The organism is Paenibacillus sp. sgz302115 (assembly GCF_056120445.1).
Map to the genome: position 1 here is coordinate 1 of NZ_JBVYOK010000002.1, position 115,343 is coordinate 115,343.

98 protein-coding genes, 4 tRNA genes and 1 pseudogene (1 of these 103 running past the window's edge) are annotated in these 115,343 nt (G+C 50.1%); 72 read left to right on the top strand and 31 right to left on the bottom strand.

Going from position 1 to position 115,343, the window contains the following annotated elements; all coding sequences use genetic code 11:
• Positions 1-413: 413 nt before the first annotated feature.
• From ltrA to AC0LWN_RS05545, 8 genes are all read left to right on the top strand, one after another.
• Complete coding sequence (gene ltrA / locus AC0LWN_RS05510) at positions 414-1,805, top strand: group II intron reverse transcriptase/maturase (protein WP_474664128.1); 1,392 nt, start codon at positions 414-416, stop codon at positions 1,803-1,805.
• 231 nt (positions 1,806-2,036) lie between these two features.
• Positions 2,037-2,792 (top strand): phosphate ABC transporter ATP-binding protein PstB, encoded by a 756-nt coding sequence (pstB, locus tag AC0LWN_RS05515; protein WP_458963009.1) that lies wholly within the window; start codon positions 2,037-2,039, stop codon positions 2,790-2,792.
• A gap of 68 nt (positions 2,793-2,860) precedes the next feature.
• Complete coding sequence (gene phoU, locus AC0LWN_RS05520; protein ID WP_458963010.1) at positions 2,861-3,520, top strand: phosphate signaling complex protein PhoU; 660 nt, start codon at positions 2,861-2,863, stop codon at positions 3,518-3,520.
• Positions 3,521-3,697: 177 nt separating this feature from the next.
• A complete protein-coding gene (gene polA, locus AC0LWN_RS05525) occupies positions 3,698-6,367 on the top strand; it encodes a DNA polymerase I (protein WP_474663602.1) in 2,670 nt (889 codons plus the stop codon).
• A 51-nt stretch (positions 6,368-6,418) separates the two neighbouring features.
• Positions 6,419-7,261, top strand: a complete 843-nt coding sequence (gene mutM, locus AC0LWN_RS05530; RefSeq protein WP_474663603.1) for a DNA-formamidopyrimidine glycosylase — start codon at positions 6,419-6,421, stop codon at positions 7,259-7,261.
• A gap of 166 nt (positions 7,262-7,427) precedes the next feature.
• Complete coding sequence (locus AC0LWN_RS05535) at positions 7,428-8,180, top strand: manganese efflux pump (RefSeq protein ID WP_474663604.1); 753 nt, start codon at positions 7,428-7,430, stop codon at positions 8,178-8,180.
• A gap of 9 nt (positions 8,181-8,189) precedes the next feature.
• Complete coding sequence (gene coaE, locus AC0LWN_RS05540; protein WP_474663605.1) at positions 8,190-8,786, top strand: dephospho-CoA kinase; 597 nt, start codon at positions 8,190-8,192, stop codon at positions 8,784-8,786.
• The gene (locus AC0LWN_RS05545; RefSeq protein ID WP_458963015.1) at positions 8,783-9,346 is read left to right on the top strand and encodes a lytic transglycosylase domain-containing protein; all 564 of its coding nucleotides are present in this window, start codon (positions 8,783-8,785) and stop codon (positions 9,344-9,346) included. Before coaE ends, AC0LWN_RS05545 begins: the two co-directional genes overlap by 4 nt.
• 87 nt (positions 9,347-9,433) lie before the next feature.
• Here the strand turns inward: AC0LWN_RS05545 and AC0LWN_RS05550 are convergent, their stop codons facing one another.
• Positions 9,434-9,649 carry an alpha/beta-type small acid-soluble spore protein gene (locus AC0LWN_RS05550; protein WP_474663606.1) on the bottom strand — a complete coding sequence of 72 codons (216 nt, stop codon included), beginning with the start codon at positions 9,647-9,649 and terminating at the stop codon, positions 9,434-9,436.
• Between the two features lie 129 nt (positions 9,650-9,778).
• On the opposite strand from AC0LWN_RS05550, the gene nrdR reads away from it, so the two are divergent.
• The 3 genes from nrdR to AC0LWN_RS05565 all read left to right on the top strand — a co-directional run bounded on the left by nrdR (position 9,779) and on the right by AC0LWN_RS05565 (position 10,695).
• Entirely contained in the window at positions 9,779-10,255 is a 477-nt protein-coding gene (gene nrdR, locus AC0LWN_RS05555) for a transcriptional regulator NrdR (protein ID WP_019912000.1), read from the top strand.
• 280 nt (positions 10,256-10,535) lie between these two features.
• Positions 10,536-10,611: transfer RNA gene (locus tag AC0LWN_RS05560), tRNA-Ala, on the top strand.
• Between the two features lie 11 nt (positions 10,612-10,622).
• Positions 10,623-10,695: transfer RNA gene (locus AC0LWN_RS05565), tRNA-Lys, on the top strand.
• Between the two features lie 474 nt (positions 10,696-11,169).
• Here AC0LWN_RS05565 and AC0LWN_RS05570 read toward each other — a convergent pair.
• Positions 11,170-11,820, bottom strand: coding sequence for a transcriptional regulator (locus AC0LWN_RS05570; RefSeq protein WP_474663607.1), 651 nt, complete (start codon positions 11,818-11,820; stop codon positions 11,170-11,172).
• A gap of 262 nt (positions 11,821-12,082) precedes the next feature.
• Complete coding sequence (locus tag AC0LWN_RS05575; protein WP_474663608.1) at positions 12,083-13,516, bottom strand: MDR family MFS transporter; 1,434 nt, start codon at positions 13,514-13,516, stop codon at positions 12,083-12,085.
• A gap of 109 nt (positions 13,517-13,625) precedes the next feature.
• On the opposite strand from AC0LWN_RS05575, the gene AC0LWN_RS05580 reads away from it, so the two are divergent.
• From AC0LWN_RS05580 to AC0LWN_RS05595, 4 genes are all read left to right on the top strand, one after another.
• Positions 13,626-14,234 (top strand): TetR/AcrR family transcriptional regulator, encoded by a 609-nt coding sequence (locus AC0LWN_RS05580; RefSeq protein ID WP_474663609.1) that lies wholly within the window; start codon positions 13,626-13,628, stop codon positions 14,232-14,234.
• A gap of 476 nt (positions 14,235-14,710) precedes the next feature.
• Complete coding sequence (locus AC0LWN_RS05585) at positions 14,711-16,912, top strand: right-handed parallel beta-helix repeat-containing protein (protein WP_474664130.1); 2,202 nt, start codon at positions 14,711-14,713, stop codon at positions 16,910-16,912.
• A gap of 325 nt (positions 16,913-17,237) precedes the next feature.
• Positions 17,238-17,313 (top strand) — tRNA-Ala (locus AC0LWN_RS05590).
• A 10-nt stretch (positions 17,314-17,323) separates the two neighbouring features.
• Positions 17,324-17,396, top strand: a tRNA-Lys gene (locus AC0LWN_RS05595).
• 387 nt (positions 17,397-17,783) lie between these two features.
• On the opposite strand, the pseudogene AC0LWN_RS05600 reads toward AC0LWN_RS05595, so the two are convergent.
• The 9 genes and pseudogenes from AC0LWN_RS05600 to AC0LWN_RS05640 form a co-directional block, all read right to left on the bottom strand.
• A pseudogene (locus AC0LWN_RS05600) lies at positions 17,784-18,541 on the bottom strand (SDR family NAD(P)-dependent oxidoreductase).
• 206 nt (positions 18,542-18,747) lie between these two features.
• Positions 18,748-19,749 (bottom strand): ABC transporter ATP-binding protein, encoded by a 1,002-nt coding sequence (locus AC0LWN_RS05605; protein WP_474663610.1) that lies wholly within the window; start codon positions 19,747-19,749, stop codon positions 18,748-18,750.
• Complete coding sequence (locus AC0LWN_RS05610; RefSeq protein WP_458963025.1) at positions 19,749-20,531, bottom strand: ABC transporter permease; 783 nt, start codon at positions 20,529-20,531, stop codon at positions 19,749-19,751. The genes AC0LWN_RS05605 and AC0LWN_RS05610 overlap by 1 nt, the downstream gene beginning before the upstream one ends.
• 28 nt (positions 20,532-20,559) lie before the next feature.
• On the bottom strand, positions 20,560-21,378 hold the full coding sequence (locus tag AC0LWN_RS05615) for an ABC transporter permease (protein WP_474663611.1): 819 nt from the start codon (positions 21,376-21,378) through the stop codon (positions 20,560-20,562).
• Positions 21,378-22,571: a serine hydrolase domain-containing protein gene (locus AC0LWN_RS05620; protein WP_474663612.1), complete on the bottom strand. Its 1,194-nt coding sequence runs from the start codon at positions 22,569-22,571 to the stop codon at positions 21,378-21,380. Before AC0LWN_RS05620 ends, AC0LWN_RS05615 begins: the two co-directional genes overlap by 1 nt.
• A gap of 204 nt (positions 22,572-22,775) precedes the next feature.
• Entirely contained in the window at positions 22,776-24,077 is a 1,302-nt protein-coding gene (locus AC0LWN_RS05625; protein ID WP_474663613.1) for a TerD family protein, read from the bottom strand.
• A gap of 52 nt (positions 24,078-24,129) precedes the next feature.
• Complete coding sequence (locus tag AC0LWN_RS05630) at positions 24,130-24,696, bottom strand: hypothetical protein (RefSeq protein WP_474663614.1); 567 nt, start codon at positions 24,694-24,696, stop codon at positions 24,130-24,132.
• A gap of 157 nt (positions 24,697-24,853) precedes the next feature.
• Positions 24,854-25,219 (bottom strand): VOC family protein, encoded by a 366-nt coding sequence (locus tag AC0LWN_RS05635; RefSeq protein ID WP_474663615.1) that lies wholly within the window; start codon positions 25,217-25,219, stop codon positions 24,854-24,856.
• Positions 25,216-26,106 (bottom strand): LysR family transcriptional regulator, encoded by an 891-nt coding sequence (locus tag AC0LWN_RS05640; RefSeq protein WP_474663616.1) that lies wholly within the window; start codon positions 26,104-26,106, stop codon positions 25,216-25,218. Before AC0LWN_RS05640 ends, AC0LWN_RS05635 begins: the two co-directional genes overlap by 4 nt.
• A 112-nt stretch (positions 26,107-26,218) precedes the next feature.
• On the opposite strand from AC0LWN_RS05640, the gene AC0LWN_RS05645 reads away from it, so the two are divergent.
• Together AC0LWN_RS05645 and AC0LWN_RS05650 are read left to right on the top strand one after the other, a co-directional pair.
• Positions 26,219-26,644: a tautomerase family protein gene (locus AC0LWN_RS05645; RefSeq protein ID WP_474663617.1), complete on the top strand. Its 426-nt coding sequence runs from the start codon at positions 26,219-26,221 to the stop codon at positions 26,642-26,644.
• Positions 26,631-26,960, top strand: a complete 330-nt coding sequence (locus AC0LWN_RS05650) for a carboxymuconolactone decarboxylase family protein (protein WP_474663618.1) — start codon at positions 26,631-26,633, stop codon at positions 26,958-26,960. The genes AC0LWN_RS05645 and AC0LWN_RS05650 overlap by 14 nt, the downstream gene beginning before the upstream one ends.
• A gap of 56 nt (positions 26,961-27,016) precedes the next feature.
• On the opposite strand, the gene AC0LWN_RS05655 is transcribed toward AC0LWN_RS05650, so the two are convergent.
• Positions 27,017-27,904: a fructose bisphosphate aldolase gene (locus tag AC0LWN_RS05655; protein WP_474663619.1), complete on the bottom strand. Its 888-nt coding sequence runs from the start codon at positions 27,902-27,904 to the stop codon at positions 27,017-27,019.
• Positions 27,905-28,152: 248 nt separating this feature from the next.
• Between AC0LWN_RS05655 and AC0LWN_RS05660 the strand changes: the two genes are divergently transcribed.
• Together AC0LWN_RS05660 and AC0LWN_RS05665 are read left to right on the top strand one after the other, a co-directional pair.
• Positions 28,153-30,228, top strand: a complete 2,076-nt coding sequence (locus AC0LWN_RS05660) for a serine hydrolase domain-containing protein (RefSeq protein WP_474663620.1) — start codon at positions 28,153-28,155, stop codon at positions 30,226-30,228.
• A 198-nt stretch (positions 30,229-30,426) separates the two neighbouring features.
• A complete protein-coding gene (locus AC0LWN_RS05665; RefSeq protein ID WP_474663621.1) occupies positions 30,427-31,095 on the top strand; it encodes a helix-turn-helix domain-containing protein in 669 nt (222 codons plus the stop codon).
• 208 nt (positions 31,096-31,303) lie between these two features.
• Here the strand turns inward: AC0LWN_RS05665 and AC0LWN_RS05670 are convergent, their stop codons facing one another.
• Complete coding sequence (locus AC0LWN_RS05670) at positions 31,304-32,194, bottom strand: GyrI-like domain-containing protein (RefSeq protein WP_474663622.1); 891 nt, start codon at positions 32,192-32,194, stop codon at positions 31,304-31,306.
• Between the two features lie 147 nt (positions 32,195-32,341).
• Between AC0LWN_RS05670 and AC0LWN_RS05675 the strand changes: the two genes are divergently transcribed.
• From AC0LWN_RS05675 to pyk (AC0LWN_RS05700), 6 genes are all read left to right on the top strand, one after another.
• Positions 32,342-33,256: a nucleotidyltransferase gene (locus AC0LWN_RS05675; protein ID WP_474663623.1), complete on the top strand. Its 915-nt coding sequence runs from the start codon at positions 32,342-32,344 to the stop codon at positions 33,254-33,256.
• Between the two features lie 27 nt (positions 33,257-33,283).
• Positions 33,284-36,151 (top strand): excinuclease ABC subunit UvrA, encoded by a 2,868-nt coding sequence (gene uvrA / locus AC0LWN_RS05680; protein ID WP_474663624.1) that lies wholly within the window; start codon positions 33,284-33,286, stop codon positions 36,149-36,151.
• Between the two features lie 156 nt (positions 36,152-36,307).
• Positions 36,308-36,961 (top strand): TetR/AcrR family transcriptional regulator, encoded by a 654-nt coding sequence (locus AC0LWN_RS05685; RefSeq protein WP_474663625.1) that lies wholly within the window; start codon positions 36,308-36,310, stop codon positions 36,959-36,961.
• 28 nt (positions 36,962-36,989) lie between these two features.
• Positions 36,990-37,361, top strand: coding sequence for a DUF4180 domain-containing protein (locus tag AC0LWN_RS05690; protein ID WP_474663626.1), 372 nt, complete (start codon positions 36,990-36,992; stop codon positions 37,359-37,361).
• A 148-nt stretch (positions 37,362-37,509) separates the two neighbouring features.
• Positions 37,510-38,295, top strand: coding sequence for a helix-turn-helix domain-containing protein (locus AC0LWN_RS05695; RefSeq protein WP_474663627.1), 786 nt, complete (start codon positions 37,510-37,512; stop codon positions 38,293-38,295).
• A 175-nt stretch (positions 38,296-38,470) separates the two neighbouring features.
• Positions 38,471-39,589 carry a pyruvate kinase gene (gene pyk / locus AC0LWN_RS05700; RefSeq protein ID WP_474663628.1) on the top strand — a complete coding sequence of 373 codons (1,119 nt, stop codon included), beginning with the start codon at positions 38,471-38,473 and terminating at the stop codon, positions 39,587-39,589.
• A gap of 10 nt (positions 39,590-39,599) precedes the next feature.
• Here the strand turns inward: pyk (AC0LWN_RS05700) and AC0LWN_RS05705 are convergent, their stop codons facing one another.
• Together AC0LWN_RS05705 and AC0LWN_RS05710 are read right to left on the bottom strand one after the other, a co-directional pair.
• Complete coding sequence (locus tag AC0LWN_RS05705; protein WP_474663629.1) at positions 39,600-40,367, bottom strand: ABC transporter ATP-binding protein; 768 nt, start codon at positions 40,365-40,367, stop codon at positions 39,600-39,602.
• Positions 40,367-41,473 (bottom strand): FecCD family ABC transporter permease, encoded by a 1,107-nt coding sequence (locus AC0LWN_RS05710; protein ID WP_474663630.1) that lies wholly within the window; start codon positions 41,471-41,473, stop codon positions 40,367-40,369. The genes AC0LWN_RS05705 and AC0LWN_RS05710 overlap by 1 nt, the downstream gene beginning before the upstream one ends.
• Before the next feature lie 198 nt (positions 41,474-41,671).
• On the opposite strand from AC0LWN_RS05710, the gene AC0LWN_RS05715 reads away from it, so the two are divergent.
• The 7 genes from AC0LWN_RS05715 (at position 41,672) to AC0LWN_RS05745 (ending at position 54,413) form a co-directional block, all read left to right on the top strand.
• On the top strand, positions 41,672-42,742 hold the full coding sequence (locus AC0LWN_RS05715) for an ABC transporter substrate-binding protein (RefSeq protein ID WP_474663631.1): 1,071 nt from the start codon (positions 41,672-41,674) through the stop codon (positions 42,740-42,742).
• A gap of 74 nt (positions 42,743-42,816) precedes the next feature.
• Entirely contained in the window at positions 42,817-42,981 is a 165-nt protein-coding gene (locus tag AC0LWN_RS05720; protein WP_474663632.1) for a hypothetical protein, read from the top strand.
• A gap of 306 nt (positions 42,982-43,287) precedes the next feature.
• Positions 43,288-44,343 carry an LLM class flavin-dependent oxidoreductase gene (locus tag AC0LWN_RS05725; protein WP_474663633.1) on the top strand — a complete coding sequence of 352 codons (1,056 nt, stop codon included), beginning with the start codon at positions 43,288-43,290 and terminating at the stop codon, positions 44,341-44,343.
• 48 nt (positions 44,344-44,391) lie between these two features.
• Entirely contained in the window at positions 44,392-45,684 is a 1,293-nt protein-coding gene (locus tag AC0LWN_RS05730; RefSeq protein ID WP_474663634.1) for an SMI1/KNR4 family protein, read from the top strand.
• 113 nt (positions 45,685-45,797) lie between these two features.
• On the top strand, positions 45,798-46,469 hold the full coding sequence (locus AC0LWN_RS05735; RefSeq protein WP_474663635.1) for a hypothetical protein: 672 nt from the start codon (positions 45,798-45,800) through the stop codon (positions 46,467-46,469).
• A gap of 210 nt (positions 46,470-46,679) precedes the next feature.
• Complete coding sequence (locus tag AC0LWN_RS05740; RefSeq protein ID WP_474663636.1) at positions 46,680-53,501, top strand: choice-of-anchor I family protein; 6,822 nt, start codon at positions 46,680-46,682, stop codon at positions 53,499-53,501.
• 198 nt (positions 53,502-53,699) lie between these two features.
• The gene (locus AC0LWN_RS05745) at positions 53,700-54,413 is read left to right on the top strand and encodes a glycosyltransferase (protein WP_474663637.1); all 714 of its coding nucleotides are present in this window, start codon (positions 53,700-53,702) and stop codon (positions 54,411-54,413) included.
• Between the two features lie 64 nt (positions 54,414-54,477).
• On the opposite strand, the gene AC0LWN_RS05750 is transcribed toward AC0LWN_RS05745, so the two are convergent.
• A complete protein-coding gene (locus AC0LWN_RS05750) occupies positions 54,478-55,017 on the bottom strand; it encodes a hypothetical protein (protein WP_474663638.1) in 540 nt (179 codons plus the stop codon).
• A gap of 174 nt (positions 55,018-55,191) precedes the next feature.
• On the opposite strand from AC0LWN_RS05750, the gene AC0LWN_RS05755 reads away from it, so the two are divergent.
• Complete coding sequence (locus AC0LWN_RS05755; protein WP_474663639.1) at positions 55,192-55,584, top strand: iron chaperone; 393 nt, start codon at positions 55,192-55,194, stop codon at positions 55,582-55,584.
• A 73-nt stretch (positions 55,585-55,657) separates the two neighbouring features.
• On the opposite strand, the gene AC0LWN_RS05760 is transcribed toward AC0LWN_RS05755, so the two are convergent.
• A complete protein-coding gene (locus tag AC0LWN_RS05760; RefSeq protein WP_474663640.1) occupies positions 55,658-57,349 on the bottom strand; it encodes a M3 family oligoendopeptidase in 1,692 nt (563 codons plus the stop codon).
• Between the two features lie 98 nt (positions 57,350-57,447).
• Here AC0LWN_RS05760 and AC0LWN_RS05765 point away from each other — a divergent pair, with 98 nt between their 5' ends.
• Positions 57,448-57,936 (top strand): DUF1801 domain-containing protein, encoded by a 489-nt coding sequence (locus AC0LWN_RS05765; RefSeq protein ID WP_474663641.1) that lies wholly within the window; start codon positions 57,448-57,450, stop codon positions 57,934-57,936.
• Here the strand turns inward: AC0LWN_RS05765 and AC0LWN_RS05770 are convergent.
• Positions 57,902-58,681 carry an alpha/beta fold hydrolase gene (locus AC0LWN_RS05770; RefSeq protein WP_474663642.1) on the bottom strand — a complete coding sequence of 260 codons (780 nt, stop codon included), beginning with the start codon at positions 58,679-58,681 and terminating at the stop codon, positions 57,902-57,904. The two genes, AC0LWN_RS05765 and AC0LWN_RS05770, sit on opposite strands and share 35 nt — an antisense overlap.
• 134 nt (positions 58,682-58,815) lie before the next feature.
• On the opposite strand from AC0LWN_RS05770, the gene AC0LWN_RS05775 reads away from it, so the two are divergent.
• The 3 genes from AC0LWN_RS05775 to AC0LWN_RS05785 all read left to right on the top strand — a co-directional run bounded on the left by AC0LWN_RS05775 (position 58,816) and on the right by AC0LWN_RS05785 (position 60,916).
• A complete protein-coding gene (locus tag AC0LWN_RS05775) occupies positions 58,816-59,253 on the top strand; it encodes a GNAT family N-acetyltransferase (protein WP_474663643.1) in 438 nt (145 codons plus the stop codon).
• 389 nt (positions 59,254-59,642) lie between these two features.
• Positions 59,643-59,909 (top strand): CD3324 family protein, encoded by a 267-nt coding sequence (locus tag AC0LWN_RS05780; RefSeq protein WP_458963063.1) that lies wholly within the window; start codon positions 59,643-59,645, stop codon positions 59,907-59,909.
• Positions 59,910-60,028: 119 nt separating this feature from the next.
• Entirely contained in the window at positions 60,029-60,916 is an 888-nt protein-coding gene (locus AC0LWN_RS05785; protein WP_474663644.1) for a GNAT family N-acetyltransferase, read from the top strand.
• A gap of 22 nt (positions 60,917-60,938) precedes the next feature.
• Here AC0LWN_RS05785 and AC0LWN_RS05790 read toward each other — a convergent pair whose 3' ends face one another.
• The gene (locus tag AC0LWN_RS05790; RefSeq protein WP_474663645.1) at positions 60,939-61,754 is read right to left on the bottom strand and encodes a sugar phosphate isomerase/epimerase family protein; all 816 of its coding nucleotides are present in this window, start codon (positions 61,752-61,754) and stop codon (positions 60,939-60,941) included.
• A 177-nt stretch (positions 61,755-61,931) separates the two neighbouring features.
• Here AC0LWN_RS05790 and AC0LWN_RS05795 point away from each other — a divergent pair, with 177 nt between their 5' ends.
• From AC0LWN_RS05795 to AC0LWN_RS05815, 5 genes are all read left to right on the top strand, one after another.
• On the top strand, positions 61,932-62,924 hold the full coding sequence (locus tag AC0LWN_RS05795) for a Gfo/Idh/MocA family protein (RefSeq protein ID WP_474663646.1): 993 nt from the start codon (positions 61,932-61,934) through the stop codon (positions 62,922-62,924).
• A 50-nt stretch (positions 62,925-62,974) separates the two neighbouring features.
• Positions 62,975-63,787 carry a GNAT family N-acetyltransferase gene (locus tag AC0LWN_RS05800; RefSeq protein WP_474663647.1) on the top strand — a complete coding sequence of 271 codons (813 nt, stop codon included), beginning with the start codon at positions 62,975-62,977 and terminating at the stop codon, positions 63,785-63,787.
• Positions 63,788-64,067: 280 nt separating this feature from the next.
• Positions 64,068-65,354, top strand: a complete 1,287-nt coding sequence (locus AC0LWN_RS05805) for an amidase (RefSeq protein ID WP_474663648.1) — start codon at positions 64,068-64,070, stop codon at positions 65,352-65,354.
• Between the two features lie 529 nt (positions 65,355-65,883).
• Positions 65,884-66,477, top strand: coding sequence for a TetR/AcrR family transcriptional regulator (locus AC0LWN_RS05810; RefSeq protein ID WP_474663649.1), 594 nt, complete (start codon positions 65,884-65,886; stop codon positions 66,475-66,477).
• Complete coding sequence (locus AC0LWN_RS05815) at positions 66,474-67,244, top strand: CPBP family intramembrane glutamic endopeptidase (RefSeq protein ID WP_474663650.1); 771 nt, start codon at positions 66,474-66,476, stop codon at positions 67,242-67,244. Before AC0LWN_RS05810 ends, AC0LWN_RS05815 begins: the two co-directional genes overlap by 4 nt.
• Before the next feature lie 284 nt (positions 67,245-67,528).
• On the opposite strand, the gene AC0LWN_RS05820 is transcribed toward AC0LWN_RS05815, so the two are convergent.
• A complete protein-coding gene (locus AC0LWN_RS05820; protein ID WP_474663651.1) occupies positions 67,529-68,782 on the bottom strand; it encodes a S8 family peptidase in 1,254 nt (417 codons plus the stop codon).
• Between the two features lie 168 nt (positions 68,783-68,950).
• Between AC0LWN_RS05820 and AC0LWN_RS05825 the strand changes: the two genes are divergently transcribed.
• The 7 genes from AC0LWN_RS05825 (at position 68,951) to AC0LWN_RS05855 (ending at position 76,252) form a co-directional block, all read left to right on the top strand.
• Complete coding sequence (locus AC0LWN_RS05825; protein WP_474663652.1) at positions 68,951-69,334, top strand: hypothetical protein; 384 nt, start codon at positions 68,951-68,953, stop codon at positions 69,332-69,334.
• 175 nt (positions 69,335-69,509) lie between these two features.
• Positions 69,510-70,241: an alpha/beta fold hydrolase gene (locus tag AC0LWN_RS05830; RefSeq protein ID WP_474663653.1), complete on the top strand. Its 732-nt coding sequence runs from the start codon at positions 69,510-69,512 to the stop codon at positions 70,239-70,241.
• Between the two features lie 84 nt (positions 70,242-70,325).
• A complete protein-coding gene (locus AC0LWN_RS05835; protein ID WP_474663654.1) occupies positions 70,326-70,460 on the top strand; it encodes a hypothetical protein in 135 nt (44 codons plus the stop codon).
• On the top strand, positions 70,457-71,431 hold the full coding sequence (locus tag AC0LWN_RS05840) for a phosphotransferase enzyme family protein (RefSeq protein WP_474663655.1): 975 nt from the start codon (positions 70,457-70,459) through the stop codon (positions 71,429-71,431). The genes AC0LWN_RS05835 and AC0LWN_RS05840 overlap by 4 nt, the downstream gene beginning before the upstream one ends.
• Positions 71,432-71,475: 44 nt before the next feature.
• Positions 71,476-72,327, top strand: a complete 852-nt coding sequence (locus tag AC0LWN_RS05845) for a phosphotransferase (RefSeq protein WP_474663656.1) — start codon at positions 71,476-71,478, stop codon at positions 72,325-72,327.
• 150 nt (positions 72,328-72,477) lie between these two features.
• Positions 72,478-73,902, top strand: a complete 1,425-nt coding sequence (locus AC0LWN_RS05850) for an FAD/NAD(P)-binding protein (RefSeq protein ID WP_474664132.1) — start codon at positions 72,478-72,480, stop codon at positions 73,900-73,902.
• 508 nt (positions 73,903-74,410) lie between these two features.
• Positions 74,411-76,252, top strand: coding sequence for a UbiD family decarboxylase (locus AC0LWN_RS05855; RefSeq protein WP_474663657.1), 1,842 nt, complete (start codon positions 74,411-74,413; stop codon positions 76,250-76,252).
• Positions 76,253-76,948: 696 nt separating this feature from the next.
• Here AC0LWN_RS05855 and AC0LWN_RS05860 read toward each other — a convergent pair.
• Positions 76,949-78,112 (bottom strand): copper amine oxidase N-terminal domain-containing protein, encoded by a 1,164-nt coding sequence (locus tag AC0LWN_RS05860; RefSeq protein ID WP_474663658.1) that lies wholly within the window; start codon positions 78,110-78,112, stop codon positions 76,949-76,951.
• 205 nt (positions 78,113-78,317) lie between these two features.
• Between AC0LWN_RS05860 and AC0LWN_RS05865 the strand changes: the two genes are divergently transcribed.
• The 3 genes from AC0LWN_RS05865 (at position 78,318) to AC0LWN_RS05875 (ending at position 80,461) form a co-directional block, all read left to right on the top strand.
• Positions 78,318-78,890: a GNAT family N-acetyltransferase gene (locus AC0LWN_RS05865; protein ID WP_474663659.1), complete on the top strand. Its 573-nt coding sequence runs from the start codon at positions 78,318-78,320 to the stop codon at positions 78,888-78,890.
• A gap of 6 nt (positions 78,891-78,896) precedes the next feature.
• Positions 78,897-79,814, top strand: coding sequence for a helix-turn-helix transcriptional regulator (locus tag AC0LWN_RS05870; protein WP_474663660.1), 918 nt, complete (start codon positions 78,897-78,899; stop codon positions 79,812-79,814).
• Positions 79,815-79,885: 71 nt separating this feature from the next.
• Positions 79,886-80,461, top strand: a complete 576-nt coding sequence (locus tag AC0LWN_RS05875; protein WP_474663661.1) for a GNAT family N-acetyltransferase — start codon at positions 79,886-79,888, stop codon at positions 80,459-80,461.
• Between the two features lie 140 nt (positions 80,462-80,601).
• Here AC0LWN_RS05875 and AC0LWN_RS05880 read toward each other — a convergent pair whose 3' ends face one another.
• Entirely contained in the window at positions 80,602-81,387 is a 786-nt protein-coding gene (locus tag AC0LWN_RS05880; RefSeq protein ID WP_474663662.1) for a helix-turn-helix transcriptional regulator, read from the bottom strand.
• A gap of 107 nt (positions 81,388-81,494) precedes the next feature.
• Here AC0LWN_RS05880 and pyk (AC0LWN_RS05885) point away from each other — a divergent pair, with 107 nt between their 5' ends.
• Positions 81,495-82,913, top strand: coding sequence for a pyruvate kinase (pyk, locus tag AC0LWN_RS05885; protein WP_474663663.1), 1,419 nt, complete (start codon positions 81,495-81,497; stop codon positions 82,911-82,913).
• Positions 82,914-83,009: 96 nt separating this feature from the next.
• On the opposite strand, the gene AC0LWN_RS05890 is transcribed toward pyk (AC0LWN_RS05885), so the two are convergent.
• Both AC0LWN_RS05890 and AC0LWN_RS05895 read right to left on the bottom strand, forming a co-directional pair.
• Positions 83,010-84,170 carry a glycosyltransferase family 4 protein gene (locus tag AC0LWN_RS05890; protein WP_474663664.1) on the bottom strand — a complete coding sequence of 387 codons (1,161 nt, stop codon included), beginning with the start codon at positions 84,168-84,170 and terminating at the stop codon, positions 83,010-83,012.
• A 215-nt stretch (positions 84,171-84,385) separates the two neighbouring features.
• On the bottom strand, positions 84,386-85,834 hold the full coding sequence (locus AC0LWN_RS05895) for an IS1182 family transposase (RefSeq protein WP_474663665.1): 1,449 nt from the start codon (positions 85,832-85,834) through the stop codon (positions 84,386-84,388).
• Positions 85,835-86,093: 259 nt separating this feature from the next.
• Between AC0LWN_RS05895 and AC0LWN_RS05900 the strand changes: the two genes are divergently transcribed.
• The 3 genes from AC0LWN_RS05900 (at position 86,094) to AC0LWN_RS05910 (ending at position 89,680) form a co-directional block, all read left to right on the top strand.
• Positions 86,094-86,780: a response regulator transcription factor gene (locus AC0LWN_RS05900; RefSeq protein ID WP_474663666.1), complete on the top strand. Its 687-nt coding sequence runs from the start codon at positions 86,094-86,096 to the stop codon at positions 86,778-86,780.
• Positions 86,781-86,795: 15 nt separating this feature from the next.
• A complete protein-coding gene (locus AC0LWN_RS05905) occupies positions 86,796-88,226 on the top strand; it encodes a sensor histidine kinase (RefSeq protein ID WP_474663667.1) in 1,431 nt (476 codons plus the stop codon).
• 137 nt (positions 88,227-88,363) lie between these two features.
• Positions 88,364-89,680 carry an MFS transporter gene (locus tag AC0LWN_RS05910; protein WP_474663668.1) on the top strand — a complete coding sequence of 439 codons (1,317 nt, stop codon included), beginning with the start codon at positions 88,364-88,366 and terminating at the stop codon, positions 89,678-89,680.
• A gap of 166 nt (positions 89,681-89,846) precedes the next feature.
• On the opposite strand, the gene AC0LWN_RS05915 is transcribed toward AC0LWN_RS05910, so the two are convergent.
• Positions 89,847-90,827: a zinc dependent phospholipase C family protein gene (locus AC0LWN_RS05915; protein WP_474663669.1), complete on the bottom strand. Its 981-nt coding sequence runs from the start codon at positions 90,825-90,827 to the stop codon at positions 89,847-89,849.
• Between the two features lie 192 nt (positions 90,828-91,019).
• Between AC0LWN_RS05915 and AC0LWN_RS05920 the strand changes: the two genes are divergently transcribed.
• The 3 genes from AC0LWN_RS05920 (at position 91,020) to AC0LWN_RS05930 (ending at position 95,465) form a co-directional block, all read left to right on the top strand.
• Positions 91,020-91,436, top strand: a complete 417-nt coding sequence (locus AC0LWN_RS05920; protein WP_474663670.1) for a VOC family protein — start codon at positions 91,020-91,022, stop codon at positions 91,434-91,436.
• A 245-nt stretch (positions 91,437-91,681) separates the two neighbouring features.
• Positions 91,682-93,508: a methyl-accepting chemotaxis protein gene (locus AC0LWN_RS05925; protein WP_474663671.1), complete on the top strand. Its 1,827-nt coding sequence runs from the start codon at positions 91,682-91,684 to the stop codon at positions 93,506-93,508.
• Positions 93,509-93,680: 172 nt separating this feature from the next.
• Positions 93,681-95,465 (top strand): aminopeptidase P family protein, encoded by a 1,785-nt coding sequence (locus AC0LWN_RS05930; RefSeq protein WP_474663672.1) that lies wholly within the window; start codon positions 93,681-93,683, stop codon positions 95,463-95,465.
• 174 nt (positions 95,466-95,639) lie between these two features.
• On the opposite strand, the gene AC0LWN_RS05935 is transcribed toward AC0LWN_RS05930, so the two are convergent.
• Positions 95,640-96,533 carry an NAD-dependent epimerase/dehydratase family protein gene (locus AC0LWN_RS05935; RefSeq protein WP_474663673.1) on the bottom strand — a complete coding sequence of 298 codons (894 nt, stop codon included), beginning with the start codon at positions 96,531-96,533 and terminating at the stop codon, positions 95,640-95,642.
• Between the two features lie 36 nt (positions 96,534-96,569).
• A complete protein-coding gene (locus tag AC0LWN_RS05940; RefSeq protein WP_474663674.1) occupies positions 96,570-97,322 on the bottom strand; it encodes an RNA polymerase sigma factor in 753 nt (250 codons plus the stop codon).
• 186 nt (positions 97,323-97,508) lie between these two features.
• On the opposite strand from AC0LWN_RS05940, the gene clpP reads away from it, so the two are divergent.
• From clpP to AC0LWN_RS05965, 5 genes are all read left to right on the top strand, one after another.
• Positions 97,509-98,090 carry an ATP-dependent Clp endopeptidase proteolytic subunit ClpP gene (clpP, locus tag AC0LWN_RS05945; RefSeq protein WP_474663675.1) on the top strand — a complete coding sequence of 194 codons (582 nt, stop codon included), beginning with the start codon at positions 97,509-97,511 and terminating at the stop codon, positions 98,088-98,090.
• Between the two features lie 18 nt (positions 98,091-98,108).
• Positions 98,109-98,315 (top strand): hypothetical protein, encoded by a 207-nt coding sequence (locus AC0LWN_RS05950; RefSeq protein WP_458963092.1) that lies wholly within the window; start codon positions 98,109-98,111, stop codon positions 98,313-98,315.
• 836 nt (positions 98,316-99,151) lie between these two features.
• A complete protein-coding gene (locus AC0LWN_RS05955; protein WP_474663676.1) occupies positions 99,152-100,351 on the top strand; it encodes a saccharopine dehydrogenase family protein in 1,200 nt (399 codons plus the stop codon).
• Positions 100,352-100,371: 20 nt separating this feature from the next.
• The gene (nspC, locus tag AC0LWN_RS05960; protein ID WP_474664134.1) at positions 100,372-101,508 is read left to right on the top strand and encodes a carboxynorspermidine decarboxylase; all 1,137 of its coding nucleotides are present in this window, start codon (positions 100,372-100,374) and stop codon (positions 101,506-101,508) included.
• A gap of 444 nt (positions 101,509-101,952) precedes the next feature.
• On the top strand, positions 101,953-102,933 hold the full coding sequence (locus AC0LWN_RS05965) for a phosphotransferase enzyme family protein (protein ID WP_474663677.1): 981 nt from the start codon (positions 101,953-101,955) through the stop codon (positions 102,931-102,933).
• A gap of 356 nt (positions 102,934-103,289) precedes the next feature.
• Here AC0LWN_RS05965 and AC0LWN_RS05970 read toward each other — a convergent pair whose 3' ends face one another.
• Entirely contained in the window at positions 103,290-104,882 is a 1,593-nt protein-coding gene (locus AC0LWN_RS05970; RefSeq protein ID WP_474663678.1) for a stalk domain-containing protein, read from the bottom strand.
• Between the two features lie 149 nt (positions 104,883-105,031).
• Between AC0LWN_RS05970 and AC0LWN_RS05975 the strand changes: the two genes are divergently transcribed.
• The 5 genes from AC0LWN_RS05975 to AC0LWN_RS05995 all read left to right on the top strand — a co-directional run bounded on the left by AC0LWN_RS05975 (position 105,032) and on the right by AC0LWN_RS05995 (position 109,973).
• Positions 105,032-105,655 carry a deoxynucleoside kinase gene (locus AC0LWN_RS05975; RefSeq protein WP_474663679.1) on the top strand — a complete coding sequence of 208 codons (624 nt, stop codon included), beginning with the start codon at positions 105,032-105,034 and terminating at the stop codon, positions 105,653-105,655.
• The gene (locus tag AC0LWN_RS05980) at positions 105,652-106,299 is read left to right on the top strand and encodes a deoxynucleoside kinase (RefSeq protein WP_474663680.1); all 648 of its coding nucleotides are present in this window, start codon (positions 105,652-105,654) and stop codon (positions 106,297-106,299) included. The genes AC0LWN_RS05975 and AC0LWN_RS05980 overlap by 4 nt, the downstream gene beginning before the upstream one ends.
• 129 nt (positions 106,300-106,428) lie before the next feature.
• Positions 106,429-107,610: a MalY/PatB family protein gene (locus AC0LWN_RS05985; protein WP_474663681.1), complete on the top strand. Its 1,182-nt coding sequence runs from the start codon at positions 106,429-106,431 to the stop codon at positions 107,608-107,610.
• Positions 107,611-107,637: 27 nt separating this feature from the next.
• The gene (locus AC0LWN_RS05990) at positions 107,638-108,588 is read left to right on the top strand and encodes a nucleoside hydrolase (RefSeq protein WP_474663682.1); all 951 of its coding nucleotides are present in this window, start codon (positions 107,638-107,640) and stop codon (positions 108,586-108,588) included.
• 140 nt (positions 108,589-108,728) lie between these two features.
• Positions 108,729-109,973 carry a stalk domain-containing protein gene (locus tag AC0LWN_RS05995; RefSeq protein WP_474663683.1) on the top strand — a complete coding sequence of 415 codons (1,245 nt, stop codon included), beginning with the start codon at positions 108,729-108,731 and terminating at the stop codon, positions 109,971-109,973.
• A 52-nt stretch (positions 109,974-110,025) separates the two neighbouring features.
• Here the strand turns inward: AC0LWN_RS05995 and AC0LWN_RS06000 are convergent, their stop codons facing one another.
• Entirely contained in the window at positions 110,026-110,565 is a 540-nt protein-coding gene (locus AC0LWN_RS06000) for a GNAT family N-acetyltransferase (RefSeq protein ID WP_474663684.1), read from the bottom strand.
• A gap of 1 nt (position 110,566) precedes the next feature.
• Positions 110,567-111,376, bottom strand: a complete 810-nt coding sequence (locus tag AC0LWN_RS06005) for a polysaccharide deacetylase family protein (protein ID WP_474663685.1) — start codon at positions 111,374-111,376, stop codon at positions 110,567-110,569.
• A 197-nt stretch (positions 111,377-111,573) separates the two neighbouring features.
• Here AC0LWN_RS06005 and AC0LWN_RS06010 point away from each other — a divergent pair, with 197 nt between their 5' ends.
• From AC0LWN_RS06010 to AC0LWN_RS06020, 3 genes are all read left to right on the top strand, one after another.
• The gene (locus tag AC0LWN_RS06010) at positions 111,574-112,527 is read left to right on the top strand and encodes a radical SAM protein (protein WP_474663686.1); all 954 of its coding nucleotides are present in this window, start codon (positions 111,574-111,576) and stop codon (positions 112,525-112,527) included.
• 403 nt (positions 112,528-112,930) lie between these two features.
• Positions 112,931-113,941 (top strand): L-rhamnose/proton symporter RhaT, encoded by a 1,011-nt coding sequence (locus AC0LWN_RS06015; RefSeq protein WP_474663687.1) that lies wholly within the window; start codon positions 112,931-112,933, stop codon positions 113,939-113,941.
• Between the two features lie 194 nt (positions 113,942-114,135).
• Positions 114,136-115,343: the 5' portion of a methyl-accepting chemotaxis protein gene (locus AC0LWN_RS06020; protein WP_474663688.1), read on the top strand. Its footprint extends 826 nt past the window's final position; 1,208 of the gene's 2,034 nt are visible here — the first part of the coding sequence; its start codon is at positions 114,136-114,138; its stop codon lies off the right edge, out of view.

Consider the following 115,343-nt stretch of genomic DNA (forward strand, 5'->3'; position numbering starts at 1 on the left):
GTACGCCCAGCATGGGCGTCATCTCTAGGGTGAAAGTCCCGAGCGGGGGCTGGCAAGCGCCTACCGTTAGCCAAGGGCAAGGGTGTCCATCGCGAGGTGGAATCTGAAGGAAGCCGGGGGCAAAAGCACGGCCTGAGGTACACGAATCCAATTTGAGGCGGTTGCAGCCGGATGAGTCACCTCAACATGACAAAATCCAAAGCTGCCAAGGACTGCAGCCGTAAACTTGGGCAGGCGCGGGCGGAAAGATGACGTTCTTATCTGGGGAGGCCTGCTGGATACGCAAGGAAAAAAAAACTTGTAACCGTAGCCGAGAGGCTGCGCTGAACCGGCAGGAGTCAGCAGAGGCCATAGTACGTAAGTTGTTGCAACAGCTTACGGAAGGGCTGAACCGAAAGGAGAGAGGAAAAACGATGCGTTCGTATGAAGAGCAAAGACAGCAGAATATCTCGCAAGAGAGCTCGTGGCAAAGAGAAGCGGTGAAGCCGTCAGGGTATGCCGGAGCGCCGAGTTCTTCGTCGGCACAAGTCGCCCCTTCCTCTCGCGAAGCAGAGAACAACTTGCTGGAGCGGATGCTCGAAGGAGACAACCTTCGGCTCGCATACAAACGGGTGGTGCAAAACGGAGGAGCGCCTGGTGTGGACAATGTAACGGTAGCGAATCTACAAGCTTACTTGAAAACACACTGGGGGACGACGAAAGCTGAACTTCTAACGGGTACCTACAGACCTGCGCCAGTCAAACGGGTGGAGATCCCCAAACCCGGAGGCGGTGTACGGCTGCTAGGTATTCCGACCGTCATGGACCGTTTTCTCCAGCAAGCCCTTCTACAAGTGATGAACCCGATCTTTGACGTGCAATTCTCCTGGTACAGCTACGGATTTCGGCCGGGGAAGAGCGCACATGACGCAGTGAAACAAGCTCAAAGATATATTCAGAGTGGCCTGAGATGGGTCGTAGACCTCGATCTTGAGAAATTCTTTGACCGGGTAAACCACGACATGCTGATGGCAAGAGTGGCGCGGAAAGTAACGGACAAGAGAGTGCTAACCCTGATTCGTGCCTATCTGAACGCCGGGGTCATGGTGGACGGAAAACTGGAGCACAGCCGGGAAGGAACGCCACAAGGCGGTCCCCTCAGTCCGCTGCTTGCAAACATTCTACTGGATGATTTGGATAAAGAATTGACTGGACGCGGGCTGCGTTTCGTACGCTATGCGGACGACTGCAATATCTTTGTGGCGAGTAAACGAGCAGGCGAACGAGTCATGGAATCGGTGAGCCGATTTGTAGAAGGAAAGCTCAAACTAAAAGTGAACCGGGAGAAAAGTGCGGTGGCCAGGCCATGGCACCGGAAGTTTCTAGGGTTTAGTTTCCTGAGACAGAAACAGGCAACGATTCGATTAGCACCGAAGACAATCTCGCGATTCAAGGAAAGGATCCGTGAACTGACGAATCGAACGTGGTCCATTTCTATGGAAGAACGGATTAGTCGATTAAACCGCTTCCTGATGGGGTGGCTGGGCTATTACTATCTGGCGTCGGCTAAGAAACACCTCCAAACGCTGGACCAGTGGATTCGGAGAAGGCTGCGAATGTGCTTGTGGAAACAATGGAAGCGAGTGCGCACACGAATTCGTGAACTCCGGGCCCTTGGGGTTCCTGAGTGGGTTTGTTTTAAGATGGCCAACTCGAGACGAGGTGCATGGGAAATGTCCCGGAACACAAATAATGCCCTTCCCACTTCCTACTGGGAAGCGAGAGGGCTGAAAAGTTTGCTTTCACGTTATCTGGAGCTTTGTTAACTTTTGGAACCGCCGTATGCGGACCCGCATGTACGGTGGTGTGAGAGGACGGGGGCCTACCGCCCCCTCCTACTCGATCAGCCAAGTAATAGATTATAAGATGTTTTTTTTCGGGAAAAGGCGCAAACCTGACATGTGATTTTACACTGCGTTAACAATCCTCTTCAACTCTATTTACACTGAAAGCTTATCATGGGGTACGAAGATGATGAGAAGGAGACACAAAAACTAATGAAATCCATCATTGACATAGAGAAGCTAGATCTCTACTATGAGTCTTTTCATGCGCTAAAGAGCGTTGATTTACAGATACCGGAGAAGCAGGTGACCGCATTTATCGGCCCTTCCGGCTGCGGGAAGTCTACTCTGCTGCGCACACTTAACCGAATGAATGATATGATTCCCGGAACACGTATTGAAGGAACAGTGAACATTGGCGGCAAAAACATTTACAGCGACGAGGTGGAAGTGGAAAGCCTGCGCAAGCAGGTCGGCATGGTGTTTCAGCAGCCCAATCCTTTTCCGAAGTCGATCTATGACAATGTGGCATACGGTCCCCGTCTGCATGGAGTACGCGGCAAAGCCGAGCTTGATGAGCTGGTAGAACAAAGCCTGCGCCAATCGGCCCTCTGGGATGAAGTGAAGGATTTCCTCAAGAAGTCCGCTCTCAGCTTGTCCGGTGGACAGCAGCAGCGTTTGTGTATTGCCAGAGCACTTGCTGTGCAGCCCGACATTCTGCTGATGGATGAGGCGACCTCGGCGCTCGACCCGGTCTCCACGCTTAAGATTGAGGAGCTGGTGCAGGAGCTGCGGGACAAGTATACGATTGTCATGGTCACACATAATATGCATCAGGCTGCACGGGTATCGGGCCGAACAGTATTTTTCCTGAACGGTGTAATTGTGGAGGCTGCGGATACGGAGATGCTGTTCTCGAATCCCAAGGACTCCCGCACTGAAGACTATATATCCGGACGCTTCGGCTAAGCTGCGGAAGGGACCCGTTCCTGGAAATGACAGGCTGACCATATGTTTTTGAGGAGGCTCGCTTTTATATGATTCGCAGAAAAGAATTCGACAAAGATTTGGAAGAGCTGCGCAGCTTGCTGCAGCAGATGGCAGAGCATGTAACCGATGCGCTGGAGGGTGCGGTGCTGGCTCTGCAGACTATGGATACTGCCCGCGCACAGGAAATTGTAAAAGCAGATTTACGGCTGAACGCCATGGAAGACAGAATCATGGAAATCGGTTCACGGCTCATCATTACCCAGCAGCCGGTAGCGAAGGACCTGCGCCGTATTATTGTTGCCTTCAAAATATCAAGCGACCTTGAGCGTATGGGCGATCTGGCGCTGGATGTGGCAAAGGTAACTATGCGTATTCAGGGCCAGCAGTTAATCAAGCCGCTGGTGGATATTCCGCGTATGGCTGAAATTGTAACAGGAATGACAACGGAAGCGATCCAGTCCTATCTGGATGAGAATACGGATCTGGCTTACAAAATGGCTCAGGACGACGATCATGTCGATCAGCTCTACAGTGCGATGATTAATGAGCTGTACGCCTACATGGTTGAGAAGCCGGATTCTTTGAATCAGGCGATGCTGCTGACGCTGGTTGGCCGTTATATTGAGCGGATTGCCGATCATGCCACCAACATTGGCGAGAGTGTAGTTTATCTTGTGACCGGCAAACGTCCGGACTTGAATCAATAACAGCCGGCAGGCTGAGCGGATTCTCCGCATATGCAAACAGCAAGCTTTCTTAACTGAAGGCTTGCTTTTTTATGCAGTTCATTGCATTATCCTTATAAATTCCGGCGAAGCCGTTTTTGCTTGCGCAGGGCATATGTTAAAATGTAAGTAGTATGCGAGATAAGGCGAGGTGCTGAAGTGGACAAGTTGATTCTTATAGATGGCAATAACATTATTTACCGCGCATTTTTTGCAATGCCGCCGCTGACGAACACTGCAGGACAGCAGACAAATGCGGTATACGGATTTACGACGATGCTGCTGCGCTTGATTGAGGAGCATAAGCCAAGCCATATGATCGTCGCTTTTGATGCGGGCAAGATTACCTTCCGGCATGAGGGCTATGAAGACTATAAGGGAGGCCGGCAAAAGACACCACCCGAGCTCTCCGAGCAGTTCCCGATGCTGAAGGAGCTGCTGCAGAATCTCGGCGTGCCGCAATTCGAGATCAACGGCTATGAAGCCGATGATATTATCGGCAGCATCTCCCGCGAGGCCGACGAAGCAGGTCGCCAGGTTATGATTGTGTCCGGGGACAAGGACATGCTGCAGCTGGCCTCTGAGCATACAACCGTGGCTTTGGTGCGCAAAGGTGTTACCGAAGTCGAAATGTTCGGTCCTCAGCAGATCCGTGACAAATATGATCTGACACCTGCGCAGATTATTGACCTGAAAGGCCTGATGGGCGATGCCAGCGATAATATCCCCGGCGTTCCGGGCGTTGGCGAGAAGACGGCGCTGAAGCTGCTGCACCAGTTCGGGTCGGTGGAAGGCGTGCTTGCCGGAACGGACGAGCTGAAGGGCAAGATGAAGGAGAAGCTGGAGGAGCATGCTGACAGCGCCGTTATGAGCAAGAAACTGGCGACAATCTACAGAGAGGTTCCGTTGGAGCACTCCTGGGAGGATATGGTGTTCACCGGAATTAAGAGTGACACCGCCGGACCTGCACTCGCCAAGCTGGAGTTCAAGTCCCTGCTGGAGCGTCTGTCGTTGAGCGCCTATGCGCCTGCGGCGGACGGGGAAGGTGGAGAAGGCGCCCAGGAGGCTGCGGCGCTGGATATTACCATCGTCGGTGAAGCGGAGCTTGAGGACCTCATTGCCGCGCTGCCTGGCATTTCTGCATTGCATGTGGAGTCGAGCGGCGAGAATCCGCATCGTGCGGAAGTGATCGGCATCGGCCTTTCTTCGCCGGAGCGGCACTATTTTGTACCGTTTGAGCTGCTTAAGAGTCCTGCTGCGGCGAAGCTGCGGGATTGGCTCGGGGACGACAAGGCGCCGAAGAGCGGCTATGATCTGCACCGCGCAGATCTGGCCTTGCACTGGCAAGGAATCGCTTTTGCGGGAGCCGCCAATGATGTGCAGCTCGCCGCCTATCTGCTCGACCCGACGGAAGCCAATCAGAATTTGAATGATCTTACCGCCAAATACGGACTGCCCCGTTTGTCTCCGGATGAAGAGGTGTTCGGCAAAGGCGCGAAATATAAAATACCGGAGCTTGACATTCTGGGTGAGCATGTCGCCCGCAAAAGCGCCACCGTACTCGGCATCGTACAGAAACAGCAGCAGGAATTGAACGATACGGCGATGACCGGCCTGTTCGTCGATCTGGAAATGCCGCTGTCGCGCATCCTGGCCGATATGGAGAAGCAGGGGATTGCCGTTAATAGAGAGGATCTCATTGATCTCGGCAAGGAATTTGAAGTGCAGATTTCCACGCTGGTGTCGGATATTTATTCAGTTTGCGGCACCGAGTTCAACCTCAATTCGCCGAAGCAGCTTGGAGACATCCTGTTTGTGAAGCTGGGTCTGCCTGTAGTCAAGAAAACTAAGACAGGATACTCCACGGACGCCGAGGTGCTGGAGAAGCTGGCTCCTTACCATGATGCCGTAAGGCTGATTCTGCAATACCGCACGATTGCGAAGCTTCAATCGACCTACGTGGAAGGGCTGCTGAAGGAAATTTCTGCGGAGACCGGCAAGGTGCATACCTTTTACCGCCAGACGATTGCAGCAACCGGACGGCTGAGCAGCCAGTTTCCGAATCTGCAGAACATTCCGATCCGGCTGGAGGAAGGCCGCAAGATCCGTAAGGTATTTGTGCCCTCTGAGCCGGGATGGTCGATTCTGGCGGCGGATTACTCGCAGATTGAGCTGCGGGTGCTGGCGCATATCTCCGATGACGAGCGTCTGAAGGAAGCTTTTGTACATGATATGGATATTCATACGAAGACGGCGATGGATGTGTTTGGTGTTGCCGCCGACCAGGTGGACAGCAACATGCGCCGCTCCGCCAAAGCGGTTAACTTCGGCATAGTGTATGGCATCAGCGACTACGGCCTTTCGCAGAATCTGAATATTTCCCGTAAGGAAGCGGCCCATTTTATCGAACAGTATTTCGATGTATTCAAGGGTGTGCGCCGCTACATGGATGATATCGTGGTGGAAGCACGCAAGCAGGGTTATGTAACCACGCTGCTGGAACGCCGCCGCTACCTGCCGGAGATTAATGCGAAGAACTTTAATCTGCGATCTTTTGCCGAGCGTACAGCGATGAATACCCCGATTCAGGGAACGGCGGCGGATATCATCAAGCTGGCTATGGTTCAGATGGACAAGGCGCTTTACGAACGCGGACTTAAGAGCCGCATGCTGCTGCAGGTGCACGATGAGCTGGTGTTCGAGGTGCCGGAGGACGAGCTGGAGCTGATGAAGAAGCTGCTGCCTGAGGTTATGGAGGGGGCGCTGAAGCTGTCTGTGCCGCTGAAGGCAGAGGTAAGTTTTGGAAGTAACTGGTATGAAGCGAAATAGGCTCCCCGCAGGGAGTGCATATCCGGTATAATGGAGTAGAGGTGAGTCAAGATGCCGGAATTGCCGGAAGTAGAAACAGTCAAAAGAACACTTAATGCCTTAGTTACAGGCAAGCAGATACAGAACGTCACCGTCCGGCTGCCGCGGATTATTCAGCGCCCGGACGATATTCAGGCTTTTGCCCATATGCTGGCAGGCCATACCGTGGTTAACGTTGAGCGAAGAGGGAAGTTTTTGCGTTTCGTGCTGGATGGTCTGGTGATGGTATCCCATTTGCGGATGGAGGGCCGCTACGGTCTTTATCAGGGAAATGAGCCGCTGGACAAGCATACGCATGTTATTTTTCATTTTACCGACGGCACAGAGCTGCGTTACACGGATGTGCGCCAGTTTGGCACCATGCATTTGTTCCAGCCGGGTGAGGACCTGCTGCTTCCTCCGCTGAAGAAGCTTGGTGAGGAGCCGCTTGCGCCTTCGTTTACACCGGAACGGTTCAAGGAGATTGTCGCAGGCAAAAGCACCAAAATCAAACCGCTGCTGCTGAACCAGGAATATGTGGTCGGCATCGGCAATATTTATGTAGATGAGGCGCTGCACCGTGCCGGCATTCATCCGGAGACAGGAGCCAAAACGCTCACTGACAGTCAATTGGATAAGCTGCACCACTCTATTGTGGCGACTTTGACGGAGGCGGTCAATGCCGGCGGTTCCTCGGTGAAATCGTACGTCAACGGCCAAGGGGAGAGCGGAAGCTACCAGCATCAACTGCTGATATACGGACGTAAGGACCAGCCCTGCACAACCTGCGGCACACTGATTGAGAAGAGTGTCGTAGGCGGCAGAGGCACGCATTATTGTCCAAGCTGCCAGCCATCCGCTGCAAAAGTAAAGTAAGCGCTATATAGATCAAGCTTATGCTGGAGTTGTCCATGCTGCTGTAAAAGGCAGGCACTCACTGCCCGTCCCGCCCATATACTGTGTGAAGAATGCGATAAGCTCGAACGGAGCCTGCTGCGGAGAAGTCCGCCGGGCTGCCGGTTCTTCACGGGAGGGATTACGGGTGGTGAGCCCATTTTTTTCACTGCTGCTGTTGGCATTTGCCTTGAGTTTGGACGGTTTTGGTGTTGGCATTACATATGGGCTGCGTAAAATGAAAATACCGCTGCTCTCTGTCCTGATTATCTCGCTTTGCTCGGGGATAGTTATTTGTGTCTCTATGCAGGTCGGTGTACTGCTGGCCAAGGTTGTGTCTCCTAATGCCGCATCCAGTATTGGAGCGGTTATTCTAGTCTTGATGGGCTGCTGGTCTTTGTTCCAGATGCTGATGCAGAGGGAGAAGGAGCAAGGTGATGCTGCTGCCGGGCAGGAGTCTGGGCAGGGAGATGAGACGGCGAGGCTTACGACAGCGGCTTCCGGCTTGGAAACTTCGGTTCATACTGCTTCGGACGAAGCAGAGCGTGAGCCGCGTAAAGCGGCGGTTTTCTCGCTGGAGCTGAGGCATCTGGGCGTGGTGATTCAAATTCTCCGTACTCCGTCTTCCGCCGATATGGACGCTTCCGGCAGCATTTCCTCCACGGAAGCTATGGTGCTCGGAATCGCATTGTCGCTGGATGCGTTCGGTGCAGGTCTGGGAGCGGCTCTGCTGGGCTTCAGTCCAATCTCCACCTCTCTGACGATTGCCCTTTTCAGCGGGACCTTTCTGGTGCTTGGGATGAAGACAGGGCTGAAGCTGTCAGGAAGCTTCTGGATGAAGCATGCTGCGGCACTGCCTGCGTTATTATTAATTGCAATGGGAATAATGAAGCTATTATGAGGTGAGTACATGATAATGGGCTTAACCGGAGGCATTGCCTCCGGAAAAAGCACCGTATCCGCAATGTTTGTGGATAAGGGAGCGCGGCTGGTGGATGCCGATGTAATCGCCAGAGAGATTATGCTTCCAGGGTCACCGGTGCTGGCCGCTGTAGTGCAGCAGTTTGGGGAAGAAATCCTGCTGCCTGATGGTACGCTCAACCGGGCCAGGCTTGGAGAGAGGGTCTTCCATGACCCTGAAGCCCGGCAGAAGCTGAACGATCTGACGCATCCGGCGATCCGCCGCGAAATCAAGAACCGTATGTATAGCTTAGAGCAGGAAGACGCACAGAAGTTAATTATCGTTGATATCCCGCTGCTGTATGAATCGCACCTGGATAACCTGTTTCAGGAGATTGCGGTAGTCTACATTCCCCGCGAGATGCAGCTCGCCCGCCTGATGGAACGCAACCAGCTAACGCTAGCGCAAGCTGAAGGCAGGCTGAAGGCTCAGATGGATATTGAGCTGAAGCGCAGCATGGCTACCTATGTCATCGACAACAGCCTTGATCCGGCCCATACAGGGCAGCAGGTTGCCGCATTGTGGGACAGGCTGGGGTTATCATGAAGTGGCTGCGTAAAAAAAGAGTGCTGCTCCTGCTGTTTATAGGTTTTACGGCCATCCTGTTCCTGAGTACAAACTGGATGTCCTGGTTTTATCCCATCTATTATAAAAATGAAATCCGCAAGCACAGCGTCACCTATGAGATTGACCCATTCCTGGTAGCGGCGATTATCCGGGTGGAGACGAATTACAAAACCGGCCGCGAGTCCAAAAAAGGCGCAATAGGCCTTATGCAGTTGATGCCGGATACCGCCAAATGGGCGCTTGAAAAGGCCAAGCTTCCCGATGTGTCCATGGAGCGGCTGAAGGAAGAGCCCTCGGCTAACATTGAGCTGGGGACGTGGTATTTGTCTTTGCTGTCCCGTCAGTTTGACGGCAACCGTACTGCGGTCATCGCTGCTTACAACGCAGGCCCTGGCAAGGTGCAGCGCTGGCTGGATGAGGGAGCATGGGACGGTACGGAGGCCTCGGTGAAGGACATCCCGTTTGGCGAGACCCGCCATTATGTGCAGCGAGTAATTTATTATTACGAGCAGTACACGGAGATTTATAACGAGTTCTAGGCTGCCGGGTGCTCTTGAATTACTAAAAAGAAGTATTAAGCGGCATGTAGCCGATTAATACTTCTTAGGCAAGCTTATAGGGACAGGTTATTTGTATTGACCTGCCAGAGATTGTTCAGCCAGGGTTACAAGACGTTTGGTGATGTAACCTCCGATTGAACCGTTTTCGTAAGAAGTTTTATTGCCTTGGTATCCATCTGGGGAGAGCGTGATACCGAGCTCTTGGGCAACTTCGTATTTAAGTTGATCCAAGGCACCGCGTGCATTTGGAGCTACCAGGTTATTGGAGCTGCTTTGGGCCATTGCTGTTCACCTCCTATCGGTTGGTAACTGTATTATGTGCCGGACAGGGCAACTTCATAACATCAAATAAACGGTGTTTTATGGAAATCAGAAAATGGTCTCAATATAACAAAAGGAAGTGATAAGCTTATGAAATGTCCTTACTGTGATCACACCAATACCAAAGTGCTTGACTCGCGTCCGGCCAACGAGAATAAGTCAATCCGCCGCAGGCGTGAATGCGAGCAGTGCAGCCGGCGCTTTACCACCTTTGAGATGATTGAAGAAACGCCGCTGATTGTGATCAAAAAAGACGGCAGCCGCGAGGAATTCAGCCGCGACAAAATCCTCCGCGGTCTGATCCGCGCCTGCGAGAAGCGCCCCGTTTCCGTCGAACGCCTGGAGTCCATTGTTTCTGAGGCAGAGAAATCACTGCGCGGCATCGCTCTAGCCGAAGTGGAGAGCCGCCAGATCGGCGAGCTTGTTATGGAGCAGCTCTATCCTGTAGATGAAGTTGCTTACGTCCGCTTTGCCTCCGTCTATCGTCAGTTTAAGGACATCAACATGTTCATGAAGGAACTGAAGAGTCTGCTGTCCAAAAACGACGGGGAGCTGGAGGGATTGTAAGCCTTTCCGTACTGCGGTGATGCTTAGAGCGCTGCTTACGGAAATGCAACCGGGACTCAGCCGTCAATTAGGCCAATTTGAGCGGACGCGCACAACGAAACCTATATGGCGATGCTGAGACCCTTTCCGGGGAGTAAACTTTTTTTACAAAAGTGTTGACATGTGGCGCGAAATTTTATACTATATAAAAGTCGCCTACGAAATAAATAAATGACGAAAGCGATACGGTTTACAGCATAAATCAGTTTTACTTACATAGTGTAGTTGTTAAGCGCACTATGGGGCCATAGCTCAGCTGGGAGAGCGCATCGCTGGCAGCGATGAGGTCAGGGGTTCGATCCCCCTTGGCTCCACCAAAACATCATATGGACTCTTAGCTCAGTTGGTAGAGCAGTTGACTCTTAATCAATTGGTCCAGGGTTCGAGTCCCTGAGAGTCCATCACAACAAAAAGCGGCAGCGATGCCGCTTTTTTGCTGTTTGCGGAGCCTTTGAGGACGGGAGAAGTACCTACAAGTCCGAATGACTCAACCCTAACCAAATAAAACAAAGAAATACCGACGGCAAACGAACAGATGTTAATCACCAACTACTGAGGCCGAAACGCCAGGCCAACCGCCCACTACTTTGCTCTCCACTCAATCTCATGCGGACCGTACAGCCCTTATTTTCTCCATTTGGAGCTTTTCGCTGGGCTAACGGACCATATCGCGCTTATTGTCTCGCCATCAGCATTATTTTAGTTGAATGAAAGTATATAACTGCATCTGAGTCCGTTAACCCGGTTAAGCACTGTTTTTTCTGACAATAAGGGCTCCTCGGTCCATTACAACTTACCCAACTCCTCCAAAAATACCACGGCACGAGAAATCCTAATGTTCAAACCCTACTATATTCTAGGCTCTTGAACATGTATTACAGTCTCAACTGGTATGTACGATAACGTTGCGGCCCTCCGCCTGCCACATCCAGTAACTGCTGTTCGACTAACTGATGTAGAATTCGTCTGGCATGCCGATCGGTTACTTTGAGGTGTTGCGCTAGTTCCAAGGGGGTGAACGTTCTGAGCAGACGCCTTGCGAAACGCAGGGTCTCCGCTTCCAGCCAGGTTAAAGTTGAAGAAACATCTGTTGCGATGAATTTACCTATAAAAGATAACACGAGCTGCTGACATTGCTTTGGTTCTTCTACAATAGAAGGATAAGCAATGGGGAGAAAGGTCCAACCATCCAGGGCCAGCAAGCAATGCCGGCGGCATAAATCCTTAAATCTCCTGACGTCCAGATCCCGGGCATGTGGTCCATAGCCTTGAATCTCGATTCCTCCTTTCACTCCTCCTGGCATATAAGCCAAATCTAGGTAGCGGTAGCCATTATTGAAATCCCGAACCTCCCATTCCGGAAACAGATGATCCAAATTCCCGATTGCCGGGAACCAGACTGTGCGGAGAAATTCCGTTGTCCCATGGCCTAATCCTTTGCCAAGCAGCTCTTTTCGTCTATGGTTACTCTCGTTCTCCAGATTGCTCTGTAGCCATTCCTCATATTGCTGCTCAAATCGTGGCATACTCATATTCCTCCTTGAACGCTCGAGCGAACGTTAATTTTTTCCGCAAAAAAGCCGCTTCCTTACAACTCCACCTGTAAATAAACTTCAGGCGGGCATTGTAGGAAAGCGGCGTGTGCTTCACGACTTATGTTTCTTATTATATCGCGAACTAAAAAGTGAATTCAATTTCTACCGTAGCCAGCAAAAAACTCAGTCCCTCGAATAAGTGAAGGACTGAGTTTTTCGTTGTTTTAACAATATATACCCAAGCTGGCTTGTATCAACCGGCCCGGCTTGCAGTGGTCCGTTTTACGGTCGGCAGCAGGGCTGCTGGTACCAATCCGACCAACGTGAAGCCGAGCGACCAGAGGAAGGTGTGGTCGTACGCCTGGGCGGTGGTTGCGGCGGTCAGCGGGGCAACCAATTGATTCTCCAGGATGACGGCCAAGACAGACGCGCCGAATGCGCCGCCCACCTGCTGAATGATTCGAGTAGCGCTGCTGGAATGGCTGATCTGCTCGGGGCTCAAGCCTTGATAGGAGGCGGCGAGCACTGGAAGAAACACCGCCCCTAGGCCGGCCCCCCGGATAACGAGGGCGAAGCCGAGCATGTACAGACTGGTCTCCGCCCCTGCCAGCGTAAACGGCAGCGTGCCGAGCGCAGTGAGCAGCATGCCGCCTATGACGACCGGACGCGGGCCAATTTGGTCGGTCAGCTTGCCGGCCCATGCCCGGGTGAGCAGCATTCCGACACCTTGCGGTACAAGCAGCAGCCCGGAAGCAAGAATGCCTTCGCCGCGAACCTGCTGATAATACATGGGCAAGAGCAGCATGCCGCCATAAGTGGACAGCCCGGATAGGAAGAGCAGCAAGGAAGAGGCGGTGAACGAGCCTACCCGGAACAGCCTGAGATCAATGATCGGCACATCGGCAATTCTGAGGGCATAGACGACGAAGGCGGCGAGCAGGACTACTCCTCCAAGCAATGGGATTAGTACGGCAGAGTGTCCGAATCCGTGATGCGTCCCTACTTGAGTCAACCCGTAGATGAGAAGCACCAGAGAGGGAGAAAGCAGCATAAGGCCGATACCATCCAGACGTGCGGACTGCCCGGACGTCGTATCCTTGGGCAGCCAGCGCCACGCCAGCACCAGCGCGATGAGGCAGATCGGAATGTTCACATAGAAGATCCAGCGCCAATCCAGCTTGTCGACGATGAGCCCACCTAGTACCGGACCGAGAATCGGCCCGATTAGGGCCGGCAGACCGGCGACCGCCATCACCTTGCCGAGTTTTTGGGAGCCGACGGCACGAACGAGCATCGTCTGCATGACCGGCATCATCAGACCGCCTCCGATTCCTTGGATAGCGCGGAATACGACTAGACTGCTCAGATTCCACGCCAGGCTGCACAGCACGGAGCCGGCCAAGAAAATTGACAGTGCGGCCATCCATATCCGTTTTCCACCGAACCGATCCATGCCCCAGCCTGTCACGGGGATGACTATTCCCAGCGCCAGCAGATAGCTGGTCATGACCCATTGGATGCCGGATACGGAAGCATGAAGGGCTTCCCCCAGCGTATGAATGGCCACATTGGTAATGGTGGTGTCGAACAGTGGAGCGAGTGTTCCGATCAGTAGAGCTGCCATCATCCGCACGAGGGCGGGGCTCATGAACGATGCTGGCTCTTGAAAATCTTGTTGCGATTTCATACAAACCACTCCTTGAACATTTAATAAGATACTATTAGTTTCTTATTTGCGTACTATGATATAATAAACGAATAAGAAACGCAACGTTTTTTATTGAAGGAGGACGACGATGAGCGAGAAAACCCGAGAAGAAGCAAAAAGCGACATTCGTCGCAGAGGACATCATTTGGAAGCAGCCATTCATCAAGCCGTGTGGGAGGAGCTCGCGGCGGTCGGGTTTCCGAGGCTTACGATGGAGAGTGTCGCCGCGCGGGCAAATACGAGCAAGCCGGTTCTGTACCGGCGGTATGCCAACAAGACCGAGTTAGTGCTCGGCGCCATACAGTCGAGAATTCCCACTCCAGAGGACGAAATTCCCAATACAGGAGAGCTGCGCCAGGACCTGCTGGATGCTCTAGCAAATATGAACCGAAATGTGGAGAGGATTGGAAGCGACACCATTCGCTGCCTGCTGGTTGAGTTAGACGATCGTCCGCTGTCTGCGACTCTCTTTCCCAAAGGCCGCTCCAGCCATACGATGAAGACTATTCTCGGTCGAGCGGAGGCTCGGGGAGAGCTTAGTATGGATCGGATTTCCACCCGGATAATGGCCATGCCCGTCGATCTGATGCGCCATGAGATATTTTTATCCAACGAGACGGTATCTACGGAAACGATTCGGGAAATTATCGACGAGCTTTTCTTGCCGCTGCTTCGCACCGTCGGTTTGAAGGGATAGCGCGGCAGAATCGGGGAGTATAAGGTTATCGCAGGCCTGTCCGTTCAAAGGACGGGCTGTTTGGCGTGGACAATAAATATTGAAATGATTCCATTTTTATCTAAATGTAACGGCGAAGATAGTCTTCATTATTCCTTGAAAAATCCTTCATTTCCTCCCATACATCTGCATTTGCCAATGTAACTAACAGAACAATGACCAGGATATCCTCAATTATTTCAATATAGTACTCATGCGTTTATCCTGGCTTTTCCAAAAAAATCAATAAGTGTATTGTGTATCGCCGTAAGAATCATAAATCTTAAGCTGTTATAAGTCGATAAAATAACTAGGGCTTATATATACATAGGTTTTAATCTCAGAACAACTTAGTAGTGAACTTAAGTCCATGCGTAGAAGCCGTATCTAAAAATACAATTCAATACAGGAGGTAGGTTGTGGATAGGAGAAAAGGCAGTAGGTTTTTAGTTGTAATTATGCTGATTAATTTATTTGCTTTTAATCTGGGTGGGGAAACTGTAAAGGCAGCTTCCGTATATTATGTTTCTACGACGGGGAATGACATCACTGGAACCGGTACACTATCAAATCCATGGAAAACCATACAAAAGGCAGCAGATACCATGACAGCTGGAGATACCTGTATCATACGAGGTGGTACATACCGGGAAACAGTAACACTTAATACTTCCGGAACTTCTGCAAATCCCATAAATTTTAAGGCTTATACAGGAGAGACCGTAACAGTATCCGGTGCCGATCCGGTTACTGGCTGGGTAAATTACTCCGGATCCATCTACTATGCGGCCATGACTGGTTCCCTTGGAACAAAAGATCAGATATTTGTTAATAAGCAAATGCAATTTGAAGCCAGATGGCCCAATTCAGCAACACTTGATCCCTTAAATTCAACATTTTCAACAGTTGATTCCGGTTCCACCACAACCATCAATGATGGGGATTTAACTCAGGCAGCAGGATATTGGGTTGGCAAAACCGTGTGGTTTGTTCCGGGAACAGGCTACAAATCTTATAAAAGTACCATTACCAGCTCAAGTGCCGGCTCCATTACCTTTGATAAAATGGCTACTGCAGCGGCAGCCGATAACAGCTATTATATTGCCGGTAATCTTAAAGATCTTGACAGTGCGGGAGAATGGTATTATGACAGCAGTACCGGCAGGCTTTATTTATGGGCCCCTGGTGGAGTTAATCCGAATACTCTGACAGTAGAAGCAAAGAAGCGGACTTATGCATTTGATTTAAGTTCCCGCTCTTACATAAATATTACCGGAATTAATATCTTTGCCTCCAGTATAAAAATGTCTGATTCTAATTACTGTAAAGTTTCTAATATGACTGCGGAATATGTCAGCCATGATTCGGATGTTACCAGTCAATACAGTACAGGGATATTTATGTCCGGCACCAATAATGAGCTTAGAAACAGTACTTTGACCTACAGTTCCGGTAATCTGGTGAGTATACAGGGAACAGGGAATAAGGTGATTAATAATCTTATCCATGAAGCGGATTATTCGGCAGCGGATATTCCGGCAATCTATCTACTGGGGGAAAACCATCTAATCAGTCATAATACGGTATATAACGCTGGGCGTCATCTGATATTTATGCCTACCCAAAACAGCCGGATACAGTATAATAATTTGTACAATGCAGGAAAGCTGACAAAAGACTGCGGAATACTCTATGATTTTGCCTGGGATGGGCAAGGGACGGTAATTCATCATAATTACATCCATGATAATCTGGCAAAAAATTATTCCGGCACTGGTATCTATCTGGATAACGGTAGTAAGGGTTATATTGTGCATCACAATGTTGTATGGGGAAACTATACAGGGATACGATTGAATACACCCAGTAATTTTAACCTGATCTATAACAATACCACCTACAGTAACGGAAATGTGGGATATTGGGGAAGTAATTATCAGTCAGATATGTACGGTGACAGAATTTTTAACAATATCTTTACTACAGCCTTTACACTGCCTGGTACTCATATAGAGGGAAATAATATTACCTCAGGAACCAATCCGTTATTTGTGAATCCCGCAGCATATAATTTCAGGCTGAAGTCTACTTCTCCGGCTATTAATGCAGGGGTCGTAATACCTGGAATCACGAATGGTTATGTTGGTGCGGCACCGGATATTGGAGCATATGAGTACGGCGGAACTGACTGGACTGCTGGGCATAATTTTTCTTCACCTCCGGACCCGGTTTTTGAGAGTGTCAGCGTACTTTATGTTAATAACGTAAGGCAATCTGATTTCGAGAAAGGGATAATCTCACCCTGGGTAACAGCATATTCAGGTACTGCTGCAAGTGTATCGGTACCAAGAAGCGGCTCTAAGAGTGTTAGACTGGGAACCGGGGAAGATGGTATCGAGCAGGTACTTACGGGGTTAAGTCCTAATTCCAGCTATATATGTACCGCCTGGGTTAAGGCAGACATAGGAGAGCAGATTCAGATTGGTGTTAATGGCTTTGGAGGAAAGGATGTATCTGCAACATCTGCCAGCACATCCTGGACAATGGTAAGCATTCCTTTTACAACCGGAGCAGGTGCTACCAGTGCAACAGTGTATGCTTACAAGAAGTCCGGTACAGCATATGTTTATGTGGATGATTTTGGGGTAGTTGAACAATAAAATATTTTACTGGTTTTCATGTTTGATAGGATTGGCAGAAAGGGAGTCTCAAAAAATCGCTGTTGCATGTCTTGATTTCTGTCCTGCTGTTTTCCGGTCTTGTTGCCGGGATTGTTGTGTTCGAAATCGGTGTGCCCGTGAGGTCCGGTCCAGATAAGCCAATATAAGGCCGGACCCAAGGTCGCCTGAGGAAGCAAAGAGGACACAATATGAAAAATACGCAGACGATTGAATAAAAAAATTATTGGATGGTTGACAGATCTTACGAGTTCATGATATGATCTATCTTGTGCTTGAGAAATTGATAGAACGTGATAAGCGCCACGGGGCCATAGCTCAGCTGGGAGAGCGCATCGCTGGCAGCGATGAGGTCAGGGGTTCGATCCCCCTTGGCTCCACCAGACGTCATATGGACTCTTAGCTCAGTTGGTAGAGCAGTTGACTCTTAATCAATTGGTCCAGGGTTCGAGTCCCTGAGAGTCCATCACAGAAGAAACGGCAGAGATGCCGTTTTTTTGTTGTTTCGTGGAGCGGAGAGAGGGATTGCAGAACCGGTTTGTGCCTATAACAAAGTGGTGGAATGCTAACGCTCAAACCCAGACCCGCAGCAACCAACGTGCAACCCGCAAATCCCTGCTTCAGACTAACCATTGCTCCCTGAATTCCTGCTGGTTACTGTTACGGACCCCACAGACCTTATTTCTCTCTGATTGGCATATTTAGGAAGGCTAACGGACTGTATCGCGCTTATCCCCTGCTGTCAGGTAATCTTTCACACGAAAATCAGCAAATAACTGCATCTGAGTCCGTAGGATAGACGGAACAGCGTTTTAGAAGGAAATAAGGGCTTCACGGTCCGTAACAATCGTATTTATCGATATCCTTCAACATTCGCCGGTTTACCGGCATCTATGACCTCGACCGTGTAACGCCAGCAATCCGGTTGCGAGCTGTCGAGATCCGTAAACCTGTAAATTTGCGCAAGCTCACCGCTTGACAGGGATTGTCCATTCCATCGTGATAGTTCGGGATCTTGAGCAAGGGCAGCAACGGCCCGGCCTACATAACGCGGGGATTCCGAGATGATGAAATGAGGTTCCTTAGCCGCAGCATCTTGCCAATTTTCTTCATGTACTCCATAATGTTCGAGCATCATTTCCGAACGAATCCAGCCTGGCGTGAGCGCCACCGCTGTACATCCATAAGCTTGAATCTCCTGAGCAAGAGCCCATGTGTATCTATAGCGAGCCGTAACATATGCAGACCATTTTCAAGTGAATGTTTCCACAGAGGGACATTCCATTCAATCATCTTTTCAGCTCCCCATATATCATTCACAAGAATGTCAAGCCGGCCTTGCTCTTGCTCAATACGATTCACCAATTTCTCTACCTGGACAGGGTCCAAATGATCGACTTGAACCGGGATTCCGTGACCGCCAGCCCTGGTGACAAGCTCAGCGGTTTCTTCTATTGTTTCAGGACGATCGTATTCGGAACGTTGGGCTAGAGTCGATCTTCCTGTCACATAAACCGTCGCGCCAGATGCTCCTAACTCGACGGCGATACCTCGGCCGGCTCCCCTTGTAGCCCCAGCAACTAAAGCAATTTTTCCTTGTAAATCCGACATTTCGTTTATACCTCCTTTGTTGAATACAACTCCATTATAGATTGTAATGACGACATCTCTTGTCATATATGAAGGATATGTGTTTAGAAATTGGGGGAAAACGGATCGAAGCCAGTCACAAAGAGGTACATCACAGAAGAAGAGAGACGGCAGGGATGCCCTCTCTCTTCTCAGTAAAGTAATACGATCCGGCCGGAATCAAACCGCTATCCGGACGCACCTTCCGTATTTTCGTAAATATTCATAACCACCTGCTGGATCGGCAGCTCCTTGACCGAAATGTCGGTGAACCGGTGTTTCCTGGAGATGTCTTCGATAAAATCGCTGATGGAAATATGTGCTGTATCCACTTCAAGTGTAATTTGCAAGTCAGACTGCCGCTCGATTACCTTGGTGTAGGCATTGTCGAAGCTGGTTTTGTGCACAGACTCCGCAAAAGTAAAACTGACCCGTTTCTCCTCTCCCAGAAAAACCTTCAGCCGCTGAAGCGAATCGTCAAAAACCTTGTCCCCGTGGTTAATGACAATGACCCGGTGCGCAAGCTCCTCCACATCCTCAAGATCATGGGTGGTCAGAATACAGGTCATATTCTGCTTCTTGTTCATCTGGTGAATGAATTCGCGGATTTTGACCTTGGCGATCACATCAAGCCCGATAGTCGGCTCATCCAGAAACAATACGTCCGGCCGGTGCAGCATAGCCATCACGAATTCGCATTTCATGCGTTCGCCAAGGGACAGCACTCGTGTGGGTTTTTCGATCACATGCGCAATGTCCAGCAGCTCCGTCAGCTCTTCCAGCCGTCTTTTAAAGTCCTGATTGGCGATTCCGTAGATTGCCTTGTTCATGTTGAAGCTGTCGATAGGCGGAATATCCCAGATCAATTGGGATTTCTGGCCGAATACGGCTCCGATCTTGCCGACATAGCGCTTCCTGTCCCGGGCAGGCGAATAACCGAGAACTTGAATTTCTCCGCTTGTGGGATACAGCGCGCCGCAGAGCATTTTGATCGCCGTTGATTTCCCTGCCCCATTGGGACCCAGAATACCGCAGATTTCCCCTTGCCCAATGGCAAAGCTGATATCGTTGACGGCGTGGACCATGACTTCTTCGCGCTGGAAGAAGCTCTTAATGGTCTGCCCCATACCTGCGCCCCGCTTATAGGTTTTATACGTTTTGGTCAAATGCTTCACATCAATAACCGGCATTATCCGCCAACCCCCTCGTACAATCTGATCATATGCCGGTATACCCATACTCCCGCTGCCAGAAATAAAAAGCAGGGCAGTACAGCAGCGAAATCGCTGGCGTGCACCCGGCCGAGAAGAGCGGAAGCAGGGAAGAAGCCTACCATTCCCACAGGAATTATCATCGTGGCCAAAGCCTGTACAGCCTTAGGAAATATGGGCAGCGGATATTTTCCGATGTGAAGCACACTGTCAGCAAGCTCGGAAATTCTTGAGTTGCCTACCCATTTGAAGGACATAGCGGCCATCATTAGAGATAATCCTGCCAGGACCGCCGTCCCTGCGATAAACATCCCGGCAAATTGGAGCCAGGAAAAGACCGGAATGGCGCCTACATGCATAGCGGAGAATATGAATAGCGAAACACCGCCCAGAAACAGGCCAATACTATCGGTAGAAAATGTGGTGGCAATAATAAAAAACAGCGGATTCAGCGGTTTCATAAGAATAACCTCGAAGCTTCCCTCACGTACATGCGACATGGTGGTCCAGAGAACGCCGCCGAAAATAAGGCTCGAAAGGCCGCTGGACATGGTGAATACAGATTGGATCAACAACACCTCAAACAGGCTCCAACCGGGAAAGCTGGTGCCCGCCCGGTAAATAAGCAGGGTCACCAGCGGAAACAGAATGTTGCCGATCAGCGTGATCAGACTGCTGGTGATGAAATTCATACGATAGGCTGCAGCCGACTGGAAAGCGGAATACATGCACTGCCTGTAAATATCCAGATACCGTTTCATGTAAAGAACTGTCCTTTCATGGGGTCATTCACGCGCCGACAGCGGTAAACTGCTTCATGGCCAGACGGCGGATAAGCTCGTTGAATCCGAATGTAACCAATAAGGCCACCGCCTGTAGGCCCACAGCTTGCTGAGTGGAAAGCTCAATGCCTCCAAGTGAGTAATGGCCGGTAAAAACCATTGCAGGCATGTAGGCCATGTACTGAAACGGCAGGAAGAACTGGATTACCTGAAGCCAGTGCGGAAAAAAGTCAAGCGGAATAAGCGCACCCGAAAAAATACCCGACACCAGCATAAAAGCGCTTCGTATTCCATCTGACTGGACAAGCCAAAATGAAGTCAGGCCAATCATGTAGTTCACATAAAACACCATCAGAAAGGTAAGCACTACCGACAGAAACGTCCATGGAAGGCTTGCCGGCCGCATATCGACTCTAAAAATAAAAATGAAGATCAAAAGGCAGGGCAAAAATTCGAACAGGAAGCCCAGAGACCGGTGTCCGATTTTCTGAAACAATGCAAAAGAACGGTGATGGATCGGGCGCAAATGAAAGGTAAGAAATTTACCGGTGCGTACAAGCATGGACAAGTTCCAATCGGCAAAATCCATGACCAGGTAACCGATTAGCGCGGTAGCGCCGAAGTACCGGATTATCTGAGGAAGCTCAATACCGCCGAGCGAAGAGTGCTCTCCATATACCGCCGTCCAGATAAAATATTGAACCATAAAATATACAGGACCGACGATGATGGACACCATGGAATGGGTGCGGTAGGCGCTCCACTCTTTGTAGGTCACGTCCGCCACCGTCCGGCAGACAAGCCATTTGTGTCTAACCCCGTTCATCAGGTGAGTCCTGACCAAATGATGTTGGTCACATTAAACAACCCTTCAGCGTACCAATTATCACCTACAAAAGGTACAAACCATACGGCAGCGAGCTGTTCCGTAGGGTCAATGACCATGGAGCAGGCTCCCGCGCCTTCATGACCATAGGTAGTTGGGGAGTAAAGGAATCCGGAGCCTCTTCTCATATCGAGTCCTATTCCGTAGCTCCGGTCGCTGTTATCGGCTCCCCAGCAGTGATCGGGAATCCCGTACAGGGTGCGGGTCGTGATTTTCTCGGTCGTTTTGCGGCCAAGAACACGGGTATCGCCCAGCGTTCCCATGCCCAGGAGCATGTTGGCGAATCGGATGAGGTCGGACGGTGTAGAGGCGAGACCCCCTCCGGTTCTGGAAACCGTATTCCATAGCTTCTCCATCTGCGAGACTTCCGGCTGACTGCCATTGATGATATCGTTCAGGCGCTTTTCGTGTCTTTCGTTTCTTATAATGGTGCGTCTGGCTAATTCGGGCGTCAGATCAAAAGCTGTGTCCTTCATGCCCAGAGGCTTCAAAAGTTGCTCTTCTATGTACTGCTCAGCGGTTACGCCAGTTACTTTTTTAATGATTTCTCCGAGCAGACAGAAGCCAAACGAGCAGTATTGCCATTCTTCACCTAATTTTTTGTTAACCCCGCCGCTCAGCGCAGCTTTGATCCAGTCCGCCTCACCGCCCTCAGGGTTATATCTTTCAAAATACTCATCAATGATCTGCCAATAAGACTTATGATAGGGATTTGTGAGATCTGCACAGTCGGGAAACATGCCCGAGGTATGGGTCAGAAGGCTGTAAATGTCGATTTTATCAAATGGGTCCACATTAAACGGCTCCAGTATGGTGCCGACAGGGGTGTCAAACCGGAGAATACCGTCCTGAACAAGTTTGGCCATCGCTACTGAGGTAACGACTTTGGTGATGGACGCGATATAATGAATGGTTGTTGGTAAAAGCGGCTCTGTTCTGTCTTCCCGGAAAGAAAGTGGTCCAATGGCACCATGCATAAAAGTCTTTCCATACCTTGAAACGCAGTAAGATGCGGCCTGGATCTTTTTTTCTTCGATCAGCTTCTGGAAATGGGCATTCAAAACCTCGATTCTTGAACTGTCATAGCCTACCTCTGCCGGTGAACAGTCGGTAACGCCTTGAGTATGCAGCATAACATATAAGCCTCCTTAGAAATATCTGTGCCATGCAAGGATAACCACTCAATAAAAGCGCTCTCAAAATGACTCGCCTATACGGGTGCTTGCAAGGCAGTTGCTGCCAGTACAACTACCTTTAAGTATATTTCCAGACATTGGATGTTACAATGGCAAGTTTGATTTATAACCAAACTTGCCCGAGTAGTGTGCTGCGTTTGTTTATTTGCTGCCGGCTTCCCATCTTAGATTCCAGTTATAATACTGATCCAATTCCTGGTGCCCGCTGAAATATTCTACGAGTCTCTCTACGCTGAGTGTCTCATCATTCTGATTGCGAATCATGGCGATGGCACACATGCCCTTATTGTTGTTATGCTCATCCAGCCGGACCTCAATCTCCGGTCCGCCCTGCTGCTTGATGGTTACAACAGCGTCAGCCTCCGACCAGTTTGTGATTCCCTCATAGATAAAAGCAAAGATAACAATTCTGCTGATTTCGGAAAGATAATGGCCATTAATCCGCAGATTCTCGCCCGTGGCTATGGAGCCGGTGCGGTCATCCCCGTCAAGAGAGATGTAAGGCGGTCTATTCAAGCTTCCGAAGGATTCGCCGAGTGCTTGGACAGAGCCCTTAATGCCATTTTTTAATTCAAACAGACAACCAAGATCAAGGTCGACGCCTTTACTACCGAACCAGCCCGATGATTTTTTTTGATACCAGTTGAGGTTGATCTGTATCTCACCCAGGGAATCAGTCCCTTTCCGGAGTTTGATTATCTCCCCGTGGTTCTTAAGCAGGATGGTATTGAGATTTAGAGGAGGGGCTGGAGGTGATGCTGGTGAAGAGGGGGGCAAATTGTCCGCCTTAGGCCGTGACCTTAGCTCCGGGAGAGGAAAGGGTGATTGCTTCGATTGAATTACTGGGCTTGCAGGTTGAACTGACGGCAGTATGTCAGTAACCTTTATTCCATAGCTTTCGCATAAGGCGGCTAAGCCTCCAGCATATCCGGAACCCACAGCGCTGAATTTCCATTCATTATTGTATCTATAGATTTCCCCGGCGACTACGGCGGTCTCTACAGAAAAAGCTTTACCCAGCCTGTAGCGGATAAGCTCCGTTCCATCAACAGCGTTGATAATCCGTAAATACGCATCGTCCAGCAGCGAGAAGTTTTGTAGCCGTTTTTCAGCCTCATAAATCGTTAGCGCAAATGCAATCCGTTCGTAGTCTGCAGGGATTTGCCGGAGCTCGACAGCGATTTGTGTGTTGTCGGTTAACCCCGAGTAGGCTCTTTTATCGGATAGTACAGCTACAGATTGATTCGCAGTAGAAGGGTTGCCATAAAAAATAAGGTCCTCATCTTTAGTGACAGTCTGGGCCGGCGTAAGCAAAAAAGCCGAAAAATCAACCTCAACCTCAGATCGGGTATTATGCCAGCCCATTCCTACTATAATACGGGTAAGATGAGGCTCGTCTTTCGTTAAATTGCATTTTTGTCCCTTAATCAGATCAATTGTCATTAGAATCAGCCTTTCAAAAGAATAGTAGAGCTGGATCAATACCTGGAGCAGGTTACCATCTGCCGCGTCTTCCGGCGTCGAGATTTGGACCGTTCAGACCGGATAGCTTGTCCAAGGCTTGTTCGTAAATACGCACAATATCCTGCACCTTTTGGAACTCCGGATCTGAGGGACCCAGATTGTCCATGAACATACGCTGCAGGATTTCCTTATAAAATGAAATGCGGCTTCCGATAAGCCCGCACTCGTAATCAATGACCTCTTCAACCGTGTGCTGCTGGACAAATTCCATCAAATCATCTGCCGGGTTGTCGTGTGACTCCCGCTCATTGCGTGCGGCAATCGGAGTGTTAACATTATCGAGGTCAACGGTAGAACGTATATTAGATAAGATAATACCTTCTTTCGCCAGCATTACCTGAAAAGGCTTGTGTTTGAACAGCTCTTGTACGACAAGAGCGCACATCGTCTGATCTCTCAGCAGCATGCCATCAAAAGGGTGAAGAACCCATCCCCTGTCATCCCGGTACAGGTTGAACGTGAAGAATTCACCTCCATATTCATATTTCAGATTGATAGCAGTCTCTGAAGTTAGCTCATATTGAAATGCATCCATCATTCTGCTTGCGCCTCCTGCTTATTCGTCTTTGTGATTTTTATTAGCATAGCAGAATATGGGGAATCTTGGGAGAGAAGATTTTTTGAAGAAAGGAAATAGACCGCATCCTTAGTGATCAAGGGCGGTCTATTTCTTTTCTAGGGTGATTCACTCTTGCCTAGCTGTGCTCCGCTAACTGTACCTCGAAGCCGTCCGGGTCCAGTACATAAAAGTACCGCAGATGGGGATTCGGCGTGATGGGTCCGCGCGTTATCAGGATGCCCTGGCTTGTCAAATTCTCTATGGCCTCATCCAGCGATTCCACCTCGAACCCGATGGAAACGCCGCATTCCGGCTTCAGGATTTGACCGCTTCCCTGAATAAGCTCAATCTTGGGCTGCCCTTCCTTGCCTAACATGGCAATCTGTCTGCCTCCGCTCTCAAATCTGCGGTCAATCGGAAGCCCCAGAGTGCTGTGATAAAAATTAAGGGAAGCCTCCAGCTCGCGCACTCTGAGCGTAACCCAATTCAGGTTTACTTTCATGATTTTGAACTCCTTTTCTGTATAGTTGCCTCTCGAACATGCTGCATTAGAAGTTTCCGGGAAGATGACATATATTCGAAGTTACGCAATTGCAAGAGACCGACAGGGATGGTGGAGCCTGTTAATTCAACAGGTATTCGGACCACCTCCGGTGGTAAAGGTGTGGAATTCAGAACGGCTCCTACCGAAGGGATGCGCTGGACGAACTTAGGAATGGAAGAGATTTGGCTTACGGTATACAGATGAGGTGTTTCAGTGTAACGGGCAAACTGCTTGGCAATATGCAAATAATATAAGCAGGTATTTCCGCCTACGAACATTGGGTAATTTAAGAGCTTATCAAAAGTGATTCCGCTGCAATTTGCCAAGGGATGAGTACCTGCAACGATAAATGAAATCGTCTCCTCATATAACGGTTCGAAGTGAAAAGGAGGGGGTTCGGCAGGTTCTCCGCATATTGCAAAATCCAATTGTTGCTTAAGCAGCAGTTGGGACAGGGAGTCTGTGTTGCCGATCGTAAAGTGACAGGTGACATTGGGCTTTTGCTCCCGAAATCGCATCAATGAATTGGGCAATACATCATCTGCCAATAATTCCAGGCTTCCAATATTCAGCGTGCCAATCTCCTCTTGCTGCAGAGCTTTGGCTTGTTCAGAAACGTAGCTCCAGTGCCGGATAAGATTGTCGATTTCTGTGGCAAAAATACGTCCGGAGGCGGTCAGCTCCGCATCCCATCCCCGCTTAAATAGCTGGATACCCAGTTCTTTCTCGAACCGCTGAATTTGGTTGGTGATGGTTGACTGTGCGTAGTTCAATTTAGCGGCTGCCCGGGTAAAGTTGCCTTCTTGAATAATGGTCTGAAATGTAGTCAGTTCCTTTAAATCCATTGCCAGTGACATCTCCATCTATGAAATTGAATTTTATAATCATTTTATTCAATTATACAGATTGACTGGGGAGAAGTACAATTAGGACATCAACTGAAGGAGTGATGCAATCATGCCATTTGTCAGAGTAAGTTATATGGAAAATAAATACGACGCCGGGCAGCTACCCGTCATTAGCCGTGCAATTATGAACGCTCTAATGGAGTACTTCCATGTACCGGATGAAGATTTTTTTCAAGTGTTCCATGCCCACACCGCAAGCGAATTTTTTTATAGTCCAAATTACTTGGATATTAGTCGAACGGATCAATTGCTCTATATTCAAATCACGCTCAAATCGGGAAGAACCACTGAACAGAAGCGAGGCTTTTATAGAAAGGTAGCTGAAGAGTTATCAAGTACGGTTGGAGTTAGAAAGGAAGATGTTTTTGTTGTGCTGGTGGATACAGAATTCGCGGATTGGAGCTTTGGAAACGGCATGGCTCAGATGATTGAACAAACAGCTAATGTGGAGGTGGGGCAGATTGCAGCACCGTGAAATTGCCTCAAACGCCCGCCAAGCTTTTGGAGATACCGCCCCTTCGTTTGTCCGTTACACAGAGGATGTATTGTTCGGGGATGTGTGGAGAAGTGAGAACCTTTCGCTTCGTGAACGCAGCTTGATTACAATATCCGCGCTTGTCGCCGGTGGACTTGCTGACCAGTTGCCCTTTCACATCCGTTTGGCCCAAGAAAATGGTCTGACAGAACAAGAACTGGCAGAGGTGATGACTCACCTTGCATTTTACGCGGGTTGGCCCCGTACCGCTTCTGCGCTGCAGGTTGCCAAGAATGTGTTTCTGGAGAAAGCTTAAGAGAAAAGAACAACCCTCGGACTTAAAAAGCCCGGGGGTCGTTCGGTAATCTTCCCTTAGGTAATGGAAGCTTCGTAGATATTTTGGGTGGATTGTGCGAGCATGGCGTTGAATTCATCTTCGGTTTGCTGGTCGCTGAGCCCCTGTGATAAAGCGCGGGAGAAGCTGGCGATTAGCCCGTGGTTCTGTGCCAGCTTGGCATTGGCTTCTGCTTGGGTATAGCCGCCTGACAAAGCCACAACCCTTACCACGTGCGGATCTTTGATTAAATCGCTGTAGAAATTGTCTTCTGTTGGTATGGACAGCTTAAGCATGACCTTTACATCTTTGCCCAGGGCGGATAATTGCGTGGCAAGCTCATCTTTTAAAAGCTGTTCCGATTGGGCCTTATCCGCGCTGTGGATATCAACCTCCGGTTCGATGATCGGGACCAGGCCATACGCGGCAATTTGCTTGGCTACGGCAAACTGCTGCTCGACGACTTGCTTTATACCCGCAGGGTCCGCTTCCTTAATCAGCGAGCGCATCTTAGTCCCGAAGATATGTTTCTGAACCGCCCGCCCCAGCAGATCATCCAGACCGGGGATGGGCTTCATGAGCTGAACCCCGTTTTCGAGTTCGGCCAGCCCCTGATCGACTTTTAAAAAAGGGACAATACCCTTCTGTTCCCAAAGGTAATCGGCGGTAAATTGACCGTCAATGGAACGATCCATCGTGTTCTCAAAAAGAATGGCGCCCAAAATGTACTTGGAATCAAACGCAGGACTCTTAATAATACGCGTTCTCATCTCGTGCACCAATTCAAACATCTCTTCCTCATTGGTATAGCGGTCTTCCTGAATGCCATATTGCAGCAGAGCTTTTGGAGTGCTTCCCCCGCTTTGATCCAAAGCCGCAATGAAGCCCCTTCCCGTGTGAATCCGATCCAATTGTTTCGTATTCATGGTCATTTCTCCTTTCCCTTACGTGAAAAAATGGCAGCTTGATTCTGTTATTATAGCAAATTCGTACGCAAGCATACATTTACAGCACATTTTCATCCAGGGCGTGACAACAATGTCACATTACACTCCTGCTTGTCATCTGAATCAAACGACAGTACTGGCTATGGAGCCATACAATTAGTTTGGTGGACCGGCCTGTTCGTTCAGAACAGGTTAGCCCTAAATTTGAGAGTGGGAGAGGATTGTACTTGAACAAGAAAAGGCGTAACCGCCGCATGTGCGGCATTCTAACCGCTGTGCTGCTGACGACATTTGCCGGAGAAGCAGGTGCGGCTGCCCGGCAGCCTGAACCGGCCGCGCCGGTCTCTGTCCAGCAGCATGCCATTTCCGGCAGTGACGCCTTGGGACCTTATACGAGCGGACCGCGGGATGCCAAGGAGGTCGAGAAGTTTTTCGATGCGTTTTTTGCTCAGGATACCATTAAGGAGAAGGCCGGGGCTATTTCGGTATCCGTCGTACAGGACAGCAAAATGCTTTTATCCAAAAGCTATGGTAGTACGAACCCAGCCTCGAAGCGGGCGGAGGACGGAGTGAAGGATATCTTTCGGGTCGGCTCCGTCTCCAAAGTATTCACGGCTGCTGCTATTATGCAGCTTGTCGATCAAGGGAAGCTGTCCCTTCAGGATAATATCGAAAAATACCTGGATGGCTACAAAGTAACCAATCCCTTCGATACGCCTGTAACAATCGAGAATCTGTTAACACACACGACCGGATTTGAAGTGCGCGAACCTTCGGATGCCAGCTATCTGATGGACCCGTCCCAGCAGCCGGTCACGTTAAAACAAAGCATCTTCGAGGTGTTCCCTCCGGTAATCCGCAAGCCGGGAACGGCCTATATGTACGACAATTTTGCTTCGCGGCTGCAAGGGTATATTGTCCAGCAGGTAAGCGGAGAATCCTTCGGGAGCTATATGCAAAAACATCTCTTTGGCCCACTAGGCATGAAGTCAAGCAGCTTTGGCATGACAAAGGAATTGACCCGGCGGCTCGTACCTTCATACGACGCATCGGGAAGTGCTATTCCAGTGTACGGATTTTCGCCAAGCGAATGGCCGGAGGGCAGCATGATCTCGACAGCCTCCGATATGGCGCTGTTTATGAAAGCTTTCCTGAACGGGGGACGGGCGGCTGCCGGTACGGTGATCCTATCTCCTGCGTCGGTAAAGGCGATGTCGGCCTACAAGATAGCCATCCATCCCGATTTTCCGGATACGACCTACGGCTTTGAAGGGCCTGTGCTTCCGTCCAAAACGAACGGTGAACATGTGATCTCCAAAGGCGGCGACATTCAGGGCTATAGTTCGCTGCTGTGGCTGCTGCCTGACCGGAAAACAGGTGTCTTCGTTACTTACAATACAAATCAGGATTTGCGGAACGACCTGTTCACCGCTTTTATGGAACATTATTATGCAGGCGGCAAGCCGGCTTATAAAACGAAGGGCTACAAGGCGCAGTCCGCAGACAAACTTGCCAAATTCGCAGGGTTGTACTCCGATTTACGGATCAAATTATTGACCAGGGTCGAAGTGGTGGGGGATGGAATACTGAAGGTGAGCGATGCTTTCGGCAGCCATCAGCTTCAGCAGATCGACGATCTGTTATTCATGGATAAGGAGGGTAATCCGCTTGCATTTGAGGCGGATGCAGACGGCCGCATTACTTATTTGAAATACACCAATCTATACAGCTATGCGGCGAAAATACCGGAGCATTTGCCCGTATTCCCGGACGTCGGTGCAGATCATCCATACGCGAGCTATATTCTTAGTCTGAAATCACTCGGTTATTTGACAGAGGATCTGTCACAGCCGTTTCAGCCGCTGCAAACCGTTACCCGGGGAGCGTTCATTCATGCGTTCAACGCGATCTGGAGCATTCCCGCCTCCTCTAACCCGTCCGTATTCAAGGACACTGAACATTCTCTGTATCGAAAAGATATCCAGGCTGCGATAGAGTCCGGCTTGCTGGAGGGGACGGGGAACGGCTTGTTTGAACCGGACCGGCCGATTTTCCGCGAGGAAGCCGCTGCGATCTGTTACCGCCTGCTGACTGCAACGGGAATTCGGCAGCCGGATGCTACAGCAGCGCTGGCTCCAGGCACGTCAAAGTGGGCAGTCGATGCTGTCAGTTCTGCAGTGGCGTGGAAGCTGCATGGGCCTGAAGTTACCGAAGCGGACGGCAAGTTCGATTACGGCTCCCAGCGGGCGTTGAACAAGCAGGAGCTGGCCGCACTGCTGTTCACGATGCTGCTTCCGCAGTAAGGTTGTCTGTTATGTAAAAAAAGAATTCGTGACATAGTAGACCGCATCCATTGTGCATGAGATGGCGGTCTATTTCTTTTATGGTTTAAAATAAATGAATTTTGCATAATCTATAAGCATGTGTTGATTTTATGTTGATTTCATGAGAACTTTTCTGCTCCTATTTCGTATTTCATGGTAATATGGAGGTAAGAGGTGATGAATATGGCTATAACTGATATCTTGGAAGTACGAGAGCGTCAAGAAACCTATGCAAGCAATATCTTTTCCTCACGTCAATTGCGAGAGAATATTATTACTTACAAAATGTTATGTGATGCTGTAGAGGCTTCCGGTATGTTGATTCATCGGTTATCCGATGATGAGTTTCTTGATCACGAGAAATTTGCGGCCGCGCAACGGGAAATTGTATATTTTCTCACCCAGGTTCAGCGTTCCTTACAGGCAGAGCCCCTCAGGGCCAAGCATTACCCGACCAGAGAAGTGGCTCGTATGCTTGGGGTGTCCCACCAGACGATTTCCCGTTGGATTGCACAGGGACGGTTCGCCGGTGTCACTCGACCAGAACCGGGAAAACATGTGGATATTCCTGCCACCGCGATTCTGGAGTATCCGAGTGGTGAGACTGTACGTATTAGTGAGGCTGTGAAGTCCTATCAGGCACGTATGCAAGCTGCCGCGGAGACGGAATCTGAAGATGAACTGCGCTTCATAACCGGCAAACTTAGTACTTACGAAGAAAAATATGGCCCGATTGAGCAATTCAAGCAAAAGAGTGATTCCGGGGAACTCGTTACTTCTGATGAGGATATAGATCTGGACGTATGGACGTATTTGCTTAAAAGGAAACAGGAACTGCTTGGCTGAGTTTACGCAGGAAGTTTTCACTTCCAATCCCGGCCGATCCTGAAGGGAAAGTCCGGGACCATAGCATCTATCAATCGCTTGATGATGTTCTGAACTTTTTACGTCATCTACAATGGATTGAAAAGAGAAAGATTTGAACAAGTGAGATAGAGCAAGCAAACGGCAGAGATGCCGTTTTTTTGCCGTTTAGAAGACTTTTTAGCCTTCCTCACACCCGCGAAATCGGATAATACAAATTGCATTCGCAGTAGTGCTTATTGCATTTGGCGTAATTGATGAGCTCGAAGCTGAACTTGTCCTCCAGCTCGAATTGCACGGTGGGCATCCACGTTTCGAAGATAATCTCCCAGATGGCGATTAAGGTTCGGGAGCTGATTTCTTCCGGACGATGGGGGCCCATGTAAGTGAACACACCGTATTTGTGGGGAGCAATCTGCTTTACAGTCATATCCGGCGGAACGATGGAGCTGTGATTAACTTGTACGGACGGCTGATACCAGGTATAGCCCTGAAACGGGTCAGGGACAGTGGTGAGCCCGATGTAGGTATCTTTATTCACCGGATTGATGATTCTTGGACGGCTATGATAAAAGAAATCGACGCCAAGCCGGTTCGAGGTCTGATTCGCCATGTTGTCATTCACATCTACCCGGTGCTCCAGGCCGGCAACCGAAAAGGATGGCAGTATGCTGGTGGAGTGAAAATAGACAAGTCCTTCCCCCGCGCGGTGCAGAAAATTCGCATTGAACCGGTCCATGATCTGCAGCGGAGTAGGGCTGCGCCGCCACTTGGCCGGGCTGATGTTGAATTCTTCCTTGAAGACTCTGGTGTAGGTGCGTTCGCAGCCGAAGGAGTATTTGGACGAGATAAATTCAATACTGCTCGGCTCATGCATCAAATCCCCCAGGGAGCAGGCTATCCGTCTTCTGCGGACATATTCCATCAGTCCGGTGGACGTGGCTCCTTTCCAGATGCGCAGCAGATGGAATTTGGAGATGTTCACCTGCGCCGAGATGTTATCCAGACTTAGCTCCTCCAGCAAATGGCTTTCGATATATTCTGTGGTTTGGTTAATCGTATCCAGGAGATGAAGATCCATGTTGGCTCCTTTTATAAGTTGAACTTCACGTTTTATAACACAGCAATTTTTGTCCGGTTCGAGTAGCAGCAGTGTAGTATGATTTTACCATAACGGGAGGATGGGAACGATTACTTTATGAAGAAGGCAGGGTGAGAGTAAGAGATTATGGACAATGTTGCACAGGCAGAACTGAAAGCACGCTACATAGCTGCGCAGGAGAGCTTTATCGGGAAGGTCAAGGGCGATCCGAATGTGATTGCCATTATTGTCAGCGGGAGTCTCGCGTATGATGTGGTCTGGGAGAAAAGCGATATTGATATGACCATGATTGTCCGCGACCAGCCGCTTACCACTACGAGCTATTGCATTGATGAGGACGGCATTCTTATCAATGTGTACCTTATGGTCCGCAGTGAATTCAAGAGAGGCATGGAACGGGCAATAGGAGGGTCCTTCTCCCAATCCTACTTCTCCAAGGGGAAGATGGTCTATTCCACGGATGAGACCCTGATCGAATATTTCGAAGACCTTAAGCAGATTGGCAGTGATGATATCGCAGTTTCTGCACTCCATATTGCCGGAACGATTGTTCACCTTCGCGACAAAACCCAGAAGTGGCTGACCGTGAGAAAGGACCCGCTGTACGCCCAGTATTATCTGCTTAAGGCTGCGGAGTCGGTTGCTCATATGGAGCTGTGCATCCATGGGGAGGCGATATCCAGAGAGGCCCTCCAAAGAGCGGCAGTTCTGAATCCTGAGGCGATTGCTCCATTTTATCAGGAGGCCATGTCTCATCATATGAGCGTAGAGGAAATAAAGAGCGGCATAGAGCGGCTAGACAAGGTGCTGGAGCAGCATCTCCCCATTTTTTCCAAGCCGGTGATTGAATTTATGAGCGATCAGGAAATCAAGACCGTTACGCTGATCAATAAGTATTTTCAAGTGAGCAGCGATGCGCTGTTTGGCGTTATGGACTATTTGGTGGATAAAGGGGTCATTGAAAAGGTAACCCAGACCATCCGGATTACGCCCAAAAGCAAGCGTGCCGTTGAAGAAGTAGGTTATTTGTACATTCCGTAGACCCAAGTGCAGAAAGGAGCCTTATTCATGTCGGTAAGAACAACCATCGAGATATCCGGGGCCAAGCAAAACAACCTGAAGAACATTTCAGTGGAAATTCCGCGGGACAAGCTGACGGTGATTACGGGAGTGTCCGGCTCCGGGAAGTCTTCGCTCGCTTTTGATGTGATTTACGGGGAGGGCCAGCGGCGGTTTCTGGACTCCATCTCCACCTTCGCCAAGAGCCGGATCAGCCAGCTTAAAAAAGCAAAGGTAGACTATGTGCGCGGCTTGTCCCCGGTAATCGCGATCGAACAGAAAAAAAGCAATAACAATCCCCGCTCAACCGTCGGCACGGTTACGGATATCAACGATTATTTGCGTCTGCTCTACTCCACCGCAGGTGTCGGCAAATGCCCGGAATGCGGCCATTCCTTGAAGCAGCTCTCTGCGGCCCAGATTGCCGAGCGGATCTCCACATTGCCATTCGGTACAGTGGTAGAACTGCGTGCTCCCGTCTATAAAGTGTTCGGAGAGGATTACAACTATACCTTTCAGCAGCTTCGGGAAAAAGGGTACAAGAATCTGCTCGTAGACGGTGAAGCTTTTTCATTGGCTGAGAAGCGAGAGCTGGACGAAACCAGGGACTACCATATTGAGATGATCATTGACCGTTTTCATTTGAAGAAGGATACCTACATTCAACTGACCAAATCCATAGAAGCGGCGATGCTGGCTCTGGAAGAGGATATTATGATTAAGGTAGAGGTTCCGGGAGGCGTGGACCGTTCCTTTTATCAGGACTTCGGGTGTCCGGAGCATCATTTCTTTCTCTGCGACATGCAGCCCTTTCATTTCTCCTTCAACTCGCCTGTAAGCGCCTGCCATACCTGCCTCGGGGTGGGGATGTCTTATGTGGTGGAACCACGCTTCCTGGTGGTAGCGCCGGAGAAGAGCATCAACAAGGGGGCGCTCAAGAATACAGTCTTCAACCCGGCGGGGAAGGATAGCTACCGCTCCGTGCTGATGTACAGCTTGTCCCAGAAGTATAATTTCAGCCTGGATACTCCTTTCTGCGATCTTCCGAAGACGGTGCATGACATTCTGTTCTATGGGACCAAAGGCGAGGTTGTCCCTATGCTCCAGCCGGCTAACTCTACGAAGAAGAATTGGCTTATCGGACGGGATCGGCCGTTCTGGGGCTTCGTCAATGAGATGGAGAGCTGGTATAAGCACTACATACGGAAGAGTTCGACTACTGAAGCCTTCGAGCCGAATTTTATCAAGGAGTGTATGATTGAGAAAATCTGCCCTGAGTGTCATGGAGCAAGGCTCAAGCAGCAGCGGCTTCAGGTAATGCTTGGAGAAGAGAATATAGATCAGCTAAGCCGCAAACAGCTGCCGGAGCTGCTTCATTCACTGGAGGCGTTGACGTTTGATGAAGAGATTCGGGATGTGGCTTCCTCCATCATTCAAGAGATCAAGACCAGAGTGTCACTGCTCATCGACATCGGGCTGCACTATATCAGCCTTAGCCGGAGAAGCGACAGTATCTCTGGCGGAGAGATGCAGCGGATCAAAATGTCGACCCAGATCAGCAGCGAGCTGATGGGGATGCTGTACGTCATGGATGAGCCGAGTATTGGCCTTCATCCTAGGGATTCCAGCCGGGTCATTGATACGATGAAGAAGCTGCGGGATATAGGCAATACCGTAATCGTGGTTGAGCATGACATGGATACGATACAGAGCGCGGATTATATCATCGAAATTGGTCCGGGTCCGGGGATTCACGGCGGCAATGTTGTTGCGAGCGGCGGACTGGAGGATATTATGCATGAGCCTCGGTCGGTAACAGGCCGATATCTGTCGGGGCAAGCCTGTATCCCTGTTCCCGGGAAGCGTCGGAGCTTGGGGGATGACTTTTTAAGCATTCAAGGTGCAAGGGAGAACAATCTGAAGAATGTGGATCTGGATATTCCGCTCGGGCTGTTCATCTGTGTGACCGGGGTATCCGGTTCCGGGAAAAGCTCGCTGATCAACGAAATCCTGTACAAGCAATTGAAGATTGATAAGACTTCCGCCCGGATTGTTGCGGGGGAGCATGATTTTCTGTTTGGTTCGGACCTGCTGAACAATGTAATCAATATCGATCAGACGCCTATCGGCAGGAACAGCAAATCCAATCCGGCAACCTACATTGGCATGTACGATAAAATCCGGGATCTGTTCGCCATGCAGCCGGAGGCCATCGACCGGGGATACCAGCCTATTGATTTCAGCTTGACCCATGCGGGAGGGACCCGCTGTGAGCAATGTGCGGGAGACGGCATTATCGTGACCAACCTGCAGTTTATGGCGGATATCGAAACCATTTGTCCGGTATGTAAAGGGCTGCGGTTCTCGGAAGAAGGTCTTGAAATCAAAGTGAAAGGCAAAAGCATCGCCGATGTGCTGGAAATGACGGTCGAAGAAGCCCGCGACTTCTTCCGTGAACACAAGTACCTGAAGCACAAGCTGGACATTATGGATGAACTGGGACTTGGCTATATGCGGTTAGGGCAAAGCTCGACCACCTTGTCAGGCGGGGAGGCGCAGCGTGTCAAGCTGGCTCACGAGCTGTCCAAGATCAAGCGGGGAGCCCATAATCTGTACATCCTTGACGAGCCAACCACAGGCCTGCATCTGTCGGATATCCAAAAGCTGCTGCTGTCTCTGGGCAAGCTGGTGGACAAGGGGCATACCGTAATCGTTGTCGAGCATCATCTGGACGTCATGAAATCGGCCGATTATATTATCGACATGGGCCCGGAAGGCGGCCATGAGGGCGGTTACGTGGTTGCCGAAGGCACACCGGAGCAGGTTGCCCAAGTGGAGGCCTCCCATACAGGGAAGTTCCTGCGCACTGTGCTGTAAACGAAATAGACCGGTTCCTCTTGAAGATTGAGGAGGACGGTCTATTTTTGTTTGGAATCAGCTTGCTGCATCCTTGATTTGACAGGACGGCAGGAACAGATTATGATTTATTTATTCTGACTGATCAGTATAAATAAAATCGGATAAGGTGAGAGCATGCCCAAGCTTGGAATGGAGCCTAAACGCCGGGCTGATGTCATTAATGCCACATTGGCATGTATCAGCAGTCACGGGATTGACGGCATGACGCTGGATAAGGTGGCAGCGTATGCGGACTGCTCTAAGGGAGTTGTGATTTATTATTTTAAAAATAAGGATAATTTGACGGTTGAGGCCTTCAAGTCGTTCTTAGCCTATTATGAGCTGAAGATTGAAGCGGAGATAGAGAAGACAATGCCGGCAGGAGAAATGCTGGATGTCGTAATGAAGTATATACTGTCACCCTACCGTGAGGATACGGAGAAGGCGATTAATGTTTCGCAACTGGATGGGGTCGAGCGGATGAATATCCCGTATGAGGATCAGGCCAGGCTGTTCCTGCAGTTTTTCTCCAAAGCCATGTTGGACCCCAAACTGCAGGAGGTCATATCAACGAGCTATACGGCAGATTTGCAGGGCATTGCCAAGATAATGGAGTACGGGGCCAAGCAGGGAGAAATGGCAGTGGACGATTCCGGGAGTGCTGCATACGGATTGCTGGCTATGACGGTAGGGCTAAGCTTTTTCAGAGTGGCTAATATTCCGCCCGTAAATGGCGAAGATAACCGGTACATTGTTGAGGATTATGTCAGAAGAGTGACAGGCAGATAAGCTTTTTGAGGAGAACAGGAGGAGCATTATGAATATAACTAAAGTTGAAAAAGATGGCGTAAATATCGCAGTTGTCAGCGGCAGCGGGCCAGTGATGGTGGATGTTCAGTCCGCACTTGATCTTATGTCCACCGTACGGTATGAAGCTGACTGCGAGCGGATCGTGATACACAAATCTTTGGTGAGCGAACAATTTTTCGATTTGAAAACACGCCTGGCCGGCGAAATTCTGCAGAAGTTCATCAACTATCACGTGAAGGCCGCTATCGTTGGCGATTTCTCTGTGTATTCCAGTAAGAGCTTGCGCGACTTCATTTATGAATGCAACAATGGGAACGATATTTTTTTCCTGAGGACGGAAGAAGAAGCGATTGAAAAGCTGCTATTAGCCCATACCTGAGAAAACGGCAGAAATGCCGTTTTTTTTTGCTCTCCTTTCATCGGAATTATTGAAAAAATGCTTTCGCAACCTGTGGTTGACACTTTGTAAGCACTGATTGGTAGCGGTCTGCAGCGCGATATTCTATGATGAGTGTGAGGTGATGATCATGGACTTTGCGGATAAATTGCAGAGCTACAGAAAACAAAAAGGTATGTCTCAAGAGAACATGGCGGAAGTGATTGGTGTCTCGCGGCAGGCCGTATCCAAGTGGGAATCGGGTCAATCCTATCCTGAAATGGAGAAAATGATTGCATTAAGTGAACTGTTTGGCGTAAGTGTGGATCATCTGGTTAAGGATGTTCCCGATCATCAAGGGAAGGCAGAACCCGCAACAGTTCCTGTTTACCCGGATTTGAAATCCATGTTTCATTATGAGTACAAAAGCAAGAAAACCTGCTTTGGGGTTCCACTGGTTCATGTCAATGTTGGGCGGGGACTATATGTTGCCAAAGGAATTATTGCAATAGGCAATATTGCGGTTGGTGCTGTATCCATAGGTATTGTCGCTATCGGCGGCTTATGCTTGGGCGCGCTTGCTTTGGGGCTTATCAGCATTGCAGGACTGGCTCTGGGACTGCTTCTAGCTATAGGGGGATTGGCAGCCGGCATCATAGCCGTTGGCGGATTGGCAGCGGGCGTTTTTGCAATAGGCGGTCTGGCGCTTGGCATGTTCTCCTTTGGCGGTCTTGCCATCGCCTCACACATTGCTATAGGCGGGTACGCAAGCGGGCATATTGCCATTGGCGACACGGCGAAAGGAGCGTATGCTCTTGTTGTTCAAGACAACGATTTCAGCAGCATCAAGGCTGAGCAGGTCAGACAGCTAATCAATCAGGAGTACCCAGGCTTGTGGAAGGTGATTGCAGAGCGGATTATTTCATTTTTCAATTAATCAAGCGAGGCTAGTCAGGGAGCAAATACATACAAGGGAAAAAAGCACGCTCTGCCTGTACAATATAACACTCCATACATGCTCTCTGATGAATTTTGAGGTCTAACTGTTTTTACTGCGCAGGCAGTGGAAATAATATGATATGACTGCAAATTTAGTATAGGAGTGATTATACTTGGGTGTTGATTTGATCTGTACTATCGGTCCGGCCAGCTCTTCTCCTGCCGTTCTCCAGGAATTATTGCTTGGCGGCATGACGATTGCCCGGCTTAATATGTCGCACAGCAGCCACGAAGAACATCAAGAAGTGATCAACACTTTGAGAGCCGCTTCAGCCCAATCAGGGAAACCCGTTAAGATCATGGGCGACCTGCAAGGACCAAAGATCCGCTTGAAAAGTGTGCAGGGTGATGCGGTTCAATTAGAAGTCGGCCAGCCGTTTATTCTTGACCAGTCCGACGAGCCGGGAGGCCGGGAGCGGGCGGCGCTCGATAACGCCAGTGTGCTGGATGACATTCAAATAGGAGATACAATCCTAATTAATGACGGAGAAGTCAAGCTTGAGGTGACAGATAAAAAGCCGGGAAGCATCGCAACGCGCGTTACTGTAGGCGGAACGATCGGCAGCCGCAAGGGCGTCAATGTTCCGGGAACGAGACTTCGCTTGCCGGCGATTACAGCCAAAGACAAGCAGGATCTTCAATTCCTGCTGGAGCAGCAGGTGGATTGGATTGCATGCTCCTTTATCCGCGAGGAAGCTCACTTGAAGGAGATTCGGGAGTATATTGCTTCTTTGGGGCAATATAAGCAGCCGGGCCTCATTTCCAAGATCGAAACCGTTCATGCCGTTCTTAACTTCGCTTCAATAATGAAGGCTTCAGACGGAATCATGGTTGCCCGGGGAGATCTTGGCGTGGAGCTGCCTTTTGAGCAAATCCCGTTCATTCAAAAAGCGCTTCTCCGCGAGTGCAGCCGTTCGAAGACCTATGCCATCACTGCTACTCATATGCTCCAATCCATGACCGATCATCCCGTACCGACGCGCGCCGAGGTGACGGATATCGCTCAAGCCGTATTAGATGGTTCAGATGCTGTGATGCTGTCGGCCGAAAGCTCAGTCGGCAAATTCCCGGTGCAGAGCACTAAAGTCATGGACACTGTAGCCAAATTTGCGGAGAAAATGAGCTTAGAGGTGAAAAGCGGGGAGGATAGCCGTGATTTTACACTCGAGATGATATACGGCCAGCCTCCCTTTGACAAGCTGCGTAAGAATATTAGCTCTGCGGACAATTAACTAAAGAAAACTACCTCGTTTCCAAATAAGCAATGGCGAGCGCCCCGGTCACGGGGTTGCGGTAAGTCTCACAGGCCACATCGAATACCTGGCCAATCAATTCCTTCGTCAAAATATCCTCAGGTTTTCCGCTGGCGGCGACCTGACCTTCCTTCATGACATAGAGATAATCGCAGTATTCTGCGGCAAGGGCAAGGTCATGGAGCGCGGCGAGAATGCCGATGTCCAGCTTTTTAACAATATTCAGGATTTGCAGCTGGTATTTAATGTCCAAATGATTGGTAGGCTCATCCAGAATCATGAATTCCGGCTGCTGCGCCAGCACACGGGCCAGGATGACACGCTGCTTCTCTCCACCGGATAATGAATTATAGCTGCGGTCTGCATAACCTTCCAGGTTAACCTTACGGAGTGCGCCGGAGACGATGCTGTAATCCTCCCGGTTATCAGTCTCCAGCATTCCCTTGTGCGGGGTTCTGCCCATTGCGACCATTTCACGGACGGTGAAGTCAAAGCTCAGCTCGTTGAATTGTCCAACCACGCCCAGCTTTTGCGCCACAGCTCTGGGGCTTGATTTCATGACATCCAATTCAGATAAGAAAACATCACCCTGTCGCGGCTTGATTACTTTATAGATGCTTTTGAGAAGCGTGGATTTGCCGCAGCCGTTCGGTCCAATGAGGCCGACAAACTGCTTGTTGTGAACCTTCAGGGACACGTCCTTTACAATATTGGCATTAGAAAACGAAACGGACAGATGGTCAACTTTCAAATTCATCAGGATTTGCCTCCAAACGCATAGCCTTTTTTGATCAGCATGTACATGAACATCGGTGCGCCAATCAAGGCGGTAATAATCCCAATCGGAAGCTCCACATTCGGCACAATCGTCCGTGCAATAACATCCGTCCAGATCAGGAAGATGGCACCGAACAGGATGGACGCCGGGAGCAGCCTGCGGTGATCAGATCCGACAAGCCCTCTCACCATATGGGGGATAATCAGTCCCACGAATCCGATCATACCGCAGCTTGCTACCATTACCCCGGTAATCAGCGCAGTAAGAATCATGTAGGCCTTGCGGTATACACTCAGATTAATTCCCAGCGTGACAGCAGCCTCGTCACCGAGCAGCATCGTGTTCAGTACCCGGGATTGCAGCAGGAAAAAGATAACAGCCAGCAGGACAGCTATTGAAATCAGCGGCAGCTTATCCCAGCTCGAAGCGGCCAGGCTGCCCATTGTCCAGAAGGTGACCGTCTTGATGCCTTCGGCATTGTTGGCAAAATAGACAATGAAATTGGCAAAGGCGGTACATAACGCATTAATAACCATACCGGCCAGAACCAGCTTGACGGAGGTCATTTTGCCGCCTGCACTTGCAAGGAGCAAGACGAGCAGGGAAGCGCCGACCGCGCCGGCAAATGCCCAGAAGGCGATCCCCGTTTGACCCAATAGCCCCATAGTGCCGAAGCCGATTAAGATTGCAAACGTTGCTCCAAGAGAAGCGCCGGAAGATATACCCAGTATGTATGGATCGGCCAGTGGATTCTGAACAGCCGCCTGCATGATGGTTCCGCATAACGTAAGGCCGGCACCGATGAACATAGCCATCAGGACGCGGGGGAAACGGATTTTCCAAATAATATCAACGTAAGAACCGGAAGTCAGCTCCTGGACGTCTCCGATTTGAATGCCTGTAATGTGGTGGAGCAGAATCCGGTAGGATTGTGCTACGGGGATGTCTACCTGCCCGAAGGAGACTGCTGCGCCAACCGACAGGATTGTAATAATCAGCAGGGCAAGGATGACCGTCATGAAGCCGTAACGGGTATAAATAATGGACTGCTTTGGTTCAGATTGCTCTAATAGATCAGTTTGCATGGCATTCAAAAGGCTCCTTAATGATTATGTTTATTTTAAAATATAATTCACAATGAGAATGATTGTCAATGATAATAGTTCTCATTGACAGATAGCCCGACTTTCTATATTCTACGAGAAGTATCTCATGCTGGGCAGCGGCTTGATGCCTGCCGGACAGGATACACACTTGTATTTATAGCAAAGGGGACTAGAAGCATGAAAAATGTATTCAAGAGATATGCGCCGCTGTTCGCGGTTCTGGTAATGGCGGTTATGATAGCGGCTTGTTCTTCGAAGTCACAGAATCAGAATGAAGCGGCAAGCTCTGCAGCGCCTAAGAGCAGCAGCAATACCAGCACAGAGACGGCGGCTCCAAGCAACAAGACAGTATACCCGCTCACAATTGAGAACTACACGAAGCAAGGTGAAGGAGCGGAATGGACGGCCAAATCCCAGACCTTCGACAAGGCTCCTGAAAAAGTTGTAGCCAATACCCAGGGCGCCGCCGAGCTGCTGATTAAGCTGGGCTTGACCGACAAAATGGTGGGAGTTGCCGCACTCTACGGCAATGGTGATCCCTCTGTTCAGGAGGAATTCAAGAAAATTCCTGTAATCTCCAAGGAGTATGCAAGTAAAGAGCTGGTTGTTGGGGCAAGTCCGGATCTGGTCCTGGGACGCGGTGATCTGTACGCAGATGCCGACTGGGGAGTTGGAACTGTAGATGGATTGAATGAGCTTGGCATTAAGACATTCGTGCAGAACACCAGCGTTAAGGGAGCGACCCTTGACAGCTTGTACAAGGATATTGAGCAGCTTGGTCAAATTTTTGATGTTCAGGACAAAGCAGCCGCCTATACCGAGGAATTGAAGAGCCGTGCACAGAAGCTGAAGGATGATTCCGCCGCCAGAGGCGAGAAGACCTTTGCGTATGTTTCCGATGGCGGAAATGGAGAAATCAAGGTGTACAGCGGGAATATCGACACTTTCGCCGGAGATGTTCTTGGCCTGCTTGGACTCAAAAACAGCTTCGGTACGGTTACAGGCGATATCAGCAAAGAGCAGCTGATCGCGACCAACCCGGATGTTCTGCTGCTCTCGGTGTACACCGGAGGAGTGGACCCGGAGCAGACGCTGAAGGCATTCTACGCCGATCCGTCGCTGCGAAGCCTGAAAGCCATCAAGAACAAGGCGATTTATAAAATCGACTTCAACCAGTTCTGGGGCTACAGCTACTCGATCTTCGACGGGGCTGAGAAGCTCGCATCCGAACTCGTTGCTAAGCCGTAAATTGAGCTGCTATTCGCTCAGTTTACTAGAAGCGGATTGGGCCGTCACCAGGGTGACGGTTCGGTCTGCTTTTTGTGGTTTGGGGCAGAAACAACGGCAGAAATGCCGTTGTTGGAGCGCCTCCGGCGGGAACCGGGCGGAACAACGGCAGAAATGCCGTTGTTGGAGCGCACCCGGCGGGAATCGGGCGGAACAACAGCAGAAATGCCGTTGTTGAAGCGCTCCCGGCGGTCTGTTAGGTTCCTGCCCGTATAGATTGAATTTAGAATTACCAAAAAGGAAAAGTGACGGAGGGGAAGTTTGGAACTGTAGGAGCGGTAGCGTCCGTCTTTATGATTGAATTTCTACCGCGGGCAGCGGGTTACAATCAGGAAATTCAATCATAACAACGGCCGGAAGTCCAAACATTCTCTGGAGTCACGACTTGACCCTTTTTAGAAATCCTAAGCTCAATCTATTATCTTAATTTTAATTTTGAATATTAAGCACTAAAGATATAAAATATAGTGGCTAACGATTTGATAAGAGCTTGGGGGAACAGAAGAGTGGAACTGGGAATAAGCACCTTTGTCGAGACAACACCTGACGTTGAAACGGGTAAAACGATGAGCCACGCGGAACGGATGCGTGAAGTGGTAGAGGAAATTATACTTGCCGATGAGGTAGGCTTGGATGTATACGGGGTAGGGGAGCATCACCGTCCGGATTTTGCCGCTTCATCGCCGGCGGTGGTGATGGCTGCGGCTGCGTCCCGGACAACGAGAATCCGGTTGACCAGTGCCGTTATGATCCTGTCGTCAGCCGATCCGGTGCGGGTGTTTCAGGATTTTGCTACACTGGACGGCATTTCGAACGGCCGGGCCGAGATTATGGTCGGCCGTGGTTCGTTTACAGAGTCTTTTCCGTTATTCGGATGTGATCTGAAGGATTACGAAGAATTATTCGAAGAGAAGCTGGATTTGCTGCTTAAGCTCCAGGAGTCTGAGCGGGTAACCTGGGAAGGCAAACACCGGCCTGCTGTACATAATCTGGGGATCTATCCCCGTCCGGTGCAGCAGCCTTTGCCGGTGTGGATTGCCAGTGCGGGGAGCCCTGAGTCTGCGGTCCGCGCAGGGGCGCTTGGTCTGCCTTTTGCGCTGGCGATGATCGGAGCGGTACGTCCGCTGCAATTTGCGTCACAGGTGCAGCTCTATAAAGAAGCGGCGGCCAAGGCGGGACATGACAGCTCACGGCTGCCGATAGCAGCGCACGCTCATGGCTTTATTGCTGAGAGCACGCCAAAGGCCATCGAACAGTTTTTCCCATCCACTTATGCCAGAACGAATGTAAGAGCGGTGGAGAAGGGATTGCCTGCCTATCACCGGTCGGATTATGATGCCGCCTGCAGCTTTGACGGAGCTTTGTATGTAGGCGATCCAGAGACGGTTGCGGACAAAATCATCCATCTGCGCAAGCATGTGGGGATTACAAGATTCCTGCTGCATGTGCCGCATGGCACAATGCCTCATGCCCAGGTGATGGAAGCCATCAGACTGCTTGGCACAGAAGTTGCGCCCCGCGTGCGTGCGGAAGTTGCGCGTTGGGAGCAAGACAACCTGTAGGAGGCAGCTTATATAATAAGTAATGGCAACATACGGGAGGCGGGTCCGATGAAATCGCAAATGGATATCTGGAAGCGGCAATGGCAGGAGCTTATTGAGGCGCTTGGGCGGCAGGGTGCGGACACCCGGCTGAATATTGCTCCTCCTGCTACGGAAGGCGAGCTTGCCGAATCGGAGCTCCGGCTCGGAATTCGGCTCCCAGAGGAGCTTCGCTCCTTACTGAGGGAGGGTGCAGGCCAAGCTTACGTCTACTGGAGCTTGCCAGACGAAGCAATTCTGCCTTTTGAGGTGAGCGGTGAAGTGGGCTGGGCTGTGGAGCAACTGGGATTCTTCGCTTTCACTGAAGAAGATTCCGATGAGAATCAGCGTTATCTCAGCTTTCATTTGGCCGGTAACGGAGATGAGCTGCTGCTGGACTTGCACAGTCCTTCCGGAACGGCAGTCGTACACTGGGCACATGAAACGGCAGAATATTTGCTGCTGGCTCCGTCGTTGACAGAGTTCATCGACAGGGTCACAGCGCTGGGTTGTGTGGGGGCGGAGGAATGGCAGTACCCCGGATTTTGCGGGAAAGCCGGACTGGACCCGGAGCTGCCCGCCAGCAGGCAATGGAGAGCTTGGCTGCATCAATACCTGACACTGACCCTGGAGCAGGCGCAGAATGACTTGAACTCACTCCTTCTCTACACGGAAATGTTCGGTACGGATAAGGAGACTGCCGAAGCCTTCGCGCTATATAACGCCGAAGAGGTGCTGCAAGCCTTTGTAGGGCGGGCAAGCCATGAACAGAGCAGCGGCAACAGAGAAGCTATTATTTGTCTTGCCGGAGAGGTGCTTGGGCAACAGGCAGCAGGCTTTGTGCGCCCACTGTGGTCAGATGCTCCGCCCGTTACAATAAGCCGGAGTTCACTTGCTTATCTGTCTGCTCTTTGCCTGCCGAAAGGCGAAGGGTTGGAGCGTGTCCTCACCATGCTGGAGACTTCTGCGCAAGCGCAGAAGCTGAGCGGTTATGAGGCGAATTCACAGCTTCAATTCTTTCATAGCCGCAGCGTGCTGGACTGGATGGAGGACAAGGTCGCTTATCCGTATGACGGGTGGGATACGCTGTATGCTCACTCGCAGCCCTCTTCGTCCGACATTATTCATTGGCTTGGTAGCGGTGGCGTTCACCGCCAGATTGCTGTTTCAGCGCTGCCCGATCTGCTCGGCGATAAGGGGACTGAGGTCTTCAGTTCAGCAGATTTGCGGCAGATCCGCCGTTTGCTGGAGCAGGCGCTTGAGGAGGCAGTGCTGAAAAAAGAAAAGCAGGCTGTCCGCGAAGCTCTTGAGCGGCTGGATTAAGCGTTATTTTTTAACATTCCCGCCTGTAATCTTGTCTATTGCATGTCTTGTCTATAACAAGATGTCGCTTCCAGCCTTGGAATGGTATTATAGGAAGTGGGGTGAATATGATAATGAACAATAAGTTAACGAGCGATGAAGCAGCAAACGAAGAAATAACCCATGAAGCTGAAGTAAATGAGGAGAGGGTCGGCACCGAGGAACCGTTGACCGAAGAAGAAAAGCTGGCAGCGCTTGTCAACGCGGTTCACCATAACGGCATTGTAGCGCTCAAGATGCATTTCCAAGAGGTTCAGGGTCAAGTGATGAATCTGGAAGCGTATGGTCCGACTTTTGTGTTTCATGTTATGGACGAAGCGAAGGATGTATATTCCTGCGGGTTTTTCCTGCGTGAGCTGGTTGCCAGATTCCAGACGAATAACAGCCCTTCAGTGTGGATGGCATCTTTCTTCATCGACTTGATGAAGGTCAAGGGAGGCAAAGCCCTCTTACCGCCGCCTACAAGCGAAGAAGAAGCCAAAGCCATGATTGATAACATATTGGTGCCACACTGTATCGCAGCCGTGCAGGAAGAGTTTGCGCCTGAGCAGGTGCACGCTGGCCTGGCCTGGAATGAGGTTCATGGTCCGGTATTTGAAGCAGGATTCCCGGCGGTAACCGAAGGAAATAACGTTTGTGCAATTCCTCTGCATCTGTTGCTGATACATCTTCAACTGAACCGGGACCCTTCGGAGCTGCTGATTCAAGGCATGTACAACATTCGGAAAGAACATGGCATGGAATAAGCATTGCTTTCAGCTGCTGTGCCAATAATGAAAGAATGAAAGAGATAGACCGCATCCTTTTACAAGGAAGGCGGTCTATCTTTTTACATATATATTGGTATTTGCAAAGAGGTTTATTAACAAGAATAGCCGAAGATTTAACACAGGATTGCCGGTGATTTTACATCAGTCTCTTAAAATTAAAGGTATAACAATACTTGGGAGGCTTATATGATAACCAAACATCCTCGACGGATAATCAGCGCATTCATGGCGATAATCATGCTGCTTACGATGCTGCCGGTATCCAATTCTGTTCATGCAGCAACTGCTGTAACCGTTGCCGAATGGGATTTTGTGAATGATCCTGATTCATCCAAAACCTTAACGAGTTTCCCCGCCACAAGTGCTGTTGCTGATCCAAGCACCGTGACGCTGTCCACCTACATGGGGGAGAACGGCACCGGCGGCAAGATTTCAACGTATACGGCGTCGAACAGGTCGATTTCACTAAACGGCTGGCAAAATGGCGCGAATACGAAATATTGGCAAATCGTATTATCTACAGCGGGCTATGAGCATTTGAAGCTGGCTTTTGGTTCCTATGGTTCGAGCACAGGTCCCAAGGATTTCAAGCTGCAATATAGTACAGATCAGGTTACTTATACAGATGTTCAAGGTGGGGCTTATGTAAATACGGCAGCTCTTGTAAAGTCGGAGTTCACCTTGCCAGCGGAGGTTGACGATAAGAGCAAGGTGTACCTGCGTATGTTGCAAACAAGTGATGGCTCGATTAACGGGGGAACAGTAGCTTCTACGGGAACCTCCCGTATGGCAGATATAAAAATCACGGGTGAGCAAAAAGCCGACTCCACCACAGTCGCAGCCGTTGTAGCCTCCCCGGATACGGGTAGCGAGATTGCCCAGGGCAGCCCGGTTGTGCTGTCGTCGGTTACTTCAGGCGCAGCCATTGAATACACATTGAACGGTGGAGCGGTTCAGACCATTCCGGCTGCTTCCGGCCCTGTTGTGATTGATCAGTTCAATCAGACTGGAGATACGGCTGTCATTAAGGCAAAAGCTGTAAAAGGAGCGAGCGTGAGTGCGGAAAGAACTTTTGTCTACACTCAGGCACAGGTTCGTCCCGTACTCGCAAGCAAAACGGGTTCCATTCCGGCCGGAACGGAAATCACGCTGAGCTCTTCCACCGCCGGAGCGAAAATCAGCTACATTCTTACCCGAAAAGCCGGCGAGACCGGTGAAGCTGTGGATCCGAAAGCTGACTACAGCACTCCGATTAAATTAACGGCAGATATGCTGCCCGCTACAATTCAGGCGTCCGCTACGCTTGATGGCTACAAGGACAGTGTGAGTTCAACCTTTAATTATACGCTTAAGGCTCCAGGTCAAGAGGAGAAGGTATACTTCGGACAATTGCACGGGCACACCGTTCAGTCCGATGGTTCAGGCACGATGGAAGACGCCTATACCTATGCGAGAGATGTTGCCAAGCTGGATTTCTTCGCTTTAACTGACCATTCGAATTATTTTGATACCTCCGCTGCTCCTGTGGACTATGCGGCAAGTGTTACGAATGCAAAATGGCAAGCAGGACAAGCTGCTGCGGCAGCGGCGGCAACGCCTGATTTTGTACCGTTTTACGGCTATGAAATGACCTGGGCGGGCGGTCCGGGCCATATTAATACTTTTGCTACAGACGGCTTTGTCAGCAGAAACCATAAAGACTACGCATCCGGCGTGTCCGGCATGACCAATTATTATAAGCTGCTGAAGACCATTCCGGGCGCGATTGGACAGTTCAATCATCCGGGACCGACGTTCGGCGACTTTAATAACTTTTCCAATTATGATCCTGAAATCAATCAGCATATGACCCTGATCGAGGTCGGAAACGGCGAAGGGGCGGTCAGCTCAGGCGGGTATTTCCGCTCTTATGAATACTATAACCGTGCTCTGGACAAAGGCTGGCATCTGGCGCCTACCAACAATCAGGACAACCATAAAGGGCTGTGGGGCAACGCCAATACGGCGAGAACAGCGATTGTGACAGACACCTTCACCAAGGAAGGAGTATACGCAGCGCTGCGTGAAATGCATGTGTACGCTACAGAGGATCAGAATCTGGAGATCAAATACACGGCAAATGGCGAACTGCTGGGTTCAAGCCTGCCAGCGGGGACTGGGGAATTGAACATCAACGTGGATCTTTCAGACCCGGATGCCTCCGACCAAATCGGACAGGTATCGGTGATCACGAATGGCGGTAAGGAATCCTATATTCAGAAGTTCGAAACCAATAAGGCTAATTATTCGGTGAAAATCAACAGTCCGGCAAACGGCTACTACTATATCCGTGTAGTTCAACCGGATGGCAATATTGCTGTAACCGCTCCGGTCTGGGTAGGTGAGGTTGACAAGGTCGGCATTAATGCAGTGACTTCGTCGGTCAGCATGCCGGTGACTGGGGAGCCTTTGCAGATCACGACAGAGCTGTTCAATAATGAAGCTGCTCCGATTACGATTGAATCCATCGGTTATACGATCGGTGGTACCAGTGTTGCGGACAAAGTTCTTAATGCTCCAATCGCCTCCCTGGGAACGCTGAAGGATCCCGTTGATTACACGCCTTCAACTGCTGGAATCACCACTGTACAGGTTACGGTGCATGCCCTTGTGAATGGCGCAAGCCGGGTATTTACCCAATCCTTGCAGCTCAATATAAGAGATGCCTCGAAGCTGATCAACATCGGGGTGGATGCTTCGCACAAGAATGAATATGTTGCCGGGAACTACGCCAACAGCATGACGAACTTCGCTAAGCTGGCTGAGGAATATGATGTCCGGCTGGTGGAGATCAAGGATGGGATTACGGCTGACAAGCTGGCCGGTCTGAAGGCTCTGATCCTGACACCGCCGAACCGCAGAACCTCTGTAGGTCCGCTTGGTGAATATTCGGCTGAGGAAATTGCGGCGGTCAAAGCATTTTCGGATAGCGGCAAAACGCTAATCGTTACCGGACTCGCGGACTACGGCGACAGCAAGAACCCTCCGGCCAATCACGCGGCCTACCAGCAGAATCTAATTCTGGCTGCAGTTGATGCCAAGACGCGTCTGGTTGACGATGAGCTGATTGACAAAACCAATTATGTGTCCCAAAATTTCCGGCTCCGGTTCAAGAACTATAATACGAGCAGCCCTTATACGTATGGAGTAGATCCGGCCCAGGAATACAGCTTCTACAGCGGCTCGTCGATCACGGTCGCTGAGGCGGACAAGGCAAAGGTGACTAGTATCGTTACTTCCCATGCAACCTCCGAGAGTCTGGACTCCGATCAGGATGGACTGGGCGGAGAGGGCAATCCTGTTGTTAAGGGGAATATTCCGGTATTGACTGTAGAAACTTTGGCGAGTGGCGCTAAGCTATTTACAGCAGGTTCGGTATTCATGTCCAACTTTGAAGTGCAGGCTACACTGGACAATTCGGGAGAGCTGGGCTACAGCAATTACAACATCACTCAGAACATCCTGAAGGAGCTGGCTCCAAGAACTGTAACTCCGATTGCTGAGGTGCAGAAGGCCCAGGAAGGAACATCTTTTACCATTCAAGGTACTGTAACCTCCAATGCGAGCGGATATGATCAGAATACAGCCTTTTTCGACTCGATTTATGTACAGGACAGCACGGCGGGAATCAACCTGTTCCCGGTTTCCGGCAACTTCAGAGCGGGTCAGAAGGTTCAGGTTACCGGAACGGTAGGCGGCTATCAGGGCGAGAAACAGCTGACTGTGAAGAGTATCGAGATGCTCGACAGCAGTGTAAATGAGATTTCTCCGGCACTGGTGACAACGGCTGAAGCAACCTCCGAGGCGAACCGGGGCAGACTTGTCAAGGTTGAAGGCAAGGTGGTTTCGGTTAGTCTCGACAGTGGCAAAGTAGGCGCCATCGTTGTCAATGACGGTTCAGGTGATGTGCGGGTCTTTATTGACGGATATATCACTAAGACAGTGAATCTGGAATATCTCAAAGCCGGCGACCGGATTTCGGCCATCGGGCTGTCCTCCATTGATCCGGTTGGCAAAAGAATCCGTGTGCGCGACAGAAATGAAATCAAGCTGCTCAGCCCAGGGATTATGACGAAAATCGGCAGCTACTCCACAGGCTTCTCCGATCTGGAGGGCGGCGTTGCGGAGATTGTGAAGTACAACAGCGACAATCAAAAATTTTATCTGGTAAACGGCAAGGAGAAGCAGATTGACATTGTCAGCCTGAAGTCCCTGGTTTCCGGGAAACAGACTGAGCTTGTGCTCGATAAGCGGATTGATGTCAGCAAGATGATTGACGGGTTCACTTTTGGCGACATCACCAGTGTTGATATCAATCCGGCGCTGGATACCATTGCAATTGCCGTACAAGAAGCAGATTATCAGAAGCCCGGCGCAGTCCTGCTGCTGGACTATGACGGGAATTACAAAGCACATTATAAGGCAGGCGTACAGCCTGACATGGTAACCTTCACGCCTGACAACAAATATGTGCTGGCGGCTGACGAAGGGGAACCTAGAGAAGGCTACACCGCTCCGGCAGTGGACCCTAAAGGCTCTGTAACGCTGATCAATCTGGAGAAGCAGACGGCCAAGGTGATTGATTTCACCGCGTTCGACAGCAGCGAAGCACGAAATGCGCTTTTGTCCAATAATGTGATTTTGAAAAAACAAACCGCGCCTTCTGTGGATCTGGAGCCAGAATATATCGCAGTATCCGCAGACAGCAAGCGGGCGTTCGTATCTCTTCAGGAGGCCAATGCCATTGCCACGCTGGACCTTGGGACAGGCACGTTTACAAGCATCAAAGGTCTGGGCTTCAAAGACCACAGTGTTCCAGGCAATGAGCTGGATATGCGCAGAGACGGCAAAATTGACATTAAAACCGAACCGAATGTTCTCGGTATGTACAATCCGGACGGAATCACTACCTACACTGCCGGCGGCAAAACCTACGTGATCACGGCAAACGAAGGCGATTCGCGGAGCTGGAAAGACTACAGCAATGAGAAGGATGTTACACTCGGCAAAGGCCAGGACGGCGATGCCACCAAGAATATGAAGGTAACAACCTTCGACACTTCGGATTATGAGGTGGGTGAGGGCGGTGCAGGCTTTGCGGGCGGAAAAACCTATCTGTTCGGCGCACGCTCCTTCTCTGTCTGGAATGCAGAGGACATGTCCCTGGTATATGACAGCGGAGCAGATTTCGAGCAGATTACAGCTAGACTGGTTCCAGAAGGCTTCAACTGGTCGAATGATGATTACGTCTTCGAGAAACGAAGCGCCAAAAAAGGCCCTGAGCCTGAAGATGTCAAGGTTGGCGTTGTAGACGGCAAGCCATATGCCTTCATTGGACTTGAGCGGGTCGGCGGCAATATGATGTATGACCTCTCGAACATCAGCGCACCTGTCTTCTACGACTATCTGAATACGAGAGATTTCAAGAATTCGGTGGATAATTCAGGCGCGAAGCCGGCTTACCGGATTGCCGGAGATGTATCACCTGAAGGACAGAGCTTCATTCCGGCGGATCAAAGCCCGACACGTTATCCGCTGTTGCTTGTAGCGAATGAGGTATCAGGAACGGTATCTGTTGTTGAAATCTCAAAGGGCTATTACACACCGCCAACACCAACGTCGACACCGACACCGGCAACGCCAACGCCGATAGCATCGTCGACTCCAACACCGACAGCATCGGCAACGCCGACACCAGCGCCAACACAGCCGGCAGGGACGGCAGTACCTGCAACAGCAACCGTGCAGCCAAGTGCTTCGCCACAAGCAACGTCAGGTGTTACGGTTACGGATACTGTGGCAGTAGCGGCAATGACGCTGAATAAGGAGACAGGCGAAGCAAAAGTCGTACTCGCGGATGATGCCAGCCAGAAGCTGCTGGATAACGCCAAGGCAAGCGAGAAGGCAGGAAAACAAACCGTGGTGGAAATTCGCGGGGAAGCTGTGCAGGGAGCTACCAAAGTAACGGTTGAGCTGAGCACCGCATTCTTGACTGGGCTGTCTTCCGGCACACAGGCTGATCTGAAGATCGGCACCGGATTTGGAGCAATTACCTTGGGAAGCCCGACCCTTGCCGCGATCAGCAAGACGGCCAAGGGCCAAACCCTGAAGATCAGTATTGCACAGGCTTCGAGCGCGGCTTGGAGCGGCAGCACTCAAGAACTGACAGCAGGCAGGCCTGCCTATGATTTCACCATCACAGATGGAGCAAACAGCATTACAAGCTTTGCAGGCGAAGCGGTTAAGATTCAAATTCCTTATAAGCTCGGCACAGGAGAGAATGCAAATGCGGTTGTGGTGTATTATGTGAATGGCAGCGGCAGCACCGTAGCTGTAGCCAGCAGATACAACGCAGCGGCACAAACGGTGGAGTTCAGAACCAGCCATTTCTCCACCTTTGCAGTCGGCTACCATGCCGTAGGCTTTAACGATATTGCGAATCATTGGGCGAAGGACAGCATTGACTTTACGGCAGCGCAAGGCTGGCTCACAGGCACTTCAAGCAACACCTTTGCGCCGAATCAGACCGTAACCCGCGGGATGCTGGCTACGATCCTTGGGAAAATGTCAGGTGCGGATCAGTCCAATGTTTCGTCCTTTACAGATGTGAAGGAGAGTAAATACTATTCGCCTTACATTGCCTGGGCTGCATCGAACGGCATTGTTCAGGGGACAAGCAACAAAACCTTTGCGCCGGACCGGACGGTTACGAGAGAAGAACTGGCAGTGGTGCTGAACAATTATGTGAAATATTCGAAGCTGCCGCTGAAGAATTCGGGTACTGTCACTGCATTTGCGGATGATGGACAGATTTCAGGGTGGGCGAAAGACGCGGTAGCAGCAATTCAAGGCCAAGGCCTAATCAGCGGCAAAGCGGGCAACCGCTTTGATCCGAAAGGAACCGCAACAAGAGCCGAGGTAGCCACGCTGCTGAAGCGGGTTTTGAATAGCAGCCTGGATGTGAAGTGATTTTTCAGTAAAAGCATACAGCATGAATAATAAGAGGCATCCTTCGCGGATGCCTCTTATTATTTCTGAATCGGATGCCGTCCTTTTGTGGACGGTGCAGCCGTTCTACTTACTGTTGAGCATGGAGAAGCTATGCCCGCACTGCTGGTTGGTTCCACTCATATGTTGAATGGATAACAGGGAGAGGAGCGGCTGGCCTTGGGGAGAAGAAAAGGCACCACAGGAGTTTCGATTATCGTATGCACCAATCGCCCACATTTTTTCGATCATATTGTAGTCAATTTCCGAAACCAGCTACACTCGAACAAAGAATTAATCATCATCCTTAACAACGACAGCATGGATCTGAAGCTGTATCGCAGCAAAGTTCGTGCCTACAGCAATATTTCGGTATATAAGCTGCCGGCGCGAACTTCATTGGGGCAATGCTTGAACTGTGGAATTGTCAAAGCAAGGCATCCGCTAATCGCCAAGTTTGACGATGATGACTACTATTCCCCTTACTATCTGACGGAGCAGCTAAAGGCTCTTGCCCGCACCCATAGTGATGTTGTAGGCAAACATGCATGTCTGGTATACCTTGCGGCGAGCAAGAGGCTTATCATCAGATCCCCCGCAGAGAACAATAAAGCTGTCGATTTTGTGCAGGGAGGAACACTGCTATTTAACCGGCAAGTGACCAGACAGGTCCGTTTTTCAGATCGTTCTATCGGTGAAGATGTAGCTTTTTTGAGGAAATGCGTAGCCAAAGGCTATAAAACGTTTGCCACATCTCCCTACAACTATGTCTATATACGCAGAAAAGATAAAAAGAGCCATACCTGGAAGGCGCGGGACCACTTTTACCTGCAAGGCAGTAAGCCGGTCGCAGTGACGGATAATTACCGCACTCTCGCGACCCGGAAAATATGAATGAATCGGGAATAGGCCGCTGTCTCCAAACTGAGCGCGGTCTGTTCCTTGTATATGCCATGGCTTAACTCTTTGCCTTTTTCGGCCAAATGAAATAAGAGCTTGTAATGATAAGATCAATTCCCACAATCATGGACCATGCCTTAATTACGCCTGACAGTGCTTCAGTGCGTGCCGGATCGTCAATCCATGTAATCAGTCCGTACAGAACCCCTGCTCCAATCAGAAATGCCAGCACATGCCTCAGAAAGCTTTTTAAATAATGTCTGGCATGCTCCATCCCATACCGCTTGATTGGCTTGTTGCCCTGCTTCGTCACATAATAGCGGAAGCGTTCGTCGGACCAGGCGATCATGCTTTTGCCGAACACAAGAGATACGGAAATATAGACGGCTGCTAGGGCATGCGCTGTTGTGGCGGAGGCGCCGCGATACAGATCAATGCCTGCAATAGCCAGCAGAATAATATCGAGAACGGGAGTTAGAGCCAGGAAGAACAGCCCAAGCTTCTTTCTTGAGAAAATATAACGTGCCGTGAGACCTGCCACGATCATGACCCAGAATAAAACCTCGCAGGTGACGATCGCCCATACCACAAAATTCATCCTTACACCCCTTCTGTAAAATCAATCGTTGATGACAACAACTGGATTATAGCAATGAAATTTAATTAATACAACTGTATTAATTAAATTTGTGCTTTGAGTTCTTTGGCAGGCTATAATAAGGACATGCTATAAATGATGGATCATGTGGAGAGAAGCAGAGAGGAGAGTACTATGGAGCCGGTGAAAATCACCTATGAATCAATTGATGATTATATTGCCAAATCGCCGCTTGAGGTTCAGGAGAAGCTTGAAGCCTTGAGGAAGGTGATTAGAGAGTGTGTCCCCGGGGCAGAGGAGAAGATAAGCTACCAGATGCCAACCTTTTACCTTCACGGAAACCTGGTGCATTTCGCGGCGTTTAAGAAGCATATCGGATTTTATCCGGCGCCCCGCGGCATTGAGGCCTTCAAAGAGGAGCTGTCGCAGTATAAAGGGGCAAAAGGGTCCGTACAGTTCCCTCTGAATGAGCCGCTGCCCTATGACTTGATCCGCAGAATTGTTAAATTCAGAGCAGAGGAGAATATCAGTAAGGCGGAAGCAAAAGCAAACGCCAAGAAGAAGTAGTTCTGGCCGCGGTTTTCGGCAGTAATTATAAAGACCGGGAGGGCGGCTGCTCTTCCGGTCTTTAGGTCTTGTATTACAACTGCTTATCGTCTACCCCGTTCAGCCAGCCTTCAATATTTCCAATGACGGAGCTGATGCAGCCATCCTCAAAAGGTGAGGTAAGTCCGGCAAGCTCGACCAGCTTAAGGAAAGACAGGCTTCCCCCGGCCTGGCAGAGCCGCAAATAATCGCTCCAGGCGGATTTGAAATCCTCATTGGACCGTTTCCAGAACTGGAACGCGCAGAGCTGGGCCAATGTATAATCAATGTAGTAGAACGGGGAGCGGAAGATATGGGCCTGTTTGTGCCAGAATCCGCCGTTCTCCAGATATTCATTGCCTTCATAATCGCGGAGAGGCAAATATTTTTTCTCAATTTCCCGCCAGGCTTGCTTGCGTTCGGCAGGAGTCGCTTCAGGGTTGGCATAGACAAAATGCTGGAATTCATCCACGGAAACTCCGTAAGGAATGAACTGCAGGCTATCTCCCAGATGGTTGAAGCGGTATTTGCCGGCATCCTCCTCAAAGAACAAATCCATCCAAGGCCACGCAAAAAACTCCATGCTCATCGAGTGGATTTCCGCTGCCTCGTAGGTTGGAAAAGCATATTCCGGAATGTGGATATGGCGGCTCTGATATACCTGGAAGGCATGCCCCACTTCATGGGTCAGAACATCAATATCACCGGAGGTTCCGTTGAAGTTGGAGAAAATAAAAGGCGCCTGGTATTGGGGGATATAGGTGCAATATCCGCCAAACTGCTTGCCCTTCTTGCTGACGAGATCCATAAGCTCATTGTCCAGCATGAATGTAAAGAACTCATCCGTTTCCGGGGACAGCTCTTTGTACATTTTGGCCCCGTTCGCAATAATCCAATCAGGATCACCTTTTGGCGTAGCGTTGCCGCTATTGAAATTCAGACTCTCATCGTAAAATTTCAGTTCTGCCAGTCCCAAACGCTCAGCCTGGCGTTTCTTCAGCTTCCCGGATACAGGAACGATGTGCTCCTGCACCTGTTTACGGAAGTTCGCAACCATTTCAGCGTTGTAATCGGTGCGCATCATCCGGTCATAGCCGAGCTCTACGAAGCTGCTGTATCCAAGCTTTTTGGCGATCGTGGTACGGACCTTAACAAGGTCGTCGTAAATCCGGTCAAATTCAGCCTCATGCTCTGACATGAAGCTATATCTGGCCGCTGCTGCACGCTTGCGCATATCGCGGTCTGGCGACAGCTCAAAAGGCGTAAGCTGGGACAATGTGCGTTCTTCCCCTTCAAACGGAATCTTGGCGGAGGCAATCAGCTGGGAATACTCTGTGGAGAGCTTGTTCTCAAGCTGCAAATCCTCGATGATTTCCGGGCTGAATGTCCGAAGCGAGATTTCCGCAATCTGAAGCAGCTGCGTACCCCATTCCTGCTCAAATTCAGCTCTGAACTTGGAGTGGACAAGCGCTCTGAAGTAGTCGGTTATGTACTCCTGGATGACAGGACCAACTTCATCCATATAATCCTGCTCCGCTTTGTAGAATTTATCTTCCGTGTTGATGGAGTGTCTGATGCTGACCAGGGTCTCCATGGTGTTAAATTCATCACGCAGCTTATTAATTGCGGTAAAAGCGGCGCGCTGCTCCTCCAGACTATCCGCACTCAGACCTTTCAGCAGTTCGGTAAAGGAAGTCTTCAACCGGTCTACATCCGGCCGCTCATAGCGGTATTCGCTAAATTTCATGAAAACATCAACATCCCTTCAGGTTAACTTTTATAACATGCATTTTTATTATATAATCTGGAAGACATTTATTACAGCCGCAGATTGGAGAAAAAAGGATGAAATTCGAATCGGCAAGTCCCGAGGACTATATCAGCCAGCTCCCGGAAGAGCGGAAGGAAGCTGTGGAGAAGCTTAGACAGACGGTTAAGGCAAACCTTCCGGCAGGGTTCCGGGAAACCATGTCCTATGGAATGATAACTTACGTTGTCCCTCATGAGCTTTATCCGCCGGGTTATCATGTCAATCCGGAGCAGCCGCTGCCTTTTATCAGCATAGCCTCCCAGAAGAACTTCATTGCACTGTATCATATGGGGATCTACATGTTGCCCACGCTGCTGGCATGGTTTCAGGAGGAGTATCCGAAGCATGTTCAGACTAAGCTTGATATGGGAAAGTCCTGTATGCGTTTCAAAAAAATAAATAACATTCCGTATGACCTCATCGCTGAACTAAGCAGGAAGATCAATGTGGAGGAATACATCGAACGATATGAGAACGCAATAACCGAAGCTAATTGGAAGCCGAAACAGAAGCCGAAGCAATAGGATGCATTTTCAAAAATTGCAGAATCGAATCATTCACCAAAAGAGGACTTTCTCTCAGCATATGCGGCCTGTGGCTGCCTCCCGGGATAACAAGATACTCGGAGTGTTCAACAAGGGCTGTCAGCAATTGAAGCTGAGCTTCCTTTACAAAAGGATCATGCTCTCCGGCGATAAACAGGGCGGGGCAATGGATGCTGCGGAGCTGCTCTTCAGTAAGCTGAGGGAATAACCTCCAATCCGCCGCGCTCTGCCGCATGAATTCCTGCCAGTTCCCCCGGTGCGCCTCCTCATGCCTTTCGAGCATTTGCCGGATGAAGTCGTGCTTGCCGTGTGCTAGAAGCCATTCGGGTTCATATTCATCTGCGCCAGCCGGATCATTAAACCCGCTGTGACCGACGGCAGTCAAGGAAGCTACACGCTGCGGCGCGTTTACAGTAACATAGGCGGCGACACCCGCACCCAAGCTATAACCGATTAAATGCGCTTTGGGGATATTTAGCTTATCCATAAAATCCAAAATATCCTCAGCGAGCTGTGGGGTGCTCCAGGCCAAACTCTCACATCTGGTTCTGCCGTGACCTCTGAAATCCGGGAAATAGCAGGTATACGCATTCTGGAAATCAAGAATTTGACTGGCAAAAGCCAGAATTCCCCGCGAATATGAGCTATGAAGAAAGATTACGGGCTCCCCGGTCCCCATTTTCTCATAAAACATGTCTAAGCCGTTCAACTGGATATGTGGCATAATACCCTCCCTGTAAGAACAAATGTTCCTTTCATTCTACTCCTAATAATTGGATGTGTCACGGTCAAAATTCACACAAACATGTGGTATAATGTGTAGGAATTTATTTCCTGTATAGAGGAGTGCCGACATCAATGATTAGTCTTAGAGGGATTGACAAGGGCAACTTTTGGAGAGTTATCAGCCTTAGTGTTGCCGAAGAACAGAAGGATTTGGTCGCTGCCAATGCAATCTCCATTGCACAATCAAAGGTACAGCCTGAATGCGTTGCACTCGCTGTTTATTATGAGGATACACCTGTAGGATTTGTAATGTATGCTATGGACACGGATGATCATGAGTATTGGATTTACAGGCTGATGATCGACAGGAAATTCCAGTCCAAGGGATACGGGCGGCAAGCAATGAGGCAACTGCTCTCTTTGATCCAGGAGGACAAAAGCCATCAGGTCATTTACATCAGCTTCGAGCCAACGAACGAGAGGGCGAAACTGCTGTATCGAAGCTTGGGATTCACCCCGGATGGCCGGATTATTGATGACGAGATCGTCTATAAATTAGCTTATGAGTGAGCTATATAAGCTGAACTTAAAAAATGAATAAAAAGGGCCGAAGTGACGGAGGGGAAGTTTGGAACTGGAGGAGCAATAGCGTCCGCCTTTGTCTGCGGATTTCCACCGCGAAGAGCGGTATAAATCGAGAAATCTGCAGACAACAGCGGCCGGAAGTCCAAACATTCCCCGCAGTTACGACCAGAGCCCAATATGCAGTTAATAAGGAGGTGGAAACCATGAACTGGGTTATTGATTTTGTACTTAATAAGCTCCATGCAAAGCCTGCAGAACCGAAGGCGAAGCTTGCATGGAGCGAATAATTTCGCCTGTATTTAGGAATGAATAGCGGTTAATTTTGCAGGCTTTGCCCTTAAAATATCAAAATCATTTTAAGGAGCGAGCCCTATATGGATTATTTGAAGGCAACAGAGCTATTTCCGGAGCGACTGCTCAAGGAAATTCAGCAATATGTTCAAGGAGAATTCATCTATATTCCCACCCGTCCGAATGAGCGCAGAAAGTGGGGCGAGAGCTCCGGCGCGGCACAGTATTATTTGGAGCGGAATGAAGATATCCGCAGAACCTTCCATACCGGCGCCAGCATAGATGAACTGTCGGAGCAATACGGATTATCTGTGGAGAGCATCAAGAAAATTGTATATTCGAGAAAATAGCCTACTGCCCGCAGATCATATCTGCGGGCAAAAACATTTTACATAAGAACTGTGCCTACTGCCGCCCCTCCCAATCCCTTACAATAAAGACAATACAATATAGCAGGGGATGAGTGCATATGGCAATAAATTATAGGGCGTATACTTCGGACGATATGATGAGAGTGCGCCAGTTTCTCTCGCTCGCCTATGCAAGATTCAAACGGCCGTACAACTGGACGATTGCCCGTTTTGAGTTCGAAATTTTTTTCTATCAGATGAGGGCGGGACTGCTTTCCGAGTGGGAGCGCAATATCGGGCTATGGGAAGATGACAATGGAGAGCTGGCTGCCGTAGTTTGCAGGGATGGGGATTTTTATTTTCAGCTTGATACGGATGACCCGAAGGAGGAACTGCTGCGTGAGATGTTCGAATTCATCGAAGAGAAGTCAACGCCGGGAGCCGTGAAGCTTGCGATTCCAAAGTTCATGCCCAAGCTGCAAAAGATGGCTCACAGCCGGGGATATGCGCTTTTGCCGAATGAAAGTGATAATGTTGTCACGATCAGGCTGGATCAGGATTTCCCGGTGGAAATACCTCCGGGCTTCAAGCTTCAATGCGGGGAAGAGGTAGCCGATAGAGCGAAGGCGCAGGGGCATATTATGGCGTTCAATTATGCGGGTACTGCACATGCAGAGCTGATGCTGCAAATGTACGGGGGAATTCGCCAAGCGCCGGGCTACCGCCCCGGACTGGACCTGTCACTGGTCAATGAGCAGGGGGAGGTTGTATCCTTCTGCAATGCTTTTGTGGATGAAGCGAACGGCATCGGGATTCTTGAACCTGTGGGAACACATGCCGATTACCGGAGGCGGGGGCTGGGCCGGGCAGTAATCTATGCAGCCCTGAACAGACTGCGCTCATTGGGCATGGTCCAAGCGTATACGGGTCCTATGCAGCCCTTTTATCAGCAGATTGGCTTTGAACTGGATGTGGAGTTCCAGGTGTGGGGATCGCAGCGTGTCTGAGACCCCCTCATGCCTGCCTGTCCTATTTGAAAATCTCCTGAAGCCACGCTGCCGACTTCTCCATGTAAGCCAACTGGTCGGCAGCATCAAAATGCTCGATTGCCAGCGTACCCTCGTACCCCATTGTCTTCAGCCGCTTCGCAATTTCCTCCATCGGGATGCAGCCGGAGCCTACGGGAGATGGGAAGAGACGGGTTCCATTGGTGCTGATCTTCGGCGTTTCGCCACTGTGCTCCTCCAGCGAGCGGTCTTTGCAGTGGACATGAACGATTCTCGACTTCAGCTTCTCGAAGGCGAGCAGTTCATCTTCGCCGCGATAAATGAAATTGCCCGTATCATAGGTGCAGCCAAGCTTCGGAATCTGCTCCAGAAACCACAGCAGTTCACCGGAAGTGGAGAAGGGAGCACGGCTGTCATCGAAATCCTCCAGGGTGACTGTAATCCCTTTCTGTTCCGCATAGTCACATAACACTTTAAGTGCTGCAGCCATTCCGTGAAGTGCATGCCCCCGCTCTTCCTTGCTGGCCGATTCGTCAATAAATCCGGGGATAACGAGCACTTTTCGTGCACCTAAAAATTCAGCCGTATCTATGAATTTCAAGCCGGGCTGCACATCGGGAGCATTGCCGAAATCAAAAAAAGCGTACATCGAAGCCACTGAGATCCCGGCCTGCCCCAGCAGCTCCTTCATGTCCTGACGGCTTGGCTGCACCTCGTCGAGATCAAGCTCCACTGCGCTGATGCCAAATTCGCGGGCCTGTTTCAGCACCTCCGGCACCGGCAGTCCCGTCTGTTTGCCCGCGGTAACAATATGGTTGTAAAAAACAGAAATTTGCATCTCCATATCCCTCCTGTTCCATATGATTCTTGTAATCGCTTCCTTGCTAAGTATATTGGATATTCGGCAGGGATTCCACCGGTTACGGAAAGAGGGACACAAGTCCTTCGCTGCCGGCTGCAGAATCGGCTATTATCAGCTATTATAGAAGCATTGCTTAAAAAGGAGAGGATACACTTGAGTACAGCGAAGCTTAGTTTTATCGGTGCAGGGTTCCATGCGTCGACTAATATTTTTCCATCAGCAATAGAAGCAGGTGCAGAAATTACTGCGATTGCGACCCGTAATCTTGAGCGCTCCAAGGCCGCATTGTTGCGGTTCGGCAGCAGCGGCAAGCCTTATGACGACTACCACAAAATGCTGCAGAATGCAGAATGCGATGGAGTCGTAGTTGTAGCCCAGCCGCATGACCAAACCCCGCTGGTGCTGGACTGCATCCGTACCGGGAAACATGTGTATGTGGACAAACCTCTCGGCTGGAATGGAGTGGAGGCCCTTCAGCTTGCCGATGCCGCCGAGCAGGCCGGTGTCGTGCTGATGGTCGGATTCATGAAACGCTACGCTCCTGTCTACATGAAATTGAAGGAGCTGATTACAGGAGGGACACTCGGAGCAGCGCGTTCTTTTCAAGCCCGGTTTGCGGTAGACAGCACCCCCTTCTGTAAGGACGAGGAGCAGTTCCTGAAGCTTGCTGCCATTCATATTGTAGATTTGCTGCGTTTTTTGTTTGGCGAGGCTGTACAGATATCAGGATTCACTAACAACAATGGCGAACAGATCTCCCAGAGCCTCTCGCTAAGATTCGAGAACGGGATTGTGGGAAGTGTGTATTTTACAGGGATGAGCGCCTGGTCCAGAGAAAGCGAGAGTGTAACGGTTACGTTCGATCACGGGTTTGCCTGTGCGGATGAAATTGTGAAGCTGTTGGTTCACCATTCTCTTGCAGCCAGCGGCCTGCCGTGGCAATCGCTTGCGGAGCAGGATACTGTATTCACCCCTTCCGCGTCAGCGATGTCCGGCGGCTATAGAGATCTTTATTTGCGCGGCTTTGTAGGTGAAATGGCGCATTTCATGAAATGCTGCCAGGAGGGTCTGACCCCAATTTCCAGCGGCAGAGATAACGTGAAGACTATGGAGCTGTGCGATGCGATTCTATCTGCCTTAAGATAAAGAGGACGTTAGGAGACCCGGACGGATACCTGATTTGGAGGTCGTAAAAGTTGATAACTGAGCTGCGCAAAACAGAGTTTTACAGGATCAGGCACATTGCAGACGCCTGCAGCAATATTGAGGTTAAGGCCATAGTTGGCGGAACGAATCCGGGCCGGGTTTTTGCCGATCATCCTGAGAATATAAGAGCTGCTCTAATCTGGATTCAGGGTCAGGGCGGGTTCCATATCGCGGGAGATCCGCAGAGCAAAGTTTTTGTAAGCGGCCTTGCAGCCTATATGCAGAGTGAGATTGAGCCCTGGCTGAAAAAGCTGAATATAGGCTATGTAGAAATTAGCTGTGAAACCGCAGGCTGGGTGGAAGCAATAGAGGTTATTTTTGGTAAACACAAGCTTTCGAATTGTCATCAGCATGTCTTCAGGCTCGGGGAAGCTATGAAAATGGATGGAATCCCGGGCGGCAACGTGACGGTTCATAGAATGGACAAGAATATATTCACAGACAAGCGGTTAAGCAATCTAGCCTTTGTAGAGGAAAAGCTATCTAGGTTCTGGGACTCGCCGGATGATTTCTTCCAGCACGGGTTCGGTTATTATGCCCGGTACGACCATACGGTGGTAAGCCTGTGCTTCTCCGCTTTTGTTGCCGGTCAGACTCATGCCATTGATATCGAAACGATAGAAGGGTATCGAAAAAGAAACTACGCTGCCGCAGCAGCACAGGCATTTGTAGAGGAATGCGGCAGCAGAGGGGTTCAGCCGTATTGGGACTGTTCACCGGATAATCCCGGCTCTATTCGTCTGGCGGGAATAGTGGGGATGGTTCCTCACTTTGACTACAGGATATTTTGGTATAACTTGTAGCCTGTAACTTCTTGAATGTGTATCCGTAAGCAGTAATATCAGTTGAACTAAAAAATCATAAAAAAGGTAGGAGTGCGGAGGGGAAGTTTGGAACTGTAGGAGCGGTAGCGTCCGCCTTTGTCTGCGGATTTCTACCGCGAAGAGCGGTTTAAATCGAGAAATCTGCAGACAACATCGGCCGGAAGTCCAAACATTCCCCGCAGTTATGACCAGACCCTAATATGAAACCGAAAGTTCAACTTATATAGCTTGTCCAAAAATCTCCTGCGGAGCTGATACCATGAAACTTGTCAAAGCATCATTAATCGAGCACAACAATCAGAATGAAATGGAATGCTCACTTCAGCAATCAGTGCTCCTGTACCGGCAGCGCTTTGAACAACTGGAGCCGCATATCCGTGCGTTTGTCCCGGAAGCCGACGCTGAGGAGCGCCTGGCTCTGGAGATAAGCCGCTTATCTGAGACATACGCTGAACCTGCCGCGAGACCGCCCCTGTACGGAGTTCCAGTCGGCATCAAGGATTTGCTGCATGCAGAGGGCTTGCCTACTAAAGCCGGTTCGCAATTGCCATCAGCGTCATTGTCCGGCAAGGAAGGCTCCTTGGTAGCCCGGATTCGGTCACTGGGGGCTTATATCGCCGGAAAGACGGTTACTGAGGAATTTGCTTATAATGGTCCTATTGCCACCCGAAATCCGCATAATGCTGCCCATACCCCCGGGGGTTCAAGCGCAGGCTCGGCTGCATCGGTTGCAGCAGGAATATGCCCGCTTGCGGTTGGCACCCAGACGCTTCGTTCGGTGATCGCGCCCGCTTCGTTTTGCGGAGTAGCGGGCTTCAAACCGAGCTATGGCCGGGTTCCGCTGGATGGGGTCATTTTGCTGGCACCTTCTTTTGACACTGCAGGGTTCTTCACGCAGACTCTGGATGATATGAAGGTTGCCGCAGACTTGCTCATTCCGGATTGGAATCCCTATAAGACTGATAGAAAGCCAGTACTTGGTATCCCCAAAGGCGTATATATGGAGCTAATGAGCAGTGAGGTGAGAGCGGCTTTTAATGCGCAGATTGAAAAGCTTAAAGGGGAAGGCTATCAAGTGAAGCTGGTGGAAATGCCGTGGGAGGATGAGTTTATTTATGGAGATGCCATGCTGCGGTTCCTCGAGGGTGAAATGGCGCGTGAGCATGTCTCCTTATTCGAACGTTATGCGGACAATTACGGCACTCCGGTAAGGGAAGCCATCCTCAGAGGCCGGCAAATCCCCGAGGCAGAGCTGGAGACATACCGGCAGAAGCAGTCCAGGCTGCGGCAGGAACTGGAGACTCTCAGAACAGCGGAGGGAATAGATCTCTGGGTGTCACCTGCACAGGGAGGAACAGCACCGAAGATCGGTGAGGGCACAGGATGGTCCGGGATGACGGCAATCTGGACCTTTGCGGGCTGTCCAACGATCAGCCTTCCCGGAATGACAATAGAAGGTCTGCCGCTGGGCTTCCAGTGTATCGGGAGCTATGGGGAAGATGAGGCACTTGTAGCCTGGGCGGAGCAAATTGCTGAGCACTTGTAATTTATCTAGCAGCCTCTACCGGAATCATTATCCGCAAAAAATATGCAAATCCGCCCCGGCAACATAGCCGTAACTCGCATAACAGCCGGCAATGCTGTGAATTTCTTGCTTGGAGTGAAGATCTATTAGCTGGAACAAAACAACATCCTTATCTGGCAGGTACTTGCGGATGGATGCATACCGCCCGTTGACCAAACGGATCATCGCGCGGGTGGGGACATTTATAATAGGAGAACTGCAAAAAACCTTATTCTATGCGGATAAGGGAATACAAAATAAAATATGAGCTATCACATTACACAGAAATACCGCCCCATAGACAAGCAGGGCGGTATTTCTGTGTTCCGCAAGGGAAAATCACCAAAACGTGCTGGTGTATAGACACCAGCCCTGCTTGCCAGTGAGCGGATAACTCTAAAATAGCATAAAAAGTGCAGACAAAAAATCGTTGACAAAACGCTGATATGAGCACATACTCTTTTTATTGACCATAATAAATTTTTTAGTCAATAAAAAGGAGGCGTGTTTCATGCCGAAGGTCATAAGCGAACATGAACGAGAGCAAACAAGAAATGCCATCATTGAGAGTACAAAACAGTTGATTTGTACGAATAATGGAATTAAGAATGTTACAGTAGATGATATTGCAAATTCTGTTGGTATCGGTAAAGGCTCATTTTACTCTTATTACAATTCAAAAGAGGAATGTCTGTATGCGGTAATCAAAAAATGGGAAAGTGAACTTTTTGGGCAGTTTGAAACAATAATGGGAGGAGATAAATCGCAACGAGAAAAAATCACAATATTTTTGCGTGAGAGTTATCTATCTGAAAATAGCCTTAATCGGTATGTAAGTCCAACTGATACAGAAGTACTTTTGCGTAAACTTCCATTAGAGTTTAGCAAAGCTGAAAAGGAAAAATCTAATAACTACATGGTACACTTCATGAAATTTTTTAGCCTTGATGTAGTCCAGATGGAAGTATTAGGAGCATTGTTGGACTGTATCGGTTATGTCTTTAGCTTAACCACCATATCAAAACAAGGAAAAAATGAAGCATTAGATAGGCTTATTGAGGCGATAGTTGACTATATTGAAAATAATGGAGGCAGTATAGATTGAGAGCGAAAAATATTGCTTTACCCTTTGTTATATTGACGATAGGTATAACATGGACACTTTGGTGGGGAATTGTAATTGCAAATCAATATGGCTATTTGAAATATGGAACGCCTTTAATGATGATACTTTACATAATAGGTGGAAATACGAAACCGATAGTGGCTATTGTGCTATTGCTAAAATCCAAGGAAATCACAAGACGAGAATTACTACGCAAAATTTTTGGATTCAAGCAACCTATCCGTTTTTATCTGCTTGTTTTTGCAACCACGATTATTTCATATATTATCCCCGTACTAATGGGAACTTCAACTATCGTATCCCCTTTATATATGGCTGTTCTAGCACTTCCGATAATGATTGTAGGTGGTGGGTTAGAAGAAGTTGGATGGAGATTGATTTTACAACCGAATCTTGAAAAAAAGATGAACTTTACTTTTGCTACGCTTTTAACAGGTGCTACTTGGGCCATATGGCATTTACCTTTATTTTTTATGGAGGGAACTAATCAATTCACATGGAACTTTTGGGCCTTTTCAATTACTGTCATTGGGTTGTCTTTCATATTGGCAGCAATTTATAAAATGAGCAGCAGTATTTGGCTTTGCATCCTTTTCCATACAGTATGGAACGCTCTTGGAGAAAGCATAAAAACAGAAAGCAATCTATTATCTTCATTGATTACTACTATTGTCTTAATTGCAATTTCTTATGTAGTGATCATAATATCGAAAAAAACGAATGGCAGAATAGCAAGGCATACCTAACTGCCCCAGAAGGGCAATTAACCATCTTCGGGCCAACTTGGCCCGAAGTAATAGCATAATAAAACATGAAAAATTACCCGCCGCTTATGCGGAAAAGAATAAAACCGTTGTTTGGCGGGGGATCTCTATGTCATAATTTTTATTTCAATACGGACAGCGGTTTTGAGAAAATCAAAGCCGCTGTTCTCTGTATATGGAGGGCTTGATTTATTGCGCCCTTTTCATAAGACCCGGCGGTATCAAGGGAGTATCGCTGTTAAGCGAACCCTCCTTTTTAAAAGCTACTAACGGCGCTTCAGAAACCGTACGTTCACCTCGCCGCTGCCTGCGGTGTTCGGTTTCAGCCCTAAGCGAAACGCATGTTTCTTCAGCTTGGCTTTAACTTGACAGGGAGTCAGGGAGGGGCAGCGCTGCAGCAGTTGTGCGGCCGCACCGGAGACGATGGGCGTAGAAATGCTGGTCCCGGACAGCACGAAATATCGTTTGTCGAACGTAAGATACGGAAATTGCCTCGCCAGCTTGGAGCCAGGAGCCCGAAGCGAGATGATGGACTCTCCCGGAGCTACGAGATCCGGCTTGATTCTTCCTCCCGGCGCCGGTCCCCGGCTGGAGTAGAAGGTGATCCGGTCGTCGCCTTGCCAGACCGTCCGGCGGTCATCCACTGCCCCGACTGTGATTGCAGAGGGACTTATCCCCGGTGATTCTATCGTTCTCCGTCCGGGGCCGCTGTTGCCGGCGGCGATCACAACGGTGAGCCCGGCCTTGACCGCTTTTTCGACCGCTTGGCTGAGAAGATCATCTTTGCTTGAGGCACTCACCGGTCCGCCGAAGGACATCGACAGAATACGCAGCTTTAACCGCTTGCGCTGGGCAATACACCACTCGATTCCCTTGATAATCGTGGAGTCATAACCGTCGCCGTTTCGATTCAAGACTTTGACGCCCACTATGCCCGCTTCAGGGGCCGGGCCTTTATATTTTCCTTTGCTGGACCAGCCATTGCCTGCCGCATCGCCGGTAATATGTGTGCCATGGCCGTTGTCGTCATAGGGATTTTTGCGGTGATTGATAAAATCCTTGAAGGCGATGATGCGGTTCATGGGCCGGATCAGATCCGGATGCCGGAATACACCAGTGTCGAGAATGGCGATGTTGACCCCTTTTCCGGTAAGTCCCCTTGCTCTTTGAACCGCTGTTGCGCCAATGGAGGGAGTAGCAATATCTAAAGATATTGTTTTAATTTCGTCGAGGTATACCTTGTGAACCCCGCTCCAGCAGCACATCCGTTCCAGGGATTTCAGAGAAATCTGCGAGGACACCGCGTTCAGCAGGGGAATTCGGTGTTTGACAGGAAAGGAATGTGGACCTAAATGCTTCTGCAAGGCTTGTATGCGGGAGGGGGAGAGTTTCTGTTTGAATTGAATAATGACCGGAACCGCCGCAGGCTTAACACCTGATTGCACAGATTTCCGAACATGGCGTTTCAATGGCCGATTGATTTTGGCAGCATGCTGCTGCATCCAGAGCGTATCACTCATTGCTGTCGGATCACCTCTTCAGTGCATGGTATGCACGGAAAGACCAGGCGGATACATATCTATGAAACTGAGATATCAACACATTTCTCGAACGGTAGGCAGGAACTTGTTTCAGACAACATGCAAACTACATTTACTAATGTATCCTAAAAGAAAGTGGTGAAGCAAATGAGAGAGTCCGAAAAGAAAGCATTAATGGCAAGAAAAGCACTGCTGGCAAAAAAAGCGCTGATGGCCAAAAAAGCAAATGCAAGAGTAGTGAAAAAAGTAGTGAGACAGAGACGCAGAGTTAAACAAACGTTTGACAGATTCGTCGTGCTTGCTACAAGTCTCGGCAATGTGAATAAGGACACTACTGGCTGGACAGCTGCCTTGACCACCGGTACAGTAACGGTAACTACCGATTTTGACGATTTTGGTGTGGCTAGATTTCCTACTATTACGACTTTAACAACGGTATCCTATACTTTGAGAATAAGAGATGAAGCGGGCAATCTCTTAACAACCAAATCTGTCTCTGCCAACCGTGAGTTTTTTGTCGCGAGATTCTAATTAGTACTGATTCATAGGGTGAAGGAAGCAGCGTGTATCGTTACTGGCGGTAGCGCTGCTTCCTTTTTTTGTGGCTATATTTTCTGGTCATTGTTATATCATTTTCGGATCAGCAGCTTCCATGATATTCTTTAGGAGGTTGAATTTAGGGATAAAGAATTTGGAGGAATGCCGATTGAAAAGCTATTTTGTTCATAATGGACCTGTGTCACTGCATGTACTGGAAAATGGAGAACCTTCTTCCGTGGTACCTTCTCTTCTGGTGATCAGCGGGTTATGGGAGCCTGCCGAGCGGGCCATTCCACTTTTGACTAATTTGCCGGGGCATGTCGTGGCGCTTAGCTTTCGTGGCCGAGGCTTAAGCTCAACACCGCAAGCAGGTTATGATCTTGAGGATCACCTGTCAGATATCGCGGCTGTGGTTGCGCATTGCAGGCTTGAGAATTACTGTGTATTGGGATTTTCCAGGGGGGCGTCCTACGCGCTTGGCTGGAGCCTGCAGAACCAGCATCAAATGAAAGGTCTTATTCTTGTAGATCAGCCGCCTATCCATAGGAGTCTTTCAGAGGAAGTTGTGGATTTTTGGAGCGGGCTGGTTTATCTGCAGGTGCCTATCCTGAACTTCATGCGCCGCGAGGCAATTGAGGGACTGGGTAGAGATGCCCGCGAGGTAGATTTCACTGCGCAGCTATCTCAGCTTAAGCTCCCTGTTACATTGTTTGCCGGAAGAAACCCGGCTGCCGGGATTCCATCTGATATCTCAGATGAGACTTTAGACAAGTATACCCGGAATCTTTCATCCTTCCATGTGGTTGAGTTTATCCATTCCGGGCATATGATCCCGGACGAAGAGCAGCAGAAGTATATCGCCGAAGTCGGGTTATGTATAGAAAGAATTACTGGATAGAAGGCCATCTCCATGCATGAGCGGATCAAAGGGCGCGGTGCAGTTCTACTATAATTATTTTCTACCCATATGTGCGGTCTGCTTATGCATATAATGGAAGTTGAATATACCGGAGCGTTGCAACAAGACAGAGACATCAGCTCCAATCAGTTGGCCGCTTTTGCCGGGTACATGCTGGATGAGATTTATAAGGAAGTGGAAGGGCGGGTACATAAATGATAAAAGCTGCAGAAAAAGTACTTTTGTCCTATGAGATTCAGGAGCCGGTAGTTGAGTTCATCAGACATAATGAAAATATGACTTACAAGGTAACGGATACAAGCAACGGCAGGCATTACTTGCTGCGCCTTCACAGTCCTTCAACTGCGGGGATGCTGGGGATTCAGCACACGCCTCAGGGCTTGGAGTCAGAAATGTACATATTGCAGGAGCTGGCCCGAGTGAACACCCTTAGGGTACAAAAGCCTGTGGTCAATCGCCTGGGAGAACTGGTGACCGAATATGATACCGCTGACAACGGGGCCGGTTATGCAACGCTGCTGGAATGGATTGAAGGCTCCACACTTACTTTGCAGGAAGAGAACATAGAGCAAATTGCATATTCCCTGGGGGAGAAGTTCGCAGCTTTTCATAATTTCTCGCGCCATCATGCGCTTCCTCCCCTGCAAAGACATGTGTACAACGAAGAGAGGGTTGATTCCTGCATTGTGGAGCTGACAACCGGCATTGAGTCAGGTCTGTACAGCCAGGAACAGTATGAGATCATTGCCAAAGTCCTTCGAATTGTAAAAAAACAAATGCAAGAGCTGGGTTCCATTCCCGGGCAATGGGGGATCGTTCATGCGGATGTACAGCCGGGAAATGTCATTATCACCGGGGCCGGGCCTTGTCTGATAGATTTTGGATTCTGCGGATATGGCTATTATTTATTTGATTTGGGCAGTGCGGCTACTGTTTTTCCCGGCGGGCTGCGGAAGCGCTTCTTGCAGGGCTATGCTTCAGCAGCAGATTTTTCAATGGATTGGATAAGGTATATTGAGGGACAGATATTTATGGATACGTTCATTAGCTATCTTTTCTTCATAGGCGATTCTAACCGCAATGGCTGGGTTAAAGAAAGTGCAGCCAAGCTTTGTGATACGCTGTGCAAGGATTTTATTGCGGGCAAAGAAGTATTTTACTCGTTCTAGGTGTATATACAGATCATCCATCTCATAGAAGGAGGCAATCAGCAATGAATATTATACTGGGAAAAAAGATTGGCGAAGGCGGATGCTCGGAGATTTATGAATGGGAGGACGCTGGGAAGATCATTAAGCTGGGGAAAAGCAATACCGGAAGGGACGAGCTCCAGAACGAGCTGTCTAAAACCCAAGCTGCTTGGGAGTATGGACTGCCTGTACCCCGTCCTTATGACCTGACTGAGGTCGAAGGCCGTCCGGGGCTGGTAAGTGAACGAATCTACGGGGAGTCGCTGATGGACCGGTTCATGCGGCTGTTCATGCAGCTGTCTGACGGCAGGGAATGGAGCACAGAAGATGACGACAATATCCGCATAACTGCCCGCATGCTAAGCATTGTCCATAGCCAATCCATCCCGTCTATGCCGCCGCAAAAAGAAATGCTCGGCTGGAGCATCCGTACAGCCCATTATCTGACCTCTTCCGAGAAGGAGCAGGTCCTTCAAATGCTGGACAGTTTGCCGCCCAAATACCAGCTCTGCCATGGAGATCCCAATCCGGGTAACATCCTGATCCGGGAGGGCGAGCCGGTCATTATTGATTGGATGGATGCCTCAACCGGCAATCCTGAAGGGGATTTGGCTGAGTATATTGTCATGATCAGGTACTCGGTTCTTCCGGCTGGTCTGCCAGGTGAGGTAACTGATTTTTTTGATTCCGTAAGAGAGCATATTATCTCTGTATTTTGTGAGGAGTATGAACGGCTGACCGGACTTGCTTACCGTGAAGTGGAGCAGTGGCTGGTGCCTATTGCAGCACGTAAGCTAAATGCTGATGCCATCGGTGAGGAAGAGAAGGAACGGCTGGTGAAGGTTATAAGAGAGGGACTTTTGTCAAGATCATAGACATGCTTTTTCCAAATTGTTAGTGATGCGGTACAAAGAGACCAGCGGATTTTGGCTGCCATGACAATAAACTTGACATCACCATTCAAAAGACGGGGCATACACGCTATAATATGGCCTAAAGATGCCACCCGAAAGGTCTGAGGAATGATGAGTCTGGAAATCTTAAATGAACGAGTGCAAACCGATCTTTCCTACCTTGCTTATGGCGGCGCAGACTGGGTTCGTCCGCTGGATCATGCTGATGGGCATGTGTACGACGTTGTGATTGTGGGCGGCGGCCAGAGCGGCCTCGGGGCTGCTTTTGGATTGCTGCGTGAACGGATATCGAATATTCTGGTGATCGACGAGAACCGCGAAGGGATGGAGGGGCCTTGGGAGACATACGCCCGGATGGTCACGCTGCGCACACCCAAGCATTTAACCTCTGTAGATCTGGGGATTCCTTCGCTGACCTTCCGCTCTTGGTGGGAGGCGCAGCATGGACCGGAAGGCTGGGAGGCAGTGGACAAAATCCCGCGCGGCGACTGGATGGATTATCTGCGCTGGTACCGCAAAATTCTCAGCCTGCCTGTGGTAAATGAGGTCCGGCTCAAGCTGATTGAGCCTGGGCAAGACGGAATTCACCGCCTGCATATCGCAGGGGCGGGAGCACCGTCTGAGCAACTGCTGGCGCGCACAGTTGTGCTGGCAACAGGCATTCAAGGCGGCGGCGAGTGGCATGTGCCGCCGATGGTGGCTGATAATTTGCCCAAAGCGCTGTATGCCCACACTTCGGAAGCCATAGATCCCCTGCTGCTCCGGGGCAAAAAAATTGCTGTCCTCGGCGGCGGAGCCTCGGCCTTTGACAACGCCAACTTCCTGCTCTCGGAGGGGGCGGCGGAGGCACATGTGTTTGTCCGCCGCGAGCAGCTGCCGAGCATCAATCCGATCCGCCAGATGGAGGTTTCGGGCATGATTGAACGGTTCCATACGCTGACGGATGCAGATAAATATGCAGTCATATCACATTTTTTCAAATATAATCAGCCTCCGACCAATGATACCTTTGCCCGTGCGGGCGCTTGGCCGGGCTTCCGGCTTCATCTCGGTTCACCGTGGCTGAGCGTGGAACCAGCGGGCGACAAGGCGGTGGTCACAACCCCGAAAGGGGAATTCTCCTTTGATTTTGTGGTAGTGAGCACCGGCCTGCTCAGCGACCCGGGTCTGCGTCCCGAGCTGCGGCTGGTGGAGAGCCATATCGCCCGCTGGAGCGACCGCTATGAGGCTCCGCCTGAGATGGTGAATCCGCTGCTGGATGCGCATCCGTATCTCAGCCCCGGCTTTGCGCTGCAGAGCCGGGACAGCGCAGGCCACGCGCTGGTGCATGGGCTGTTCGTCTTCAATTATTCGGCGCTCGCAAGCTGCGGGCTGTCGGCGTCGGCCATCTCCGGCATGAAAAATGCGGTGCCGAAGCTTGTAGCCGGAGTAGCGGACCAGTTGTTTCTGGATGACCGCCAAGAGATTTTAAAGGCTTTTTTCGCCTACGATGAGGTTGAATTTACCGGTGTGTGGCCTTTGAAGCCGCAGGAGTGATGCACTTGTGAAGCCCGTGAGATATATGTTGCCTCAGGAACCCCAACTATGTGTGGGGTTTTTTCTATTTTTTGCAGAAACAGATACTTTACGATGTGAAAATATAGACTGCGCAGAAATGTGTTGATGAGTAAGCAGTTGGGCATTTAGGTAGTCTCGTTCAAGCTGCAACTGTATTTTGTACAACTAAACGGGCGGATTTCGGCCACAAATCAGAGTTACCTGCACTTCTTACACTTAAATCCTCCTCCGTTCACGAAAATAGCGCAGGCCGCCATTTTTACCTGTATGAAATACAATTAACGCCGAAAACAGGCGGTTCAGCCTCCATTTAGTTGCACGAAATACATTTAACCCTCCGGCGGTACAAAGTTTGATAGATTGGACGTAGCTCTACTTGTTCCTGACATCTTAACTTGTATAGTCCTTGGACCCGGCGTTGACCTTGAGTCCTCCCTCATTGATAATAAAGAGAGTTCACATTTCTTCTGAAGATTGGAGTAAGACCATGAGATATCGCAGTATGGAAGAATGTATTATGGATTTGGAGAAGCACGGACATTTAATCCGTATTCATGAGGAAGTAGATCCCCATCTGGAGATGGCGGCAATTCATCTGAAGGTCTATGAGGCGGGAGGTCCGGCCCTGCTGTTCGAGAAGGTCAAAGGCTCGAAGTACCGCGCGGTGTCGAATCTGTTCGGGACCATTGAACGCAGCAAGTTCATATTCCGCGATACCTGGGATTCGTCCCAGGCAGTTATTGCTCTGCGCAGTGATCCCATGAAGGCGCTCAAGCAGCCTTTTAAATATATCGGCACGGGCCTGGCCGCGAGAAAAGCGCTGCCGCTGAAGAAGCGGGGCGGAGTTCCCTCCGGCTTCGAGGAGATTCAAATCTCCGATCTGCCGCAGATCAAGCATTGGCCGGAGGATGGCGGGGCGTTTGTGACGCTGCCGCAGGTCTATTCCGAGGACCCGGATAAGCCGGGGATTATGAATTCCAACCTTGGCATGTACCGTATCCAGCTTAGCGGCAATGAGTATGAGCTGAACAAGGAGGTCGGCGTCCATTACCAGATTCACCGGGGAATCGGCATCCATCAGGCGCAGGCGACAAAAAAAGGCCAGCCGCTGAAGGTCAGCTGCTTCATCGGCGGTCCGCCGGCCCATACGCTGTCGGCGGTGATGCCGCTACCGGAGGGACTCAGCGAAATGACTTTTGCCGGACTGCTTGCCGGACGCCATTTCCGGTACAGCTATGTGGACGGCTATTGTATCAGCAGCGATGCTGATTTTGTCATTACGGGTGAGATTTATCCTGGTGAGACCCGACCTGAGGGGCCTTTTGGCGACCATTTGGGCTACTACAGCCTGACTCATCCGTTTCCCGTTATGAAGGTGCATAAGGTATATGCGAAAAAAGGAGCGATCTTTCCTTTCACCGTTGTCGGACGGCCGCCGCAGGAGGACACCTCCTTCGGGGAATTGATCCATGAGCTGACTGGCGGAGCGGTGAAGTCGGAGGTGCCGGGGGTTAAAGAGGTGCATGCCGTAGATGCGGCAGGTGTACATCCACTGCTGTTCGCTATCGGCAGTGAGCGCTACACGCCTTACCAGCGGCTGAAGCAGCCTGCGGAGCTTCTGACCATTGCCAACCGCATACTCGGGACAGGCCAGCTCAGCTTAGCGAAGTACCTGTTCATTACTGCGGAAGAGGAACGGAAGATCAGCACGCATGACATCGCGGATTTCCTGACCTATATTCTGGAGCGGTTCAATCTGCGGCGGGATATTCATTTTCAGACGAATACTACGATTGATACCTTGGACTATTCGGGTACGGGGATCAACAGCGGCAGCAAAGTGGTTTTTGCGGCAGTGGGGGAGCAGAAGCGGAGCTTATGCACAGAGGTGCCAGAGCAGCTGAAGTCGTTACCGGCATTTGGGCAGGCCCGCATGATTATGCCCGGCATAGTGGCGGTGCAGGGACCGAAATTCGCAAGTTACAAGGAAGCGCAGCAGGAAATAGAGGAGCTGTGCGCCGCCATTCAGGAGCAAGGTCCGCTGGACTCCTGCCCGATGCTCATCTTATGTGATGACAGCCTGTTCATGAGCGAGAACCTGAGCAATTTCCTGTGGGCCACCTTTACGCGCAGCAATCCCTCGCATGACATTTACGGTGTGAACAGTACGGTGGAGAACAAGCATTGGGCCTGCGACAATGTCATCATTGATGCCCGCGTGAAGCCGCATCAGGCGCCGCCTCTGATCCCCGATCCAGCGGTGGAGCGGAATATTGAGCGGCTCTTTGCGGAAGGGGCCAGTCTGGGGCGTCTTAACAAACGGCGCTAGATTAGTCTCTGGGCGCATACGCTTATCTGAAGTACCGCAAGAAATACGCAGCGGTGTGGCGTAAAAAGTGCATAAAAAACCGCGGCAGGCGCAAAGGACGCATGCTGCGGTTTTTTATATGACCTGTAGAGTTCGGGAAATCAGGTGCTGGTGTGCAGTGCCTGCCTATTTTGGCGCTAATTGTACTTCGTACATTTAAAAACGCAAAAAATAGGTCCTTTCGGGAGATACCTGCATTTCATACAGCTATTTTGACGGGATTCGGCGATAGGAGCCTAATTGGTCTATTCTAATTGCAGCAAATACAACTAAAGTTGGGAAGCAGCCATTTTAGCCTAAAATAACTGCAGCAAATACATTTATTTCGCTCCAGCCAGACTCCAGCCGAGATTCACCCCAGCAAGCTTAGATTCAGCCCAGATCCAGCTCAGTTCAACCCTGGATTCGTATCTCTCCAGGCAGTTACGTACCAGTTCTGTGCAATCCGACGCCACTCCTATGCAGACCTGCCTCAGTCCCAAGCAGTTTCGCACCATTCCCGTACAATCCTGCACCACTTCCGTTCCATGCCACTCCCGTTTCGCCAATCGCCCCGCGAACTTCAACCAATATACCCGCGCTGCCTGGCAGTTCTCCGTAAGAGCTGGAAAAGTTCCGACCCCTAAGCTTTCCACCACTACCGTGTTTACAGAAGGTTTACTTCCCTGCCGGTAAAGTGTAGGTATACGTCTGATCCTTGCCTACGTTGTTATATCCGGTAAAGGTCAAGGTGTTGCCGCTGCGCCCGGTCAGGCGGATATAATCGCCGGGGAACATGGCATCGGTCTGCTCCAGCACATGCTGCCGGTCGGCATCGACCAACTCTTTATAGAGCAAGGTTCGCGTACCGCTGCTGCGGTTGACGAGTGTCAGAAAGGCCGTATCGCCGGGGCGGACCAGCAATATATCCGAATACACAGCCTCAACGTTGTAGTATACATTCTTCGTAACACTGCTGCCCATCAAGCGGGTCAAATTAATAGTTTCGCTGACTGCCCCCGAGCCGTCCTCAATCAGCCGGAGAGTCTGGCCGTCATTCAGCACCAGCTTGCCATCTGACCATAGGGCGGGTTCGGCGAAGGTGGTATGAAAATCCGTATGGCCCTGGCGGATGACTATGCCGTTCTTCAAAATAAAGGTGTAATATTCCATGTGAATATGCGGTTCGCCGTAATTGTGGCCGACGCGCAGTACGGTCAGTCCGCCTGGTGTCTGTTCGAAAGTAAAGTCCACAACATCCAGTCCGCTGCCAAGGCTGGCGAGCTTGCGTTTTGCATTTTTGCCGGAGGAGATGTACAGCTCGCCGGAATCGGGGGACATGGAGTAGACCGCACCGCGGAACGATTCAGAATAGCTGCGGTACATATGCAGACGGTTTGCTTGAATTACGTTATTCTTGGAATCCCACTGTACAGGGCCGCCTTCCAGCGCTGATACAATGAATTTAACCGGGACATAGAGTTCCTTCTTGTACATATAGGGAATCCCGCCAATGTCGATCTTTTTTCCATCGAGCACGCCAGTGCGGCTGCCAAGCTGCACGGTGAAGCTTTTCTCCCAGCCGCTAAAAACAGCACGTTTGCCCGAAGCCTCCCATTTGATCTTAATCCCGGCTTCGCCCACCATCCAGGCTGGCATATAAGAGACACCATTTTTTACTTGACCACCCCCCATTTCATCACTGGATAGGGTATAGCCGTTACTAAAGGTCAGCAGAACCTGTACAGTTGGCGATGGTGCAGCCGAAGCCGGGGGTGGTGTTGCAGCGGATAAGAGCAGGAGGGATAGGGCGGAGAGCAGCAGCAGTTTTTTGACTTTCAATGAAGTTCATCCTTTCAGGATTAATTATGAGGACTTATCTCCAGTGCGCGACTGTTCATATAGACGAAATTGGAAAAGGAAGGTTTCGGTAAAGTTTGACTTTAAAAAGAAAATAGATTGTAAATTATGGGTTCGGATTGCTATATTGTGGTGTGGATCAAAATAAGGCACCGACTAAAATACATATTTGGAGATGGATACAAGGATGAAAGAAATGGAGACGCAGCGGTTAATGATAAGGGGCTTCAATCCGGAGGACTGGGAGGATCTGCACGAGTATCTCTCACAGGAAGAGGTTGTGAAGTACGAGCCTTACGGAGTTTTTGATGAAAAGGCCAGCAGAGCCGAGGCGCTCAGACGCTCCACGGATCATGCTTTTTGGGCGGTATGCCTGAAGGATACAGGCAAGGTGATCGGCAACCTGTATTTTCAGCAGCAGGAGCCGGATCAGTTCCAGACCTGGGAGCTTGGTTATGTGTTTAATAGTCAATTTCAGAGGAACGGCTATGCGGTAGAGGCCTGCAACCGGCTGCTGGAATATGGATTCAGCGAGCTGCAGATTCGAAGAGTAGTGGCCCACTGCGATCCGCGCAACACCCCTTCCTGGCGGCTGCTTGAGCGGCTGCAGCTTCGGCGGGAGGGGCATTTTCTCCAGACCGGATATTTCAAGACCGGTGCCGGCGGTCAGCCGCTATGGCATGATACCTACGCATATGGGGTGCTCGGACAGGAATGGCTGGGCAGCCGCCGAGAAGCAGCGGGGAAGGAACAGGTGTAGCTGCAAATGAAAATCGACCGCTTGCTGGGCATCGTAGTCTATCTGCTGGGCCGAGATACGGTCAGTGCCCGGGTGCTGGCTGAGAAGTTCGAGGTGTCGCCGCGTACCATCCAGCGTGATATTGAGTCCATCAGTCTTGCGGGAATTCCCGTTGGCTCGCTGCAGGGGCAAAGCGGAGGATATTTCATTGTGGACAGCTTCAAAATGAACCGGCAGCTGCTGCAGGCTGAGGATTATGCTATTATCGTGGCTGCGCTTAAAGGGCTGCTCTCCGGGTATGACAGTCAACGGGCGCAGAACGCGGTGGATAAAATGACGGCTCTCTCTCCAGACAGAGCGGTGCTTGGGCAAGCATTTCAACTGAACCTGGGCGTGCTGCGCGAAGGAGGGAATACGGCTCAGGATATCTCCATCTTGGAGCAGGCGATAAAAGAGAAAACGATGATCCGGTTTCAGTATACGGATGCGCGAAATATAGTTTCTGGCAGACGTGTGGAGCCGCTGATTCTGACCTATAAATGGTATGCCTGGTATCTGTTCGCCTATTGCTACGATAAGCAGGATTACCGGCTGTTCCGCGTCTCGCGGATGCGGCAGGTTGCTTCGATGTCGAAGCCCTTTACCACTACTCACGGGGACGCGGAAGTATTGCTGGCAGCTCACACAGATCACCGGCACAGCATTAACGTGAAGCTGCTTTGTCCGGCAGAGGGCAGGGTGCTGCTGGAGGAGGCTTTTCCAAAAGCAGAAGTGCTTGAGGTCCGTGGGGATGGGCTGGTGATGTCCTTTACCGTTCCCGAAGAGGAAAACGGCTGGTTCGGACGGCTGCTGGAACACAGTGATCTGATTACTGTGCTTGAGCCTGAGAGCCTCAGGGAGAGGATGCGCAGCCTGGCTGAGCGGATTGTGAATAAGTATCACTGAAATGGCGACAGACTATTGTCGTATTTTACCTCCTATAATAGGTTTATAGTCTTTATGAGGAGGATACATTTATGAATACCGATATTATTAATCCCTATGAAATCTGTCCGGTCTATGAAACCCAAAGTTTTAATTTCAGGCTGGTGAGGGTAGAGGATGCCGCGGATTTGCTTGATTGTTACAATGATCCGCAAGCCTTTCCGCTGTTCAACAGCGATAACTGCCACTCGGATTTCAAGATGTCCACATTAGAGGAAATGGAAGCTTGCATTACAAGCTGGCTTGTTGAATATCAGAATCGGGCCTATGTGCGGTTAAGTATTATTGATAATTTAAACGGCAAGGCGGTAGGGACAATTGAATTTTTTTGCAGGGCCGGAATGCATGGGGAGAAGCAGCTTACGGGTATTCTACGGATCGACATCGCCTCCGGCTACGAAATGGAGAATAATCTTTACGAGATAATCAAGCTGGTGGAGGATTATTTCCACTACGGGTTTGAATTCACTGCCATTCTGACCAAAGCCTTCCCACTGGCGGAACCAAGGATTCGCGCACTAAAGAGCTGCGGGTATCAGAGCGTGGAGCGCAGCACCGCTATACCGTACGATCATTATTACATAAAAGATTTGATCAGATCGGTGTAACCATCCACTATAAGTCAAGGCATATGCAAAGCTGCTTCGTCTTTGGGTGTTTCATTATCCCCCAGAAAAGAAGGACTCCCAACAACGGAAGTCCTTCTTTTTATATAATTGCACCAAGTTATTTTAACCGTATGCACTATTTAGAGATGCATTGATTTATTGGTCAAATAGTCCGAAGGGGATACTCCGATGATTTGCTTAAAGATTCTACTAAAATAAGATACATCATTGTAGCCCAAAAATTCAGATATTTCCGTGATCTTTAACTGAGATTCCTCCAACATGTATACAGCGGTTTTCACCCGAATGGAATGCACATAATTACTTATCGTTTGGCCGGTAATCGAACGAAACAAGGTGGCCGTATGATTGGGACTCTTTTGGATCACTTCGGCCAGAATTTCTTTCGTTATTTTCTCCCGATAGTGTTCCTGTATGTATCTTTTCATTGATTCCACGTTCCTATGCTTTATAGGGGGAATATCAGCACGGTCCAGTTCGCGATTTATATGTATGAGGATTTCTATCAACATTGACGAGATATACAATTCAAAGTAGGGTGTCTTCTCAGTCCATTGTTTTCCAATAATTTTCATTTTCTCATGAATTATACTAAAACAACCTACATGTCTATGTAAATAGTCTTTGGATGCAAGGATTGGCAATAGCGTGTAATTTGAAATAAGTTCAAAATGAACGACATATTTAGTATGGAATACCGTAGGTATCTGTTTCCATCTGTAATTAATTCCGTTGGGAATTAAAAGAATATCCCCCTTGTTCAAGATGATTTTATTGCCATTCACCCAGTATACACATTTCCCATAAGTCATTAAGCAAAAATGAAAGTCAGCAGAATCTCCTCCTTCGGAGTTATCCAAAATTGGAGCTGTCCTATCAACTTGTAGCGCTCTAATCGTTAACAAGGCCTATTCACCTCATCGTACAATAATACATCCATAATACTATGTTTTATGGGATTATAAAGCATTAACTGTTATATTGTAGGAAAATAATGAAAAGAGGAATGAAAATGCGAAAAACAAAAATACTTTGCACGATGGGACCTTCTTGTGATTCTCCTCAAATACTGAAGGATATGATTGATTCTGGAATGAATATTGCCAGACTCAATATGGCGCATGGCGAACCAGAGGAACATAGTGAAAGAATTCGCAGAATCCGCCAGATTGCAGAAGAACTCAACGTTTTTATTCCCATACTGATGGATATTAAAGGTCCGGAGATCCGAATCGGCAAATTAAAGGAAGCTTCGATTGAACTCTCAAGGAATGATGAAATTATTTTGACAACGGAAGATATTCTTGGCGATTCTCACAAAATTCCCGTTAATTGCATAGATATGCCGAATATAATGAAACCGGATTCGCGGATATTGTTGGACGACGGATTAATCGAATTGGCAGTAGCTTATGTTAAAGGGCCTGATATTCATTGTAAGGTAATCAACGGAGGGAAATTAAAACCGAAAAAAGGGGTAAACCTTCCAGGAATAAAAACGACATTGCCGGGAATTACAACGAGAGATGTGACTCACATCAATTTTGGACTGGATCAAGGAATTGACATTATTGCAGTTTCCTTTGTAAGGAAAGCTGCCGATATCGAAGAAGTTAGGAGAATTCTAAAAGAGAAAAATGCCGAACATATCCAAATTATCTCCAAAATTGAAAACGAAGAGGGTGTAGCAAATTTAGATGAGATTATTGAGGTGTCAGACGGAATCATGGTAGCCCGCGGTGATTTAGGCGTTGAAATTCAGGTCGAGGAGGTTCCACTGGTTCAACGGGAGATTATAGAAAAGTGCAACATCGTTGGAAAACCCGTAATTGTAGCTACACATATGTTAGATTCAATGCAGGTCAATCCAAGACCAACTCGGGCTGAAGTTAGTGATGTATTTACCGCTGTGCTGCAAGGCGCAGATGTTCTCATGCTTTCCGGAGAAACTGCCGCAGGGAAATATCCTTCGGATTCAGTTCATACTATGGGTATAATTGCAGATAAAGCTGAATCAATGATCAGTTATACAGAGCAGTTTGCAGAGCGAAAAAATAAGCATTCAGCAAATGTGACCGAAATGATCAGCCAAGCTGCGGTCAGTTCTTCGTTAGAGCTAGATACAAAAGCTATAATTGCTCAAACCGAAAGAGGGTTTACCGCGCGAATGATTTCAAAGTATCGTCCGAAGGCGCCAATTATTGCGATTACCCCACATCGCGATGTGTTGCCAAAACTTAGTCTTATGTGGGGAGTTATACCTGTATTAGGCAATGAAGTGCGCTCGACGGATGATATATTTGCATCTGCAATCGAAAATAGTACTAAGACAGGAATCATTAAAGATGGAGATGTTGTTGTTATCTCAGCTGGAGTTCCAATTTGGAAAACAGGAACAACGAATTTAATAAAGATCCATCAAATTCAATAAATTGAGCAACACAAAAAAACTATTGATCTCCTTTGCTTAAAAGGCTAGGGCAGTCAATAGTTTTTTGTGTGTTAACAGACATGCGCCCATCTCACGTTACGCCGTAAATATCCCCGCTCCGCTCTTCACGCGTCTGCTATCAATAACTTCCTCATAATCGCGGATCAGTCCGTCGAAAATCTGCTCCCAGGAGCGGCCAAGTGCTGCTCTCCGTCCTTCAATACCCATGGCTGCCCGCAGTACGGGCTGATCGGTAATTCTGCTGATTTCCTCCACCAGCGCCCCCGGATTCTGCGGCTCAAACAGCCTGCCGGTGACCCCGGGCGTGATCAGTTCCTTGCTCCCTCCTGCACCGGCGGCAATGACCGGGAGGCCTGAAGCCATCGCTTCGAGCACCACGTTGCCGAAGGTTTCCGTACTGGATGGAAAGACGAACAGATCACCGGAGGCGTACAGCTCCGCCAGCTCCTCGCCGTGCTTAGCTCCGGTGAAGGTGACATTGTGAGGCGCGTTCGCCCGCAGCTCGGGCAGCAGCGGACCGTCGCCGACCACCAGCAAGTGGACTCCGGCCGCGAGGGATTCCGGAAGCTGCCGCATGGCCTGGAGCAGGGTGGCGATATCTTTTTCCGGTGCAATCCGCCCAACATACAGTAGCACCAGCGGCGCGGCAATTCCGTAGCGCTCCCGTACGCCGGAGGCATTGCGTTTTTCCGGGGAGTACATCCGGCAGTCAATTCCTCTGGACCAGAGCTTCAGCCGCTCAATACCTTGCCGGGAAAGTGTGCCGACCGTTTCCTGGGATGGGGCAAAGGTGGCGTCGCAGGACCGGTGGAACCATTTCATGTATTTCCAGTAAAGGGGAACAATCGGGCGCATCCGGTAATATTCGAGATAACGGTCGAAGTGGGTATGGTAAGAAGCTACGTGAGGAAGGCCGTGCTTGTGTGCATAACGGAGGCCGCAGAGGCCAATGTTGAACGGCGTGGCCATATGCAGCAGATCAGGCTGGAATGATTTCAACTGATTCTGGATTGAAGACATGCTTGGCAGGGCCAGCCTGCATTCGGGGTACAGAAAAAAAGGGATGCTGGCAATAGGACGCACCGGATCGGGATAGCTGTCTTCCGGAGCGGATTTCGGCGTGAACAGCAGATGCTCAATCCCCCGGCGGTTCAAATGTCCGGTTAAGCGGCTAAGCGTGCGGGCTACACCATTCGTCTGCGGAAGAAACGTGTCTGTAAATAAGGCTAGGCGCATGGAATCCCTCCCTGTGTTCTTCTTGCCCTGATCTTAGCAAGCGAATATTTCAAGGGCGTTAACCGGGGGTTAAAGAACAAACATTATAAAATCTTTATTTTCTTTTGTTAAGCTGTATCCGGGCAGGGCTAGACTTAATTCTCTCCATTTACAGCCATTCAGTGACTTTATAAAGAAATAAGTGGAATTTTTCAGACTGTTGAGAAAGTCCATTTCTAAGCTGCAAAAGCTAAATGGAAATCCAAACGGCGTCCAATGAGATGAATTTCACAGGTACTCATATACAAACGGAGAACATGGGCCTCCTTTTGTGCTAAATATCGGGCGATTTTCTTCACATTTTGTGCAATGGCCGTCATGAGTGCCTGTTCTTGTACCTTGGCCTTGCCGCGCATTCGGCAACGACGGTATCCGTGCAGGTTTTTGGCATCAGCAAAGCTACGCTCAATGGTCTGAGCGCGGTACTTGTAAATACGCTCGCCTTCGGCACTTTTCCGGTTTTGACGAACTCTCTCTTTGTATTCCTCCCACACATGCCGCTGAATGACACGCTGGTGGTTTTGAGTCTCGGTACACTGGGAGAGTCGTGGGCACATAGCGCAGTACGCCTTAGGCGAAGCATACTCTTCATAGCCCGCACGGGTGGTGGTGCGGTAGGTCAGTTGTTGTCCTTCTGGGCACACATAAACGTCCTTCTGGGTGTCATAGGTGAAGTCTTCTTTAGAAAACAAACCCGGTTTGCCTGGCGTGGTCCGTTCGGCAATCACATTCATCCACTGCGTGGTCTGCTTACAAATGTAAGGAACCATGTATCCCGAATCCAGGGCAATGGCTTCTAGCGTATCCGCAAAACCAAAGGTCTCCAGTTGCCGATTCAACCGCTCCATGTATACGGTGGAGTCATTGACATTGCCTGGCGTCACGTAAACATCGGTAATCATATTATATTTGTGGTCAACGGTCCGGTGGTCCAGGTAGAAAAAACCTTCCGGTTTGCCCTTACGCATCATGTAGCCGCACTCCGGGTCAGTCAGGCTTACTTTCTGTTTTTTCGTTTCCGCCTCCTCTTTCGACAGAGGAGGCAGCGGCTTTTTTCCATGAGAGACACGGCTGTCCGTGACGGCTTGCTCCAATTCTTGAAGATAGGCTTGAGGTGTCTCATTCACCAATTGCAGCGTATAGCGGTTTTTGTTGGCACTGGCTTGCAGATGCGTAGAATCCGTGATCAATAGCCGGCCTGCGATCATATGGTGGGAGACGGCCAGCCGCACCACTTCGTCGAAGATTTCCTGAAAGACTCCGGTTCCTTGAAACCGCCCATTGCGGTTCCAGCTAATCGTGGAATGGTCGGGAACTCGTTCGCTCAGACCCAGACCCAAGAACCACCGGTACGCCAGATTCATCTGGATTTCCTGCTCTAGCATTCGTTCCGAGCGAATGCCATACAGGTAGCCAATCAGCATCATTTTAAATAAGCGGACAGGTGGAACGGGAGGTCTGCCTTGGTTTGAGCTATAGTAGGGCCGAACCTTCTCCGTAATGAACGAAAAATCCACATGTTTGTCAATTAGACGAAGGAGGTGATCCGATGGAACCAACTGATCCAAACAGACAAGCTCCATTTGATATTTCCCGCTATTCCCTTGATCCTTTTCGTTTAACATGAGACACCGCACTTTCCTACAAAATTACCTATATTATACCAAATCAAATGAATGCGGTGTCGTATTGAAATATTGGGTTTCTCAACAGTCTGAATTTTTCCACTAACCTTCCTCAGGGGTGGTCACTCAGCGGAACGAAGTGGAGAAAATTCCACTTCCTTTACCTGCGATATACGGGTAGCCTGGACTGTAGTATACTATGGTTTTGCAGATGGGAAGGCCGCAAGAGCTACGAATAACGGAGGACAGGGGGGATACGGTGAGCAGAATTCTGATCATCGACGATGAGGAGGCTTTGGTTAATCTGCTCGCGGATGAGCTGCAGGCTAAGGGGCATGAGGTGCTGACAGCCAATAACGGCATCGAAGGGGTCCGGCTTGCAGAGAGCGAACCGGACCTTGTTATGCTCGACGTCATGATGCCGGGGATGAACGGCTTCGAGGTATGCCGCAGCATCCGCGATCAGGTAAGCTGCCCGATCATTTTCCTGAGCGCCAAGCAGTCGGAGGCAGACCGGGTTCGCGGCCTGACGCTTGGCGGAGACGATTATGTGGTCAAGCCCTTTGGCCTCCGTGAGCTGCTGGCCCGGATTGATGCCAACCTGCGGCGGGAGGAGCGTTCACGGCAGAAGCCGCAGCAGATCAGCAGGCTGCGATTCGGCAAGCTGGAGCTAAGCCTCAAGGAACGGCTGGTAAGCATTGCAGGCGAGCCGGTTGCTCTGACCCGGCGGGAATATGACATTACCGAGCTGCTCGCGCTGCACGGCGGCCAGGTATTTTCACGAGAGCATATCTATGAGAAGATCTGGGGCTATGATGCCGAAGGCGATGCTTCCACCGTGGTCGAGCATATCAAGAAGATACGTGCCAAGCTGGCCGCAGCTGATCCGTCGGGAGATTATATTTCCACCGTGTGGGGCATCGGATACAAATGGACAAATCAGTAAGCAAGGAGCTGCCGCATGAACAGAAAACCGCTTAAAACGCAGTTTCAACTGACTTTTACCTTTATTATTCTGTGCAGTGTGGTGGCGACGGTGATCACCTACGCGCTGGTCATAATGCTCTATATGCGGGTAGAGAACAAGCTGGTGTATCCCGGAAATCACTATGAGAAGCGGTTGCCTGCTATCGAAAGCTATATCAAGCAGGAGAAATCCGCTCTGCTTGACCCTTCTGCCAGACAGGCGCTGGAAGCGGTGATACCGGGTGAAGGGATCTACTATCAAGTGGTGGACGGAGATGCCCGTAAACTATACGGCACACTTGAGGATGTAAAGGTTCCGGATAGCGAGGCGCTGTACAAGCTCTTTAACGAAACCAGCAGGATGCAGGGCAGGTATGTGGTGACGGTACCCATTATTGAATCGGGCGGTGTGATCAAAGGAGCGGTGATGATGTCCTATGTGCTGCAGCCTACATACGTGCATAAATCCGGCAACTGGTGGCTGACGGTCATTTTTATCACTGCCCTGCTATCGCCGTTCATTTATATTATCCTGTTCACCCTGCTCTTCTCGCGGTTATTTACGAATAACATCAACAAGCCGCTGCGGCTGCTGATGGAGGCTGCGCGGAAGATCAAAGAGAAGGATCTCGATTTCGAAATCGGCTATCATTCGGACAATGAGCTGGGGCGGCTGTGCGGCGCTTTTGAAGAAATGAAGGCTGAGCTTCAGCAATCGCTCTCGGCGCAATGGCGGATGGAGCAGGAGCGTGTGGAAATGGTCGAAGCGCTGGCGCATGATCTGAAGGCTCCGCTGTCCATCATCAGCGGCTACACCGAAGCATTGATTGATTCCGGGGCGGGGGATGAGAAGCAGCAGCGTTATCTCGGCGTGATCCGGGAGAATGCGGACAAGAGCAGCGAGCTGGTGCGGCAGATGCAGTATACCTCGGATCTGGAGCGGACGGATTCCGTGCTCCATTCGCAGACCTTTGAGCTCGCGCCTTTTCTGGAGCGGAAGATGAAGGTCTACGAGCTGGAGGCCGGACGGAAGAGTATTGAAATGCTTTTGAAGATGGAGGCTGCGGCGGGGATTTCGATATGCACCGATGCGGATTTGCTGGAGCGCATTCTCGATAATGTGGTGATGAACAGTCTGGAATATACGCCGGACGGCGGCGTAATTTCAGTGTCGGTTAAGACAGAAGGGGACCGTATATTCTACGAGATCAGGGATAGCGGTCCCGGGTTCAGCCGCAGAGATCTGGAGAAGGCTATGCAGAAATTTTACCGGGGGGATGACGCAAGGGGCAGCAGGGACGGACATTCCGGGCTTGGCCTTTATATTGCGGGACAGCTCGCAGCGAAGCTGGGCGGTTCCATTCAGCTAAGCAATGCACCCGCAGGCGGGGCATGTGTGGTTGTGGAGCATACAGGAATCATTTGACTTTTCCGTTTCCTGTAAATTAATACTCCCCGAACATGGGCTGAATACCATGCTGACATTTTCTGTGTATAATCGATGCTGACGAATACAAGCTTGCATGGCTTGGAAAATTGGTTTACGAGAGGGAAATGATCAGGATGAATAAATCTGCGGTACGCGCATGGCTCATGTATGACTGGGCGAATTCAGCCTATGCGACCACGGTATTGGCAGCAGTGCTGCCGATTTTTTACAGCTCGGTGGCGGCGAAGGGACTTGGCGAAAATACAGCCGCTTCCTATCTGGCTTACACGCATGCTGTCGGCATGGCACTGGTTGCGCTGGTGTCACCGCTGCTCGGTGCTATTTCCGATGTTTCGGGCCGCAAAACAAGCTTTTTGACTGTATTTGCACTGCTTGGCATCGTTTCTACTACGGGTTTTGCCCTGGTCGGCGAAGGGGATTGGCTGCTCGCTTCCACACTGCTCGTCCTGTCCACACTAGGGTTCGCCGGGAGTCTGACCTTCTATGATTCCATGCTGCCTGACCTGGTTCCCTCCGGTAAAAGGGATGATGTCTCGGCAAAAGGTTATGCCCTCGGCTATATCGGCGGAGGTGTGCTGCTGGCGGTCAATCTGCTGATGATCCAGCAGCCGCAATTGTTTGGCATGAAGGACACGCTGATGGGAACACGGGCTTCGTTCGTATCCGTAGGGCTGTGGTGGCTGATTTTCTCCATTCCGGTTATCCGCCGTGTGCCTAATCTCCCCCGGCAGTTGACCGGCTTAAGTGCAGGAGGATATGTGCGTGCGGCAGGGCGGAGAATCATCGGATCATACCGTGATATCAAACGCTACCCTGAGCTAGTCCGGCTGATTGCTGCCTTCTGGTTCTACAATGACGGGATCAACACGATCATATTAATGGCTACCATCTATGGGACGACGCTGGGGATCGGTTCAAGCGATCTGATTCTGGCTCTGCTGATTACACAGTTTGTCGGTTTTCCAAGCACCATTCTGCTGGGCAAAACGGCAGAGCGCTTCGGTGCCAAAAAGACGCTGCTCATCTCGCTGTTCGTTTATTTGCTGATTGTGCTTCTCGGTTTTGGTATGACGAGTGCCACGCATTTCTACATTCTGGCGATCATGGTAGGACTGGTGCAGGGAGGCAGCCAATCCATTTCGCGTTCCTTGCTCAGCGACTTGATGCCGCCTAAGCGGACAGGGGAGTTGTTTGGCTTTGTGAATATCACAAGCAAGTTCTCTTCCATCTTCGGCCCGTTTGTCTTTGGCCTGGTCGGCCAGCTCACCGGGAATCCGAGACTGGGCATTCTCTCCCTGCTGCTGTTCTTCGGACTTGGAATTGCAATTGTACTTAAGCTCGACGTAAACCGCGGCAAACAGGATGTGCTGCACAGTGAAGAGCCGCCTATCCCGTCTTCGCTTCCGGTGCATGGGACGGCAGAAGCATAACCTATATACAGAGGCTTAATCCGAAAGCCCGCGAAATTCGAATGTGACACCTGCCGCTATGCAAGCGGCGGGTGTTTGTGCTGTAAAGAAGGGCAACACAAAAACAGACCTCCCTGCGGAGATCTGTTTCGGATCAGCCTTCAAGCGGCAGCAGTATCCGGTGCGGTCAGGAAATGATGCCTGCTTCCCAGATCGGCTCGGCATACAAATTCTTCAGCTTGCTGCTGCATTCCTTGCCTGTATCGTAGGAACGGTCGCCCAGCACATGCTTGAAATGCTCCAGTGCCCGTGCAGCCTCCCCTGGCACGGTGCTGTTCACCCATGCGGAGAGCGCCCGCAGCACCGTCCGGCCTTCCGAAAGCGCCTCCTCCCACAGGTCCCAGACGCTTTCGGTCCGCACTTCGGAGTAGAGTGCGGAATGCCGCCACTCGCCATGCTTTTCGTTCAAATAATCAAGCCGTTCCTCGGCAGGGGATGGTTGTGCAGAGAACAGGCGGCGGGCTTTGCCCCATAGCAGCGCCTTCTTCCAGCCCTTTGGATCGAACAGGCATTTATGAGCCAGCAGCATATCCAGATAAGCCTCCTGCCAGATTTCCACCGGGAGCCGTTTGGCTTCCGGGTACCAGGCAGCGGCGGTTTCGTGGAGAATCGTATGAATAGAGAAGGGCATCTGGGAGCCGACGTTGATTTTTTTCCAGGAGGCGTTTCGCCAGGTATCCAGCTGCTTCAGCCGCTTCATGAACAGGGTGTCGAGGACAATCTCAAAGCGCTGGTGATCCCGGTGCTTGTAGCCCGCCTTCCAATTAATATAAGGATGAAGATTCCGGTCCAGCAGATGATGGGTAAGGAACCCGAGGAAATACTGCTGCGCTTCCTTCATCTCGGCAGGGGGAAGCGAAAGGGTCCGCTGCCAGAATTCTATTAATACCGGCCCGCAATTCTCCGTGTGCATGAGGTCGCCTAGCCGGAGCGCAGGGGTATCCTTTTTCCAGGGAAGAAAGCTGTGATACAGCAGAAAATCCGGTCCTTGGCAGCCAAGCTGATACAGCTCGGGACGATCCCTCATATCCGCCAGAAAAGGAAACTCCTCTCTGAACTCCTCCGCGAGCTGTTGTCCGTATTCAAGATGCATCCAAATGTTCGGCATTCCTTTCACCCTCCCGTCTTATTTATCTCCAGCATACAGGCCGCGTGTTAGAAGAGATTGAATAATGCTCAAGCCAATTGTAATTCTTGTTGTGAAAAAATAATACACCCGAATCCGGCTGTTATCAACTTTAGCGGATATACGCTATAATCAAGTGGCAACACTCAAAATACATGCAGAGGTGATCAGAAAATGGGATTTCAGGCTCGTCAGTTGTTTGTCAATTTGCCGGTAAGCGATCTGCAGGCGTCGATTAACTTTTTTACCGCACTCGGTTTCGAGTTCAACCCGCAGTATACCGATGAGAAAGCCACATGCATGATTATTAATGAGAACACTTTTGCCATGCTGCTGAAGAACGAATACTTTAAGACCTTTGTATCCAAGGAAATCACCGACACCTCCGGCCACACCGAAGTGATTCTGGCTTTCTCTGCAACGAGCAGAGCTGAGGTGGACGAGCTGGTTCACAAGGCGCTGGACGCCGGTGGCAAGAAGTATAATGACCCGGTAGACCACGGCTTTATGTACAGCTGGAGCTTCCAGGACATCGACGGCCATCTGTGGGAGATTGTGTACATGGAAGAAAGCACGGCGGAAAACGCATAGCAGACATCCATGCCGCTCTTTTGCGGTACTTCAGACGATGAAATTTCATAGAAGAATAATTATGATAGCAATCTAGTCCTATTCGCCATGCCCGGTGGATAGGACTTTACCTTTTTTGTTAACATTTTCGCAACAGATTCTTTACGATCTGCATACAAAAGCTAGGAGTTTCGTTAATATCCAGCTTCTACAATGAGTGTGTTAGTAAAATATACCTATTGTAATACGAAGTTTGAGATGAAGGGATGATTCGTTTGAAGGGAAACCCGCTGCACTTTTCTATGAAATGGAAGCTGATTCTAAGTTTTTCCGCCATTACGCTTATTTTTCTGGGGGTGGCACTGTACCAGGGGAATAAGATCAGCGACGTAGAGCGTTCCATGGAAAAGCAAAAAACGGAGATGGAAAAAAGAATCACCGTCTCAACGATCACCCAGTTGCTGCAGGAGATGAACCGGGCGGAAAGTGCGCTTGCCGAGTCGAGTGATGTGGAACTGGCCGGGCAATTTAAGGACAAGCAGCAGCAGCTTGCCTCTGAACTGGCGAAAGTGAATTTTGAGGCAGACACGCCTGCCTTCAAGGTGCTTCAACAATTGCGGACCCAAACCGGAGAATATAAAGGGATCTTTGACGAACTGGTTGCAACAATGGGAGATGCCAGCCTCGATCCATTGACTGTGCTGGAAAAAATTGATGACTTACATACGAAGGCATTGGCACTCAGCCAATCCATGCTGAAGACGAATGGCGAGCTGTATAAGGCGGCTGCCGATAATGCCGAGAAGGCGCAAAGTTATTCTTTTCTTATGCTGGACCATACGGTATCCATCGTTGTTTATGCGGCAGTGGGCGTATTCCTGTTCACCTTGCTGCTCGGCTGGATGCTGATCCGCTCTTTCATGACGCCGGTCGGCAAGCTGCAGGCGGCTCTCAAGGAGATCTCCGAAGGGGATCTGCGGCAGCAGATCAACTCCCCCTACAATGATGAGCTTGGACGGCTCAGCCACCATTTCGATCATATGGTGAGCCGGGTCCGCGATATGCTGCGGCAGACCTTGTCTGCGGCTTCATCGCTTGCGGATTATTCCCATTCCTTCCAGCAGTCCTCTGCAATCACCGCCCACGCCAATCAGGAGATTCTCCGCACGATACAGGAAATCTCCGTGGGGGCCGGACAGCAGGCGGTGCAGTCTGAACAAAGCTCGGTGCTGCTGCAGGAGCTGGAACGCGAGGTTCATGAAATTACCGATCATACCGATGTGATGCTCACGACCAGCGAAACGGCTAACCGGAATACACGCAAGGGCTCCGAGACGGTCACTGCGCTGCGGGAGATTTCAATGCATTCCCGAACTTCCATTAACAAGGTCTATGATGCGCTAGAGAAGCTGGTCCAGCAGTCAGGAGATATTTCGCGCATTACCAATTCCATTACGGAGATTTCCAAGCAGACAAATATCCTGTCCCTGAATGCTGCCATTGAAGCAGCACGGGCCGGCGCTTCAGGCAAGGGTTTTGCCGTGATCGCCGATGAGGTTCGGCATTTATCCGTACAGACGAACGATTCATCCATACATATCAGCCGGATTATCAGTGAGCTGCAGGATAGCATGGCGGATTTCCAGCAATACATGCTGGAAACCAAAAAAAGCCTGGAGGACCAGGATCATCAGGTAGCAGAAACCCTGGCTTCCTTCGGGGCCATTGACGAATCAATTACCGGAATCAGCCGCCAGATTGGACAAATTCATCAAAAGGTGGAGCAAACCCGGAAGATCAACTCCCGGCTTGCTGAATCCGTACATTCAGTCGCTTCTGTAGCCGAGCAGACTGCAGCGGGCGTGCAGGAGGTCAATGCTTCCAGCACCCAGCAGGATCAGGCAATCAGCGATATCGCCCGGCAGGCGGTAGAGATCAATGAAATATCGCAGCAGCTGTTCAAGGAAATCAATGTGTTCAAAATCGAAGAGCAAACCGCGCCGGATACCCCGGCTGGTCTGCTGCTGATCATGGATGAACCCGCCCATGAAGATGCCGAAGCTACAGGCAAGCTGCTTGCGGTCGGAGAGTGAAGGAAGTAAAAGCCCGCCCTGCGGGCTTTTGCTGTATTCACAATCAGTTTCATGATCGGATTTCTTTGGAAGGAACTGGTATATTTATCCTTGATTTATCTGCACTAACGGACGTACACTGGGGAAAGTCGAAATAATAGATTCCACATTTTACCTCAAGGAGACGTTACACATGGAAACCCGAGAAAAGCTGTCTTTGCTGCGGCAGTGGATGGACAAAGAAAACATTGATGGATGCTACGTTCCCAGCAGCGACGCCCATATGAGCGAGTATGTAGGAGAGCATTGGAAGAGCAGAGAGTGGATAAGCGGATTTACCGGATCGGCGGGAACGGCGGTTATTCTCAAGGAGAGCGCCGGCCTATGGACGGACGGGCGTTACTTCATTCAGGCGGCACAGGAACTGGAAGGCTCCGGGATTACGCTGTTCAAAATGGGTGAGCCCGGCGTGCCTGCTATAGAGGAATGGCTGAAAGAAAATCTCCCCTCCGGCAGCCGCTTGGCAGTGGATGGCAGAACCGTGTCCATACGGACTATGGAGACCTTGTCCAAGGCCACCGAAGGCAAAAATATTGTATTCCTCACGGACAAAGACCCGATTGGTGCCGTATGGCAGGATCGTCCGGAGATTCCAGGGGAAAGCATTTTTCTTCATGCTGAAGAACTGGCGGGCAAAAGCAGAGCAGAGAAGCTGACTCTGATCCGCACGGCCATGAAAAGTCATGGAGCGGATTATTACCTCCTGCCGGTGCTGGACGAGATTTGCTGGCTCTTGAATATACGGGGCCGGGATATTCTCTACAATCCTTATGTAACCTCATATGCAGTTGTGGGACCGGATTCCGCATGCCTGTTCACCGATCTCCGCAAGGTGCCGGAGGAAACGGTCCGTGCCCTGGCAGATGACGGAATCCGCGTGCAGGCTTATGAAGACGTGTACGGCTATTTGTACGGATTGGAGGCTCCGGCGGCCCTCATTCTTGATCCTGCGAAAACGGGCGTCCGGCTCCGCACCTCCATTCCTGAAGCTATCCGGGTGATTGAAGCGCCCAGCCTGGTTACGCCGCTCAAGGCCGTCAAGAATGATACGGAAACCGGCCATATCCGGGACGCTTATCTCAAGGACTGCACCTCTTTGGTCCGCCTGTTCAAGTGGATCAAGGAGAACGTGGCCCAGGGAGGCATTACCGAGCTGGATGTTGTGGACAAGAGCCTGGAATTCCGCCAGGAGCTTCCTTTATTCCAGGAGTTTAGTTTTGCGGCCATTTCTGCCTACGGGGACCATGCAGCGATGATGCACTACAAGCCGGTACCCGAAGGCCAATATACCCTGCAGCCGGAAGGCTTCTTCCTTCTGGATTCCGGCTGCCACTTCCATAATGGCACAACGGATATTACCCGGACCCTTGCGCTTGGACCGCTCACGGATGAGCAGAAAAAGGACTTTACCTTAGTTCTGAAATCCGTCATTGCCTTGTCTACAGCCCGGTTCCTGTACGGCTCCACCGGCTCCAGCCTGGATATTCTCGCCCGAAAGCCCTTGTGGGATAACGGACTGGATTACAAATGCGGCACCGGACATGGCGTAGGCTATTTCTCCAATGTCCATGAAGAGCCGCAGCGGTTCAGCCATAAGCCCAATACGGCAGTCCTGGAAAAAGGGATGCTCATTACTGTGGAGCCCGGTGTCTACAAGGAAGGCCGCCACGGTATCCGGACGGAAAATACCCTGCTGGTGGTGGAGGATGAAACTACCGAGTTCGGCACCTTCTTCCGGTTCGAGGAGCTTTGCTATCTGCCGATTGACCGGGAAGCGATTCTTCCCTCCCTGCTAACTGATTCGGAGCGCAGCTGGCTTAACCTGTACCACCAGGAAGTATATGACCGCCTGAGCGGCACCGGCATGCTGAGTGCTGGAGACCTGGAGTGGCTGAAGCGGGAAACCGCAGCTATTTAATTCTCTGGACTTATACCCAAATAAACAGCCTTGGTCATGGATTCCATCGGACCAAGGCTGTTTTGGCTTGTAACCAAGTGATGAATGAATGATTCCAGCAAGGGGGCGACTGCCCCTGCTGCGCCTCATTATGCCGCCATTCTTAGCTGGTCAGATGCCGAAGCAACGGGCAAGCTACCCGCGGCCGGAGAGTGAATGATTCAGCGCTGCGACCAGCTCCGGGAACCATTCCGCCAGCTTCAGGAAGTGAAAGCCCGCCCCGCGGGCTTTTGCTGTATCCATATGCCAGGACTCTTCGATTCCAAACGGGGACATATCCGCACTGGCAGTTTCCTTCACGACAACTGCCTGTCGGCCTGTCTCTTGCTCAATCACAGAAATGATCTCCCCAATCGCCAGCGTGCCGTCCGAGCATGCGTTCACGGGTCCCGTCAGCTGTGAGAACCCCAGCCAGTACAGGAAATCTGCGGCTTCATCGGAGCGGATAAACGAGATAACCGCACCCGGATTCGGTATCCCGACAGGTCTGCCCGCGCGGACATGCTCAAGGTGAAAATGCAGCCGCTTCGTGTAATCATCCGTTCCGAGCACAATCGGAAACCGGACCGCAGCGGCTGGAAAAGCCGATTGTGTCAAAAGAACCGTCTCGGCCAATCTTTTGCCCTCCTGGTAACTGAAATCCTCCCTCGCCCCGAATTGCAGCGGATAGGATAACGGATCAAAATCAGCCTCAAGCAGAATGTCCGGCCTTGGGTCATACACAGACAGGCTGGAGGTTAGAATATATCGCTTAGCCGTGCCCGCGAATATCCGGCTGGCCGCAGCCGCCTCATCCGGCGAATAGCAGATGTTGTCATAGACCACATCCCATACAGCAGCTCCCACCGCTTCAGCAAGCGCTTCGGAATCTGTCCGGTCCGCGTTCAGCCGCCGGACATTACCGCCAAAGCTGTCCTCCGCGAATCCCCGCGTAAGAAGAGTTACCTTGGTGTCTGCGTCCTGCAGCAGCCGTTCAACCAATCTTTTGCCAAAAAAACGGGTTCCCCCGAGTACAAGTATGTTCCTCATCGTATACACTCCTCAAAATTAGGTTAGCCTGCCTCATTATGCCGCCATTCTTAGCTGTGTCATAGTTCCGGTAGCCGGGTTAGCGATGGTGCTGATTCCGCCAAAATGTCCCTGCACGGTGGTACTGCTTACCGCCATCGTCACTTCTGCCGCTGTCTCCTGGCGGAGCAGCTCCAGCATGACGGGAAGCTGGCCTTTCTCATAGGAAGCGGCAAGTGCGCGCAGCAGAATTCTGAAATCCATGTCCTGTGGCAGCGCGGGGCCTTCGTGGTCTGTCAGCTCCCGGCGGACCGCTTCCAGAGCATACCGAGCCCGGTGCAGCGCAGCTTTGACCGCTCCTTCAGTGGTATCGAGAATCTCCGCTGCTTCGCTTGCCGGATAACCGAGCACATCACGCATCAGGAACACGGTTCTTTGCAGCGGCGATAGATGCCGGATCAGAGCCTGGAACGCAAGCTCGATTTCGGTAAGGCTGTTCTCAGGTGTCTGCCCGGAATCGGGACTGGAAGAAGCTAATGAGCGCTCCAGCACGCGTCCCAGGGACGCTTTGCGCCGCACACCGTCAATCCAGGTGTTCTTGGCAATCCGCAGCAGCAGCGCTTCGGGATTCGGGGCAGCCGCGAATTTCCCGTAAGCAAGCGCTTTGGTCCAGGTGTCCTGGGCCAAATCCTCTGCGTCCGCCCGGGAGCGGGTCAACGACAGGCAATACCGTTGCAGGGCTTCACGAAGCGGCGATAGGCTGCTCTCGTCTATCAGGCTCACGGTGCTGTATGGTTCAAGGATCGACACTTGCGATCATCTCCTTTTTGTTTATGCTGAGTTTTCTGTTGCCTCTATTATATAAACGATCAGCTCAATGTAAAAGATACGGTGCAGCCCCAGCAATTGTGATCCTTCGGCCTTCGTATCCTTCGCAGCTCTTCCTCCGTTTACAGAGTATAAAAAAACAAATGCAACTCACTAGGAGGCATGAATATGAGCATAGTTCCTTATGTTATTGAACAAACCGGCAGAGGCGAGCGTTCTTACGATATTTATTCCCGGCTGCTGAAGGACCGGATTGTATTTGTGGGTGCGGCGATTGATGATCAGCTGGCGAACAGCATCATTGCCCAGTTGCTGTTCCTGGCGGCAGATGACCCGGACAAGGATATCCAGATGTTCATCAACAGCCCGGGAGGCTCGACTACCGCAGGCTTCGGCATTTATGATACGATGCAGGTAATCAAGCCGCAGGTCAGTACGATTTGTACAGGGTTTGCAGCTTCTTTCGCCTCACTGCTGCTGCTGGCCGGGGCTACAGGCAAACGTTATGCGCTCCCGAACAGCGAAATTATGATTCATCAGCCGCATGGCGGGGCACAGGGCCAGGCCAGCGACATAGCGATCAGCGCGAGACGTATCCTGCAGATCAGGGAAAAGGTTGTGCAGATCAGCGCGGAGCGCACCGGACAGCCGGCTGACAAGGTGGCGAAGGATATGGACCGGGATTATTTCATGTCGGCCCAGGAGGCGCTGGAATACGGTATTATCGACAAAGTGATTACCAAACTTTAAGCGGGGGAGCGGATTCAAATGCTGACAGCTTTGCTTGGGCAAGAGGTAACAATTCATTTTCTGGACGGCTCGAATGTCGTAGGTGGTGTACTAGAGGAGCTTGACGAACGGTTTGTGAAGTATCGCACGGAATATCAATTGCTGTACATTCCCATCACCTCCATCCGGGCGGTAGCCGTGGAGACGAAACCGCGTGAACGTCCCCGGGTCGGATTTGGGCAATAACAGCGGATTACACACTGCGTGGACTTTTTATCAAGTCTGCACAATGAACAGCCTTCATTTCTCTATTGTTATAGGGGAGTGGAGGCTGTTGTACTTTGGGGGTGGCTAAGTTGCGGACGGTGAGGGGGCTTCATGGTAAGGGCGTTTAGTTAATCTTTCCGTGAAGATAAGTGGAAAAAGGTCACTTAATCAGAGGGATTTGGCGATTTTTCTAGATTTAGGTGGAATTAGTACGATTAATCAAGCAGATAACGTAGAAATGATCAAAAATCGCCGAAATTAGGTGGAGAAATTCCAACATGCGACCCGAGTTAATGTTCCACCACACCTCTAGGTGGAGAAATTCCAACATGCTATCCAAGTCAGCCTTCGATTACATTATTAGTTGGCGAAATTCCAATTGGGGAGGAACAAAGCCGTTATTCCGGGCAAGCCGGGTATTGGATTAGCTGCGTTACACATAATAAGTCTAATGGGGCATAATGGTGCGGCCCCCATATGATAGGGGTATGAGCAATAGCAGAGGTGAGCCATTTCATAGCTTTTCAAATAATATTATGAAGTGGGCCGCTACTGTGGTACAATTGTCTAGTTGCTCTGATCTTCGAAGAGTCATTTTAGTTTTGGCTGTGCAGCATCATGGATTTGAAGAAGAAACCGAAGGGAAACGGAGTATTTCAGTGCATTTCCATGCGTTTCAGAGTATTAACGTGAAAAGTAGAAGATTTTACAGTCTCGGTATCAATTTTTGTCGTTTTTTATTGATTTATTGCTATGCATTATGTATAATCAGCGTTGTTGATTTTTCAATATGTAATTTTAGGAGGTAATCAATTTTGGGAAAAGCGTTAATTATTGGCGCTGGCGGTGTAGCAAGCGTTGTAGTTCATAAATGCTGCCAGAACCCGGATGTATTTGAAGAGATCTGCATAGCGAGCAGAACCCTCGCGAAATGTGATGCTCTGAAAGATAAATTGGCCGGAGGCCAGACGAAGATTTCTACGGCGCAGCTTGATGCAGACAACACTGAAGAGGTAATCGAACTGATCAAGAGCTTCCAGCCGGATGTCGTGATTAATGTCGCTCTCCCATATCAGGACCTGACCATTATGGATGCTTGCCTGGCAACGGGAGTGCACTATGTAGATACCGCCAACTACGAACCGCAGGATACTGCGAAATTCGAATACTCCTGGCAATGGGCCTACAAAGAAAGATTCGAGAAAGCCGGAATTACCGCGCTGCTCGGCAGCGGATTCGATCCTGGTGTAACCGGCGTATTCACGGCTTATGCGCAGAAGCATTATTTTGACGAAATCCACACGATTGACATTGTTGACGCGAACGCGGGCGACCACGGTTATCCGTTTGCGACCAACTTCAATCCTGAAATCAATATTCGTGAAATCACCGCCAACGGACGTTACTTCGAGAATGGCGAATGGATCGAAACCGCTCCACTGTCTGAGAAGAAAGTCTACGATCTCCCGGAGATCGGCCCGAAGGATATTTACCTGCTGTACCATGAGGAGCTTGAATCTCTGGCTGTGAACATCAAGGGCGTGAAGAAAATCCGCTTCTGGATGACCTTCTCGCAGAACTACCTGACTCACCTGAAGGTGCTTGAGAATGTGGGCATGACCTCTATTGAGCCGATTGTATATGAAGGCAAGGAGATTATTCCTTTGCAGTTCCTGAAGGCAATTCTGCCTGACCCGGCTTCTCTGGGACCAAGAACGAAGGGCAAAACGAACATCGGCTGCATTATTCAAGGCACTAAAGACGGTCAGCCAAAAACATATTATGTCTACAATGTCTGCGATCACGAAGAATGCTACAAAGAGGTTGGCTCCCAGGCCATTTCCTACACTACGGGCGTTCCTGCGATGATCGGAGCGATGATGATTATAAAAGGCATCTGGAAGAAGCCGGGCGTATACAACGTTGAAGAGTTCGACCCGGACCCATTCATGGATGCACTGAACAAATACGGACTGCCTTGGCAAGAAGATTTCTCGCCAACGCTTCTTGACTAGGACGTAAGGCAATGAAGGAAATAGATATCGATATCAGCACGCTGCCGTCGCCCGCTTATCTAGTCGATGAACGGCTGCTTAAGAAGAACCTGGAAACGTTGAACTACGTGCAGGAGCGTACCGGTGCTAAGATCCTGCTCGCGCAAAAAGGCTTCTCGATGCACGCGCTCTACCCGCTGGTCGGCAAATACCTGCACGGCGTAACCTCCAGCTCCTTGTTCGAAGCGAGACTCGGCTATGAAGAAATGGGCAAAGAGGTGCATGTCTATGCACCGGCTTATGTAGACCGCGAGTTCGACGAGCTGCTTGGCTACACGGACCATATTGTGTTCAACTCGTTTGACCAGTGGAACCGGTTCAAGGACCGGGTGCAGAATGCGCCCAAGCGTATCAGTTGCGGCATCCGCGTCAACCCGGAGTATTCCGAGATTGAAGTGCCGCTGTACGATCCATGCTACAACTACTCCCGTATGGGAGTAACGCTGCCGAACTTCCGCCCTGGAGAGCTGGATGGCATCGACGGGCTGCATTTCCATACGATGTGCGAGCAGAACTCGGATACGCTGGAGCGTACGCTCAAGGTAGTCGAGGAGAAATTTGGGCAATATCTGCACGGCATGAAATGGCTCAACTTCGGCGGCGGACATCACATTACCCGTCCGGATTATGACCTGGAGACACTGATTAAGTGTATCCTGCATATGAAGGAAACCTATAATGTTCAGATTTACCTGGAGCCGGGCGAAGCTGTTGCGCTTAATACAGGATACCTGGTGGCAACGGTGCTGGACACGATGCATAATGGAATGGATATCGCCATTCTCGATACTTCGGCGGAATGCCATATGCCGGATGTGCTGGCGATGCCGTACCGTCCGGGCATTATCGGTGCCGGAGAGCCGGGCGAATACCCGTACACGTACAGACTTGGCGGCATGACCTGCCTGGCGGGAGATGTTATCGGGGATTATTCGTTCCCTGAGCCGCTCAAATACGGCGACAAGCTGGTCTTCCTCGATATGGCGCATTATTCCATGGTCAAAAACCATATGTTCAATGGCGTGAACCTCCCGTCCATCGCTTCCTACAACGAGGAAGAGGGCCTTAAGGTAATCCGTGAATTTGAATATAAGGATTTCAGCGGCCGGTTGTCTTAAAAAAAGGTTTATATAAAATGAACTTGAGGTTTGATATTTTAGGTTATGGTCGTAACTCCGGGGAATGTTTGGACTTCCGGCCGCTGTTGTCTCCATATTTCTTAATTTGAACCGCTTTTCGGTTGAAATACGGAGACAAAGGCGGACGCTACCGCTCCTACAGTTCCAAACTTCCCCTGCGCACTCCTACCTTTTTAATCAGTTTCTAAGTTCATTTTATACAATAAGGGGCGTTCTGCTGGCCGTTGAGGCTGGCTGGAACGCCTCTTTTTTGCGTACAGAATGTCTAAATTCATTCATTACATGGCTCCTGCACGGGGGTTCAGGTAAACTGAATTCAGTTTGCAAGTGAAGGGAGTGATCGGCATGAAACGCCGGGCTAATAGAACGACTGCTGCAGTAAAGGTGAGCGAAACTTGAAATTATAAGGAGCTGCTGCAGAGCGTGTTGAAATTAAAATATTTGTTCAATAATGTGGATTTGGCGGAAATGCTGCTGGGGAACTGGGAGTTTGACCGGGAGTCGCTGCATTTGTTTCAGTATTATAGGATATCGTCCAATGCGATTTATCCGTTTGAATGTGGTGGGAACAATCAGCTTCTGAGATTCGCCCCGCAGGCGGAGAAGTCAAAGAGCAATCTCCTGGCAGAGCTGGAATTTATCGCTTATCTTCGAGACCGAGGGTATGGAGTGCTTGAAGCTGTGCCTTCCCGGGGAGGGGACGAGCTAATAGAGGCGCAGACGCCCTGGGGCGCTTATTATGCGGCGGTGTTCAAGCGCGTGGCCGGAGTTCGGATGGATAATGTATTTATGGATGACAAGACCGTATTCCGTTACGGTCAAGCCTTGGGCGAGCTTCATCGTCTATCCAGTGAGTACAGTCCTGTTCAGAATGCACGATGGACACATAGCGGGGTGCTGGATTGGATTCGGCAGGTACTGAGCGGATACCCCGGAGAGACGGCGGCGATGGCGGAGACAGAGCTGCTTGCGGAGTACTTTCATACCTTGCCGATTACCGAAGCCAATTATGGACTGATTCATTATGATTTTGAGCTGGACAATGTCTTTTATGACGAGGCGGGGGATGCGGTCAACGTCATTGATTTCGATGATGCCATGTATCACTGGTATGCGGTAGATATTGAGCAGACGCTGGACAGTCTGGAGGAAGCAGTTACGCCCGAGGAGCTGGATCATAAGAAACAGTGTTTTATGGACGGCTATGGCAGCCGGTATCCGCTGCCTGCGGGTGGTCCTTCCTCTGCGGCATGCAGACGTTTTGCCAATTTGTACGGGTATGCCCGCACCCTGTACTCCACTGCGGAGAAGTGGGAGCATGAGCCGGAATGGCTGACCGGACTGCGCCGCCGTCTGGAGGACTTCAAAAAGGCCAAAGCTTCCGGGTTCGGAGAGAAGCTCTGATCTTAAGGCCGCTCAAGCTGTGAGTTTGTGGTTTGGTTCGCCAAGTAAATCTTGCCCGAACTACCTGGATAACAGGAGTTCTGGGATAATTGTATTCTGTGCAGCTAAAAGCTCACTTTTGCGGGTGATTATGAAGTTAGCTGTATTCCGTACAATAAAAAACGCCACAGGAAGCTGTAAATCCGCAAAGTCCGATTTATAACTGTACAAAATACAAATAAGTCAAGAAATTGGCTGTTTCAGCATCGGATAGCTGCATGAAATACATTTATCTTGTTCGCGCCTCCGCGCGATCTTTACACATACGTCACAAATACGGCCGGTCTCTACATGATGTGGAGGCCGGCCGTTCCTGTCTATTTCATAGTAATGGCAATAGTCTCCTGCTGCGGAAGCCAATTGACTGAAGCGCCAAGCTGCTCGCTGATAAACCGCAAAGGCAGGTATACCGTGCCTGATACAATAAAGGGAGGTGTAGGCAACGTTACACTTTTATCGTTGACGGTGGTTGCCCCGGTTACCGTGTTGATTGTAATGGACAGCGCCGGCTTGTCAGCGGCGTTCCGGGTAATGGTTACCTTTTTATCCACCGTGCTGATCATGCCGCCGGGTTTGTCTTTGCCGGCAGGTACAGTTTTGATATCCTCTTTATAGGCCACTGTTGCTCCCAGCTTGTCGAACAGGGAACGCAGCGGGATAAAGTTCTGGCCATTACGGGTGATCACGCCATTCGTCAGGCTGACGTTCTCGCCGTTCAGAGTGATGGCAATCGGTTTCTGCATGGCTACAGGTGCGGGATAGTTGAACTCATACTCTCCATTGCCGAGTTGGGCATTTTTGTTGATCCCCCAGCCCCAGAGGGTGCCGTCTGTTTTTTGCATAATGACGTGGCGTCCACCGGCCTGAATCGACGTGATGTCTGAAGCCAGAAGACCAAATTCAGCGTTTGGAGTCATAGATTCACCATCTATGGACGCCGCATACACTTTTCCCCCTGAAGTCAGGGCCACGATGGAGCGCTCCACAATATATGCATCGGTTACATTCTTTATCGCTGTGAAGCGAACCGGTACGGCCTGCTGATGATAGGTTGTTCCGTCGGAGACCCCCGTAATGGTCGCGCCCCAGAACCATAAATTTGACTGTCCATCTATAGCCAGCACGGAATTTCCGTTGTTGCGGATTGAGCGGATATTAGGCAAGGAGGACATGGCGGCAGGAGTTACCACAGAAGGATCACCGAGAGTCTCCGGCTCGTATTCGTTCTGTATCGGCCAAGTCCAGACCGTCCCGTCTTTTCGCAGCGCATAGTTCTGCTGAAGATTAGTGACATCCGTAAGCCCTGGAACCGGTGTGAACGTGGCAAAATCATCAAAAGTCGTCCAGACCGTCCCATCTTTCTTCAGGAAAAGGAAGCGCTGCCAGTGCTGCTTGGATTTGTTGGACTCATAATAACCGTCTACAGCAGCCACATTGTCTATCCCGGAGTCCCGGGTAAACGCGGAATCGGAGGACCTGGCAGTCTGATCATCATAGGACCGAATCGAGCTGTACAGCGCACCATCATCCGACACCGCAACCGTTCGGCTGCTGAGGGAGAAAAGCTGCTTCAGCGTTCCCGGTTCTTTAACTGGAGTCGCTGTCGTTACCAGGGTGGTTGGTGAGGTCTCCAGCTTCCATACAGAGCGGTCTTTCTTCACAGCAAAGGAACCGGCCTGCGAATTGAAGGTAGCTTCAACTTCCTGTAAAGCAGCGACCTGAGTAGGGACGGACCGGTTGCCTCCCCAGACCCACAGGCTACCGTCTGTTTTGATCAAATAATCCGCGCCATAGGAGGCTATCCTTGAAGGGGCGGAGGTGTCCGGTGCTGCCCCGGCTGCTGTTCCGGATACTGTTAAGGCAGCGGTCAGACTGAGCATTATACCGAACTGCTTCGTCCATTTTTTCATACAACAATCCCTCTTCTCTGTATTTTTTTTCTATTATTTAGACGCGGAGTGATACTTAAAAGTTTCTATAAATTTAAGCATTCATAGGCGGTTGGCGTGTGATACAATAGTTTAGTCTGTTTTTTATTTTGAGGAGGATATCAGCATTAATGGAACATGCACCTTTTATTGCAGTGGAAGGCCCCATCGGAGCCGGCAAAACAACACTCGCCACCATGCTGGCGGAGGAGCTTAAGCTTCCGGTAATCAAAGAAATCGTGGACGAGAATCCTTTTCTGGACAAGTTCTATCAGAATATGGACGACTGGAGCTTTCAGCTGGAAATGTTTTTTCTCTGCAACCGCTACAAGCAGCTTGAGGATACCGTGAACCGGTACATAGATAAAGGGGAGCCGGTCATCTCGGATTATCATATTTATAAGAATCTGATCTTTGGCGAGCGTACACTGAAGGGAACGAAACGTGAGAAGTACCGGGAGATTTATCATGTGCTGACCGATGATCTGCCGAAGCCGGACATTATCCTCTACATCCGTGCGGATCTGGACACTCTGCTGAAGAGAATTGCCAAGCGCGGACGTACTTTTGAAGAAGATATTGCGCCAGCATATCTGCAGCAACTGATTGAGGATTATGACGAGGCGATGGCCTCGCTCGCCCTCACTGAGCCGTCTACCCGGATTGTCACCATTGATGGAAATCAGGTTGATTTTGTGGAGAACGTAGAAGACTTTACCGCAATCGCCGCACACCTAAAGGAGCTTATGAAATGAACTCATACAACATCCCGGATAACGCAATTATCACTGTAGCCGGAACGGTGGGGGTCGGTAAATCGACGCTGACCGCGGCTCTGGCGGAGCGCCTGGATTTCCAGACTTCGCTGGAGCAGGTGGACCACAACCCGTATTTGGAAAAATTCTATCACGATTTCGAACGCTGGAGCTTCCATCTGCAAATCTACTTCCTGGCCGAACGTTTTAAGGAGCAGAAGAAGATGTTTGAGCTGGGCGGCGGTTTTGTGCAGGACCGTTCGATCTATGAGGACACCGGTATTTTCGCTAAAATGCATGCCGATCAAGGTACCATGTCCAAAACGGACTATGAGACCTACACCAGTCTGTACGAGGCTATGGTTATGACGCCGTATTTTCCTCATCCCGATGTGCTGATCTATATTGAAGGCAGCCTGCCGTCGATCCTCACCCGGATCAAAGAACGCGGACGCGAGATGGAAATTCAGACCGATGTGTCCTACTGGGAGCACATGCACGGGCGTTACTCGCAGTGGATCAATGAATTCAGCGCCTGTCCGGTGCTGCGGCTGAACATAGATGATTATGATGTAAACGATCCTGCATCCATGGCGGAAATTCTGAAGCAGGTGAGCACGGCGATTGGGCAGGCAAAAAAATAAAATCAATTGGAGCGGCGCCTTGGGGCGCTGCTTTTTTGAAATGGCGTGCTGAAGCCGCTCAAGAAGGATGCCGGAAGCGTCTCCCCGTGATACAATAATTGAACAAGCAGAAAGGATGGGTGAATTTAGTTGAAGTATGATTTTAACCGTGTCATTGACCGCCGCAATACCCGCTCTTACAAATGGGACCAGTCCGAGAAGCTGTTCGGGAACAAGGATATTCTGCCGCTTTGGGTAGCGGATATGGATTTTGAAAGCCCGCCCGCTGTGAAGGAGGCCATTCTGCGCCGGGTGCAGGAAGGCATTTACGGCTATAGTATTGCGAGTGAATCCTACAAGGAAGCCATTAAGGATTGGTACCGCAGACGCCATGATTGGGATATTCAAAAGGAATGGATCAGCGATTCGCCGGGGATTGTCACCTCGCTAAGCCTTTCAGTCGAGCTGTTCAGCAAGCCGGGAGATCAGGTGATTCTGCAGTCTCCGGTATATTATCCTTTCTATGATGTCATTCGGATGAATGACCGCAAGGTGGCTATCAATCCGCTGATTCTGGAAGAGGGCCGGTATGTTATGGACTATGCCCAGCTCGAGGAGCTGATGATCGGCGGAGCCAAGCTGCTGCTGCTGTGCAATCCGCATAATCCGGGCGGCAGAGTGTGGGAGCGGGAAGAGCTGCTGCGGCTGGGAGATTTATGCCTGCGGTACGGTGTAACTGTCATCTCGGATGAAATCCATTGCGATATGATAATGCCGGGACATAAGCACATTCCGTTCGCCTCCTTGTCAGAGGAGCTGTCGGATATTACATTGACGACGCTTGCGGCTACCAAAACCTTCAATCTGCCCGGACTGCAAACCTCCTATATCGTTACCTCAAATCCGGCCTTGAAGCGTAAATTCGATCTGAAGCTGAAGGCGCTGAGCCTGCACATGGCTGCTTTTTTTGCAGCGGAAGCCGTGGAGGCAGCCTACAATGAAGGTGAAGAGTGGCTGGACGAGCTTACACAGCATATCAGCGGAAATGCCGAGTATGCCCTTGGCTATTTGGCAGAGCATCTGCCACAGGTAACGCCGATGAAACCTCAGGCCACCTACCTGCTGTGGGTGGATTGCCGGGCACTGGGACTAGATAGCGATGGATTGAAAAAGCTGATGTACCGCGAGGCCAAAGTAGCTTTTAACGAGGGCTCCGTCTTCGGTACAGAGGGACAAGGCCATCTGCGGATCAATCTGGCCTGCCCGAGATCCGTTCTGACGGAAGCGCTGGAGCGTTTCTGTAAGGCCGCTGCCCCTTATGCAGTGAAGTAAGAGTTCCGAGGAGTGGAGAACATATAGATGGCAGCAACCCGAATAATAATTGATTGCGATACCGGCATTGACGACGCCCTGGCCATTCTGTACGCTTTACGTGCTCCGGGCGTTGTTGTGGAAGGTATTACAACGGTTTTTGGCAATATTGATGTCGCACAGGCGGCTGACAATACACTGCGGCTGCTGGCGCTGGCTAATCCGGGGTATGAGATCCCGGTCGCCATCGGCGCCTCAAAAGCGCTAGTCCGTGAGCTTACGGGCTTCTCGACCCATGTGCACGGTGAGAATGGCATTGGTGGCGTTCAGTTGCCACCGTCAAGCCAGCGTCCGGTCAGCGAGACGGCGGCTGAATTTATCGTGCGGCTGGCGAATGAGCAGCCCGGGGAGATTGTGCTGGTTACGCTCGGCCGGTTGACCAATTTGTCGCTGGCGCTCGACCTGGACCCGGCGCTGACCGGAAAGCTCAAAAAGGTAGCCGTCATGGGCGGTACGATCTTTAAGCCCGGCAATGTAACCCCGGTAGCAGAGGCCAATATTTGGGGCGATCCGGAGGCGGCTGACCGGGTGTTCACCTCTGGACTGCCTGTGCTGATGGTCGGCCTGGACGTTACGCTTAAGACGCGTATTACTTCAGAGCATCTGGAGCTTCTCAAGCGTTTTGGACGGGAAGACTGCAAGGAAGTTATCGAATTCATGGACCAGTCGCTGGTGCATTATTTTAAATTCTACCGCGAAGCAAATTACCTTATTAACAGTGCACCCCTGCATGATCCGCTCGCGCTGATGGCCGCACTGCAGCCTGATCTGCTGACCTGGCGGCAAATGAAGGTCCGTGTGGAGCATCAGGGAGAACATACTGCGGGTATGGTGGTTGCGGATCTGCGGGCACAGCCCAAGATTGGCGAGTTCGTTGAGGTAGCTGTGGATGTGGATGCCGAGCGGGCGGTTGGAGTCTTTTTGAGCGCGTTCATGTAAAATGCCAGGCTGGAGGATAGAAAGGGATTGCTCAATTGTGACAATCTATTAATTTGCTAATAATATCTAGTTTGGTAAAATGATAGAGGTATATGGTTGAGAGATTATTGATCTTATCCTACAGAATGGAGAATCGAAGCATGAAACGTTTTGCCAAGATAGTATTATGCGCAGCAATTTCAGCAGCAGGCTTCTCGGCTCTTCCGGCCACCGGAGCACAGGCCGCAGCAGGCGGCGTCAGTATTGTGCTGGACGGCTACCCGCTGCCATTTCCGGTAGAACCGGCAGTGATGAGCGGAACCACGATGGTGCCGTTCCGGGCCATATCCGAAGCACTTGGTGTAAAAGTAGAATGGAATCAGACGGCCAAGCAAATCACCGCGACGAATACCGACGCTTCAGGCGCCAAGAAAGTCATACTTACCTTGGGCAGTACAAATGCATCGGTGAACGGCGCAGCCGTGAAGCTGGCTGTCCCGCCGCAGAATGTCAGAGGCACGACGATGATTCCGCTCAGCTTCTTCGGCCAGCAGTTCGGCGCAGGTGTGTCCTGGAATCAGTCTACCAAGACGGTATCCATCACCTCGCCGAAGAAGGACATTTATACGCTGGGCTTCTATGCACAGGGAGCGTACAGTGAGGTTTCGCTGATCCCGAATTTCGATGCGGTTGCTTTTGGCTGGAGCCGGATTGACCGAACCGGACAATATACTACATCCGGCACTGAATTCAGATGGCCGCAGGCTGCTGGTGAGGTTACGCCGGAATCCATTGTCCAGAATGCCGCAGCCGGAGGCACAGCCCCTTATCTGATGGTCTACTCCGGGGACAAGGAGCTGGAGCTGACCAAAAATGTCGAGGATCTGCAGCTTCAGCAGAAGACCATCGCCGGCATCGTCGATACCGCATCGCAGAAGGGATTTCAGGGTATTGCCCTTGATCTGGAAGGGTTAGGCATGACCGGGGACAAGAAGCTGGTGCAGAGCCAGTATAATACTTTTGTCAAGAATCTTGCCGTCAAAGCACGGGCTGCAAATCTGAAGCTTACCGTCATTCTCCATCCGCTTAATAGCTCCTATAAGGGGTACGATTACAAGACGCTGGGCTCTATCGCCGACGATCTGGTGATTATGGCCTACGCTTATGAGGGTGAGACCGGACCGGAGCCGATGAACAAAGTCGATGAATCCATCCGTCTTGCCCTGCAGCAGGTCAGCAAGGACAAGCTGATTCTCGGCATCTCGGTTTACAGCGAGAATGAGAGCTCCGTCAACGCGAAGATCGGGCTGGCCAAACGTTATGGCCTTAAGGGTATTGCGGTCTGGCGTCTGGGTCTGATCGGACAGCCGGTATTGAGCCAAATGGGAGAATCGATAGAGTTATAATTTTGAATAAAAAGACACAGAGAAGGCTGCCGTATTTGGCAGCCTTTTATAGCTATGATAAATCATTTTGATTTATATGAAATAAAACATGTTTGTTTAAAGGACTGCTTTTCTCAACTTTCGGGTGATTGAAGGTTTTAACAAAGCTCATCCCAATTTTTGTCATTACGTTTTTCGAAGGGGTATTAATTTCGGCTGTAAAACTATAGACGTCAGTTAATCCCAATTTGTTAAAGCCATATTGTAAACAAGCTTTTGCTCCCTCAGTTGCATATCCTTTTCCCCAAGCCTCTTTTTTCAGCCGCCATCCAATTTCTATACAAGGTGTAAAATCAGCCTCGAATGTTGGCTTATGAAATCCAATAAACCCTATAAACTCTTTACTTTCTTTTACTTCTACGGCATATAACCCAAACCCACATTCTTTAAACTCGGTTACAATTGATTTATAGAACACATTTGTTTCTTCGGTTGATAAGGTTTTAGGAAAATACGTCATAACCTCTTCGTCTGCATTTAGCCGGCTAAATGGCTCTAAGTCCGTTTCGTCCCAGTCGCGTAATCGCAATCTTGCTGTCTCTAAATATATCATTCTATACCAGTTCCTTCAGCTCGCCCGGCTTGATCTCAACCGGTGACTGATCCACTGTGATCCAGACAGAGATGGCGCTCGGATTGTGGACAATGGAACGGTCTGCCGAGAATTGCAGCCTGCCGAGGGCATTCTGATAGTCAATAATCTCCATATTGGTGGCGAACCAGATATCCTTCTGCGCAGACATCATGCGGCAAAAGCTCTCTATCTCATGCCAGTTGCCATGATTCTCAAATTCATAGCTGTGTCCCCATACGTACAGGAGTGACAGCTTTCTTTTCCAGGGCATATCCCCCGTCAAGGCGATCAGCTGCTCGCCGGCCTTCAGCATGGCGTTGTGATGGCAGGTAGGATTCCACTCCAGCGGATGCTGCGGCATGGCAAAAGAACCGGTGGAATGGACAGTCCGGGAGTATTCGATCCCGAGAGCAGGCAGGAGCTTAGTGACTTCTTCACTGTAGCTGCCGTAAGGATAGGACATGCCGCGCACCGGATAGCCGCTTAAGTGCTCCAGCGCCCGCCGGTCATCCAGCACTTCATGAATGATAGCCTCTTTCGGCAACTCATCCAGGAAGGGATGGGATACGGTGTGTACTGAAATCTCATGCCCTGCATAGAGCGACTTAACCTCTTTGGCAGAGACATATCCTTCCTGGTCCAGTATGCCGGAATTTAAGTGGAAGGTGGCTTTGATCCCGTATGTATTCAAGATGGAGACCAGCCGGATGTCATGGAGGGTGCCGTCATCGTAGCTCAGTGTAAGCGCTTTGAAGACTCCTCCGGGAAAACAGTTGAAGCGGATGTTCATATCTGTCCCTTCTTTCTGATAAAAATACATAAATGATTCAGCAACAGGTTACTACCTGAGCCGCAAAAGTGCAACCAGGAATTGGGCTGAGGGGTGCATAACAACAAATGTCACATTAACCTGGGCCGCAACCCTTTATAATTTATAAGGTTACCCATTAATCAGACAATTTCATTTTTCAGGAGGACTACTAGAGCATGAGTATAAAATATAAATCACTGGAGCTGGACAAACCGCTGACTTATGACCTGGAAGGGCTGGAGGTCGGGGTTACCTCGAACTGTAATTTCCGCTGCGATTACTGCTGTGCATATAACAGAAATGACGGCCAGAGCATCAAAGGCAAAGAGGTGATCCGCATTCTGGAGGATTTGCCTAATCTGAAGCGGGTTCGTCTCTCCGGCGGCGAAGTGACTCTTAAATTTGAGGACTGTGTAGAAATTGTAGCCTACTGTAAATCCCGGGGCATTCAGACCCAGCTCAACTCCAACGCCAGCCTGCTGAACGCCGAGCGGATTGAGCAACTAGAAGCTGCGGGACTGACCACGATTCATATTTCTTTCAATTTTACGAATGCCGAGGCCTTCTCGCGCTATTATAATATTCATACCAGCATCTATGACAAAATCAGAGAGAACATTACGATGTTCGCCAAAACAAGCGTGGATGTCGTGCTGGAGACGCTTCTGTTCAGCGAAACCCAGGATAACATGCAGGAAATCAGCGAGCATGTCTATGCGATGGGTGTGCGGACCCATGAGATTCAGAACAGCATCATTATGGGCCATACCGGCTGGAAAGCGATCGCTGCCCGCGAACAACTGAAGAATGCCGTAAGTGAGCTGATTGCGAACAAAAAAGAGGATGCAACGCTCTACTTCACCTGCATGGACCGCTTTATGGAGAAGCTTGGCTTCCAGGAGCAGCCTGGAGTCTATTTCCCGCATTGCATTGAAGGCAAGAAGCAGCTTCATCTGCACGGCAACGGCGATATCCTGATCTCCGAGCTGTGTCATCCGGTCATCATCGGCAATATCTATAACGGCACCTCGCTAAAAGATATTTACACCAACATGCCTGCACCGCTCTCGAAATTCCTTGAGAAGCAGCCTTGTCCTGCGCTTACCGCTTTGTTCCCGCAAGAAGATTAGCATATCGGCGGCAGAAACTTCTGCTGAACAGGACCGCAGCCTAACCGCTGCGGTCTATTTTTCTGACATATTTTCATCCCAAATTGAAAGTTTTCATGTATAATCATCACCATGTGCAGGTTAATAATGCAGAGTTAAACTAGCAAGATAGATTGAACTTGAAAAATTAACAACAAGGGGAGAAGTGGCGGAGGGGAAGTTTGGAACTGGAAGAGCGGTAGCGACCGCCTTTGTCTCCGGATGTTATCCGTACAACGGTATAATCAAAAACATCTGGAGACAACAGCGGCTGGAAGTCCAAACATTCTCCGCAGTCACGGCCAAACCCCACAATAAAAAAACACAAGCTCAATCTATATAAATAGAGATTTAGACAATGACTAGATGGCTAGGAGGATTTGTAATGATTTACGGATTTTTGCTGTTATTGCTTGCTTGCTGCTTTCAGGGCAGCTTTGGACTGGGGATGAAGAAATACCAGCCGTTCTCCTGGGAAGCCTTTTGGGCGATTTTCTCTTTGGTGGGGATTCTGATCATTCCGGCCTTGTGGACCTGGATTGAAGTGCCTGATTTCTTCAGCTATATCCGGCAGACGCCTTCAGATGTGCTCTGGACGGCTTCTTTTTGCGGCTTTCTGTGGGGCATCAGCTCCATTATGTTCGGCAAAGCCATCGACTCGATCGGTGTTTCTCTTACATACGGAGTGAACATGGGGATATCGGCATCACTGGGGTCGCTGATTCCGCTGTTTATCTTCGGCAATATTCCGGCGGCAGGCTCTTTTACAGTGCTTCTAATTGGTACGGCGATTATGCTTACAGGTGTAGTTGTAATTACCAAGGCCGGATTGTTAAAAGAAAAGATCATCACTGCCTCCGGCCAGGGAAGCGGCACCGGCAGCAATCTAACCAAAGGTCTGATCATAGCTTCTGTAGCCGGACTGGGCTCAGCAGCAATGAATATCGGGTTCTCCTATGCGAGCCAGACCGCAGACATAGCTGTTGCCGCTGGCACGGCCAAAATCAGCGCTAGCCTCATTTCCTGGGTAATAACCCTGTCGGGCGGCTTTGTCGCCAACTTTGTCTATGCGGTCATTCTGCTGATCAAGAACGGCACATATCGGGACTACATCGCCAAGGGTGCAGGCACTGCGTATGGCAAAGCCCTGCTGACCGCGGCTATCTGGTATTTGGCGCTAGGCTTTTATGCCAAAGCAACGGCGCTTCTCGGACCGCTGGGCGCTGTAGTCGGCTGGCTGGCTTTTAACGGATTGTCCTTGATCATCAGCAACGCGTGGGGCCTTAAGGACGGGGAATGGAAAGGGTTTGCCGCGCCCAAGAAACTGCTGCTATGGGGGAATGTGATTCTGATTCTTTCCTGGGTCGTTGTGGGCATTGCCAACAGCATGGCCTAATCTGATCTTGTTTATGTCCCTTGATTTTAGATAAAATCTGAAATTTCGACAAAATCCGATATAATCCTACGAATTTCCCTACGACATCTTCACTGCTTGACAGGTAAATCCGATAATAATTGTAACAAATGTAACAGTGTTTATAAAAAACTAAGGATGCCTAGAGAGATCATGGCGGGAGGATGTAGGAGAAGATGAAGATTCGGATGAAGCTGTCGGTTATGCTGATCGCAGTTGTATTTATTTCTACGGCATTAATGGGGATTTTTACGTATAGCAAATCTACAGGCACTATCCTGGATCTAACTGAAACCTCAATGAAGCAGGTCAATACGAACAAAGCGCAGACCATTGGTGCGATGATTGACAAAGAGAAGCGGAGCATGGCGATTGTCGCCGATGATACGGAAATTGCTGAGCTGCTGCTAAAGGCCGGTAAAGGCGGAATAACTAGCGGAGACGCGCTTCAGGTTAAGATTAATGCCAAGCTTCAGGGACTGGTCAAAGATGCGGGCAATCTGGAACATATGTTAGTACTAGATATGAAAGGGGTTGGCGTGGCAGATAGCGATGTCAAGCTGGTGGGGACAGACTTCAGCGAGAGAAACTATACGAAAAATGTGCTCAAGACCAAGCAGCCTGTGATCAGCGAAACATTAAAATCCAAATCCACAGGTGCGTATGTGCTGGTATTTGCTCATCCTGTGACAAGCAATGGCAAGATGATTGGCTTCGTGGCTTCGGCTGTCAACGCGAACAGCATTATCAAATATTTGGCTGACGCCAAGGTGGCGAACGCCCCTTCCTCGTACGCCTATCTGGTGGATGAGACAGGGAATATAATCTATTCTCCAGATGAAAAGAAGATTGGTTCTCCGGTGGAGAATGCCCAGATCAAAGCTGTCGTGGAACGGGTGAAAGCCGGAGAGACGGTTGCTGACGGCAATGTTGAGTATAATTATAGAGGAACGGAGAAAAAAGCCGCCTATACCGTTCTGCCGGAGACGAGATGGACGCTGGTACTGACCGGGGATATTGATGAGGTTATGGAGCCGGTTCACAGCATGACAAATTATATCATTCTGCTGGGGCTGGGCAGCCTGCTGTTGACCTTGGTGATCGGGATTATGGTTGCTACACGCATCTCTTCGCCGATCATTAAGCTGACGGAGATGATCAACCGCACGGCAGAGCTGGATCTGAAATACGACTCGCAATATGAGTATCTCTTGAAGAACAAGGACGAGACCGGAACCATCGCCAAAGCCATGTTCCATACCCGCGCGGTGCTGAGGGAGACGGCAGGAAGCTTGTTAACGATCTCCTCCAAGGTGCTGGACAATGCGGTGACACTGGAAAAGCTCTCTGTTGACGTCCGGGAGAACGCACACGATAATTCGGC

Bases quoted from the DNA above. Each gene is read 5' to 3' on its own strand.
- ltrA (WP_474664128.1), top strand. From the start codon at position 414: ATGCGTTCGTATGAAGAGCAAAGACAGCAGAATATCTCGCAAGAGAGC.
- pstB (WP_458963009.1), top strand. From the start codon at position 2,037: ATGAAATCCATCATTGACATAGAGAAGCTAGATCTCTACTATGAGTCT.
- phoU (WP_458963010.1), top strand. From the start codon at position 2,861: ATGATTCGCAGAAAAGAATTCGACAAAGATTTGGAAGAGCTGCGCAGC.
- mutM (WP_474663603.1), top strand. From the start codon at position 6,419: ATGCCGGAATTGCCGGAAGTAGAAACAGTCAAAAGAACACTTAATGCC.
- coaE (WP_474663605.1), top strand. From the start codon at position 8,190: ATGATAATGGGCTTAACCGGAGGCATTGCCTCCGGAAAAAGCACCGTA.
- AC0LWN_RS05545 (WP_458963015.1), top strand. From the start codon at position 8,783: ATGAAGTGGCTGCGTAAAAAAAGAGTGCTGCTCCTGCTGTTTATAGGT.
- AC0LWN_RS05550 (WP_474663606.1), bottom strand. From the start codon at position 9,649: ATGGCCCAAAGCAGCTCCAATAACCTGGTAGCTCCAAATGCACGCGGT.
- nrdR (WP_019912000.1), top strand. From the start codon at position 9,779: ATGAAATGTCCTTACTGTGATCACACCAATACCAAAGTGCTTGACTCG.
- AC0LWN_RS05570 (WP_474663607.1), bottom strand. From the start codon at position 11,820: ATGCCACGATTTGAGCAGCAATATGAGGAATGGCTACAGAGCAATCTG.
- AC0LWN_RS05575 (WP_474663608.1), bottom strand. From the start codon at position 13,516: ATGAAATCGCAACAAGATTTTCAAGAGCCAGCATCGTTCATGAGCCCC.
- AC0LWN_RS05580 (WP_474663609.1), top strand. From the start codon at position 13,626: ATGAGCGAGAAAACCCGAGAAGAAGCAAAAAGCGACATTCGTCGCAGA.
- AC0LWN_RS05585 (WP_474664130.1), top strand. From the start codon at position 14,711: ATGCTGATTAATTTATTTGCTTTTAATCTGGGTGGGGAAACTGTAAAG.
- AC0LWN_RS05605 (WP_474663610.1), bottom strand. From the start codon at position 19,749: ATGCCGGTTATTGATGTGAAGCATTTGACCAAAACGTATAAAACCTAT.
- AC0LWN_RS05610 (WP_458963025.1), bottom strand. From the start codon at position 20,531: ATGAAACGGTATCTGGATATTTACAGGCAGTGCATGTATTCCGCTTTC.
- AC0LWN_RS05615 (WP_474663611.1), bottom strand. From the start codon at position 21,378: ATGAACGGGGTTAGACACAAATGGCTTGTCTGCCGGACGGTGGCGGAC.
- AC0LWN_RS05620 (WP_474663612.1), bottom strand. From the start codon at position 22,571: ATGCTGCATACTCAAGGCGTTACCGACTGTTCACCGGCAGAGGTAGGC.
- AC0LWN_RS05625 (WP_474663613.1), bottom strand. From the start codon at position 24,077: ATGACAATTGATCTGATTAAGGGACAAAAATGCAATTTAACGAAAGAC.
- AC0LWN_RS05630 (WP_474663614.1), bottom strand. From the start codon at position 24,696: ATGATGGATGCATTTCAATATGAGCTAACTTCAGAGACTGCTATCAAT.
- AC0LWN_RS05635 (WP_474663615.1), bottom strand. From the start codon at position 25,219: ATGAAAGTAAACCTGAATTGGGTTACGCTCAGAGTGCGCGAGCTGGAG.
- AC0LWN_RS05640 (WP_474663616.1), bottom strand. From the start codon at position 26,106: ATGGATTTAAAGGAACTGACTACATTTCAGACCATTATTCAAGAAGGC.
- AC0LWN_RS05645 (WP_474663617.1), top strand. From the start codon at position 26,219: ATGCCATTTGTCAGAGTAAGTTATATGGAAAATAAATACGACGCCGGG.
- AC0LWN_RS05655 (WP_474663619.1), bottom strand. From the start codon at position 27,904: ATGAATACGAAACAATTGGATCGGATTCACACGGGAAGGGGCTTCATT.
- AC0LWN_RS05665 (WP_474663621.1), top strand. From the start codon at position 30,427: ATGAATATGGCTATAACTGATATCTTGGAAGTACGAGAGCGTCAAGAA.
- AC0LWN_RS05670 (WP_474663622.1), bottom strand. From the start codon at position 32,194: ATGGATCTTCATCTCCTGGATACGATTAACCAAACCACAGAATATATC.
- AC0LWN_RS05675 (WP_474663623.1), top strand. From the start codon at position 32,342: ATGGACAATGTTGCACAGGCAGAACTGAAAGCACGCTACATAGCTGCG.
- uvrA (WP_474663624.1), top strand. From the start codon at position 33,284: ATGTCGGTAAGAACAACCATCGAGATATCCGGGGCCAAGCAAAACAAC.
- AC0LWN_RS05685 (WP_474663625.1), top strand. From the start codon at position 36,308: ATGCCCAAGCTTGGAATGGAGCCTAAACGCCGGGCTGATGTCATTAAT.
- AC0LWN_RS05690 (WP_474663626.1), top strand. From the start codon at position 36,990: ATGAATATAACTAAAGTTGAAAAAGATGGCGTAAATATCGCAGTTGTC.
- AC0LWN_RS05695 (WP_474663627.1), top strand. From the start codon at position 37,510: ATGGACTTTGCGGATAAATTGCAGAGCTACAGAAAACAAAAAGGTATG.
- AC0LWN_RS05705 (WP_474663629.1), bottom strand. From the start codon at position 40,367: ATGAATTTGAAAGTTGACCATCTGTCCGTTTCGTTTTCTAATGCCAAT.
- AC0LWN_RS05710 (WP_474663630.1), bottom strand. From the start codon at position 41,473: ATGCAAACTGATCTATTAGAGCAATCTGAACCAAAGCAGTCCATTATT.
- AC0LWN_RS05715 (WP_474663631.1), top strand. From the start codon at position 41,672: ATGAAAAATGTATTCAAGAGATATGCGCCGCTGTTCGCGGTTCTGGTA.
- AC0LWN_RS05730 (WP_474663634.1), top strand. From the start codon at position 44,392: ATGAAATCGCAAATGGATATCTGGAAGCGGCAATGGCAGGAGCTTATT.
- AC0LWN_RS05735 (WP_474663635.1), top strand. From the start codon at position 45,798: ATGAACAATAAGTTAACGAGCGATGAAGCAGCAAACGAAGAAATAACC.
- AC0LWN_RS05740 (WP_474663636.1), top strand. From the start codon at position 46,680: ATGATAACCAAACATCCTCGACGGATAATCAGCGCATTCATGGCGATA.
- AC0LWN_RS05750 (WP_474663638.1), bottom strand. From the start codon at position 55,017: ATGAATTTTGTGGTATGGGCGATCGTCACCTGCGAGGTTTTATTCTGG.
- AC0LWN_RS05755 (WP_474663639.1), top strand. From the start codon at position 55,192: ATGGAGCCGGTGAAAATCACCTATGAATCAATTGATGATTATATTGCC.
- AC0LWN_RS05760 (WP_474663640.1), bottom strand. From the start codon at position 57,349: ATGAAATTTAGCGAATACCGCTATGAGCGGCCGGATGTAGACCGGTTG.
- AC0LWN_RS05765 (WP_474663641.1), top strand. From the start codon at position 57,448: ATGAAATTCGAATCGGCAAGTCCCGAGGACTATATCAGCCAGCTCCCG.
- AC0LWN_RS05770 (WP_474663642.1), bottom strand. From the start codon at position 58,681: ATGCCACATATCCAGTTGAACGGCTTAGACATGTTTTATGAGAAAATG.
- AC0LWN_RS05775 (WP_474663643.1), top strand. From the start codon at position 58,816: ATGATTAGTCTTAGAGGGATTGACAAGGGCAACTTTTGGAGAGTTATC.
- AC0LWN_RS05780 (WP_458963063.1), top strand. From the start codon at position 59,643: ATGGATTATTTGAAGGCAACAGAGCTATTTCCGGAGCGACTGCTCAAG.
- AC0LWN_RS05785 (WP_474663644.1), top strand. From the start codon at position 60,029: ATGGCAATAAATTATAGGGCGTATACTTCGGACGATATGATGAGAGTG.
- AC0LWN_RS05790 (WP_474663645.1), bottom strand. From the start codon at position 61,754: ATGCAAATTTCTGTTTTTTACAACCATATTGTTACCGCGGGCAAACAG.
- AC0LWN_RS05805 (WP_474663648.1), top strand. From the start codon at position 64,068: ATGAAACTTGTCAAAGCATCATTAATCGAGCACAACAATCAGAATGAA.
- AC0LWN_RS05810 (WP_474663649.1), top strand. From the start codon at position 65,884: ATGCCGAAGGTCATAAGCGAACATGAACGAGAGCAAACAAGAAATGCC.
- AC0LWN_RS05820 (WP_474663651.1), bottom strand. From the start codon at position 68,782: ATGAGTGATACGCTCTGGATGCAGCAGCATGCTGCCAAAATCAATCGG.
- AC0LWN_RS05825 (WP_474663652.1), top strand. From the start codon at position 68,951: ATGAGAGAGTCCGAAAAGAAAGCATTAATGGCAAGAAAAGCACTGCTG.
- AC0LWN_RS05835 (WP_474663654.1), top strand. From the start codon at position 70,326: ATGCATATAATGGAAGTTGAATATACCGGAGCGTTGCAACAAGACAGA.
- AC0LWN_RS05840 (WP_474663655.1), top strand. From the start codon at position 70,457: ATGATAAAAGCTGCAGAAAAAGTACTTTTGTCCTATGAGATTCAGGAG.
- AC0LWN_RS05845 (WP_474663656.1), top strand. From the start codon at position 71,476: ATGAATATTATACTGGGAAAAAAGATTGGCGAAGGCGGATGCTCGGAG.
- AC0LWN_RS05850 (WP_474664132.1), top strand. From the start codon at position 72,478: ATGAGTCTGGAAATCTTAAATGAACGAGTGCAAACCGATCTTTCCTAC.
- AC0LWN_RS05855 (WP_474663657.1), top strand. From the start codon at position 74,411: ATGAGATATCGCAGTATGGAAGAATGTATTATGGATTTGGAGAAGCAC.
- AC0LWN_RS05865 (WP_474663659.1), top strand. From the start codon at position 78,318: ATGAAAGAAATGGAGACGCAGCGGTTAATGATAAGGGGCTTCAATCCG.
- AC0LWN_RS05870 (WP_474663660.1), top strand. From the start codon at position 78,897: ATGAAAATCGACCGCTTGCTGGGCATCGTAGTCTATCTGCTGGGCCGA.
- AC0LWN_RS05875 (WP_474663661.1), top strand. From the start codon at position 79,886: ATGAATACCGATATTATTAATCCCTATGAAATCTGTCCGGTCTATGAA.
- pyk (WP_474663663.1), top strand. From the start codon at position 81,495: ATGCGAAAAACAAAAATACTTTGCACGATGGGACCTTCTTGTGATTCT.
- AC0LWN_RS05890 (WP_474663664.1), bottom strand. From the start codon at position 84,170: ATGCGCCTAGCCTTATTTACAGACACGTTTCTTCCGCAGACGAATGGT.
- AC0LWN_RS05895 (WP_474663665.1), bottom strand. From the start codon at position 85,834: ATGTTAAACGAAAAGGATCAAGGGAATAGCGGGAAATATCAAATGGAG.
- AC0LWN_RS05905 (WP_474663667.1), top strand. From the start codon at position 86,796: ATGAACAGAAAACCGCTTAAAACGCAGTTTCAACTGACTTTTACCTTT.
- AC0LWN_RS05910 (WP_474663668.1), top strand. From the start codon at position 88,364: ATGAATAAATCTGCGGTACGCGCATGGCTCATGTATGACTGGGCGAAT.
- AC0LWN_RS05915 (WP_474663669.1), bottom strand. From the start codon at position 90,827: ATGCCGAACATTTGGATGCATCTTGAATACGGACAACAGCTCGCGGAG.
- AC0LWN_RS05920 (WP_474663670.1), top strand. From the start codon at position 91,020: ATGGGATTTCAGGCTCGTCAGTTGTTTGTCAATTTGCCGGTAAGCGAT.
- AC0LWN_RS05925 (WP_474663671.1), top strand. From the start codon at position 91,682: ATGATTCGTTTGAAGGGAAACCCGCTGCACTTTTCTATGAAATGGAAG.
- AC0LWN_RS05930 (WP_474663672.1), top strand. From the start codon at position 93,681: ATGGAAACCCGAGAAAAGCTGTCTTTGCTGCGGCAGTGGATGGACAAA.
- AC0LWN_RS05935 (WP_474663673.1), bottom strand. From the start codon at position 96,533: ATGAGGAACATACTTGTACTCGGGGGAACCCGTTTTTTTGGCAAAAGA.
- clpP (WP_474663675.1), top strand. From the start codon at position 97,509: ATGAGCATAGTTCCTTATGTTATTGAACAAACCGGCAGAGGCGAGCGT.
- AC0LWN_RS05950 (WP_458963092.1), top strand. From the start codon at position 98,109: ATGCTGACAGCTTTGCTTGGGCAAGAGGTAACAATTCATTTTCTGGAC.
- AC0LWN_RS05970 (WP_474663678.1), bottom strand. From the start codon at position 104,882: ATGAAAAAATGGACGAAGCAGTTCGGTATAATGCTCAGTCTGACCGCT.
- AC0LWN_RS05975 (WP_474663679.1), top strand. From the start codon at position 105,032: ATGGAACATGCACCTTTTATTGCAGTGGAAGGCCCCATCGGAGCCGGC.
- AC0LWN_RS05980 (WP_474663680.1), top strand. From the start codon at position 105,652: ATGAACTCATACAACATCCCGGATAACGCAATTATCACTGTAGCCGGA.
- AC0LWN_RS05990 (WP_474663682.1), top strand. From the start codon at position 107,638: ATGGCAGCAACCCGAATAATAATTGATTGCGATACCGGCATTGACGAC.
- AC0LWN_RS05995 (WP_474663683.1), top strand. From the start codon at position 108,729: ATGAAACGTTTTGCCAAGATAGTATTATGCGCAGCAATTTCAGCAGCA.
- AC0LWN_RS06000 (WP_474663684.1), bottom strand. From the start codon at position 110,565: ATGATATATTTAGAGACAGCAAGATTGCGATTACGCGACTGGGACGAA.
- AC0LWN_RS06005 (WP_474663685.1), bottom strand. From the start codon at position 111,376: ATGAACATCCGCTTCAACTGTTTTCCCGGAGGAGTCTTCAAAGCGCTT.
- AC0LWN_RS06010 (WP_474663686.1), top strand. From the start codon at position 111,574: ATGAGTATAAAATATAAATCACTGGAGCTGGACAAACCGCTGACTTAT.
- AC0LWN_RS06015 (WP_474663687.1), top strand. From the start codon at position 112,931: ATGATTTACGGATTTTTGCTGTTATTGCTTGCTTGCTGCTTTCAGGGC.